This is a genomic window from Halopseudomonas maritima, from assembly GCF_021545785.1.
Classification (GTDB): domain Bacteria; phylum Pseudomonadota; class Gammaproteobacteria; order Pseudomonadales; family Pseudomonadaceae; genus Halopseudomonas; species Halopseudomonas maritima.
The window spans coordinates 2,285,904-2,400,530 of sequence record NZ_CP079801.1; the positions used below are offsets into that span (position 1 = coordinate 2,285,904).

The window sequence follows — 114,627 nt, forward strand, 5'->3', positions numbered from 1 at the left end:
TTTGCGGGGGCGGATACAGGCCCGGTTTGGCAGCCAGCGCGGTAGTGATGCGCGACTGAAATGGGATGGTTTGCTGATCAGTGCGGCGGCTGGCAGTCAGGTCAGCGCCATTCACGGTGGTCGTGTGGTGTTTGCCGATTGGTTGCGTGGCTCCGGCCTGCTGCTGATTCTGGATCACGGTGACGGTTATCTCAGCCTGTATGGCCATAATCAGAGCTTGCTGAAAGACGTGGGCGCCTGGGTGCAGCCCGGTGAAGCGATTGCCACCGTGGGCAGCAGTGGTGGTCAGGCTGATCCGTCGCTCTACTTTGCCATTCGTCATCGCGGTCAGGCGCTGGACCCGGCACGCTGGTGTATGCTGTCGGGGTGATGGCGCGCTGGTGGGGTGGCCGCTTGATTTTCCCTGGATTGGAGAGTTACATGATTGCAGCGCGTAGTCTGTTGGTGGCCGGTCTGAGTCTGGCGTTTGTCATGCCCCTGCAGGCCCAGGAGCAGCAACCTGCCCAATCCGCCGCAGCGCCGCTGCCGTTGAACGAGCTGCGCACCTTTGCCGAAGTCTTTGAGCGTATCCGCGCTGCCTACGTTGAGCCAGTCGACGATGCCACCTTGCTGGACAACGCCGTGCGCGGCATGCTCGAGGGGCTGGACCCGCACTCGGCTTATCTCACCCCCGAAGACTACACCGGCCTGCAGGACAGCACCGAAGGCCAGTTTGGCGGCTTGGGCATTGAAGTCGGTCAGGAAGACGGCTTTCTCAAGGTGGTCTCGCCGATTGATGACACACCGGCCGCCGAAGCGGGCATCGAGGCGGGCGACCTGATCGTCAAGATCGACGATCAGCCGGTCAAGGGCATCAGCCTGATGGACGCGGTAGACCGCATGCGCGGCGAGCCCGGTTCGGAAATTCGCCTTACCCTGGTGCGCGACAACGGCCGCCCTTTTGAGGTCACCCTGACCCGCGCCATCATCAAGGTCAAGAGCGTCAAAACCGAAGAATTGGAGCCCGGCTACGCCTATCTGCGCATCACCCAGTTCCAGAACAACACCGGCGATGAAGTGCGCACCAGCCTGAACCGTTTGAACGCCAGTGGCGACCTCAAGGGCCTGGTGCTGGACCTGCGCAATAACCCTGGCGGCGTGCTGCAGTCGGCGGTTGAAGTCGTCGACAGCTTTGTCGACCAGGGGCTGATTGTGTACACCAAGGGCCGCCTGAGCAACGCCGAGCTGCGTTACAGCGCAACCAGCAGCAACCCGTCGGGCAGTGTGCCGCTGGTGGTGCTGATCAACGGCGGCTCCGCGTCGGCGTCGGAGATTGTTGCTGGCGCCCTGCAAGACCACGGTCGCGGCGTGATTATGGGCACCGACAGCTTCGGCAAGGGCTCGGTGCAAACCGTGCTGCCACTGAACAATGACCGCGCACTCAAGCTGACCACCGCCCTGTATTACACGCCCCAAGGTCGCTCTATTCAGGCCCAGGGCATCGTGCCGGACATTCGCGTTGAGCGCGCCCATGTGACAGTCGATGATGTCGCCGATAGCGGTGGCTATCGTGAGGCTGATCTGGCAGGTCACCTGAACAATGCCAGCGGCCAGGAGCGCCCCACCGGCAGTCTGCCGCAGCGCGAGCGCGGTGAGCTGGATGCCGACTATCAGCTGAATCAGGCGCTTAACCTGCTCAAGGGGCTCAACATCGTTCGCCGCGTCGAGTGAGGCTGCCGGGTTTTGCCGGGCTGTATGGCGGCCTGGCGGTGTTGCTGTTGGTAGCGCTGGTGGCCTGCTCGGACGATAGTACTGAGCAAGCCGCCAGCTCGAAGCCTGTCTCCGAGCCGGTGCAACAGGCCATGCCCGCGCCCGAACCGATCACCGAGCCAGCGCCGGCGTTAGAGCCGCCGGTTGTCGACGAAACGGTTAGCCCTGCCGATGCGCCTGCTGCGCCGCCAGTGGCACCGTTGCCTGAGTCTGAGCCGGCGTCTTCCAGTGCTGCGCTGCCGCGCCTTGCCATCATTATCGATGACGTGGGCCAAAGCCTGACGGTCGGGCGCCGCGTGGTGGCGCTACCGGGGCCGGTTGCGCTGGCTATTTTGCCGCAGTTGCCCCATTCCCAAACGCTGGCCGAAGAGGCTGCCGCCGCCGGCAAGCCGGTAATGCTGCATTTGCCGATGGAGAACATGGCAGGTTTGTCGATTGGCCCCGGTGGGCTGACCACGGCGATGGCTGAGGGCGAGTTTCGCAGCCGCCTGCAGCAAAGCCTGAACGCCTTCGGCCCGATTCAGGGCGTCAACAACCATATGGGCAGCCGGCTGACGGCTGATCGCCAGCGTATGGACTGGCTGATGCAGGTGCTGGCCGAGCGGCAGCTGTTCTTCGTTGACAGCCGCACCACTGCCCAGACCCAGGCCGCCTTCGCCGCCAAGGCCGCACGGGTGCCGCATGTCTCGCGCGACATCTTTTTGGACAATGTGCGCAGCGAGGCCGAGATCGACCACGAGTTTCGCCTGGTGCTGGCGCGTGCCCGCAAGCAGGGTGCGGCGGTGCTGATCGGTCATCCCTATCCGGAAACCTTGGATTATCTGGAGCGTCGTTTGCCGCAACTGGAGGCAGAAGGGGTGCAGTTGGTGAGTGTGCAGGTGTTGTTGGAGCGGTAGCACGAGTTTCGATCGCTCAAATGCTCTGCGTCCGGCTCTCGGCCTCAGTGTTGTCTGGCAAGTCGCCTTTCGCCTTTTACGGCGAGCCAAGGGGGGCTGCTTGCCCAGCCCCCCTTAGCGATCCCCCGGGGCACCCGGCTACGCGGCCCTTCGGGTTCGCTGCGTTGCTCGGGCTGACGGGGGTCGGCAGAACTCGTCGCTGCGCTCCTCAGACATGCTGCCGTCCTATTTCCCGTCAGCCCTGCGCTACTCGCCCGCGTAAACGGGACTGGAGTCCGTGCACACTCCGCCGGCACTGATCGCTCCCATGCTCTGCGTGGGAGCGCATGTTCGGGCGTGCGGAGCTGGTCTGGACGCAGAGCGTCCGTGCGGTCGGTTTCCCACACAGAGCGTGGGAACCATCAGCGATAGTTAGAGACGCATCTCAATCCCGCGCTCGGCCATATAGGCCTTGGCGTCGGCAATGCTGTATTCACCAAAGTGGAAAATACTGGCGGCCAGTACTGCGTCGGCGCCGCCCTGCAGTACGCCGTCGGCCAGATGCTGCAGATTGCCCACGCCGCCGGAGGCGATGACCGGGATGTGCAGCGCATCGCTGATGGCGCGGGTTACGCCCAGGTCGTAGCCGCTCTTTACGCCGTCCTGATCCATGCTGGTCAGCAGAATCTCACCGGCGCCCAGCTGTTCCATCTTCTTCGACCATTCGACCGCATCCAGCCCGGTCGGCTTGCGGCCGCCGTGGGTGAAAATCTCCCAGCGGCCGGGTTCGTTCGGGCCGGACACGCGCTTGGCGTCGATGGCCACGACGATGCACTGCGAGCCAAAGCGGTCTGCTGCCTCGCCGACAAACTCCGGGTTGAACACCGCTGCGGTGTTGATTGACACCTTGTCCGCGCCGGCGTTGAGCAGGTTGCGAATATCCTGCACGGTTCGCACGCCGCCGCCGACGGTCAGCGGAATGAACACCTGGCTGGCCATGCGCTCGACCGTGTGCAACGTGGTGTCGCGCTCCTGATGGCTGGCGGTGATGTCGAGAAAGGTGATCTCGTCTGCGCCCTGCTCGTTATAGCGGCGGGCGACTTCCACCGGGTCACCGGCGTCACGGATATTCTCGAACTTGACGCCCTTGACCACGCGACCGTTATCGACGTCGAGGCAGGGGATGATGCGTTTGGCCAGGGGCATTTGGATACTCCGTGAGCGTGTTAGCGGACGTGTAGGGCTGTAGGCTTGAGGCTGAAGGCTGGAAGGTCACGCAAGTGCCTATCTTCCAGCCTTCAGCTTCCGGCCTTTAGCCGCGATCGCTCTGGCGATCGCACAGCGCCTGCGCTTCAGCCACATCCAGCGTGCCTTCATAGATCGCACGGCCGGTGATGGCGCCGATGATGCCGGGGGCGCGGGCGTCGAGCAGGGTTTGGATGTCGCCAATGTGGTGGATGCCGCCGGAGGCGATCACCGGAATCGAGGTGGCGTTGGCCAGCGCGGCGGTGGCTTCGACGTTGCAGCCCTGCATCATGCCGTCTTTGGCGATGTCGGTGTAGACAATGGCGCTGACGCCGTCGGCTTCAAAACGCTTGGCCAGATCGACCACCTGAATGCTGCTGACTTCGGCCCAGCCGTCGGTGGCGACGAAGCCGTCTTTGGCGTCCAGACCGACGATCACCTTGCCCGGGAAGGCGCGGCAGGCTTCGCCAACGAACTCCGGCTCCTTGACCGCCTTGGTGCCGATGATGACGTAGCTGACGCCGGCCTTGACGTATTCCTCGATGGTTTCCAGCGAACGAATGCCGCCGCCGATCTGGATCGGCAGGTCCGGGTAGCGGCGCGCAATCGCGGTGACCGCATCGCCGTTGACCGGCTTGCCTTCGAAGGCGCCGTTCAGATCAACCAGATGCAGGCGGCGGCAGCCGGCCTCGACCCATTTGGCAGCCATGGCGACCGGGTTGTCGGAGAACACGGTGGCGTCGTCCATCAGGCCCTGGCGCAGGCGCACGCAGGCGCCGTCTTTCAGGTCGATAGCGGGAATTATAAGCATTGTCGGAGTTCCTTGGCCTGGCGGCATCGCTTTAGGCTGAAAGCTATAGGCTGGAAGATCAAGCTCGGTGTAGGACTTCCAGCCTTTAGCCTCAAGCGGGTTTCTCGGGGTTTATTCGGTTTACCAGCGCCCATCCCAGACGAGAAAGTTGCTCAACAGCTGCAGGCCGTTGGTGTGGCTTTTCTCGGGGTGGAATTGGGTGGCGAATACGTTGTCCTGTGCCAGCGCGGCGGCAAAGTCGACACCGTAGTGGCAGCGACCGGCCAATTGACCGCTCTTGTCTGGCGCGGCGTAGTAGCTGTGCACAAAGTAGAAGCGCGCGTCCTGCTCGATGCGGTGCCAGAGCGGGTGGTCGATGGCCTGTTTGACCTGATTCCAGCCCATGTGCGGCACCTTCAGACGGGTGCCGTCAGCTTCTTTCAGCTCGTTGCCGAAGAAGCGCACCTTGCCCGGGAACAGACCAAGGCAGTCAACGCCGTTGTTCTCTTCGCTGTGCTCCAGCAGCATCTGCATGCCGACACAGATGCCGAGTAGCGGCTTTTCCTTGGCGGCCTGACGGACCACGCCGTCCAGCTCAAGCTGGCGCAGTTCGCTGACGCAGTCGCGAATGGCGCCAACGCCCGGCAACAGTACGCGGTCGGCGGCGAGAATGATCTGCGGATCGCTGGTCACGTCAACCTGGCGGGCGCCGGCGTGTTCCAGCGCCTTGGCAACCGAGTGCAGGTTGCCCATGCCATAGTCGATGACGGCTACATGACTGCTCATGATTTACAGGCAACCCTTGGTCGAGGGCATGATGCCGCTCATGCGCGGATCTTCTTCAATCGCCATGCGCAGCGCGCGGCCAAAGGCCTTGAACACCGTCTCGATCTGGTGGTGGGTGTTGACGCCACGCAGGTTGTCGATGTGCAGGGTGACCTGGGCGTGGTTGACGAAGCCCTGGAAAAACTCCATGAACAGGTCAACGTCAAAGCCGCCCACGCTGGCGCGGGTGTAGGGTACGTGCATCTGCAGGCCGGGGCGGCCGGAGAAGTCGATCACCACGCGTGACAGTGCCTCGTCCAGCGGCACGTACGCATGGCCGTAGCGGCGGATGCCTTTCTTGTCGCCGATCGCTTGGGCGAAGGCCTGGCCGAGGGTGATGCCTACGTCCTCAACGGTGTGGTGGTCGTCGATGTGCAGGTCGCCGCGCGCCTTGATGGTCATGTCGATCAAGCCGTGACGGGCAATCTGATCGAGCATGTGCTCAAGGAAGGGAACCCCGATGTCGAAATCGGCCTGGCCTGTACCGTCGAGATTGATGGCGACCTTGACCTGGGTTTCCAGCGTGTCGCGTGCGACGCTGGCCTTGCGTTCAGCCATGGCTGTCTCCGCTGATGGATACGTTCAAAGGCGTGCATTATACGTGCCTGCCCGTGTCGAGGGCTACCAGTGGCGGATTCACCCTGCCAATCGGCGTGATAGGGCGGCACAATGGGCCAACTAACGTTGCGGAGAGATGTGTGGTGGATGTCGACCTGGTGGTGATTGGCGCCGGTGTAGTGGGCCTGGCCATTGCCCAGCGCATGGCGCGTGACGGACGCAGCGTGCTGGTGCTGGAGCAGGAAGACGCGCCCGGTTTGCACTGCTCCAGCCGCAACAGTGAAGTGATCCACGCGGGTATCTACTACGCGCCGGGCTCGCTGAAAGCGCAGCTGTGCCGTCAAGGGCGTGATTTGCTGTACGCCTGGTGCCGTGATTATGCGGTGCCGCACCAGCAGCTCGGCAAGTTGCTGGTGGCGGTGAACGAGAGCGAGATACCGGCGTTGCAGCAGTTGCAGGCCAATGCCGCTGCCAATGGGGTGGCGCTGAACTGGTTGAGCGCCGCCGAGGTTCATGCGCGTGAACCGCAGGTGCGCGCGGTGGCTGGGCTGTTGTCGCCACTGACCGGGATCGTTGACAGCCATGCGCTGTTGCAGTCGTTTGAGGCGGCGCTGCAGGCTGCGGGCGGCGAGCTGCTGTGTCATACAGGGGTTGAGCGCATTAGTGCGCTGGACGGTGGCCTTGAACTGACTGGACGCAGTAACGCAGAGGCTTTCAGCCTGCGGGCACGGCAGGTGGTCAACGCCGGCGGGCTGTTTGCCCAGCAGCTGCAGGTGGCCGCTGGCGCGCAGCACGTTGCGCCGCTGCACCTGTGTCAGGGGCGCTATTTCAGCTACAGCGGGCGCTCGCCGTTTTCTCATCTGGTCTATCCGATGCCCGAGGCTAACGCCACCGGCCTCGGCGTGCACGCGACCCTGGATTTAGGCGGGCAACTGCGTTTTGGGCCAGATGTGCGTTACCTCGACACGCTGGATTATCAGGTGGATGAGACCCTGCGAGATGCCTTTGCTGCGGCTATCGCGCGTTATTGGCCCGGTGTTGAGGCCGGCAGACTACAGCCGGCGTATGCCGGGGTGCGGCCCAAGCTGTCTGGACCGGGGGAACCGGCTCGTGATTTCGTCATCCAAGACCAGAGCGTGCACGGGGTGCCAGGGTTGTTCGCCCTGCTGGGGATCGAGTCGCCGGGGCTGACATCCTCTCTGGCTCTGGCTGAGCTGGTCGCACAGCGGCTGGATGCGGTGTAGGCTCCCTCTCTCACTGTGCCATGATTTTTGCCCGGGGCTGGCCGGGTAGACCAAGGAGTGACTATGAAATCCGTCGTCAAGGTGCTGGGGTTGGTAGTAAGTGCGATTGCCCTGCTGTTGATTGCTGCGTTGTTCTTCCTCACCCGTCTGTTCGACCCCAATGACTATAAGGACGATATTCGGGAGGCTGCCCGTGAGCAGGCCAATATCGAGCTGGCACTGGACGGCGACATTGGCTGGTCGCTGTTCCCCTGGCTGGGTATGGAGTTGAAGGACGTGGGCGTGGCGCCGGTCGACAACCCCGCCCAGCCGCTGGCCAAGGTCGGCACCCTCGGCCTGGGCGTCAAGGTGCTGCCGTTGCTGCGCCGGCAGGTGCGCATGAGTGATGTGATCCTCGACGACGTGCAGCTGCAACTGGTGCGCAACGATCAGGGCGTGGGCAACTGGGAAACGGTCGGCCCGCAGGATAGCGCCGCGCCAGAGCAAGGCAGCACTGCCGGCGCCGAGGCGCAAACGCAGGATGACGACGGCAACGAGCCGCTGCAGATTACGGTCGAGAGCGTGCAGGTCACCAACGCCAGTGTGCACTACGAAGACCGCCAGAGCGGCCAGATCCTGTCGCTGGATGAAGCCAACCTGACCACCGGCGCGCTGATTCCCGGCGAGCCCTTTGATGTGTCCTTCCTGGGCTTGCTGACGCTGGATCAGCCGGCCATGCGCGTGCGCATGGATCTCAAGACCGTAGCCACGCTGCAGCCAGGCGAGCAGCGTTATCTGCTCAGCGGGGTTGATCTCAAGGTCGATGCCAGCGGCGAGCCCTTTGCGGGGCGCGCGGTCAACCTGCAGCTGCAGGGCGACGGCATGGTTGATCTGGCCGAGCAGCTAGCCGAGCTGACCCAGCTGCGTCTGTCACTGGCCGACATGCGTGCCACCGGTCAGCTCAAGATGAGCGATCTGAACAGTGAGCCGCAGCTGGCTGGCCGGCTGGATGTGGCCGCCTTCGACGCACGTGACCTGCTGCGTGACCTGGGCCAGCCCTTGCCTGCGATGGCTGATCCGGGCGCGCTCTCGAGTGTGGCCCTGTCGGCCAACCTTAAGGGCAGCGCGAGCAGCCTGATGCTCAACGACCTGCAGCTGGCGTTGGACGGCTTTGCCCTGCAGGGCTCGCTGGGCGTGGCTGATTTTGCGCGCCAGGCGCTGCGCTTCGATCTGGCCGGCGACAACCTTAACCTGGACAACTACCTGCCGCCGCGCGAAGAGGGTGAGGGCGGCAGCGGCAGTGCCGGGTCAGGCGGTAGTCGCTCGCAAGCTGCGCCAGAGCCCTGGAGTGATGAGGATGTGCTGCCGCTGGAGACCCTGGCGCGACTGGATGTGGATGGCAAGCTGACGCTTGAGCAGGTCACCCTGACCGGGCAAACCATCAAACCGTTCACCATGGCGGCCAAGGCCCGTGATGGCGTGGTCAGGCTGACTCAGCTGGACGGCGGTATCTTCGGTGGCAGCTTCACCGCCAGTGGCAGCATCGATACCCGCAAAACGCCGGTGGGCAGCGCCCTCAAGGCTCAGCTCAAGGGTGTCGACTCGGCCGCGGCGCAGCAGGCGTACGAGGTGCCGCAGCAGGTCAGCGGCCTACTCGACATGAACCTTGACGTGACGACCGGCGGCAACAGCTTGCGCCGCTGGATGAACACGCTGAACGGCAGTGCTTCGTTCAAGGTGGAGAACGGCGCTTTGCTGGGCGTGAATCTGGAGCAGCAGGTGTGCCGCGCCATTGCGCTGGCCAACCGCAAGTCGCTGAGTGCCGAGCACGGCAGTGAAAACACCGCATTCGAACAGCTCGATGGCAGCTTCAGCATTCGCAACGGCGTGGTTGGCAACAGCGACCTGATAGTCGATCTGCCCGGCCTGGCCGGCAAGGGCAGGGGGCAGATCAACCTGCCCGAGCAGCGCCTGGACTACCGCCTTGGTCTGCTGCTCGAAGGCGACCGCAGTGAAATGCCGGACGAAGCCTGTCAGGTAAATGAGCGCTATGCCGATATCGAGTGGCCCATCCGCTGTCAGGGTTATCTGCACAATGCCGGTAGCAGCTGCGGCGTGGATACCGAGGGCGTCGGCAAGATTGCCGCCAAGCTGGTAGGTAATGAAGTGCAGCGCAAACTGGAAGAGCGCATTGACGATTCGCTTGGCGACAAGGCACCGGAACTGCGTGACGCCATCAAGGGGCTGTTTTCACGGTGACCCCCGAGGTTTTTGCCCAGCGCGTGCTGGATTGGTATGACGGCCACGGCCGCAAGGATCTGCCGTGGCAGCAGGACATGACGCCCTATCGGGTGTGGGTGTCGGAAATCATGTTGCAGCAGACCCAGGTCGCTACGGTGATTCCGTATTACCAGCGTTTTATGGCCGAGCTGCCAACCGTTGAGGCGCTGGCGGCCGCCGAGGAAGATCAGGTGCTGCACCTGTGGACCGGCCTGGGTTATTACAGTCGGGCGCGCAACCTGCACAAGGCGGCTCGGCAGGTGGTCAGCCAGCATGGCGGCGAGTTTCCGCGCAGCGTTGACGGCCTGGCGGAACTGCCGGGTATCGGACGCTCTACCGCCGGCGCAGTCGCCTCGCTGAGCATGGGCATTCGCGCGCCAATTCTTGATGGCAACGTCAAGCGGGTGCTGGCGCGCTTCGCTGCGGTTGACGGTTGGCCCGGTGAAAAGCCGGTGCATGATCGTTTGTGGCGCATGGCGGAGCGCTTGACGCCCCAAAACCGGGTGGCGCACTACACCCAGGCCATGATGGATCTGGGGGCAACCCTGTGCACGCGCAGCAAGCCGTCGTGCCTGTTGTGTCCGCTGGGTGACGGCTGCGAAGCGCGGCTGCTGGGTGAGCCGACCCGCTACCCAGGCGCAAAGCCCCGCAAGACGCTACCGGTGCGCAGCTGCGTCATGCCCCTGCTGGTCAATGGCGACGGCAGCGTGTGGTTGCAACGGCGCCCCTCCAGCGGGCTCTGGGGCGGGCTCTGGTGTCCGCCGCAGCTGGATGACGAAACGCAGCTCGCTGCGCTGCTCGACGGCTTGCAACTGGCGGTTCATCAGCGCCGCGACATGGCAGCGCTGCGCCATACCTTCAGCCACTTTCACCTGGATATTCAGCCGCTGCTGCTGGAGGTCTCTGGCCCCGATGGCGTGGCTGAAAGCGGGCAGGTCTGGTATAACCTGCGGCAACCCGAACCACTGGGTCTGGCAGCGCCAGTGAAAAAGCTGCTGGGCCGGATCGAGCCGCTGTTGCAGGCGGCTCTGGAGGAGTAAGCCCATGACGCGCATGGTGATGTGCCGCAAATACAAGCAAGAACTACCCGGGCTGGATCGCCCGCCGTATCCGGGCCCGAAAGGGCAGGAAGTCTTCAACGAAGTGTCGCGCAAGGCGTGGGACGAGTGGCAGAAGCACCAGACCATGCTGATCAACGAGCGCCGTCTGAACATGATGGACCCCGAGGATCGCCGCTTCATCCAGCAGGAAATGGACAAGTTTCTGGCCGGTGAGGAATACGCTCAGGCGGATGGTTACGTCCCGCCCAGCGAGTGATTTATCGGTAAGCGGCTGAAAAAGTGGAAAATATTTTTCCGATCGCTTGACAGCTCGAGGCGCAATCTATTTAATGGCGCCCACGTTGCCCGGGTAGCTCAGTTGGTAGAGCAGGGGATTGAAAATCCCCGTGTCGGCGGTTCGATTCCGTCCCCGGGCACCACTCTTTGAAAAGCCCGCTGGCAACCCCAGCGGGCTTTTTTGTTTCTGGTGAGTCGATACGTCTAGCGCAGGTGTTGGCAAGGGTTTTGCCTTGAAAACGGCCAGAATGACCGATCGCCTGATCTTGGTCATGATTGGCAGCTGTGCTAGCTTTGCCCTCACAGCGAACGGCGTGCACACCCGCGCGCTACCGGCTGCACCACAAGTGCGCCAACCCAAGACCTGATGGCCAAACAGCCAGGTGGATACTGATACGTGACTTCGCCCGCTCTGGAAGTGCGCAACCTGCACAAACGTTACGGCGACCTTGAGGTACTCAAGGGCGTTGATCTGGTCGCCCGCGACGGCGACGTTATCTCCATTCTCGGATCTTCCGGGTCCGGCAAGAGCACGCTGCTGCGCTGCATCAATCTGCTGGAAACCCCCCACGACGGTCAGATTCTGGTGGCCGGTGAAGAGCTCAAGCTCAAGCGTGCCCGTCAGGGTGAGCTGGTCGCGGCCGACAATCGGCAGATCAACCGCCTGCGCGCCCGCGTGGGTTTTGTGTTCCAGAACTTTAACCTCTGGCCGCACATGAGCATCCTCGACAATATCATCGAGGCGCCGCGCCGCGTGCTGGGGCAATCCAAGGCCGAGGCGGTTGAGGCGGCCGAAGCCTTTCTGGAAAAGGTCGGCATCGCTGACAAGCGTCACTCCTTCCCCGCTCAGCTGTCCGGTGGTCAGCAGCAGCGCGCGGCCATTGCGCGTACGCTGGCGATGCAGCCGCGGGTGATTCTGTTTGATGAGCCAACCTCTGCGCTGGATCCGGAAATGGTCCAGGAGGTGCTCAACGTGATTCGTACACTGGCTGACGAAGGCCGTACTATGCTGTTGGTTACCCACGAGTTGGGGTTTGCCCGGCAGGTGTCCAGTCAGGTGGTGTTTCTGCATCAGGGGCAGGTCGAGGAAATCGGCACCCCGGATCAAGTGTTCGATAACCCGAGTTCCGAGCGCTGCCGACAGTTCATGTCTAGCCACAAATAAGGAGTCGTACCATGAATCAGTACAAGAAGATGTTGCTGGCGGCTGCCACCGCGTTGTTCGTGAGTGCACCCGCTGTAGCCGAAACGCTGCGCATTGGTACCGAAGGCGCCTACCCGCCCTTCAACCAGATTGATGCCAGCGGTGAAGTAGTCGGCTTTGACCTGGACATCGCCAAGGCGCTGTGCGCCGAAATGAAGGTCGAGTGCACTGTGGTCACCTCTGACTGGGACGGCATCATTCCGGCCCTGAACAACAACAAATTCGACTTCCTGGTCGCCTCCATGTCGATCACCGACGAGCGCAAGCAGGCGGTGGACTTCACCGAGCCTTACTACACCAACAAACTGCAGTTTGTGGCGCCCAAGGGGGCTGACTTCAAAACCGACGAAGCCAGCCTGGACGGTAAGACTATCGGTGCCCAGCGCGCGACCATTGCCGGTCAGTGGCTGGAGGACAACCTGGGTGACGTGGTGGAAATTCGCCTGTACGACACCCAGGAAAATGCCTATCTGGACATGAGCGCAGGCCGCATCGACGGCGTGCTGGCCGACAATTTTGTGCAGTACGAGTGGCTGCAGAGCGATGCCGGCGCAGACTTCGAGTTCAAGGGTGAGCCGGTATTCGACAACGACCAGATCGGTATTGCCGTGCGTAAGGATGACCCGTTGCGCGAGCGCTTGAATACCGCACTCAAGAGCATCGTTGAGAACGGTACCTACGAGACCATCAACGCCAAGTACTTCCCCTTCAGCATCTACTGATAACCAGCCGGGCCCTGCGGGGTCCGGCCTGGATGTAACCCCATGCCTGATCTTCACGGTTTTGGTCCAGCCCTGCTTGAAGGGACCTGGATGACCATTCGTTTGTCCCTGGCGGCGCTAGCGCTGGGGCTGCTGTTCGGCCTGCTGGGCGCTTCTGCCAAGGTCTCGGACAAGCGCGTGCCGCGCCTGCTGGGCGGCTTTTATACCTCGGTGGTGCGTGGCGTGCCCGAGACGGTCTGGGTACTGATGATGTACTTCGGCACCGTGTCGGCGATGAATGCCATCGGTGCCTGGTTTGGTAATCCGCGCTTATCGCTAAGCCCCTTTGTTGCCGGAACCCTGGCCTTGGCGCTGTGCTTTGGCGCCTATGCCACCGAAGTGTTTCGTGGTGCGCTGCTGGCCATTCCCAAGGGCCAGAAGGAGGCCGGGCAGGCGCTGGGCATGTCCAATCTGCGCATCTTCTGGCGCATCACGCTGCCGCAGCTCTGGCGCGTGGCGCTACCCGGATTGGGCAATCTCTACCTGATCATGCTCAAGGACACGGCGCTGGTGTCGCTGATTACCCTTGAGGAGATCATGCGCAAGGCGCAGACGGCCGCCAACGCAACCAAGGAGCCGTTCACCTTTTATCTGCTGGCCGCGCTGATCTACCTGTTCCTCACGGTCTTTATCATGGGTGCGCTGCACTGGTTTGAACGCCGCGCCAACCGCGGTTTTGTGAGGACTGAGCTATGACCTGGGCTGAACGCTGGGCAACCATCGAGCGCTTTTTGCCGCAGCTGTGGGACGGCACCCTGGTCACCCTGCAGTTGGTCGGGCTGGCGGTACTCATTGGCCTGTTCTTTGCCATTCCGCTGGGGCTGGCACGGGCATCGCGGCACTGGTACATCCGTGCGCTGCCGTACAGTTATATCTTCTTCTTTCGCGGCACACCGCTGCTGCTGCAGTTGTTTCTGGTCTACTACGGCATCTCCCAGTTCGAGGTGGTGCGCAAAAGCTTCCTCTGGCCCTATCTGCGCGAGCCCTACTGGTGTGCGCTGATTACTATGACCATGCATACCTCGGCCTATATCGCCGAGATCCTGCGTGGCGCCATTCAGGCCGTGCCGCCGGGTGAAGTGGAAGCGGCCCGCGCCCTGGGCATGTCACGACGCCAGGCACTGCAATACATCATCCTGCCGCGCGCCATTCGCATCGGCTTGCCGGCCTACGGCAACGAGGTGATCCTCATGCTCAAGGCCAGCGCCGTGGTGTACACCATCACCATGATGGACATCATGGGGGTAATCCGCACCATCAACTCGCGCACCTATCAGTACGAGTTGTTCTTCCTGGTGGCGGGTGTCATGTATCTGATCATCACCCTGGTGTTCACCCAGTTGTTCCGTCTGGTGGAGCGTTGGCTCAAGGTGGACGCTGGCCGCCAGCAGCGCTGACAGCACCCGGTGGAGCTGCTGGAGCGGTTCAACCTGCTGACCGACTGGCTGCAGCGTCACCAGGTGCTGTGGCGTCAACGCCCCTTCACCCAGCTGCAGCTGTCCTGGGAGCAGGACTGGCCAGCACTGGCACAGTGGCTGCGCCAGCGCAGCCTGGCCGATGCTGAAGCGGCCCAACTGCAACCCGCACTGCTGACCGATGCCCCCGCACCTTTTGGTGAGCTGGCAGCCGAGGCGCGCGCGCTGTGCAGCCTGCCGCGCTGGCACGGCGACCTTGCGCAGCCGCTGCCTGAGCTGCTGCACCGGCATATGCCGGGGCGCAAATGGCAGCAGATCACCCGCTTTAGTGCAGTGACCACTGCCCGTAGTCCGGCCACGCCCCAGCGCTGGGTGGACTGGTGCGCCGGCAAGGGGCATCTGGGCCGCTTGCTGGCCTGGCACAGCCAATGTCCGGTGTGCTGCCTGGAGTGGGATGCCGCGCTGTGTGATGCGGGGCAGCAGCTCAGCCAGCAACTGCAGCTGCCGGTGCAGCATCTGAGGGCAGATGTCATGCAGCTGTCTGCGGCGCAGCTGCAACCGCAGGACGCGGCAGTTGCCTTGCATGCCTGCGGCGATCTGCATCGGCAACTGATCGAGCAGGTAGTGGCTGTCGGTTGTGCACAGCTGGCGCTGTCGCCTTGTTGCTACAACCGAATCAGCGCACCGCAGCACCAGCCTTTATCGAATGCCGGCAGGCAAGCCGGGCTGCAGCTCAGCCGTGATGAACTCGGCCTGCCGTTGCAGCAGACCGCCACCGCCGGCGCACGCGAGCGCCGCCGGCGCGACCGCTCCATGGCCTGGCGCCTGGCCTGTGACCTCTGGCAGCGTGAAGCGCGTGCTGTAGATGCCTACCTGCCCACGCCCTCTAAGCCCCCGGGGCCGCCACCGGAAAACCTGCAGCAATTCTGCCAAGCGGTTGCCAATCACCACCAGTTGACGCTACCGGCGCCACCCCGTTGGGACGCACTGGAGCAGCGCGGCTGGCAGCGGCTGGCCGAGGTGCGCAACCTGGAGCTGGTAGCCGGCCTGTTCCGTCGCCCGCTGGAGCTGTGGCTGGTCATTGAGCGCGCACTGTATCTACAGGAGGCCGGCTACAGCGTCAGCCTTGGCGAGTTCTGCGAAGCGGAACTGACCCCGCGCAACCTGCTGCTACTGGCTATAGGAAGCACTGATTAATTCCGCATGCTCTCTGGCATTCGGGCGGGGCTGCAATCAAGGCGTGGTTTCGAAGGCATGTCGGGACCTGTCGAGAAATCACAACGTAGAGTGCGGCCCCGCCTGAACGCCCCGCAGGGCGGGCGCTCAAGCGTGAATCTGCCGCGTTGCGCTGCTTGCCAATAGAACCACTATTGGCTGCACATCGCGCCTTGCATCTACACGCTTGAGCACTCGCAGAGAGCGTGTGGAATTGATCAGTGCTTCCTATACACAACAACTGACAGTTATTCACCAGTCTGTGTACCGCTTGCGCACAGGGTTATCCACAGCGTGATCCGACCTGTGGTTATCCACGCCTTCTGTGCATAACTGTGTTGATGACACTGGAGTAACCTTGCCAAAGCCAGATTTGGCGCGGCCTTGCGGCTGTAGGCTAAATGTTGATCAGTTTTCATCTTTGTGTAAAAACAACAGCTTGCGAGCACTATGTAAGGCGTCGGTAGAAAAGTCATGCACAAGTGCGATAGCCCTGTCAGGGGATAAAATCACCTGCGAAAAAGCGGCCGCCAACGGCGTCGATCTCTTTACACAGAAATCTGGCGATATATAATGCACCCCGCGCCGGTATAGCTCAGCTGGTAGAGCAACTGACTTGTAATCAGTAGGTCCCGAGTTCGACTCTTGGTGCCGGCACCATACAAAACAAAGGCTTGCAATAATGCAGGCTTTTTTTTTACGCGCTGCGCGTACAAATACACGTACAAATGGCAGTGTTGAGCTATAGCCGCTCAATGGCTATATTTAGGGTGCTCACTGTTACGGTGGTCGGCGAGAAAGGAACGAAGCCGGGCTCTTGGAATCTGACAGTGGTGTTGCTTCTTCATTGGAGTCATATGGATGACTGGCCACTTCAAGCCGTTTAGCGATTCTCACGCAATCGTTGAGGTTGTGTTTTTCTTTGAGTTCGCCGGGCGCGTTGTATTTCCAGACGATATAGAGGCACGGGTGACTGATGCCGTGTCGGCTGTTGAGGGGCGCGAATGGCGATACGAGCCAGTAAAGTCCATTAAAGTTAATGTCGCTGGGCATAGCACTCCAGGTGTTTCCCAGTCCGACGATGGCTTCCAAATGGTTAGTATGCGCTCTGATCGCCCAGAGCCGGCCTGGCAGATTTCTGCATACCGTAGCCAGATCACGTTGCATTGCCTTGAGTATTCGCGTTGGGCTTTGACATCGAAGATGGTCCAAAAGTACTTGGACGCAGTGTTTTCAACCCTTGGTGAGCAGAACGCGAAAGTGCGTATGTTTGGGATGAAAGTGCTTGATCGGTTTGTGTACTTCGGAGAGTTGGCGGAGTTCTCGGCGAGCGAGCTTTTTGATGAGAGCTCGGAATTTCTCAATAAGAGCATGTTTCGCTCAGGTCATCGCTGGCACCTTCACACAGGATGGTTTGAAAAGGGTGCCTGTGATGATGAGGAACTATTGTCCCAGCTGAGCATTGATGCCGCTGCTATTGCACCGCCGGATCATCGCCCCAATGTAGGTGTTTCTATCGACCATACGCTGTCGGTTCGGGCGGTACCTGCGCGCGATCTGGGCGATAGGTATACTGTTTGGTCTGGTAGCCTGGATAAGGTGTTTGAGCGCTTTGAGCTTATGCACATGCGAAACAAAGAAATAGTTTGCAGCCTGTTGAACCGTGATGTGTGCGACTCAATGAACATGCATATTAAGTAGGAGCTTAGGATGGACGCTGGGAGCACCACCGAGTATTTGGCAACGACCCAAGGTTTTGGCGACGTTGAGATGCGCTCAACCTACGCTGGCATGGGCACCTACGCTGCTGTTCTGCTGACTGATCGCTCCAATCCATTCAAAGTGGCTGATGTTGATGAGGAGCCTGTTGAGCAGGCAGGAACTGAGCGGTCGTCCACTGTCTATGTGGAGGCGATTGCGCGCTCGGTACCGACTACCGCAGGTTTTTTCATTGAACCCATCAGTCCTCTCGTGCTCCCTAGCAGGCACGGGGCTACTGCAATGCATTCCGTTATGGAAGCGGTCAGGCCTTTTGCTCGGCTTGAGGCAGGTTGGGATGGCTACGATGGTGTCGCGCCAACTTCTAAGGCTATCGACGATGCCGAGCGGTTTGTTATCGGCCACCTTTACGCCTTCGAAAAGCGTCGTCCCAGAATATCGCCTGCGTCAGATGGTGAGGTGAATTTCTGCTGGCGTGGTGAAGGCCATCTTCTGGATCTGGGTTTCTATGGCGACGGTACCTACTCCTATTACGCGAAGCTCGCAGATGGGCGTGAGTTTTTTAACGATGACGCCCCAGTGGATGCGCTCCTGCCAGAAGAGATTGCGGTAGCGATCTTTGCTGCTTAAGGCTGCTGTTCGGTATGGAGAACATGGAAGTTCTAGACGAAGAATCTTTGCTCAGGCTTACTTTTGCGCCTGAGCACTTTGTCGATGGGGAGTATCAGCAGTCTGCGATATCGCTGGAAGACCTGAAGATAAGAGGCGTCAGCGTCGATAGAACAGGGCTCACCAAGAAAGAGGTTGTTTTGGAGAGGGTGGCGAGTCAGGCGGCGCGTAGGCCTGATGAACGCGAGATGCCTGTTTACTCCCTTCTGCGGTGCTCTGCTGTGCGCGACGCGACGAACCCGGCCGGGGATCCATTCTTTGACGTGGAGCCTGCTCGAGTTAGAGGTAATGATGGACACGCTCTTATCTTCAGCAAGGATCGAACGCTTGGGAAGGGGGGTATGAGGAAGGTGCGCGACGAGTTGCTTTCCCAAATGACCGCAACGCTTACCACGTTAGAGCTAGTTTACCCCGACAGCTGAAACTTGATTGGCGCCTTGTCTTGCTTCACTCGGCCGACGGTTTAACCGTCCGTGGAAACGGGGTAGAACCCTTCTCCAGGTTACGGACAGGTAGGGGTACCCGTTTCATAACCCGGTTCGAGGCCGTATGGCCATCACCCCTGACAGTGGTCAACTGTCTGGTGAATACCGTATCAGCACATCACATGAAAGGCCTGCAGAACTGCAGGCCTTTTTTTGTGCGCGCAATGTGGCCTCCGGTTGGCCCGCGGGCTTAACCTGCTGTCCACCCCGCCGGCGTTTGTCCGCTGGCAATCGCCAGCGCCTCTGGCAGTGAGGCGGGGAGCATTGGGCCGTGGCTGAGGTCGGGAAACTGCTTCCAGTGCACGCTGAGGCCGGGTTTGTCGGCCAGGCTGTGTACGGTAGCCATAAAGGCGTTGCTGCCTTGCTGCTTGAGGCGAGCGATCTCGACGGCATCCATCTGTTCGCTGATGCGTACCTCGTTGCTGCCCCGCGCCAGCCAGACGTCAGCCTCGGCGCTGCTGCTCGCCAGATACTGCTGAATGATCCCTTGGTGCCAGTACACCGCCGGGCTGACCGGGATGTAGCGGCTGTAGCTGCTTAGCGGGCTGGCCATGGCGTAGAGTGCAAACAGGCCGCCGAAGGAGTGGCCCCAGAGGGTTTGTTGGGTGTTGTCGAGGTTGACGCGTCGCGCTACCTCCGGCTTGATGCGGTGCTCCAGCAGCTTGAGGAAGGCGTCGGCACCGCCGCCTAGCCGCTCGGGGCGCAACGGGTCGGCAATCAGCCCTTCGCCGGGGCCGGCCGGGGTGTAGTCGCGCTGCCGGGCGACCACGTCAAACAGCAGGTCGGTGTTGTAGCCGACCATGATCAGCACTGGTCGGCTAGCTGCCGGCAGAGCACTGAGCCAGTCTTCACGTAGGTGGTGCAGGGCGGCGTTGCCGTCGAGCAGGGTCAGTGACGGGTAGCCTTGGGCGGGTGTCGGACTGCGCGGAACGCCGAGCCAGATACGGTAGTGACGTTCGCCGTCTGCCGAGTCCAGACGAAAATCTTCAAAGCGATACAGGTTGGACTGCCGGTCGGCCAGGGTACTGCCCATGGTGCGGGTGAGGTCTGGGCGGGCGTGGCCCAGGCTGGGCAGGGCGCTAGCAGCCAGCAGGCTCTGGATGAACAGGCGGCGGGATATCGGCATGGCGAGGGTGGCTCTGGGCAGTGGCTGGGCGGCCACCACTGTAAGGAAGCGTGGCCGCCTTGCACAAGCCCGGTGCGCAGAAAGGCGAGGCGGCTGGGCCTGCGCCTTTTCTGGCGTTGTTGGCTTAGTTCACTACGATCATGATTTTTGCCTGGTCTTCGGGTTGGGCCAGCGAGTCGAAGGCCGCAGGTACTTGCTCCAGGCCGATGTGTCTGGTGATCATCGGTTGCGCGTTGAGCTTGCCATCAGCCAGGGCATGCAGTGTGCTGCCGAATTCCTCGGTGCTGTAGCCAAAGGTGAACTGGATACTGACTTCCTTGGGCAGCGCCATCAGCGGCTCGAAGCTGTCGCGCTCCATACACATGCCGACGATCATGACTCGCGAGCGTGGCGGGGCGTGCTGGATAATCTGCTGCATCACGCCCGGAACCCCTACACACTCGAACACCACGCAGGGGCGTGGCTGCGGGCCGATCCCTAATAGCGCCATCGGGCCGTCGATATCAAAGTCGGTTGGGGCTGCCACCTGTAGCCAGGAGCTCCATGGCGATTGCTCGGCCGGATTAACCACCACGTCGGCACCCAGTTGCTCGGCCAGCTGGCGCCGTGCCGATGAGAAATCCGAGGCGACAACCGGGCCAATGCCCTTGGCCTTCAGGATGGCAATGACTGCCAGTCCAATCGGGCCGCAGCCGACCACCACTGGGACTTCATCACCGGTCAGCTGCGCGCGATTGACCGCGTGCATGGCGACCGCCAGCGGCTCGGTCAAGGCGGCCACGTCACTGGGTAAGTCGCCTGGAACCGGTATCAGCATCTGTTCGGCCAACACCATTTGCTCACCGTAACCACCGGGGTAGCGGTTGGAAAAACCGATGTGGTCGAAGCGGTCGGCGCCCACTACAAAGGGTAGCGAGACAACCCGGGTGCCGACTTTCAGCTGCTTGCTGGCCCCAGGGCCGTGATCGAGGATTTCAGCGCAGTATTCATGACCGAAGACCACGCCCGGCTTGGGATCGAAACTGACCGGAATCTTGGCCGTGGCGAAGGCGCTGAGTACGTTGCCGCAATGGTGGAACATGTGCAGGTCCGAGCCGCAGATACCGCAGGCCAGCGTCTTGACCAGTACCTCGCCGGCGCCAGGCACCGGGGCATCCAACTGCTCGACCTGCAGGGATCGGTCGCGCATCACAACTGCTTTCATAGGGTTCTCCTGAATTGGAAGGAGGCCGCCCGGCAAGACGCCAGGCGGTGGGCCTGCGGTTACTTGGCGGAGGGCGTGCGGGCGTAGCCCGGAATCGGCGGGGTGATGTAGGTCATCTTGTCGGCGCCCTGCTCCTTGATGCCCTGGTCAACCCAGGCTTTGATCAGGCTGGCGTCCATCATGCCCAGATAGTTGCCGTTTTCGTCGAAGTTCACGTTGGTGCCAAATACCACCATGAAGGTGTCGGTCTCTTCGGTGTTGTCCGCTGGGGTGTTGAGCTGGTGGACGGAACCGCCGGGCTCGTAAAGGTAGCAACCGGCAGTCTGCTTCTGGTCGGGATATTCGGTGTAATACCAGCAGCCGCTCATGGTGTAGAGATGTACACAGCCGGTGTGGAAGTGGATTGGCAAGGTGACGCCGGGCGCGAACTTGACGCGCAATACCCAAACGCCGTTGAAGGGGTCGAGCATCAGCGGGTAGGCTTTGATGCCGGGGTGCAGCAGGCCTTCGAGAAACTTCTCGTCATTGGTGTTGATGGTCAGCAGGGAGTCCTGGTGGGTAAAGGCTTCGGGCAGGGCCATAGCTAAATCCTCGGAGTTGTTGTCATTGTTTTGTTGGCTACTGGGGCCAATCACGGCGTGCACACGCTAAAAAGAAGCGTAGCTGGGGTGCGCCGATGGAGGGATTTTCAGATGGCGGCAGGGTTATTAATTGTCATTTGATGTCGCTTATTTGGCTTTTGCTGTCACGTAGGGAAGTCCCCTTCTGACTATGCGCCTTGCTGCAACTGGTGTCGGCGCGCGCTGGGAGCCAGGTCGTGCCAGCGTTTGCAGGCGCGGTTCAGCGAACTTTGCTCAGCGTAACCGAGCAGCGCGGCGATCTGCGCCATGGGCATATGGGGCTCCAACAGGTACATGTCGGTAAGTTCGCGGCGCAGGTTGTCGACCATTTGCTCAAACACTAACTGCTCCGCTTCCAGACGACGCTGCAGCGTGCGTTCGTTCAGGCCCATGCGTTCGGCAACCACCCGCAGGGTGCAATGTCGGGTCGGCAGCAGTCGCTTGATCAGGTCGATGACCTGGCTGTGCAGGTCAAGCGGGTTGGCCGCGCTCAGGCTGTACAGATAATCGAGCATGGTGTCATGTAACTGACGATTGTGCTCGCTGATCGGCTGGGTCAGATGGTCCGGGCGCAGGACCAGCGCGTTGCACTCCTGGGCGAAGTAGGCGTTGGCGCCGAAAAAATGCTGATAGCGGCTCTGTGGCAAGGGGGTGCTGCAGCGCAGCAGTACTGCAACGCAGTGAAAGTCCCGCCCGTAAAGCATCTGCAGTGTGCGGTGGGCGACCCCGAGCGACAGCTCCAGAGTCTGCCTGACCCGGTGCAGCGCTGGCAGGCGCAGGTCAAACTCCAGCTGGGGGCGCTCAGGATCGCTGGTGTCCAGGCGCAGGCTGATGCCGGGACTGTAGGTATGCATGAAGTGAGCGACTTCCCGCAGTGCTTCACCGACGGTACGCGCGTTCTGGGCAATCACCGCCAGCGGGCCGAGGATGCTGATGCTCTGGCGGCTCGCCATTTGCAGACCGAAATCCGGGCACTGCAGGTGCTCGGCGCTGTATTCGAGCAAGCCGATCAGTGAACGGTACGGGATGACGCCGGTGACGTTGTCGATCACCTGGGGGTCGATGGCGAACGCGCGCAGCAGCGTTTCGGGCTCGCCCCCCAGTTCGCGTACCAGCGGCACAAAGCCGGTCAGAGAGGTGGTCTTGATCAGTGCGGTCATGGCAGCTTTATAGCAAAAATGAGGCCTGGCTTGCCATTGCGTGCCGCCTCTATGTGCAGAGCGATTGCCAAGTTCGCCTGCTCGGCGCAAGAATGGAGTCAGCCGTTGCGACCGGACTGGTCGTATCTACCCTAACGCCGCCAGCGCTCTGCTCGGCGTTTGCCAAGGAAGCCTCGCATGACAAGACCCAACGTAATCAATGCATCGGTCAGCCCCAAAGGCAGCCTGGAAACCCTCTCCCAACGTGAAGTACAGCAGCTCAGCAAGGTCAGCTCCGGCGGCTTGCATCAGCTGTTCCGCCAGTGTGCGCTGGCAATTCTCAACACCGGCGCACGGGTCGATAACGCCAAGACCATTCTTGAGGCCTACGCCGACTTTGAAGTGCATATTCATCAGCAGGACCGTGGTGTACGGCTGGAGCTGATCAACGCGCCGGCTGACGCCTTTGTCGACGGCGAGATGATCGCCAGTACCCGTGAAATGCTGTTCAGCGCCCTGCGCGATATCGTCTATACCGAAAGCGAGCTGGGCGGCCCACGGGTTGATTTGGAGAGCTCCGCCGGTATTACCGACTACGTTTTTCACCTGCTGCGCAACGCGCGCACCCTGCGGCCTGGGCTGGAGCCGAAGATGGTGGTGTGCTGGGGCGGGCACTCGATCAGTGTGGAGGAGTACAAGTACACCAAGAAGGTGGGCCACGAACTGGGCCTGCGCAACCTCGATATCTGCACCGGTTGCGGGCCGGGCGTCATGAAAGGCCCGATGAAAGGCGCGACCATCGCGCACGCCAAGCAGCGCATCGTCGAGGGGCGTTATCTGGGTATTACCGAGCCGGGCATCATTGCTGCCGAAGCGCCCAACCCGATCGTCAACGAACTGGTGATCATGCCCGACATCGAGAAGCGTCTGGAGGCCTTCGTGCGGGTTGGCCACGGCATCATCATCTTCCCGGGCGGTGCCGGCACGGCGGAGGAGTTTCTCTACCTGCTGGGTATATTGATGCACCCGGACAACCGCGATGTGCCCTTCCCGGTGATTCTCACCGGGCCGCGCAGCGCTGACGCCTACCTGCAGCAGCTGAATGCCTTTGTGGGTGAAACCCTTGGCGCCGAGGCGCAGCAGCACTACCGCATTATTGTTGACGATCCGACCGAAGTGGCGCGCTGCATGGCATCAGGCTTGAAAGAGGTGGAACACTTCCGCCGTGAGCGTAACGATGCCTTTCACTTCAACTGGCTACTGCAGATCGAAGAGGGCTTTCAGCGCCCATTCGACCCCACCCACGCCAACATGGAAGCGCTGCAACTGACGCTGGATATGCCACCGCATGAGCTGGCCGCGAACCTGCGTCGGGCGTTTTCCGGCATTGTCGCCGGTAACGTCAAGGACAAGGGCATCCGCCTGATTGAGCAGCACGGGCCGTACCGTATCCACGGTGATCCGCGCATCCTGCAGCCGCTGGATGCGCTGCTGCAGGCCTTTGTTGATCAGCACCGGATGAAGCTGCCGGGCGGCGCGGCCTACGAGCCGTGCTACCGCGTGGTCAGCTGATGGAGGAGAGCTACTTCGCTGCAGCTGCAGCGAAGTAGTGCTTGCTCAGACCGGTTGGCAGTAACGACGCTGAAAGTAGACCAGACCGTCGCCGCTTTCGCGCTGGCGGATCGCCAGAATCTCGCAGATCAGAATGTCGTGGCTGCCGGCAACAACGCGGTTGCTGATGCGGCAATCAAAGTTGATCAGTGCGTCATCCAGCATCGGCGCACCGCTGACGTCGGTACTCCACTGGGCACTGGCAAAGCGCTCATCCATCGCCGTCTTGCCACCGAACAGGTTGGACAGCGCCTGCTGACCGCAGGTCAGCGTGTTCACGCACAGGTGGTCGTTGGTCTGAAAGATGTCGTAGACCGATGCGCTGCGATTCAGGCAGACCAGCAGGCTTGGCGGTTCGTCCGACACACTGCACACGGCGGTGGCGGTAAAGCCGGCGCGACCGGCAGGGCCATCGGTGGTGACCACGTTGACGGCCGATGCCAGCACCGACATGGCGTTGCGGAAAGCGTCTTTGGTGACCGGGGTAGGCATGGGTTCCACTATCTTGGCTGCGAGCATGACGGGCTCCTTCAGGTAAGAATGCAGGCCTTGGAGTAGGCCAGACGCGGCAGACGATCAAACACCTTGCTGCTGTCGCCGTAACCGAGGTTGATCAACAGGTTGGACTTCCAGTGGCTGTCGCTGAAAAACGCGGCGTCCAGCGCCTTGGGGTCAAAGCCGGACATCGGCCCGGTGTCGAGTCCCAGGCTGCGTGCGGCCATGATGAAGTAGGCGGCCTGCATCGAGCTGTTGCGAAACGCGGTTTCGTAAATCATTTCCGGGCTGCCGGTGAACCAGCTGCGTGCGTCGGCATGCGGGAACAGCTCGGGCAGCGCGTCGTAGAAGCGCGAGTCATAGGCGACGATCACGGTGACCGGCGCGCTCATGGTCTTTTCCAGGTTGCCGGATGACAGGCAGGGCTTGAGCAGCTCCTTGCCCTGACGGGTGCGCACGAACACAAAGCGCGCCGGGCTGCAGTTGGCCGAGGTCGGGCCCATCTTGGTCAGGTTGTAGATAGCTTCCAGCAGGCTGTCTGGCACCGGCTGATCCAGCCAGCCGTTGTGGCTGCGGGCCTCGGTAAACAGTTGCGCCAAGACGGTTTGATCCAGTGGTTCTTCGTACATGGTTGCCCTCACTCAGGCGGCGTATTCGGTGTCGTGAATGACGCTGGCAAGAAAGCGCCTGAGCGTCGTATTGATGGTGTCCGGGCAGGTCACGCTGGAGGCGTGGCCGCCGTAGTCAAAGCATTGCAGGTGGGCGTTCGGCAGTTGTTCGGCAAGCTCTCGTGAGCACTGCCAGGGCACCAGCATGTCGTCGCGGTTGGCGATCAGCAGCGTCGGCTGGCGGATGTTGGCCAGCGCCTGCGCATCGGGCGCAAACGCCTGCAGGGCGGCAATGCGGCGCAGCAGATTGTCGGTCGGCGGAAAGCCGGCCACGTGCTTGCGGTCGTCGATTTGCAACTGCTCGATGTTGGCGGCAATCCAGTCCGGCGGGTAGAGAAACAGCGCCTGCGCCTCGACGTAGGCAGTCGGGCCGCTGCTGGCCAGCAATTGCTTGCGTACCGAGAAGCAGCGCGCGGTGTGCGGGCTGACCCGCGACCAGGCGTTCATCAGCGTCAGGCTGCGCAGCCCCGGCGCCTGCTGGATGGCCAGCGCCAAACCGACCAGCCCGCCGAGGGCATGGCCGATCAGGTGATAGTCGCCGATGCCGTGGCTGGCGAGCAGCGTGCGCAGCTCGCTGGCCATGGCGTCGATGCTGTAATCGGCGGGCAGCGCTGCAGGGCTCTTGCCGGTGCCGAGCTGGTCGTACAGGACCACGCGATAGTCGCTGGTCAGATCATCCAGTTGTGGCATCCAGAAGTGCGCCGCGCCGCCGAGCCCCGAGCTGAACACCAGCGTCGGGGCGTCGGCATCACGCCGGCCGTGGATTTCGATATGCATCACGGCCGTGGCCTCAGCCGACGTGGGCGATGCTGGCGATTTCGATCAGCGCGTCCGGCTTTACCAGACCGCACTGGATGCAATAGCGCGCCGGCTTTTCGCCCGGGAAGTACTCGGCGTAGACGGTGTTGATCGCGGCGTAATCGCTCCAGTCGCGCAGCATGATCATGTTGAAGGTGACGTCATCCATGGTGCCGCCGGCTTCCTCGACCACGCCTTTGATGGTTTCCAGCACGTGGCGGGTTTGCGCTGTCGCGTCGCCGACATGCACCACGTTGTTGTCCTTGTCGAAGGGCAGGGTGCCGGAGACGTAGAGAATGCCATCGGCCATCGAGCCCGGAACGTAGGGGGCCAGCGGTTTGCCGGTGCCGGCGGGGAGTACGGTTTGCTTGCTCATGCGGATGCTCCTTGGGTAGCGGAAGTGGTCAGGGCGCTGCAGAAATCGTCGACTGTGCTGACCCAGCCAAAGAAGGTTTCGATGTTGTACAGCGAGGCCTGCTGGACGAACTCCGGTCCGGCCTGATGGGTGGCGTCGGCCAGTACCACGCCGAAGTATTCGAGGAAGAAACCGTCGCGCAGGGTGGACTCCACGCAGACGTTGGTGGCGATGCCGGTGAACACCAGATTGCGGATGCCGCGGGCGCGCAGCAGGCTGTCGAAAGCGGTGTTGAAGAAGCCGCTGTAGCGCGGTTTTGGCACCACAAGGTCGCCCGGCTGCGGCTGCAGGGCGTCGACCAGATCGTAGTCCCAGGTGCCCTTGGCCAGCAGCTTGCCCTGCAGTTCCGGGTTCTTGCGCATGGTCTTCAGTGCGTTCGACTTGTGCCAGTTCGGCGAGCCAGGGCCACCGGCTTCGGCGTACTCGCTGTCCCAGCCGTTCTGGAAGAAGATCACCTGCACGCCGGCGGCGCGGGCCGCTTCGATGGCGCGGGCGATCTGCTCGATCACCGGCCCGGTGCTGGAGACATCAAAGCCGGCCAGATCCAGATAGCCGCCCTTGGTCGAGTAGGCGTTCTGCATGTCGACTACGATCAGCGCGGTCTCGCCGCTGTTGATCGCCAGCGACTCGGGGCGCGCGGGCAGAATCACATCGGTCGGGTTATTGCGTACCGGTGCATGACCGACAACAGGTTTGGTCAGGCTGTTCATCACGCGCTCTCCAGCATCTCGTTGGTTACGTGTTGGCGGCTCTTCATCAGCGGCTGGATCTTGCTGCCGAAGTCTTCGATGCCCTTGATGAAGTCGTCGAAGGTCAGCATCACGCCGCTGTTGCCGGGTACGGTGGCGACTTCGTCGAGCATGCGGGCGACGCTCTCGTAGGAGCCAACTAGCGTGCCCATGTTGATGTTCACCGCAGAGGTAGGATCGGCCATCTGACGGATGTTGGTGTCGCCCTTGGACTTGGTGTCGGCGGCGCCTTGCTCGCCCAGCCAGGCAATGGCTTCGTGGTCGGCACCGTCCTTGTAGTGCTCCCAGCGGGCGCGGGCGGCTTCGTCGGTTTCATCGGCGATCACCATGAACAGCGCGCAGGAGGTGACGTCACGGCCGCTTTCTTCGGTGGCCTTGACCAGGCGCTCGACGGTCGGGGCAAAGGCGGTCGGGGTATTCACGCCCTTGCCGAAGCAGAAGTTGTAGTCGGCGTACTTGGCGGTGAAGGCCATGCCGGCCTCGCTCTGCCCGGCGCAGATGACTTTCATGTCGGCCTGGGGTTTGGGGCTGACGCGGCAGTCGTCCATCTGGAAGTGCTCGCCCTTGAAGTCGCTGCTGCCGGTGGTCCACAGGTCGCGCAGTACGGTGGCGTATTCGCCGAGGTAGTCATAGCGGCTGGAGAAGAACTCATCGCCGGGCCACAGGCCCATCTGGCTGTATTCCGGCTTCTGCCAGCCGGTCACCAGGTTGACGCCGAAGCGGCCGTTGGAGATCGAATCGATGGTCGAGGCCATGCGCGCAACGATGGCCGGTGGCAGGGTCAGGGTAGCGGCCGTGGCGAACAGCTGGATGCGCTCGGTGACGGCGGCCAGACCGGCCATCAGCGTGAAGGATTCGAGGTTGTGTTCCCAGAATTCGGTCTCGCCGCCAAAGCCGCGCAGCTTGATCATCGACAGCGCAAATTCCAAGCCGTAATGCTCGGCGCGCTGCACAATGGCCTTGTTCAGGTCAAAGGTTGGCATGTACTGCGGTGCGTTCCTGGAGATCAGCCAGCCGTTGTTACCGATGGGGATAAAGATACCTACATTCATTGGGTTGCACTCCGTATTCCATGTGTTCAGAAGGTCGGCGCACACAGCCGGCCGCTGAGCTGGGAAAAAGCACAATCCAGGCCATGTTTTTTTTAGTTATCTAAATCAATGGGTTGAGTGGTTTTGATGATTTAAATTGGACCATTTAGTCCGAACTAGAGCACTTGGTTTGTGCGTCGAGCGCTGCATCGGTGCCCATTTTGGGGCTTGAGTTTCCCGCTACGGTGGAGGTTAGAATGCGCCAATCGACTACGAGGCCGACCTCTCCGTGAGTAAACAGATCCCGCGTTCTGCCGTTCCTGCCAAAAAGCCCAAGGCGCGCAGCCGGGTGCCCAGTGAGGCTACGCTGAACCGCCGCAAGCGGCAGATGGAGAGTAAGCGCAGCGCCATCATGGAGGCGGCGCTGGACGTGTTTTCCCGCTATGGACTGCACGGCACCAGTCTGGATCAGGTGGCCAGCCAGGCGGACGTGTCCAAGACCAACCTGCTGTACTACTTCGCCTCCAAAGAAGACCTGTACGTTAATGTCCTGCGTCAGCTGATGGATGTCTGGCTCCGTCCGCTCAAGGCCTTTAGCGTCGAGCAGGACCCGGCCGAGGCCATCGGCGATTACCTGCGCGTGAAGCTGGAGCTGTCGCGTGACCATCCGGCCGAGTCGCGGTTGTTCTGCCTGGAGGTCATTCAGGGGGCGCCGCTGCTGCTGGGTGAACTGCAGGGCTCCTTGCGTGAGATTGTCGAGTCCAAGGTCAGCGTGATAAACGCCTGGGTCGAGGCGGGCAAGCTCGCGCCCATCGAGCCGCATCACCTGATCTTTTCGCTGTGGGCCATGACTCAGCATTACGCCGACTTCCGCACCCAGGTTGAGGCGGTCGCCGGCCGCACTCTGGACGATCCGGCCTTCTTTGCCGAGACGCTGACCAATCTCAAGGCGCTGGTGCTGCAGGGCGTTGCTCCGCGTTTTTGATCTGCACCGATATCCTCGCCCTGTTTTCGGGCTAAACGCACAAACCGAGTGCTCTAGATCAGACCGTTTGTTCCAAAATAAGCGGTCTTTTTTCATTATCTATCTGTTTTTTAAGCAAAAAAACTTTTTGGCATAGTTGCTGCAAACGTCTCCGCTGATTGGAAAATGGCGCGTCGAACCGGGTTCGCGTGCCGCTTCTTCTGCTCAGCGCTCGCGCTGAGCTCCACTTGGAGGAAACGGTTGTATGACGCTTCAATACGTTCCCATCATCGATCTAGGGCCCTATTTCGGCGGGACGGCCGAAGGTAAGGCTGAGGTGGCCAAAGCGGTCAATCAGGCTTGTCGCGATATCGGATTTCTGGTCATTACCGAGCACCAGATTCCCAAGGAATTGATCGAACGGGTGTATGCCCTGACTTCACAGTTCTTTGACCTGCCCATGGCAGACAAGCGCAAGGCGGATCGTCCGCGTCCGGACATGGTCCGTGGGTACAGCGCGGTCGCTGAAGAAAGCCTGTCCTATTCGATGGAAGAAGCGGCGCCGGGCGACCTCAAGGAATCCTTCTCTATTGGCCCGACCGATGTGCCGGCCGAGCCCTACTACTCCGAAGACATGGCCGGCCCGCACTTTGCGCCGAATGTCTGGCCGCCGGCGCTGCCCGGTTTTCAGGAGGCCTACGCCGAGTACTTTGCGGCGATGGGTGATCTGGCCCGTTCGCTGATGCGCATCTTTGCGCTGGCGCTGGAGCTGCCGGAAACCTTCTTCGACGACAAGATCGACAAGCACATCAGCATGTTCCGCAGCCTGCGTTACCCGCACCTGAAAGAGGGTATCGAGGAAGGCCAGCTGCGCGCCGGTGCACACACCGATTACGGCAGCCTGACCATCGTCAAACCCGACGGCGCGCTGGGTGGCCTGCAGGTCTGCAACCGCGACGGCGAGTGGGTCGATGTGCCCTTTGTTGAAGACGGCTTTGTGGTCAACATCGGCGACCTGATGATGCAGTGGACCAACGACCAGTGGATCTCGACCCTGCACCGCGTGATCAACCCGCCGGAAGACGCCGCCGGTGATCAGCAGCGCCAGTCGCTGGTGTTCTTCCATCAGCCCAACTACGACGTCATGGTCGAGTGTCTGCCGAGCTGCCTGTCTGAAGGCGAGAAGCCGCTCTACGCGCCGGTCTCCTCGGGCGACCACCTCAAATCCAAGTTCGTCCGCCAGACGACCTTCGGCGGCAGCAAGGTGGCCTGATATGAGCAAGCTCTCCTACGTCAACGTTTTCGCCCGCGATATCGAGGCGCTCAGCGGCTTCTACCAGCGGGTGTTCGATTTCCCGGAAGTGAAGTCGATTCGCTCGCCAATTTTCGTCGGCCTGGATGCCGGCACCTGCTGCATCGGTTTCAACGCGCCGGATGCCTACGAGCTGTTGCATCTGGCCGAGCACTCCGACACGGCTGGCTGCAAGTTTCTGCTCAACATCGACGTCGACAGCCCAGCGGAGGTCGACCGGATGGTGCCGATCGCCGTCGAGGCGGGCGCCACCCTGATCAAGCCGCCGTATACCACCTATTACAACTGGTATCAGGCGGTGCTGATGGACCCGGAAGGCAACGTGTTCCGTATCAACCACATGATGTAGTCACACCACCTGATCGCAAGAAGGACTTTGGCAATGAAAAAACTGATTGCGGGCGCGGTATGCGCCCTGGCCGCCTGCGGCCTGCCGACCCTGGCTGCTGCCGAGGAAGGCGGATTTACCCTGACCGGCCCGGCGAAGATCGCCATGCTCTACATCAGCCCGCGCAACGACGGCGGCTGGACTCAGGCTTTCGATGAGGCGCGTCAGCGTCTGGAAGGCGACATCGGCCAGAAGATTCAGTACGTGGAAAGCGTGCCGGAGACCGCCTCGGCGATCAAACCGACCGTTGAGCGGCTGATTCAGCGTGGTGCCAACATCATCATCGGCACCGCCTTCGGTTACTCCGACACCTTCAAGGAACTGGCCGACAAGTACCCGGAAGTGGCCTTCCTGAACGGCTCCGGCACCACTTACTCGCACAACCTGGAATCCTTCTACGGTCGTACCTACGAGAGCCAGTACCTGTGCGGCATGGCTGCCGGCGCTGCGTCTGAAACCGGCAAGCTGGGCTTCGTTGCCGCCAACCCCTTCGGCCAGGTGAACTGGACCGTCAACGCCTTCGCCATGGGCGCGCAGCAGATGAATCCGGACGCGACCGTCACCGTGATTTACACCGGCGCCTGGAACGACCCGGTTAAGGAGCGCGCGGCAGCAACCGCACTGATCGACCAGGGCGCTGACGTCATCGGCCAGCACGTGGATAGCCCGACCCCGCAGATCGTTGCCCAGGAGCGCGGCGTCTATGGCACCGGTCACCACCGTGACATGAGCGAGTTCGCCCCTGAGGCCACTGTATGTTCCTCGGTCTGGGTCTGGGATCGCTTCCTGGCGCCTGAGCTGAAGAAAATCATGGCCGGCAACTGGGTCCCGGCGGAGAACGGTGCGCTGCTGTCGATGGAGCAGGGCGGTACCGACGTATCCTGCTGCGGCAAGGGTATCGATGAAGAAGAGAAAGCCAAGATCATGGCCGCCCGTGAGGAGCTGCTGAACGGCGAGAAGCTGATCTACGCCGGCCCGATTGCTGACCGTGACGGCAACGTCAAGGCGGCGGAAGGTGAAGCACTGTCCGACGGTGAACTGTGGTCCATGGACTGGTTCGTCAAGGGAGTGATTACCCAGCAATGAGTAACCAGAACGCGATCCGGCTGGACAGCGTCAGCAAGTCCTTTGATGGCTTCAAGGCACTGTCCGAGGCGTCCTTTACCGCTCGGTGGGGCGAAGTGCATGCCCTGCTGGGCGAGAACGGCGCAGGCAAGTCGTCGCTGATGAACATTGCCGCCGGGCTGTATGCGCCGGAAACCGGGTCGCTGTTCATTGACGATAATGCCGTGCGGCTGAATGGGCCGCTGGATGCCGCAGCCCAGGGCATCGGCATGGTGCACCAGCACTTCAAACTGGTGAAACCCTTCACCGTGGCAGAGAACATTCTGCTCGGCCTGCGTAACCTGCAAACCGGTACTTACCGGCAGCGGCTGGCGCAGGTTGCCGAGCAGATCACGGCCATGGCCGCCAGCCTGGGGTTCAGCATTGAGCCCCATGCACGGGTGGATCAACTGTCGGTGGCCGAGCAGCAACGGGTCGAGATTCTCAAGGTATTGCTGGCGGGCGCCCGCATCCTGATTCTCGATGAACCCACCGCGGTGTTGACCGATGCGGAGGCAGAGAACCTGCTGACCACGGTCCAGAATTTCGCGCATCAGGAAGGCGCTGCCGTGATCCTGGTGACGCACAAGATGAATGACGTGATGCGCTACGCCGATCAGGTGACGGTGATGCGCACAGGCTCGACGGTCGCCAGTCTCAAGCCGCAGACCGTGTCGGTCGGTGAGCTGGTCAAACTGACCGTGGGTGACGCACCGACACCGCCGCAAATTCCGGCTAGCCGAGAGGCGGGCGAGGTACGGCTAGCGGTTACCGAACTGCGCTCCAGTGGTGATGCGCCGGTGCTGCGGGGTGTGAACCTGACCCTGCGAGCTGGCGAGATTTACGGTATCGCCGGTGTGGGCGGCAACGGTCAGAGTGAGCTGGCCGGCGCCTTGATGGGCCTGCCGGAACCGGTAACTGGCGAGATGGAGCTGAGTGGCGAGGGCGATTTGCGCAGTCTCAGCGCGGCCCGTCGCCGTGAACTGGGCATCGCCTGTATTCCCGCCGACCGCTACAGCTCGGCGCTCGCCGCGCCGTTGTCGATCAGCGACAACTTTGCCATGGGCGATGTGCATAGCGGGCGCTACGGGCCGTTCTGGTTCCTGCGCCGCAAGCGAATTGAAGCCGACACTGCCGCCGCAGTCGCCGAGTTCGATGTGCAGGGCGTGCGCTCGCTGCAACAGAAAGCGGCGCTGCTGTCGGGCGGCAACGCGCAGAAGCTGGTGATTGCCCGCGAGTTTGCCCGCCCCCCGCAACTGGTCATCGTGCATAGCCCCAGCCGCGGGCTGGATGTGCGCGCCACCCTGGCGGTGCACGAACGGCTGCGCAGCGCGCGTGATGCCGGCGCTGCGGTGTTGCTGATCAGTGAAGACCTGGACGAAGTGATGGCGCTGGCAGACCGCATTGGCGTGATGTCGGCAGGACGTATCATCGGCGAGTTTGCCCAACCGGCAGACCGCCAGGCAATCGGGCAGGCCATGGTGAATCATGTTTGATACAACGAATTTTCAACCGCTGCTGGCGCGCCGGTACACCCTTGAAGTACGCCAGCAGATGGCCTGGTACTGGCAGGCGCTGGTCATCGCGCTGGCATTGGTAGTCGGCATGCTGATCTCGGCGGCGATTCTGGTCAGCGCCGGGGTGCCGGCCGGTGAGCTGCTTAATGAGTTTGTCATCCTTACCCTGTTCGACAGCCAGAGTCTGCGTGCGGTGCTGTTTCAGGCTGCGCCGCTGATCATGGTTGGTCTGGCGGGCTGTCTGGCGTTTCGTGCGCGGTTCTGGAACCTCGGGCTGGAAGGCCAGATGATCTGGGGCGCGATTGGCGCGACCGCCGTTTCACTGTTCGAGATCGGGCCGCCGTCACTGCGTCTGCCGCTGATGATGGTGTGCGCCATGGCCTGCGGCCTGCTCTGGGCGCTGGCGCCGGTACTGCTCAAGCTGCACCTGAAGGTCAACGAGATCATCTCCACGCTGATGCTCAACTACATTGCGATCAACTTCCTGCTGCATCTGGTTTACGGCAGCTGGAAAGACCCGCGCGATTCCTTCCCGTATTCGCCGCAGTACAAGGTGTTCGAGCGCCTGCCTGAGCTGTTCGATGGCGTCAGTCTGGCGGTGGTGCTGGCCCTAGTGGTCGCGCTGTTTGTGCTGTGGTTTACCGGCATCTCGCGCGCTGGCCTGTACCTGCGCTTTGTCGACAGCAGCCCGGGTGTGGCGCGTGCGGTCGGCGTGCCGGTCAAGCGGGTGATCCTCGGCACGGTGCTGCTGTCCGGGGCGCTGGCGGGCCTTGCCGGGCTGATGATTACCGCCGGGCAGGAAGGGCGACTGACCCATTCCTTCTACGCCGGTTATGGCTTTTCCGGGATTCTGATCGCCTTTCTGGCGCGCAATCAGCCAATCGCCGCGACCGTGGTGGCGGTGCTGGTGGCCACGCTGTTTGTCGCCGGGCGCAGTCTGCAGGTGTTCTATCAGATTCCGTTCTCGATGGTGCAGTTGATTCAGGCGATTCTGGTGATCTGCGTGGCGTCGTCGGAGTTCTTTATCCGTCACCGGATTCGCCGCATTCAGGGAGGGCAGGTCTGATGGACATGATTGCAAGCTGGATTGGCAACATTCCCGACTTCGCCGTGCCCTTCGCGCTGGCGGCCCTGGGGCTGATCGTGATCGAGCGCACCGGAGTGCTGGCGCTGGGGGCTGAAGGTTTGATGCTGGTGGGCGCGCTGGCGGGCATCGGCGCCTCGCTGATGACCGGCGGCGCGACGGTATGGGCATTGATTCTGGCGATGTGCGCAGCCGGTTTTGTCTCGCTGCTGTTTGCTCTGATGGTGCTGGTGATGCGCATCAATCAGGTGATCGCCGGGCTGGCGCTGGTGTTTTTCTGCCAAGGCTTGACCGGGTTGCTCGGCACCCTGCTGGATTGGACCAACAAGCCGGTTGCCGGGTTGAAGGCGGTGTCGCTATGGCCATTCTCCGAGTTGCCGGTGGTGGGCAAGCTGTTTGTGCAGAACCCGCTGGTATTCATCACGCCGCTGATCTTCCTTGCGGTGGTGCTGGTGCTCAATCGCAGTGTGCTGGGCCTGCGACTGCGCGCGGTCGGCGAGAACCCGCAGGCAGCGGATGCCGCCGGTATTCCGGTGCTGGGTTATCGCTGCGCCGCCATCGTCGCCGGCTCCATGCTGATCGGTCTGGCCGGTGCATACATCTCGGTGCTGAGCACCAAGATGTGGATCGCCGATATGGTTGGTGGTCGCGGCTGGATTGCCGTGGCGCTGGTGATTTTTGCTCGCTGGGCGCCGTGGAAGGCGCTGGCCGGTGCCGTGCTGTTTGGCTGTATCGAGGCGCTGATTCCGCAGATGGCCGCCTCCGGTATTCGCCTGCCGCAGTACTTCGTATTTATGACCCCCTACGCCGTCACCCTCGGGGTGATGATCTGGGTAGCGCTGGCCAGCCGCGACAGCAGCAGCCAGCCCGGGGCGTTGGGGGAACCCTTTATTCGTGAGGAGAGGCGCTAGCAGTTGTCGACGCGCCGGTGGCCTCGCCGACGCTTTCCACTGCGGCTAGTGATCTCATTAAGAACAGGATTTACCCATGCAAGGTGCAGTATTGATTACCGGCGCGACCTCCGGGTTTGGCGCCGCCAGCGCGCGCTGTCTGGCGCGACAGGGCTGGCCGCTGATTCTCTGTGGTCGCCGATTGGAGCGGCTGCAGGCGTTGGCTGATGAACTCAGTGAGCTGACCAGCGTGTTGCCGCTGCAGCTGGACGTACGCGATGCCATCGCCGTGCAGCGCGCTATCGATGAACTGCCGGAGCCGTTTTCCGGCATTCAGGTGCTGGTCAACAACGCCGGGCTGGCGCTGGCGCCGGGCCCGGCGCAGGCGGTTGAGCTGAGCGATTTGCACACCATGATCGACACCAACATCACCGGGCTGGTCAACGTCACCCACGCGGTGCTGCCCAAGCTGATCGCCTGGGGCAGCGGTGCAACCATCATCAACATCGGCTCCACCGCCGCCGGCAACCCGTATCCGGGCAGCCACGTCTACGGTGCCAGCAAGGCCTTTGTGCAGCAGTTTTCTTACAACCTGCGTTGCGACCTGCAGGGCACCGGTGTGCGGGTCACCGACCTGGCACCCGGCATCGCCGAGACCGAGTTCAGCCTGGTGCGCAACGCCGGTGACGCCGGCGCTGCCGACAAGGTCTATCAGGGCACGGTGCCATTGAGCGCAGACGATATTGCCGACCAGGTCGGCTACATCGCCGCGCTGCCTGCGCATATGAACATCAACCGGCTGGAAGTGGTGCCGGTACGTCAGGCCTGGGGGCCTTACGCCATTCACCGGGATCAGCTTACCGAGTCGGCCTGAGCGCTGTTCACAAAGTCCACCACCCGCTGCAGCGCCGCATCGGCGGCATGCAGCAGCCCTGCGTGCGCCTGAAAGACGTGCCAGAGTTCTGCATAGCGCTCCAGCCGCACCTCCATGCCAGCGGCGCGTGCGGTGTCAGCCAGCCGCAGGCTGTCGTTCAGCAGTACCTCATCTTCACCGACCTGCAGCAGCAATGGCGGCAAGCCCTTGAGCTGACCGAACAGCGGCGACACCAGCGGATTGGCGCGGCTCAGCCCGGCCGGGCAGTAGGCGTCGCGGGCGCTGTCGAGCCAGGAGGGATGGAGCAGCGGATCGCCCGCTGCAGGCGTGTGCAACTGCTCAGCGGTCATGTCGGTGACCGGCGAGAAGCACACCAGCGAGGCGGGCAGCGGTAGTTTGAGTGCAGCCAGCTTCTGCACGGTGACCAGCACCAGGTTGCCGCCGGCAGAATCGCCGATCAGGGTGATCTGCTCGGCTGTGTAACCCCGCTGCAGCAGCGCCTGATAGGCGATAACCGCGTCATCGCAGGCGGCGGGTGCCGGGTAGGCCGGAGCCAAGCGGTAGTCCAGCGCGCAGACATCGAATTGGCCGCGGCTGGCCAGTGCCGAGCAGATGCCACGATGGGTTTGCGGTGAGCCGATGACGAAGGCACCGCCATGCAGATACAGCAGCACCCGGCCGTTGCCGCCGCCAGCCGGGCGGTGCCACATGCAGGGCCGTCCGGCGATCTGCTCTGCGCTGCGGGTCACGCCGTTGGCCAGCGGCATGCCGAGGGTCAGCAGGCGCAGTACCCACGCCTGCACGGCAAAGGGCACGGGCGGGCGTATCAGGCCGCGAAACAGCAGCTTCAGCATGCCACGCAGTGCGGCGCGCAGGCCGGGTTGGCCGGGGCTTTGGTACAGCTCATCAACGTACCTGGACATAGTCGCTCCACGTGGGTTTGCGGGTCATCTGCCGGTAGGTGAAGGTGAAACCGGGCCAGTTGACGGTCTGCTTGCCGTCGGCGGTCAGGTACCAGCTCTGGCAGCCCTGCGCCCAGACGGTGTCGCGGGCGGCATCTTGCAGTTTCTGGTTGTAGCGCACCTGTACCTCCGGCTGCAGGTCAAGATAGCGCAGCCCGCGGTCGCGTCTGGCCTTGATGCAGTTGATGACGTAGCGGAACTGGCTTTCCAGCATGTAGATGATCGAGTTGTGGCCGAGGTTGGTGTTCGGCCCGTAGAGCACATAGAGGTTGGGGAAGCCGGCAATCGACATGCCCTTGTAGGCTTCGGCCCCGGCGCGCCAGGTCTCGTTCAGGTTCTTGCCGTCCAGCCCGCTGACCTTGATCGGTGCCAGAAACTCGGTGGCGGCAAAACCGGTGCCGTAGATCAGCACATCGGCCGGATGCAGGGTGCCGTCGCGGGTCACCACGCCGTCGGGCACCACCTTGTCAATGCCGTCGGTGACGATGCTGACGTTCGGCTGGTTCAGCGCCGGGAAGTAGTTGTTGCTGATCAGGATGCGCTTGCAGCCCATCGGGTAGTCCGGCGTCAGTGCGGCGCGCTTGGCCGGGTCAGTGACCTGCCGCTGCAGATGGCGCAGGGCGGCCTTCTCGCTGCGTTTGACCAGCGAGGTGAAGTGCACAAAACCCAGTGCCCGAGCCTCGTGGTTGAGGTACTGCCAGAGCCGGTCCAGCTGGTGCAGGACTGGCAGGCGGCTGAGCCAGCGGCGGCGGTTGTCACTGTACTCGGCATCATCCTTGGGCAGCACCCAGGCGGCGTTGCGCTGGTACAGATCGAGCTGGGCAACCTCGGGCACGATCTGCGGCACGAACTGGATGGCGGATGCGCCGGTGCCGATCACCGCTACGCGCTTACCCTTGAGGTCAACGTCGTGCTGCCACTGGGCAGAATGAAAGGCCGGGCCGGCAAAGCTGTCGAGCCCGTCGATGTTCGGCAGCAGCGGGCGGTTGAGCTGGCCAGTGGCGGCGATCAGGTTGTGTGCTGTCAGCGTCTCGCCGCTGGCGGTGGTGACCTGCCAGCAGCCGCTGCCTGAATCAAAGCGCGCCTCGCTGACTTCGCAGTTCAGCCGAATGCGTTGGCGCAGGTGGTATTTGTCTGCGCAGTGGCGAATGTAGGCGTGGATTTCGTCTTGGCGTGCGTACTTGTGCGGCCAGTCGGTACGCGGTTCAAACGAGTAGGAATACAGGTGTGAGGGCACATCGCAGCCCGAACCCGGATAGTGGTTGTCGCGCCAGGTGCCGCCGATGTCGGCGGCCTTCTCCAGCACCAGAAAATGGCTGATGCCGGCGCGATCCAGTTGGATCGCCATGCCGAGGCCGCCAAACCCGCTGCCAATGATGATGGCTTCGAGTGGTGCGGCAGGTGAGCGTGTTTTTGTCATTGTGTGCTTCCTCCTGTTGTCAGCATATTAGGTGTTGCCTAACGACGCGGGTATGGCATAGTCGGTCAAAAAATTGTGAGTTTCGGACACGCCATGAGCACCTCGACACCTCCCTGGCCGCGCCTGCGCAATATCGGTAGCGTGCAATTGATGACCCAGCTGGGCACCGAGCTAGGCTTAACGGTACAGCAATGCCTGGAGAACACCGGGCTGGATGTCATGGCGCTGGCCGATGGACAGGCACAGGTCGAAGCCGCGCAGGAGTTGCAGGTGGTTGCCAACCTGTTGGAGAGCCTGCCCGAGCAGCCGCTGCTCGGCCTGCTGGCTGGTCGTCGCTATCAGCTGAGTCGCTATGGCATCTGGGGCTATGCGCTGCTCAGCAGTGCCTCGCTGGGTGAGGCGCTGGAAATGGGGCTGCGCTACATCGATCTGACCTTCGCTTTCTGCCGTATCAAGGCCCGTGAGGAGGCGAGCGGCCACTGGCTGGTGGTCGACGACAGCTGGATCGCACCCGAATTGCGCCGTTTTCTGCTGCTGCGCGACAGCTCTGCCATCACCCGCATTCAACGTGAGCTGACTGGACTCCGGCAGCCGTTCAAATCGGTGCAGCTGGCGCTGCCCGCGCCGCCCGCCGCACTCCTCAGCGCGTACACCGAAGCCTATGGATGTACGCCGCAGTTCGATGCTGCGGAAACTCTGCTGGAGCTTGATCCCGAGCTGCTGGCGCGTGGCCTGCCCGGCGACAATCCGGCGGTCCGCCAGGCCTGCGAGCAGCAGTGTCACCAGTTGCTGCAGCGCTATCGGGTGCGTGACGGTCTGGCCGGGCGGGTACGCGAACTGTTGCTGGAGGGCGGCGCGGCGCTGCCGGATATGCCGTCGGTCGCCGCGCGGCTGCACCTGACCGAACGTACCCTGCGGCGGCGCCTGAGTGATGAGCAGACCAGCTTCCGCCAGCTGCAGGAAGAAACCCGCGAGGCGCTGGCCGAAGAGCTGCTGCGGGTGCCGGGGCTGTCGCTGGACGAGGTCGCACAGCGGCTTGGCTATGGCGAGGTTTCCAGTTTCGTGCATGCGTTTCGGCGCTGGAAGGGCATCAGTCCGCGGCGCTTTGCCCGGCAGCTGCGGAACTGATGTATCAGCCCGACTGATGGGTGACTATTCGGTCAGTCAACGGGCGCTTCGGTGAGGCCGCTGGCACGGTATCTTTGCTGTCGGACCTGTTCAGCACTTCCTGCAAACAAACGACAACAAAGGAGAACGCCCGTGGCCGATCTGGACGTATTTCGCCAGCAAACCCGTGCCTGGCTGGAAGAGAATTGCCCGCAGAGCATGCGCACTCCGCAGCGCTCGGATAATGATGCCTGCTGGGGCGGACGCAACTTCACCTTCGCCAGCGAAGACCAGAAACTGTGGCTGGAGCGCATGGCCGCCCGTGGCTGGACCGCGCCCGAGTGGCCGAGTGAATACGGTGGCGGTGGTCTGAGTCAGCAGGAGCACAAGGTGCTGCGCGAAGAGATGGCGCGCATCAACGCTCGCCCGCCGCTGTCCAGCTTCGGTATCTGGATGATCGGCCCGGCGATCCTCAAGTTTGGCTCCGAAGAGCTGAAGCGTCAGCACCTGCCGCCGATTGTCCGCGGCGAAATCCGTTGGTGTCAGGGCTACAGCGAACCGGGTGCCGGCTCCGACCTGGCCGGTCTGCAGACCCGCGCCGAAGATCACGGCGACCACTTTATCGTCAACGGCCAGAAAATATGGACCTCCTACGCCGACAAGGCCGACTGGATGTTCTGTCTGGTGCGCACCAACCCGGATGCCAAGAAACAGCTGGGTATCAGCCTGGTGCTGTTCGACATGACCACCCCCGGCGTCAGCACTCGCCCGATCAAACTGATCTCCGGCAGCTCGCCGTTCTGCGAAACCTTCCTCGACAACGTGCGGGTCGAGAAGAATCAGGTGGTCGGCGAGATCAACGCCGGCTGGACCATCGCCAAGTATCTGCTGACCCACGAGCGGGAAATGATCGGCGGCATGGGCCGCACGGCTGCAGGCCAGAAGACCCTGCCACAGATCGCCGTCGATGCTGTTGGTTTGGAAGACGGCAAGCTGGCGGACGGCATGTTGCGCAGCGAACTGGCGACATGGGACCTGGATGCGGCGGCCTTTGCCCTGACCGCCGAGCGGGTGCTGGACGAAGCCAAGGCCGGGCAGGGCGTGGGTGCGGCCTCGGCCATGCTCAAGTACTACGGCACCGAGCTGAACAAGCGTCGGCAGGAAATGATGGTCGCTCTGCATGGCAGTGACAGTCTGGTCTGGGAAGGGAAGGCCTCGCGCGAGGGTGCGATTCCGCGTACCTGGCTGCGCTCCAAGGGCAACTCGATCGAAGGCGGTACCACTGAGGTACAGCTCAACGTCATCGCTCGCAACATTCTCGGCCTTCAGTAAGGGAGCACTGTCATGTCTGCATTGGTACTTAACGAAGAACAACAGATGCTCAAGGACGCGGCCAAGCGTTTTATGGGCGAAAGCGCGCCGGTCAGTCAGCTGCGTGCGCTGCGCGACAACCGCGACGAAACCGGTTTCTCCCGTGAACTGTGGCAGAGCATGGTCGAGATGGGCTTTGTCGGCACGCTGATTCCTGAAGCACTTGGCGGTGCCCAGTTTGGTTACGTCGGCATGGGCCAGGTCAGTGAACAGGTCGGCCGTAACCTGAGCGCATCACCGCTGATCTCGACCGCCGTGGGTGGCGTTGCGGCGCTGTTGCTGGCCGGCTCCAGCGAACAGCAGCAGGCGCTGCTGCCGCAGGTTGCCGATGGCAGCTTGCTGCTGGCGCTGGCGGTCGATGAAGCGCCGCGCCACGCGCCGAACCGGGTGGCAACCCGGTTGCAGGCAGCTGATGGTGGTTATCTGCTCAACGGTCGCAAGGCCTTTGTGGTGGACGGTCACGTGGCCGACAAGCTGATTGTCTCTGCGCGCAGCGAGGGCAGCGAAGCCGATCAGGCCGGCATCAGTCTGCTGCTGGTCGACCGCAACGCGCCGGGCGTCAGCGTTGAGCGCACCATCATGGCCGACAGCCGCAACGCGGCGATTGTCAGCTTTGACAACGTGAAGGTCGCCGCTGCTGATCTGCTGGGTGAGGCGGGCAACGCCTGGGCCGCACTGGAACTGACGCTGGATGTGGTCAACGCCCAGCTGGCCGGCGAGTTGCTCGGCCTATCGCTGGAAGTGTTTGAGCGCACCGTGGCCTATCTGCAGGAGCGTAAACAGTTCGGTGTGGCGCTGAGCACTTTCCAGGCGCTGCAGCACCGTTGTGCGCACCTGTTCAGTGAACTGGAGCTGGTCAAGTCGGCGGTGTTGAAGGCGCAGATGGCGCTGGACGCCGGTGACGCCGAGGCGGCGCAGTGGGTCAGCCTAGCCAAGGCCAAGGCCTGCGAAGTAGCCGAATTGGCGACCAACGAAGCGGTGCAGATGCACGGCGGCATGGGCATGACCGACGAGTTTGATATTGGTCTGTTTATGAAGCGCGCGCGCAGTGTGCAGGCGTTGTTTGGCGATTACCGCTATCACGCCAATCGCTTCGCGGCGTTGCGGGGGTACTGAGTACTTGGTGGAGAAAGCCGCAGGCTTTTCCACCGGATGGCGCGGCGAATGCTGGAGAGCGCTCGCGCTTCAGGTATGCGGCTGCACCACTGGCACGGTCGGACGCGACATGTCGCGTCCCTACGGCAAGAGCGCAACTTCACCGTCGTAGGGCCACGACATGCCGTGGCCGTTGGCATTACGGGTGCCGCACATAAAAAACCGCAGCCTTGGCTGCGGTTTTTTTATGCCCTGATCAGAAGTGGTACTTGGCGATCAGGTTGGTTGCGCTCTGGTAGGTGTCCAGACCGAAGGTGCCGTTCGGGATGCCGTACTTGTGTTTCCAGTAGTCGTACTCGATACCGGTGTACAGCTGCTTCGCGGACCAGCCCAGCGCCTTGCCCAGATCGTATTTGATCTGCGGGTTGATGTGCAGGTTGGCGTGGTAGTTGTCGCCGTCGTTGTCGACAACCCAGTCGATAAAGCCGTCGATCAGCACGTCAGAGTTGCCTACCGGTACGGTGTAAGCCCAGACCGGGGTGATCTGCCAGATACCGCGGCCGCCTTCGTCTTTGTCGGCGTGGCGGTAGTAAGTATTCAGCTGGACGTAGTCGAAGCCGGGGATGCTCAGATCAATGGCCGGGCCGAGCAGGTAGTTTTTCAGGTCGTGGCGACCAAACTCGTAGGTACCTGCCAGCAGCACGTCGGTGACCGGGCCAAAGGCGAAGCTCTGGCCGGTGATCTTGCTCAGCGACAGGCGCGGCGAGATTTCACCGTAGTAGGTGCTGTTGTCGCCGGCGGCGTTGGTGCCGCCGTTGTAGTGGATGCTGTCGAAAAAGGCGAACAGATCACCCTTGGTCCAACCACTGGCGTGCTCGAAGGTGACCGTCTGCTGGGTGTCAGGGTCAACCTGGAAGTCGGTGCCGTACAGGTAGGTCAGGCTGTTGTTCTGCCACAGCAGCGGATAGGCATGGGCAAGGCTGCTGGCCAGCATCAGTGTGCTACCCAGGGCAGCGCGGGTCAGGCGACTCATGGATGTTTCTCCATTTTATAGTGGGGGTGTTTGGGGTGTAACGCCGGCGCGCATGGTATAGCAAAACGCGCCGTTAAGCAGCTGGCGCTCGTCGGGGAATCGCGGTGTTTCCAGGTTGGAAACGCTATTTCACCGTAGTAGGACTAGGCACCTGCTGGGTGAGTGTTTACCCTTGCCGCATCCTGATCTGCTGGACCTTGACTGATGCTGTTACGTGGACTGACCTGGCTGGTATTTTTCCAGCTGCTGGGCACCGGACTGAATGTGCTGGTGCTGCCTTTTTTACCAGGGCCGATCATCGGCATGCTGCTGATGGTGGTGTACCTGTGTGTGCGTGGCGGCGTCAGTGAGTCGATCAGCCTGGCCTCCAGTGGCCTGCTCACCTATCTGCCGCTGATTCTGGTGCCACCGGCCGTCGGCATCATGGTCTACGGCAGCGAAATCCTGGCTGATGCCACCGCTATCCTGCTAACGCTGGCACTGTCGCTGGCGCTGAGCATGCCGTTCTGTGGCTGGCTGATGCAGAAGCTGATTGAGCGTCAGGAACGCAGGAGGGCGCCATGAGCGGCTCTTTGCTGCAGGCCTGGCAGGCTGTGGTCGACCATCCCTTGTTCTGGGTTGGCATGACGCTGGCTGCCTATCAGCTGGGTGTGGCGTTGTATCAACGCACTCGACTGGCGGTGTTCCATCCGGTGCTGGTGTCGACCGCCGTACTGGTGCTGGTGATTCTGGCAGCAGGACAGGATTACGCCCATTACAGCGAAGCGGTGCAGCCGCTGCAGGTGCTGTTGGGGCCGGCCACAGTGGCGCTGGCGGTGCCGCTGTATATGAACTTTCGCCGCATCCGCAGCTATTTCTGGCCGGTGCTGATTTGCCTGCTGGTGGGCGGCACCCTGGCGACCGTACTGACGGTTCTGTTCGCCTGGCTGCTTGGCGCCGAGCATATGATCATGATGACCCTGGCGCCCAAGTCGGTGACCTCGCCGATCGCCATGCTGGTGGCCGAGCAGATTGGTGGCGTTGCCGCGCTGGCCGCGGTGTTTGTGATGTTTACCGGCGTGCTGGGCGCGATCTTCGGACCCTGGCTGCTGCGCCTGTGCGGGGTGGATCATCCGGCCGCCTGGGGGATGGCGATGGGCCTGACAGCGCACGCGGTGGGTACTTCGCGCGCGCTGGAAGAGGGGGAGGAGGCCGGCGCCTTCTCTGCCCTGGCGATGAGTCTGATGGGGACCGCCACCGCCTTGCTGTTGCCGCTGGCGGTTACCCTTTGGACTATGCTCTAGGGGCTACCGCCTGCTCAGTCGTTGGGGCGTGACTGCGGCAATCGGCCGCCTGTCGCTGCCGGAGTGTGCGGGGCACAATCGGCGCCTGGAACATTCCATGGCACCGGACGGTCAGAACCAGGTGTCAATCAAGGCGCCAAGGTTCGCATAGTCGGTGCCTCTTGCCCCGAGGAGCAGTGCACATGGAACTTGATCCCCTCCTGCTATCACGTATCCAGTTCGCCTTTGTGGTGTCCTTTCATACCATCTTTCCGGTATTCAGTATCGGCCTGGCCACCTTTATTGCCTTTCTGGAAATGCTGTCTTTCAAGACCGGCAATCCAGTCTGGGAACGCCTGTCCAAATTCTGGGTTCAGGTGTTTGCCGTGGTATTCGGCATGGGCGTGGTGTCGGGCATCGTCATGTCGTTCCAGTTTGGGACCAACTGGAGCAACTACTCCTACGCGGCGGCCAACTTCCTCGGGCCGATGCTCAGCTATGAGGTGATCACCGCTTTTTTCCTTGAGGCGGCCTTTCTGGGGGTGCTGTTGTTCGGCCGCAACCGGGTGCCGCAGGGCTTACACCTGTTTGCTGCCTGCATGGTGGCGCTGGGTACCATGATTTCCACCTTCTGGATTCTCGCCGCGAGCAGCTGGATGCATACCCCGGCCGGCGTGGAGTTGCGCGACGGTATTTTCTTCGTGACCTCCTGGAGCGAGGCCATTTTCAACCCCTCTTTCCCCTATCGCCTGGCGCACATGGTGCTGGCGTCTTTCCTGACTGGCGCCTTTGTGGTTGCGGGGGTGAGTGCCTGGTATCTGCTGCGCGAGCGCGAGGTGGAGGTCAACCGCAAGGCGCTGTCCATGTGTCTGTGGATGATCCTGATTCTCGCGCCAACCCAGGCGGTCGTAGGTGACTTTCACGGGCTCAATACCCTAGAGCACCAGCCAACCAAGGTGGCGGCGATGGAGGCCAACTGGGAAACCTCATCCGGGGTGCCCTTGCTGCTGTTTGCCTGGCCGGACAAGGACAGCCAGAGCAACCTGGTGGAAATTGGTATCCCGAAGCTGGCCAGCTTGATTCTGACCCACGAGTTTGACGGTGTGGTGCCGGGCCTCAAGGAAGTGCCGGTGGAGGAGCAGCCGGAGGTGGCGCTGGTGTTCTGGAGTTTCCGGGTCATGGTGGGCTTGGGGCTGCTGATGATCGGCACTGGTTTTGTCGGCTTGCTGCTGCGCTTCAAAGGCCGCTACTGGCAGACGCCCTGGTTTCTGCAAGGTTTGCGGCTGATGAGCGTGACGCCCTTTGTCGCGGTGCTGGCCGGCTGGCTGGTGACCGAAACTGGCCGTGCGCCCTGGCTGGTGTACGGTCTGATGACCCACGCCCAGGGTGTTACGCCCTCGCTGACCGGTGGCATGGCGCTGTTTACCCTGCTGGGCTACATCACCGTGTACGCGATGATTTTCAGTGCCGGCCTGTACTACCTGATGCGGGTGCTGCAGGACGGTCTGGAAGTGGATGCCCTGCATGGCGAAGAGGATGACGACGTGCACCGGCCGTCACGTCCGCTGTCCGGCAGCGATGTAACTCTGGAACATTAAGGGGGCTGAGCATGGAAACGGAAATCTTTGACCTGTCGATGATCTGGGCCATGATCATCGCCTTCGCGGTGATCATGTACGTGCTGATGGACGGCTTTGATCTGGGCGTGGGCATGCTGTTTCCCTTTGCGCCGGATGAAGACGCGCGCGATGTGATGATGAACTCGGTAGCGCCGGTCTGGGACGGCAACGAGACCTGGCTGGTACTGGGTGGCGCCGGCCTGCTGGGGGCCTTTCCGCTGGTCTATTCGATCCTCTTGCCGGCGCTCTACATCGGCGTATTTCTGATGCTGGCGGGCCTGATCTTTCGTGGCGTGGCCTTTGAGTTTCGCTTCAAGGCAAAGTCTTCACGCTATCTCTGGAACTGGGCCTTTGCCGGCGGCTCCTACCTGGCAGCCTTTGCTCAGGGCGTGGTGGTGGGCAGTTTTGTGCAGGGCTATGAGACTGAAGGTCTGGCCTATGCCGGGGGCGCACTCGACTGGCTGACACCCTTTACCGTGATGACCGGGATCGGCTTGATGGCCGGTTACGGCTTGCTCGGCAGCACCTGGCTGATCATGAAGTCCGAAGGCTATATCCAGCAGTGGGCCTACCGGATTGCGCCCTGGCTGCTCGGCACGGTACTGGCGGTGTTTGGCATTATCAGCCTGTGGACGCCCTCGGTTGATCCAAGTGCGTTCGAGCGCTGGTTCGCCACGGTACGCTGGATCTGGATTTTCCCGCTGCTGGCGCTGTTCTTTGCCTACCAGATCTGGAGCGGCTTGCGTAAGCGCAAGGAAGTGATGCCCTTTATCGCCACCATGGCGATGTTCTTCGCCACCTACTTTGCTCTGCTCTGGACCCGCTGGCCCTATGTGATTCCGCCCAACTTTACCCTCTGGGATGCGGCCTCATCACCCGGTTCGCAGCTGTTCCTGCTGCTCGGCATGCTGTTCGTCATCCCGATCATCCTGGCATATACGGCCTGGACCTACTGGGTGTTCCGCGGCAAGGTCCGCGTGGGTGAAGGCTATCACTGAGCCCGGCCGCCGCAGCCGTCAATGGCTGCGCCAGCAGGGTTTGGGCGTGCGGTGCTATCTGTACGCCGCAGTGCTGGCCGGTGTGCTGCAAACACTGGCGATCATGGCGCAGATGGGCCTGATTGCCTGGCTGGTGCATCACTTGCTGATTGAGCAGGCGCCCTTTGCTTCGCTGTTCTGGCCCGCGTCGGCGCTGGGGCTGGCAGTGTTGCTACGTGCAGTGGCGCAGGCCGCTCAGGAGCGTTGCGGGCAGCACGCCAGCGCACGGGTACGGCAACGCGCCCGTGAGCAGTTGACCGCAACTTGGGCGGCGCTGGGTCCGGTTCGGCTCGCTGGCCGCTCCAGTGCCGCGCTGAGCAACCAATGGGTCGAGCAGGTAGAGGCGCTGGATGGATACTACGCGCGTTATCTGCCGCAGCAGTGGCTGGCGCTGCTGTCGCCGCTACTGATTCTACTGTTGGTCTTCTGGCTCGATTGGCTGGCGGCGCTGTTTCTGCTGTTGTCTGCCCCGCTGATTCCACTGTTTATGGCGTTGGTGGGCATGAGCGCAGAACGAGTCAGTCAGCAGCATGTGCTGGAAGCGGGCCGGTTGGCGGGGCACTTTCTTGACCGGGTGCGCAACCTGACCAGCCTGCAGCTGTTTGGTCAGGTCGGCGCGGCCACCCGCTCGGTTCAGGAGGCCGCCGAGCGCTATCGTGCGGTCACTATGCGTACCCTGCGCATCGCCTTTCTCTCTTCTGCGGTACTGGAGTTTTTTGCCTCGGTGGCGATTGCCGTGGTGGCCATGTATATCGGCTTTGGCTTGCTGGGCTACATCGACTACGGTCCGGCCGGGCAACTTACCCTGTTCTCCGGCTTGCTGATCCTGTTGCTGGCACCCGAGTTTTTTCAGCCGTTGCGTAGTCTGGCGCAGGCTTACCATGACCGCGCGGCAGCGCTGGCGGCCGCCGACAGCATGGCGGAACTGCAAGCCGAGGCGGCGCAGGGGGCTCCTGTCTCAGGAAGGGCGATCGTGGCGGGCGAGCGTGACAGCATCACCTTGCATCGCGTGCAGCTGTCTTACCCCCAGCGTGGCACCGTGCTGCTCGATGCCAGCCTGCGGATCGCGCACGGACAGGTGGTGGCACTTACCGGGCCTTCTGGTGCGGGCAAATCCAGCCTGTTGCACTGTATGGCCGGTTTCATCAAACCGCACAGCGGCAGCATCAGCGTGTTCGGCCAGGCGCCGGGGCAGCTGCCGTTGGCCTGGCTTGGGCAGCGGCCGTTTCTGGTTCAGGGCAGCTGGGCAGACAATCTGCGTCTTACCGCGCCGCAGGCAACGGCGGCGGACATGCTGCGTGCGCTCGATGCGGTGGGCTTGAGTGAGTTGTTGAGCCGGCAGCCGAATGGGCTGGAAACGCTGCTGGGCGAGGGCGGCCGCGGGCTGTCGGGGGGGCAGGCGCAACGGCTGGCGCTGGCGCGGGTATGGTTGGCAGATACGCCGCTAGTGCTGCTGGACGAGCCCACCGCGAGCCTCGATGAGCGCAGCGAGGCCGAGGTAGTGCTGGCCCTGCGCGCCTTGGCAGACAGCGGCAAGACGCTGGTTATTGCCACTCACCACCCGGCGTTGATGGCGCTGGCAGATCGGCGCTATGTGCTGAATCGAGGGATGCTTGCCGATGGGTGAACTCAAACCCTGGCTGGCGCTGATGCTGCAGCGCCGCACGCGTCTGCTGGTGGGCGCGCTGTTGCTGGCGGCGACCCTGTTCAGCGCCATCGGCTTGCTGGCGCTATCGGGCTGGTTTATCACCGCCACTGGGGTGACCGCGTTGTTCTGGGCGGCGGGGCAGCGGGTCATGTTTGATGTGTATGTGCCCGGCGGCGGTATTCGCTTCTTTGCGCTCACCCGCACGGTGGCGCGCTACAGCGAGCGGGTATTCAATCACAATACGGTACTGCGCCTGTTGGCGGACCTGCGCGGTCGTCACTTCAGTGCGCTGGCGACGCTGGACGGGGCAACCCTGGGCCGGCTGCGCGCGGCGCAGTGGCTGAACCGCCTGACCGCCGATATCGACACATTGGATTCCCTGTATCTGCGTTTGCTGGCTCCGCCACTGGTGGCGCTGCTCGGCATTGTGTTGGTCTGCGGTGTGATTGCGCTTTTCCACCTGTCGCTCGCGGCGCTGCTCGGTGGCCTGTTGCTGGCACTGTTGTTGGCCCTGACACTGGGTATGGCACTGGCCGGCCTGCGTTACAGCGCCAGTCGGGTGGAGCAGCTTGATGAGCTGCGCAGTAAGAGTATTGAGCAATTGCAGGGGCTGGCCGAGTTGAGCGCCGCCGGCACCTTGGCGCTGCACCAGCAGAAACTGCTGCGCGCCAGTCGGCAGATGCTGGACGAACAGCTGGTTCTGCAAGGGCGTATCGCCCTGGGCCAGGCGCTGGCGACCCTGGGTGTGATGGCGGCGGTGCTAGTCGGTCTGTTCGGCGCTGTGCAGGCTTACACCGCAGGGCTGCTGTCCGGCCCGGTCATGGTGATGATTCCGCTTGCGTTGATGGCCTTGAGCGAAGGCCTGGCCGGCTTGCCGGCGGCCTTTGCGCAAAGCGGCGCGACCCTGGCTGCGGCGCAGCGCCTGAACCAGCAAGCGCAGTTGCACAGCCGGCTGCCCGAGGTGTTGGTGTCGGCTGCCTTGCCGGCGGAGCCGGACCTGCAATGGCACGACGTCTGCGTGTCGCATGCGGGGCTGCAGCACCTGAATCTGACTCTGTACGCCGGCGAGCGGCTGGCGTTGATTGGCGCCTCCGGCGTGGGCAAGTCCACCCTCGCGGCGCTGGCAGCGCGCCAGCTTGACCCCGACGCCGGGCAGGTGCTGGTGGGCGGCGTCGCCTTACCGGCGTTGTCGCTTGAGCACTGGCGCAGTCAGGTTGGCTACCTCACCCAACAGACCGAGCTGCTGCATGACAGCATCCGCGCCAACCTGCTGCTGGGTAATCCGGCCGCCAGCAACGAGCAGCTGTGGGACGCGTTGGAAAGGGTCGAGCTAGCGGATTTGGTGGACGGCCTACCTGACGGCCTGAATACCTGGGTGGGGGAGTCGGGCCGGCAGTTCTCCGGCGGCGAGGGGCGACGCTTGGCCTTGGCGCGGGTGCTGCTCAAGGACGCGCCGCTGGTGGTACTGGATGAGCCCTTCAGCGGCCTGGATGCAGCCACCCGCGAGCGGGTGAAGGCTCAGCTGGAACCTTGGCTGGCGGGCCGCACCGTGCTGCTGCTGGGGCACGATGCGCAGCTGCTGCCCCAGGCCGATCGGGTGGTCGGCCTGGAGAGCCTCTAACAACCGTTTACCAGGTATCGACAAACGGCCGCGTGCCCTTTTTCAGCGCCTCATCCGGTGCCGAGTGCAGGCCACGCATCAGCCAGTCGCGGGTTTCCAGCGGGTCGATCACGGCGTCGATCTCGAGGAAGCTGGCCATGCTGATGCCCTTGCCGCGCTGGTACAGCTCGGCGACCAGTTTCTCGAAGGTTGCCTGACGCTCGCCTTCGTCCTCAATCGCCGCCAGCTCCTTCGAGTAGCCCAGCCGTACCGCACCTTCCAGCCCCATCGCACCGAACTCGCTGCTCGGCCAGCCGATGGTGAACATTGGTGCGTGGAAGCTGCCGGCTGCCATCGCCTGTGCGCCCAGGCCGTAGCCCTTGCGCAGTACCACGGTGAAGAACGGAATACTCAGGCTGGCAGCGGTGACGAACATGCGCGAGACGTGGCGCACGGTGCCCTGCTGCTCGGCATCCGGGCCGACCATAAAGCCGGGGGTGTCGCACAGCGAGACCATCGGTAGGCCGTGGGCCTGACACAGCTGCATAAAGCGCGCCGCCTTGTCACCGGAGACGGCATCAATGGCGCCACCGAGATGCATCGGGTTGTTGGCGATCAGGCCGAAGGCGCGGCCTTCGATGCGGATCAGCGCGGTGATCAGCCCCGGGGCAAACTCGCGGCGCAGCTCCAGCACAGAATCGCGGTCGGCCAGCGTCTCGATCACCTTGCGGATGTCATACACGCGCAGGCGGTTTTCCGGGATCAGGTGGCGCAGCTCGCGCTGGTCCGCCGCTTCCCAGTCCGTCAGATCACCCTGGAAGTAGGACAGGTACTGCTTGGCCACCGCAGTAGCCTCGGCCTCGTCCTGCACCCGCACGTCGATCACGCCGTTCGGGCCGTGCATGCTGGTCGGGCCAACCTGTTCGGGGGTGAAGCGGCCGAGGCCGCCGCCTTCGATCATCGCCGGCCCGGCCATGCCGATGGTGGCGTTCTCGGTGGCGATGATTACGTCGCAGCAGCCGAGCAGCGCGGCGTTGCCGGCGAAGCAGCGGCCGGAGACGATACCCACGGTCGGCACCATGCCGGACAGCCGCGCCATGCGCATGAAGGTGGTGCAGTCCAGGCCGGCCACGCCGACCTTGTCGATATCGCCCGGGCGGCCGCCGCCGCCTTCGGTGAAGAACACCAGCGGCAGCTTCCACTGCTCGGCCAGCTCCAGCATGCGGTCGGTCTTCTTGTGGTTGGTGACGCCCTGGGTGCCGGCGAACACCGTGTAGTCGTAGGACAGCGCCATGCAGCGGGCGGCGTGCTCGCCGAACTTGTCGGCATTGATGGTGCCGATGCCGTTGATCAGGCCGTCGGCCGGGCTCATCTTCAGCAGCTCTTCGTGGGTGCGGCGGGTGCGCTGGGCAGCCAGCGCAAAGCCGCCGTATTCGATAAAGCTGCCGTCGTCGAGCAGGTCGGCGAGGTTCTCGCGGGCGGTGCGCTGGCCGGTCTTGCGGCGTTTGGCCACGGCCTCCGGGCGGCGCTCGTCGGTCAGCTCGGCGCGGCGCTCCAGCACTTCCTGCAGGTCGGCGCGGATGTGGTCGATGGCAACGCTTTCTTCATCCTGTTGAGCGTTGCCCGCCACGTCGGCGGGCTCCAGATAGAGCAGGGCGCTGCCCTCGAACAGGCTGTCGCCGGCGTTGGCGGCCAGCGCGCGGACGATACCGCTCTGGGCTGCCTTGACCACAAACTCCATCTTCATGGCTTCCATGATCGCGACCTGCTGGCCGACCGCGACGCTGTCGCCAACCTGCACATCCAGGCTGACCAGAACACCCTGTACCGGCGCATTCAGCGGCTCGGTGCCGGCGGGTGCATCGGTCTGCGTGCTGCTGGCGGCGGCGCTGTTCGTGCTGCTCTGGAAGAACCGGTGCGGATGGGCGCTGGCGTGGGCGGCGGTCAGATTGGCAGCCTCGGCTTCGATAAAGGCGGTGGATACGTCGTTGCTCTGCACCTGCGGGTGCTGCAGCAGGTTCTGCAGCAGGTGCAGGTTGCTGGCGGCACCTTCCAGGCGGAATTCGCACAGTGCGCGATAGGCGCGGCGCAGGGTGTTCGGGTAGTCGCCACCTGCGTGCACGATCAGTTTGGCCAGCAGTGAGTCGTAGCGCGGGCTGGTGGTGTAACCGGCGTAGCCGTAACCATCGACGCGGATACCCGGGCCGCTGGGCGGCTGGTAGGCGCTGAGCGTGCCACCGGCCGGGCGAGTGCTGCCGTCGGCGGCCATGCTTTCCAGATTGATGCGCAGCTGCACGGCAAAGCCGCGTGCCGCCGGAATCTCGGTCTGGGTCAGGCCCAGTTCCGCCAGCGTCTTGCCGGCGGCGAGCTGAATCTGCGTTACCGCCAGATCCAGACCGGTCACCGCCTCGGTTACCGTATGTTCAACCTGAATGCGCGGGTTGGCTTCCATAAAGACAAAATCCCCGTGCTCCTCGTCGAGCAGAAACTCGACGGTACATAGGCCGCGGTAGCCGACCGCGCGGGTCAGGGTGCAGGCGGCTTCATGCAATTGCGTGCGCACAGCCGGATCAAGACTCGGCGCCGGGGCCACTTCCAGCAGCTTCTGGTTGCGGCGTTGCAGGGTGCAGTCGCGCTCCCAGACATGGGCAACCTCGGTGCCGTCGCCGATGATCTGCACCTCGATATGCCGAGCGCGGCGGATCAGTCGTTCGACATACAGGTCGCCACGGCCAAAGGCGGCGGTGGCCTCGGAGCTGCAGCGGGCGAAAGCGTCGTCCAGCTCGGCAAGATCATGCACCGCACGCATACCGCGCCCGCCGCCGCCAGCCAAGGCTTTCAGCATCACCGCTGCGCCGTCGCCCAGCGATTGCATAAAGTCGCGTGCCTGCTCTAGCGTGGTCGGCTCGTTGGTGCCCTGGGTCAGGGGCACACCCTGCTGCTGCGCCAGTCGACGCGCACTGGCCTTGTCGCCGAAGGTGTCGAGCACCTCAGGCGCTGGGCCGATAAAGGTGATGCCGGCCTGCTCGCAGGCGCGGGCGAAGTCGGCGTTTTCGCTGAGGAAACCGTAGCCGGGGTGAATCGCATCGCAGTTCTGCTCCTTGGCGATGCGAATCAGCTGGGCGGCGTCCAGATAGGCGGCAACACCCTGGCCCTGCAGGGCGACGGCCTGATCGGCGCTGCGAACGTGCAGCGACTGGTCGTCATCTTCGGCGTACACGGCAACGCTGGTGGCGCCGCAGTCAGCGATGGCGCGGGCCAGGCGAATGGCGATTTCGCCACGGTTGGCGATAAGAATGCGGTTGAATGCCATGGGTTAGTTGATCCAGTCCTGTAGTTCCTGTTTCTTGACCTTGCCGGTCGCGGTCATCGGCAGTGTATCTACCAGCCGAATCTCCGGCACCTTGTAGATCGCCATTGCCTGTTTGCACCAGTCACGCAGTGACTCGGCGCTGGCCTGGCTGCCGGGCTTGATGATGATGAAGGCAAGAGGTGTCTGGCCGCGTTGCGGGTCGGGTTTGCCGATGACCGCGGAGGCGAGAATATCCGGGTGCTGGCCGAGCATGGCTTCCAGCTCGCTGGGGAACACGCTCATGCCGTTGACCTTGAGCATCTCCTTGCGCCGCCCCAGATAACGGATAAAGCCCTGCTCGGTGATCACGCCGCTGTCGCCGGTATGCAGCCAGCCGCCGTCGCGCAGCGCCTCGGCGCTGGCCTCCGGCTTGTTCCAGTAGCCCTTGAGCAGGGAGGGGCTGCGCAGGCACAGCTCGCCCTCGCTGCCCAGCGGCAGCAGCGCGCCGGTGTCGAAGTCGCAGACCTTGAACTCGGTACCGGGCACCGGCAGGCCGACAAAGGTGGGCTCGGATTTCAGATCGAAATCGTCGTCTTGCAGGCCGGCAGTGAAGGTGTCGCAGGTATGGGTTTCGGTCATGCCGAAGCTGGTTTCGAACAGCGTGCAGCCGGTCAGGTCGCGCCAGCGGCGGCGGTATTCCGGGGTCAGCTTCTTGATGAAGGAGACGCAGCTGGTGATCTCTAGCGAGCTAAAGTCGAACTCGCCGACCTGCGGGTGATCGAGAATTTCGGAGGCGCTGTCGACCAGTAGGCCGGTCTGGCTAACCCGGTAATGCTGGATCGCACTCATAAAGGTCAGCGCATCCCAGCGGGCCAGCAGTACCAGAGGGGTGCCGGCGAACACCGGGAACAGCAGGCCGGAGTTCTCGCCGGCAATCCAGAATTCCGGCATGAAGTTCAGGCCGATGCGCTCTTCATCAAAGCCCATGGCAGCCGGCATAAAGCTGGCGCAGGTGTAGAGCATGTCACCGTGGGTATGGATGCAGCCCTTGGGCAAGCCGGTGGTGCCGCCGGTGTAGTTGAGCGCGGCGGTGTCATCCAGCTTTAGCTTTGGCAGGCTCTGCGGTGCCGGCGCGGTGGCCGCCAGCGCGGGCATCAGGTCGATGCTGTCGGTGATCGGCAGCTTGGGTGCCTGCAGCAGGTCCGGCACCGGGATCGGCGGCTGGGCCGGACAGAGTTCGGACAGGCTGGTGCTGAATACCATTTCCAGTGCGGTCTGCTCGCGGACTTCGCGCACCACCGGCAGCAACTGATCGAAGCAGATGATGGCGCGGGCGCCGCAGTCGTTGAGTTGGTAGCTCAGTTCCATACCTTTGGCCATCGGGCTGACCGGGGCGTGGATCGCGCCCATCTTGAGAATGCCGTAAAAGGCGATATGCAGTTGCGGGCAGTTGGGCATGAACACCGCAACCCGGTCGCCCGGCTTGATGCCTTGGGCCTGCAGCAGGGCGGCGCAGCGGTTGCTCAGGTCATCCAGCTCGGCGTAGGTCAGCTGGTGGCCGTAGAAGTGGACGGCAACGCGGTCGGGCGCGGTTTGGGCCCAGTGCGCGAGATATTCGGTCAGCGGACGCTCACCCTGCGGGTAGACGGGGCTAGTCGGTTTGCCGGCCGGCCAGACGTTGGCTTGAATCGCCTTCAGGGTGTCGAGATAGTCCTGCTCGTGCATGTCCGTGCCTCTTGCTGTTGTTGTCGCTCAAGCTTAGGAGCTGTCGAGGCGGATAAGAAGCGATCAATATTCATTCAGAACCATGATTACTATTCATGGTTTGGCTGTGGGCGCGTAATCTCGGGGGCATAGCGCATGCAGCAGGTGTTTGTTGATGAGTGAAAAGAATGATTCCCCATCATTGGCCCGGATAGACCTTAATCTGTTTCGGGTGTTTGAGGTGGTTTACCGCGAGCGCAACCTGACGCGGGCGGCGGCAGTGCTGCACGTCAGTCAGTCGGCGGTGAGTCATTCGCTGGCCCGGCTGCGCGAGCACTTCTCTGATCCGCTGTTTGTTCGCGAGGGTAGGGGCGTGACGCCGACGGCGGCGGCGATGCGATTGGCGCCCGGCATCATCGACAGTCTGGGGAGGCTGCAGCAAAGCCTCGGCTACCTGCAACAGTTTGATCCGCAGGAGGACGCCCGCACCTTCACCATCAGCCTGCCTGAACAGCTGGAGCCGGTACTGATTCCGCCGCTGCTGACGCACTTGCGCAAACAGGCGCCGCGCAGTCGGGTGCGTACAGTCGGTGTGAGATGGTCCGAGTTGAAGCTGGAGCTGGCGGCAGGGCGGATTGATCTGGCGGTGCAGATCGCCCGTCCGGCTGATGCCAGTCTGCGGCAGATGCAGTTGGTCAAGGAGCCATTGTGCGTGGTCGCCGGGCCGCAGTTTGAAGGCGAGCTGACGGCGGACAGCTACATGGCCGCTGAGCACATTGCCGTCGCCTCTTGGCGGCGCGGGTTATCCTTTGAGGATCTGGCGCTGGGACATCTGGGGTTGATGCGCAACGTGGTGCAGCAGTGCCAGAGCTATCAAGCGGCGAGCCTGGTGGTGGCGCAGACGCCGTTGCTGCTGACCATGTCGCGGCGCCACGCCGAACTGATCAATCGGCCGTTGGGTAACCGGCTCTTGCCGATGCCCCTGCCGCTACCGGAGATCGGCCTGACGCTTTACTGGCACAAGGGCATGGAACACGACCCGGTCAATCGTTGGTTGCGGCGCCAGGTCCATGCGTTGGCTCAGAACAGTTCCAGTGGCGTAACCGCTCCACCGCTGTCGTAGCCACCCATCTCCAGTTCACTGTAGGGCGGCGGCGCGTCTTCCTGCTTGAATATTTCCATGAAGGCGCCTTCGGTGCCGGGCGGCGCGCTGCGCCCGGTCGCCGGGTCGATGCGGGCGGTGACCAGGCCGCGGGGCATGCTTGGCTCGCGGTCGGGCACGCCTTCCAGTGCCGGCCCCATGAAATTCATCCAGATGGGCAACGCGGCGGTGCCGCCATACTCCCGGCGACCCAGGGTGCTGGGCTGGTCAAAGCCGACCCACACGGTTGCAACCAGGTCCGGGTTGAAGCCGGAGAACCAGGCGTCCTTCTGGTCGTTGGTGGTGCCGGTCTTACCGGCCAGGTCATTGCGGTTAAGTGCGCGGGCCCGCACTGCCGTGCCACGACGCACCACGTCGCGCAGCATGCTGTTGAGTTGATAGATGGTGCGTTCATCGACTACGCGTTCAGCCTCGGCAGGTTGCTCGCTGATGCTGCTGCCCTGGCGCTCGACGTAGGCGTTCAGACGAGCCTGTTGCTGCTCGGTCAGCTCCGGGGTGACCGGCGGTTTGCTGTAGTCGATCAGTTGGCCGTAGCGGTTCTCGATGCGGTCGATCAGGTAGGGTTTGACGGCGTAGCCGCCGTTGGCGAAGGTTGCGTAGCCCTGCGCGATTTGCAGGGGCGTCAGTTCCGAGGTGCCGAGCGAGGCCGAGAGGTTGCGAGGCAGCTCCTTGCGGTCAAAGCCGAAGCGTTCGATGTAGCTCAGGGCGTTGTCCACTCCCAGGTCTTGCATCAGGCGAATTGAGACCAGGTTGCGTGAGCGGTACAGCGCTTCGCGCAGGCGAATGGGGCCAAGAAAGTCGCCGCCGGAGTTCTGCGGTCGCCAGATTGAGTCCAGATAATCGTCGACAAAGATCAGCGGCGCATCGTTGACCAGGCTGGCAGGTGTGTAGCCCTTGTCGAGCGCGGCACAGTACAGGAATGGTTTGAAGCTGGAGCCGGGTTGGCGGCGCGCTTGGGTGGCGCGATTGTAGTTGCTTTGCACGAACGAGAAGCCGCCGATCAGCGCCTTGATCGCGCCATCCTGCGGGCCTAGCACAACCAGAGCGCTCTGTGCCTCCGGGACTTGGGCCAGGCGCCAGTTGTCGTCCTCTATTCGGCTGACGCGAATGATGTCGCCCGGCTTGAGTACGTCCATCGGCTTGGCGGGGCGCGGCCCCATACCATTGGCGCTAAGATAGGGGCGAGCCCAGCTCATCTGTTCCCAGGCAATCAACCCGGTCTGGTCGCGTCGCAGGCGTATCTCGACATTCTCCGCATTGACTGCGGTGACCAGTGCGGGCTCAAGGCCGCCGAGGCTTTTATAGCCATTTAGCAGCTCGACTCCCTGCTCCAAGGTGATGTCCGGGTTGCGCGCTTCCGGGCCCCGGTAGCCGTGGCGGCGGTCGTAGTCTTGCAGGCCGTCGCGCAGGGCATGGTTGGCCATCTCCTGCAACCTGCTGTCGGCCGTGGTGTAAACGTTGAAGCCTTGGGTGTAAGCCTTGTCGCCGTAGCGCTCGACCATCTCCAGACGCGCCATTTCCGCAATGTAGGGCGCTTCCATCTCCGGGTTGGCGCCGTGATTGCGGGCAGTAATGGGGGTGTTAACCGCCTCTCGGTAAGCTGTCTCGTCTATGTAACCGAGGGTGAGCATGCGGTCGAGAATCCAGTCGCGACGCACCTTGGTGCGTTCCGGGTTGGCAATCGGATTATAGCGCGACGGTGCCTTGGGAAGGCCCGCGATCATCGCCAGGTCGGCAAGCGGCAGTTCGTTGATCGACTTGCCATAATATACTTGCGCCGCTGCTTCGATGCCGTAGGCGCGGTTGCCCAGATAGATCTTGTTGACGTAGAGCTCGAAGATTTCGTGCTTGTCGAGGTTGCGCTCGATCTGCAGCGCCAGCAGGATTTCGTTCAGCTTGCGCGAAAATACCCGGTCGCTGGTAAGAAAGTAGTTTTTCGCGACCTGCATGGTGATGGTGCTGCCGCCGGTCTGAATATGCCCGGTTTGTGCCAGCTCGCTGGCAGCGCGCAGCAGGCCCATCGGGTCAACGCCGTGATGATTGAGGAAGTTATCATCCTCTGCGGCCAGCAGAGCGTGTACAAATGCAGCAGGCACCTGGTTGTAGCTGATCGGGAAGCGACGCATTTCACCGAACTCTGCTATCAGACGATTATCTGTGCTATATATCCGCAACGGGGTTTGCAGTTCGACATCGTGTAGGGTTTCAACATCTGGCAGCGCAGGGCTAAGATACAGCGCGACGCCGCTCAAAATCATGATTGGCGCGCAGGCCAGCGCGAAGATAGACCAGAACAGAAATCTCAGTAGACGCATAAGGGATGTGGAATTCCCTGAATAATTAGAAAGTTAGCTGGATTGCTAATTGAGAACGGTGTAGCAGTCTGCATTATAAGCGTATTTTTTTTGATTTAGCCATTTGCGCTTGTACAAGGACTGTTATTTAATGTAGGAAAACATAAACCGTCCGTAAGTGTCGGATGCTGATAGGAAATTGGCTGTGCTAGGGCTCCTAAAGAAAAAAGCGAACACGCTGCTGGGCATCGATGTCAGCTCCACCACGGTGAAGCTGCTGGAGCTCAGTCGCGCCGGAGGCCGCTACAAGGTTGAAGCCTATGCGGTCGAACCCTTGCCACCCGGAGCGGTGGTCGAGAAAAATATCGTCGAGCTTGAAGGCGTTGGCCAAGCACTTGAAAAAGTGCTCGCGCGATCCAGGTCGCCACTCAAGCAAGCCGCCGTCGCCGTCGCCGGATCTGCAGTGATCACCAAGACCATTGAGATGGACGCTGGTCTTGATCCCGACGAGATGGAAGAGCAAATCAAGCTCGAAGCCGATCAGTATATTCCCTACCCCCTCGATGAAGTCGCGATCGACTTCGAAGTGCAGGGGCCATCCCCCCGAAACCCTGAGCGCGAAGAAGTGCTGCTGGCCGCCTGTCGTCGTGAGAACGTCGATATTCGCGAGGCTGCGCTGGCGTTGGCTGGGCTCACAGCCAGCATCGTGGAGGTCGAGGCCTATGCGATGGAGCGGGCGTGCGAGCTGGTGGTTGGGCAGCTGGATGCTGATGATGAAGGGCTCACGATCGCGGTGATTGATATCGGTGCAACCATGATGACGCTCAGTGTTCTGAGCGGCGGTCGCACCATCTACACACGCGAGCAACTGTTTGGTGGTAAGCAGCTCACCGACGAGATTCAGCGCCGCTATGGCCTGTCTCAGGAAGAAGCTGGTCTTGCCAAGAAGCAGGGCGGTCTGCCGGATGATTACGAGTCTGAGGTGCTCGGGCCTTTCAAGGACGCGGTGGTTCAGCAGGTGTCCCGATCGCTGCAGTTCTTCTTCGCCGGCGGTCAGTATAACGACGTGGACTACATTCTGCTGGCTGGCGGCACCGCTTCTATCCCCGGTCTGGACCAATTGGTGCAGCAGAAAATCGGAACCACCACCCTGGTTGCCAACCCCTTTGCAAACATGACCCTGTCCAACAAGGTTGACGCAGTTGCCCTGAGCAACGACGCGCCAGCATTGATGATCGCATGTGGTCTGGCAATGAGGAGTTTTGACTGATGGCTCGCATTAACCTGTTGCCTTGGCGCGAGCAGCTAAGGGAAGAACGAAAAAAGGAATTCCTGACGATTCTGGCACTGGTTGTCCTGCTTGCAGGTGCGCTGGTCTTCTTGGGCGATCGCTATATCAATGGGCGCATCGACCATCAGAATGAGCGCAACGCCTTTCTGAAGAAGGAGATTACGCTGCTTGAGGCGCGCATCCGGGAAATTGAGGAGCTGCAGGCGCGGCGTGCTCAACTGCTGGATCGTATGAGGATTATCCAAGATTTGCAGGGCAAGCGCCCAGTCATCGTTCGCGTATTTGACGAAATGGCGCGCACGCTGCCGGATGGTGTGTACTTCACTAACGTTGGCATGAAGGGTTCCACGATTTCCGTTAAGGGCGGTGCTGAATCTAATAGCCGCGTCTCCAATCTGATGCGCCAAATGGATGGCTCTGAGTGGCTGACTTCGCCGAATCTGACGGCGGTCAAAGCTGTCACTTCTGGTGCGGTCGATCAAGCGAACGTGTTCGAGCTGTCAGTCAAACAGACCGCGCCACGAGCCGGTGCCGCTGAGGGAGAACAGCAGCAATGAGTTTCGCTCAACAGATGGAAAGCTTAAAGAAGCTCCAGGCGGACGACTTGGACTTCAACAACATAGGGTCTTGGCCGGCCGCGCTCAAAGTGATTGTGTGTGCGGTGGTGTTTGCCGTGCTGCTGGTGTTGGGCTACCAATTTCACCTGAAGGATTTGCGGGCGAGCCTGGAACGGGCTGAGCAGCAAGAGGTCGTGCTGCGCAAGGACTTTACCGATAAGTCATATCGGGCGGCTAATCTGGAAGCCTATAAGGCCCAGCTCGCGGAGATTGAGGAGCGTTTCAGTGGTTTGCTGAAACAGCTGCCGAAGGATAGCGAGGTGCCTGGTCTGCTCGAAGACATCACTCAGATGGGGCTCAATAGTGGTCTGGAGTTCGAGTCCATTACCCTCCAGCCTGAAGTCGCACAGCAGTTTTATGTCGAGTTGCCTATCAATATCGTCGTTCGTGGTAGTTACCACGATTTGGCCACTTTCGTGAGCAGCGTGGCTGGCCTACCTCGTATCGTTACTCTAGGCGACTTCACGATTTCGCCAGTCAGTGCGAGTAACCCGGACCTTTTGGCAATGAATATCTTGGCCAAAACCTACCGTTATAACGACGCGGGAGGCCAGCAATGAACAAGCTAACCAAACTTGCGGTGCTGGCTTCCTTTGGCCTTCTGGCTGCGTGTGGTGGTAACGAGTTTGCCGATTTGCAGCGCTTTATGGATGAGACGCGTGCCAGGCCGGCAGGGAAAATCGAACCGCTGCCTCGCTTTGAGCCTTATGAAGCCTTTACCTACAGCGCTTCTTCCTTACGCAGTCCGTTTCAGCCGCCGATCAAGATAGACCTGACTCAGCGTCAGAAGGGCTCGCAGGACATCAAGCCTGACGAAAACCGGGTCAAGCAGTTCCTTGAGGGTTTCAATATCGAGAGCTTCGAGATGGTGGGGACTTTGAGCAACTCTGCCGGAATGCAGGCCCTGATTCAGGGTGCCGGCAGTGTGCATCGGGTCGGGGTTGGCGACTATCTGGGACGCAATCACGGACGTGTGACCGGAATCGAAGAAAATCGCGTTGATGTAGTGGAAATCGTGCCGGATGGTGAAGGCGGGTGGTTGGAGCGTCCGCGTACCCTCAGCCTCGCTGAGCGCGGGTAGGACAACCAGGGAGAGATAACATGAACTGCAAACAGTCACGCGTGGAACGCAAAAAAATGCTTCTGACCAGAAAACTTCCGCTCGCAGCGCTGATGGCGTTGCTGAGCCCGCTGGCCCTGGCCGCCGACCTGCAAGGCATGGACGTGGCATCACTGCCAGGTGACCGTGTTGAGTTAAAGCTGAGTTTTGACGAGCCTGTCAGCGCAGCTCCCAAGGGGTACACTATCGATCAGCCGGCACGTATTGCCCTTGATTTGCCTGGTGTGCAGAACAAGCTGGGCGAACGCTCTCGCGAGCTGGGACTGGGTAATGCGCGCAGCGTTACTATCGTTGAGGCGGGAGATCGTACGCGCCTGATTATTAACCTGACATCCCTCGCACCTTACAACACGCGCGTTCAGGGTAATGACCTGTACGTGACTGTTGGCGCAGAGGCCGGAGTGTCCGCGTCAACGTCGGCGTCTGTGGCGCCTGCGGCTGCCAACAGCAACTGGCGAGCCAGTGATGAGCCGGCGGTGTCCAGTTCGGCCGCCGTGGGTGGTCGTGCTATCAGTAGCCTCGACTTTCAGCGCGGCACCGACGGCTCAGGCAATGTCATCATCGATCTGACCGATCCCGGCATCAAGGTTGACGTTGAAGAGCAGGGCGGGCGCGTAAAGCTCAACTTCCCCAACACGCGACTGCCGGACGCGCTGCGTGTTCAGTTGGATGTCAAAGATTTTGCGACTCCGGTGAACTTCGTAAACGCGACGGGCAGTGGTAACAATGCGTCAATCGTGATTGAACCGACCGGTAGTTACGAGCACTTGGTCTATCAGGCGGATAATCGTCTCACGGTAAGCTTCAAGCCGCTTACCCCCGCGGAGGTCGAGCAGCGTCGCGCTGACGCCTTTACCTACACCGGTGAAAAGCTGTCGCTGAACTTCCAAGATATCGAAGTGCGTTCGGTGTTGCAGCTGATCGCGGATTTCACTGATCTGAACCTGGTGGCCAGTGATACGGTGCAAGGCAGTATTACGCTGCGCCTGCAGAACGTGCCATGGGATCAGGCGCTTGATCTTGTGCTGAAAACCAAGGGCTTGGACAAGCGGCAGATCGGTAATGTCTTGCTGGTTGCTCCGGCGGAGGAGATTGCTGCACGCGAGCGCCAGGAGCTGGAATCGCAGAAGCAAATCGCAGAGTTGGCACCGTTGCGTCGCGAGCTGATTCAAGTCAACTACGCCAAGGCTAGCGATATTGCGCAGCTATTTGCCTCGGTTACCTCGGCTGATGCGGATAGCCAGCGCGGTTCGCTGACCGTAGATGAGCGAACTAACAGCATTATTGCTTTGGAAACCCAAGACAAGTTGGATGAGCTGCGTCGCATTGTCACTCAGCTGGATATTCCGGTGCGTCAGGTCATGATCGAGGCGCGTATCGTCGAGGCGAATGTGGGCTTTGACAAGGCCATTGGGGTTAACTGGAGCGGTGAATTCAGCCTGGGAGACAGTGACAGGTATCGGGTTTATGGGGATGATGGATTGGCGTCTACTGCCAGCACGCCCTTTGTTGATATGGGTGTTATTGGGGCGACGTCAGGTATCGGCATCGGTTTTGTAACTGATAACTCAATGCTTGATCTGCAATTGTCGGCAATGGAGAGCACTGGTAACGGCGAAGTTATTTCTCAGCCAAAGGTGGTTACGTCCGACAAAGAAACCGCCAAAATCCTGAAAGGCTCCGAAATTCCTTATCAAGAGGCTAGTTCCAGTGGTGCTACTACCACTGCGTTCGCCGAGGCGGTTCTCTCGCTCGAAGTGACTCCGCAGATTACTCCGGATAACCAGGTAATCATGGAAGTCATCGTCACCAAAGACGAGCCTGACTTTACCAACGAGGTTAACGGTGTGCCGACCATTCGTAAGAACGAGGTGAATGCTAATATTCTGGTTGCGGACGGCGAGACTATCGTTATCGGTGGTGTGTTCTCCAGCGAAACCCAGACATCTCAGGAGAAGGTGCCGTTCTTGGGGGATCTTCCCATTTTAGGCAAAGCGTTCCGTCGTGATGTGAAGGCAGAGAGTAAAAGCGAGTTGCTGATCTTTCTGACGCCGCGCATCATCAACAACGGGGCTGTCTCCCTTGCTAGGTAAGTCCGTTGCGTAATGTTTTTCTGATCGGCCCGATGGGTGCTGGTAAAAGCACCATCGGGCGTTTGCTTGCTAAAGAGCTCAAATTTCCCTTCAAAGATTCGGACCGCGAGATCGAAGTGCGCACCGGCGCGGATATTCCCTGGATATTCGATGTAGAAGGGGAAGAGGGGTTTCGTCAGCGCGAAGAAGCCATGATTGCCGAGCTGGTGTTGGAGCGAGGGATCGTTCTGGCTACCGGTGGTGGTGTGGTCATGCGCCCGGCCAATCGCGCTGCGTTGGCGGCCAACGGGCTGGTTGTTTATCTTTGTACCAGTGTGGATCAGCAGCTGCAGCGCACTGCCAAGGATCGCCAGCGTCCGTTGCTGCAAACGTCCGACCCCGAGGCGGTATTACGAGACTTGATGGCTCGACGCGACCCGCTGTACCGCGAAATCGCTGACCTCATCATTGAGACAGATCAGCGCGGCCCCAAGGTTGTGGTTAATGCCATCCTCGGCAGGCTGCAGGAAGACTGAGTTAGGGTCCATATCCTAGTCTCTGGTGACTGTTGTATGCTGTGCCCGCCAAAAACGGGGAGTGCTTTGATGCAGTGTCTGAACGTCGATCTGGCTGATCGCAGTTATCCTATCTATATCGGTGCAGACGTCCTGTCTGACGGGAGCTTGTTACAGCGCCATATTGCCGGCCGCCAAGTCTGTATTGTTACCGACGATACGGTTGCTCCGCTCTATCTGGAAGCGCTCATACAGAAGCTTGCGGACTATCGTGTGAGTAGTGTCGTCTTGCCGACCGGTGAGGCCTACAAGAATTGGGCGACGTTGCAGCAGGTGTTTGATGCCCTGCTTGCCGACCGCCATGACCGTCGCACCACGCTTATCGCGCTGGGGGGCGGCGTTATTGGTGACATGACAGGTTTTGCTGCGGCTTGCTATCAGCGAGGTGTCGACTTTATTCAGGTGCCGACCACTCTACTGTCTCAGGTGGACTCCTCCGTCGGCGGCAAGACCGGCATCAATCACCCGGCTGGCAAGAACATGCTGGGTGCTTTTTATCAGCCCAAGGCAGTGCTGATTGATACTGACAGCCTGCACACACTACCTGCTCGTGAAGTCAGCGCCGGACTTGCCGAGATCATCAAGTATGGGTTGATCCGCGACGCGGGCTTCCTGGCCTGGTTAGAGCAAAACATCACGGCTTTGCGGAGCCTGGATGCTACGACGGTCATTCATGCCATTGAGCGTTCCTGCGCCATTAAGGCGGAGGTCGTGGCGGCAGATGAGCGCGAGGGTGGTGTGCGCGCTATTCTCAACCTGGGGCATACCTTTGGTCATGCCATTGAGGCGCATCAGGGATACGGCAACTGGCTGCATGGTGAAGCGGTGGGTGCCGGTATGGTAATGGCCCTGGATCTGTCTTGCCGCCTGGGGTGGGTCACCGATGCAGAGCGCCAGCGCGCGGTGGCGTTGATCGCTGCCGCAGGGTTGCCGGTTGCACCTCCGAAAGGGATGCGCGTGGCCGATTTTGAGCAGCTGATGGCAGTCGACAAAAAGGTGCTGGATGGCCAGTTGAGGCTGGTGCTGCTGCACGGGCTGGGAAGTGCAGTGGTGACTGCAGAATTTGATGCTGATGTTCTACGTCAATGTTTGTTGGGGTTTGAGTGATGACGAAAGGCTTTGATGAGGTGTTCACGGCAGCAAGTGGTGTCGACGAGCTGCTGGATCACTATCAGCTGTCTCACGACCCATTCGCGCCGCGCACTCCGGGCTTTCGTTTTTTTACCCCCAAACGCAAGAGTGTATTGGCCGAACTGCATCACCTGGCGCGTTATGGTGATCAGGTGATGGCTGTTACCGGGCCGCAGGGCGGCGGCAAAACGCTGCTGCGCCAAGCTCTGGTAGCCAGCAGCAGCAAGGACAGCGTGCAATGCGTGGTGTTGTCCGGCCGGGAGATGCCGGCCGAAGCCTCGCTGCTTGCGGGGATCTGTCAGGCAGTCAGTGCGGAGCAACGGGACGTAGCGAGTTTGTTGCATAAGGCGCAGCAGGCAGAAGCGGTGGGCATTCAGCTTTACCTGATCATTGATGATGCTGAGTGCCTGGAATCCTCGGCGATCAGCATGCTGAGTGATATAGCCGAGGCGGGTAGTGGCGCTCCCAAGGTCTTCCTGTTTGCCGATATCGAGGCTGAGCCGACGTTGGCTAGCCTGCGTAAATCCGACGATGCGCCAGCTGTTCATGTCATAGGGTTGCTGCCGCTGGACCTCAACGAGACTCGAGCCTATCTGGCCCAGCGCCTCGAAGGGGCGGGCCAAGGCATTGAGCTATTGGATGATGCCCAGGTCGAGTGGGTGCAGCAGCGCAGTGCTGGCTGGCCTGGCGCGATTAACCTGGCAGCCCGTCAGGCGCTGTTGGCCGCCATGCAGGAGGCGCCGGTCGCGCTTCGGCGCTCCGGCGCTAACCCGTTTCCGCTTAAGGCGCTGGCCGCGCTGGTATTGATAGCGGCGGGTATCGGTGTGGCTTGGTATATGGGTGATCAGCCGCAGGAGCCTGAGCGCACGGTGCTGCAGTTGCCTGCGCCGGTTGTAGAGGCGCAAAGTCAGGCGCCGGTACCTGCGCCTTTGCCAGCGGACGTCAGTGACTCGGCGGGGGTAGGCCCGGCTGTGTCGGGCGCCGAGCAGAGGGTGCCCACCCTGGTTGATGCGCAGCCGTCTGATATGCCTGCACCTGAGCCGGTAACCGAGCCTCGCATTGACGACACTGGCGAGCCCGCCCCATCCTCTCCAGCTCCAGCTCCAGCTCCAGCTCCAGCTCCAGCTCCAGCTCCAGCTCCAGCTCCAGCTCCAGCTCCAGAGCCGGCGCCTAAGCCAGCGGCACCCGCTGCCGCTTCGGCGCAGTCGACTGCTGGCTATCATGAAGCCGATTGGTATCGGCAGCGCGCCGGCTCGGAGTACGTGGTGCAGTTGCTTGGCTCGCGCTCCGAAACGGCTGCGAAGGCCTTTATTGCGCGCCATGCAGGTGTTGCTGATCTGGGGTACTTCGAGACAACCCACGAGGGGCAGCCTTGGTTTGTGGTAACCCAGGGCGCCTATGCTTCGAGGCAAGCGGCGCAGGCCGGTGTCGGCAAGTTGCCGGCGGCGCTACGTGACAGCAAACCATGGCCGCGAGCAATGGCGGATATTCAGCGCGCCCTGCGCTGATAGGGTTGGCCCGGGCTTGCCCGGGCCGATCGATGAATGGCGTGGTCGGCGGCCGTCGGTAGCGCTATAGTTGAGCGAAAAAGTTTCCTATTTACGACATTTGAATACGCCCAAGCGGCATTTTTGCGCCAAAAAAAATTGTGGGCGTGCTTGGCGCTGTGTACAATTACTCCCCTTTTGCCCGGCGCAGGGCCAGATTTGTCCGTGGTCTGGTTATTCAAGCGCTTGAATTTATTAGCTTTTTGAGAGAGTGCCTATGAAAGCAGGTCTATACCAGCCTGATCAGTTCAAGGATAACTGTGGCTTTGGTTTGATTGCCCACATGGAAGGCCAGCCCAGTCATCACCTGCTGCAGACGGCAATCGAAGCCCTTACCTGCATGACGCACCGTGGTGGTATTAACGCCGACGGCAAGACTGGCGACGGTTGCGGCCTGCTCATTCAAAAGCCGGATCGCTTCTTGCGTGAGGTTGCTCGCGAGACCCTGTCGGTTGAGCTACCCGAACAGTATGCGGTCGGCATGGTCTTTATGGGTACCGACGACGCATCGGCAACGGCTGCCAAGCAGGCGTTCGCCGATGCCCTGGCCGATCAGGGTTTGACTGGTCTGGGCTGGCGCCCGGTGCCTGTCGATCCGACCAAACTTGGCCCCTTGGCGCGCAGCAGCCTGCCGCGCATCGAACAGGTATTTGTCTCCGGCGAAGGCCTGGACGAGCAGCAGTTTGGCGTGAAACTCTTTTATGTGCGTCGCAAGGCTGAAATCGCCATGCAGGCCGACAGCAGCTTTTATGTCTGCAGCCTGTCGCACAAGGTCATTTCCTACAAAGGCCTGATGATGCCTGCAGATCTGGACAAGTTTTATCCAGATCTGGGTGACGCGCGTATGGAAACCGCCATCAGCGTGTTCCACCAGCGCTTCTCCACCAACACGCTGCCCAAGTGGCCGCTCGCCCAGCCGTTCCGTCTGGTTGCCCATAACGGTGAGATCAACACCATCACCGCCAACCGCAACTGGGCGCACGCGCGCCGCAACAAGTTCACCAATGACCTGATGCCGGATCTGGAAAGCCTGGCACCGCTGGTCAACACCACCGGCTCCGACTCCTCCAGCATGGACAATATGCTCGAGCTGCTGCTGTGCGGTGGTATGGATCTGTTCCGTGCGATTCGCATGGTGGTACCGCCGGCCTGGCAGAACGTCGAGACCATGGACGCCGACCTGCGTGCGTTCTACGAGTACAACTCCATGCACATGGAGGCTTGGGACGGCCCGGCGGGTATCGTGCTGACCGAAGGGCGTTATGCGGTGTGTCTGCTTGACCGTAACGGTTTGCGTCCCTCGCGCTATGTCATCACCAAGAATGGCTACATCACCCTGGCATCGGAAATCGGTGTGTGGGATTACAAGCCCGAAGACGTGGTGAGCAAGGGGCGGGTTGGCCCCGGTCAAATACTCGCGGTCGATACCCAGACCGGCGAAGTGCTGCATACCGATGATGTGGCCAACCGCCTGAAGTCCCGCCACCCCTACCGCAAGTGGCTGAAAGAGAATGCGCTGCGCATTCAGGCGACGCTGGATGACCGTGATCACGGCTCCGACTTCCTGTCTGCCGAAGGGCTGAAGCAGTACATGAAGATGTTCCAGGTCACCTTTGAGGAGCGTGATCAGGTACTGCGCCCGCTGGCCGAGAACGGCCAGGAAGCGGTTGGCTCCATGGGTGATGACACCCCGATGGCGGTCTTGTCCGGTCGAGTACGCTCGGTCTACGACTACTTCCGTCAGCAGTTCGCGCAGGTAACCAACCCGGCGATCGATCCGCTGCGAGAAGCCATCGTCATGTCGCTGGAAACCTGCCTGGGTGCCGAGCGCAACGTCTTCGAAGAGACGGCGGACCACGCCAATCGTGCCATTCTCAGCTCGCCGGTCATTTCGCCGGCCAAGTGGCGCACCATCATGAACCTGGATGAGCGTCCCGGCTTTGCGCGCCATGTGATCGACCTGAATGTCGCTGAAGGCACGTTGCTGGGTGACGCGGTCAAGAGCATCACCGCGCAGGCCGAGGCGGCCGTGCGTGAAGGCAAGACGCTGATCGTGCTGAGTGACCGCGCCATCGAACAGGGTAAGCTGCCGGTACATGCGGCGCTCGCGGTTGGTGCGGTGCACCACCATCTGACAGCGGTCGGCCTGCGCTCGGAGTGCAATATCCTGGTCGAGACTGCCACCACGCGTGACCCGCATCACTACGCGGTGCTGCTCGGTTTTGGTGCTACCGCCGTATACCCCTATCTGGCGTACGAGGTGCTGGGTGACCTGATCCGTACCGGTGAAGTGATTGGCGACCTGTACGAGACCTTCAAGTATTACCGCAAAGGCATCTCCAAGGGTCTGCTGAAGATCCTGTCGAAGATGGGGATTTCCACTATCGCGTCCTACCGTGGTGCCCAGCTGTTTGAAGCTGTGGGCCTGGCCGACGAGGTGGTTGATCTTTGCTTCAAGGGGGTTGCCAGCCGTATTCAGGGCGCGCGCTTTGAAGATCTGCAGGCCGAGCAGTTGCTGCTCGCTAAAGAGGCGTGGAACCCGCGCAAGCCCATCCAGCAGGGTGGCTTGCTCAAGTTCGTCTTTGGTGGCGAATACCACGCCTACAACCCGGATGTCGTTCGTGCGCTGCAGGATGCGGTGCAGGGTGACAGCTACGACAAGTACCAGGAGTACGCGGCGCTGGTAAACAGCCGCCCGGTAGCTGCGCTGCGCGACCTGCTCAAGGTGCGTGACGACCAGCAGGCCATTGCGCTGGATGAGGTTGAGCCGCTGGAGTCGATCTTCAAGCGCTTCGACTCCGCCGGTATCTCGCTGGGCGCGCTGTCGCCTGAGGCCCACGAAGCCATCGCCGAGGCGATGAACCGTCTGGGCGCGCGCTCCAACTCGGGTGAGGGCGGCGAAGACCCGGCCCGCTACGGCACCGAGCGCACTTCCAAGATCAAGCAGATTGCCTCCGGCCGTTTTGGTGTGACTCCTGAGTATCTGGTCAATGCCGATGTGCTGCAGATCAAGGTGGCCCAGGGTGCCAAGCCAGGTGAAGGTGGCCAGCTGCCCGGTGGCAAGGTGAACGAGCTGATTGCCCGCCTGCGTTACGCAGTACCCGGCGTCACCCTGATCTCGCCGCCGCCGCACCACGATATTTACTCGATCGAAGACCTGTCGCAGCTGATTTTCGACCTCAAGCAGGTCAACCCGCAGGCGCTGGTCTCGGTCAAGCTGGTGTCCGAGCCGGGGGTGGGAACCATCGCCGCCGGTGTCGCCAAGGCCTACGCTGACCTGATCACCGTGTCCGGTTACGACGGTGGTACCGGCGCCTCGCCGCTGACCTCCATTCGTTACGCCGGCTCGCCCTGGGAGCTTGGTCTGTCCGAGGCGCACCAGACCTTGCGCGGCAACGACCTGCGCGGCAAGGTGCGAGTGCAGACCGACGGTGGTCTGAAGACCGGTCTGGACGTGATCAAGGCGGCTATCCTGGGTGCCGAGAGCTTTGGCTTCGGTACTGCGCCGATGATCGCGCTGGGCTGTAAGTACCTGCGTATCTGTCACCTGAACAACTGTGCAACCGGTGTCGCGACGCAGAACGAACACCTGCGTGATAACCACTACATCGGCACCGTGCAGATGGTGATGAACTTCTTCACCTATGTTGCGATGGAAACCCGTGAGTGGCTGGCTAAGCTGGGCGTGCGCAGCCTGCAGGAGCTGATCGGGCGTACTGATCTGCTGGAAATCCTGCCGGGCGCTACCGGCAAGCAGCAAAACCTGGACCTGCGTCCGCTGCTGGGCAGCGACCTGGTGCCGGCCGACAAGCCGCAGTTCTGCGAGTCGCCGCGCAACGAGCCGTTCGACAAGGGGCTGACCGCCGAGAAGATGGTCGAGATGGCGCGCGCCGCCATTGATGGTCGCACCGGTGGCGAATATCAGTTGTCGCTGACCAACTGCGACCGCTCCATCGGCGCCCGCGTGTCTGGCGAGATTGCCAAGGTGCACGGCAACCAGGGCATGGTGACCGCGCCGATTACCTTCCGCATGACCGGCACCGCTGGTCAGAGCTTTGGTGTCTGGAACGCCGGCGGCCTGCACATGTACCTTGAAGGCGACGCCAACGACTACGTCGGTAAGGGCATGACCGGTGGCAAGCTGACCATCGTGCCGCCCAAGGGCAGCCCGTTCCGCTCTGAGCAAACGTCGATTATCGGCAACACCTGTCTGTACGGCGCCACCGGCGGCAAGCTGTTCGCTGCCGGTATTGCCGGCGAGCGTTTTGCCGTTCGTAACTCGGGCGCTCACGCCATCATCGAAGGTGCGGGTGACCACTGCTGCGAGTACATGACCGGCGGCATGGTCTGCGTACTGGGCAGCACGGGCCATAACTTCGGTGCTGGCATGACCGGCGGCTTCGCCTACGTACTGGACATGGACAACACCTTCTTCGACAAGCTCAACCATGAGCTGGTCGAGCTGCACCGCATCAGCAACGAGTCGATGGAGATGTATCGCAGCCACCTGACTCAGGTGCTGACCGAGTACGTCGCGGAGACTGACAGTGCATGGGGTGCCGAGGTGCTGGACAACCTGGACGACTACATTCGCCGTTTCTGGCTGGTCAAGCCGAAGGCCGCAAGCCTGCGTGCGCTGCTGACCAGCACCCGAGCGAACCCACAATAAGCCGCCTGAGGCGGGCCGCCAGGATGGCGGCCTGTCGGCCCTGATGAGTCTGGCAGTGGTGTGACTTAACCGCCGCTGCAGTGTAGAGGTTTAGATATGGCAGACCGTTTGAGTAACGACTTCCAGTTTATCGATGTAGGTCGTGAAGATCCGAAGAAGCGCCCGCTGCGCGCGCGCAAGACCCAGTTTGTTGAGATTCACGAGCAGTTCAAGCCGGACGCGGCCTCCGAGCAGGCGCACCGCTGCCTCGGGTGCGGTAATCCCTACTGCGAGTGGAAGTGCCCCGTGCACAACTTCATTCCCAACTGGCTGAAGCTGGTCTCCGAGGGCAACATCCTTGAAGCCGCCGAGCTGTCGCACCAGACCAACACCTTGCCGGAAGTGTGCGGCCGTGTGTGTCCGCAGGACCGCCTGTGCGAGGGTGCCTGTACCCTGAATGACGGTTTTGGTGCTGTAACCATCGGCTCAGTCGAGAAATACATCACCGATACCGCCTTTGCCATGGGCTGGCGTCCAGACATGTCCGCCGTGGTCCCCACCGGCAAACGCGTCGCCATCATTGGCGCCGGCCCGGCTGGTCTGGGCTGTGCTGATGTGCTGGCCCGCGCCGGCGTATCGCCGGTGGTGTTCGACCGTAACCCGGAAATTGGCGGTTTGCTGACCTTCGGTATTCCCGAGTTCAAGCTGGAAAAGACGGTAATGTCCCGTCGCCGCGAGGTGTTCCAGGGCATGGGCATCGAGTTCCGCCTGAACACCGAGATCGGCAAGGATGTGATGATCGATGACCTGCTGGCCGAATACGATGCGGTCTTCATGGGCATGGGCACCTACACCTACATGAAGGGTGGCTTCCCGGGTGAAGACCTGCCCGGCGTCTACGACGCGCTGGATTTCCTGATTGCCAACGTCAACCGTAACCTGGGCTTCGAGAAGTCCGCAGACGACTTCATCGACATGAAGGGCAAGAAGGTCGTGGTACTGGGTGGTGGCGACACGGCGATGGACTGCAACCGCACCTCCATCCGTCAGGGCGCCAACGCGGTCACCTGTGCTTACCGTCGTGATGAGGCGAACATGCCGGGGTCGCGCAAGGAAGTGAAGAACGCCAAGGACGAGGGCGTGAAGTTCCTGTTCAACCGCCAGCCGATTGCCATTGTCGGTGAGGACAAGGTTGAAGGCGTCAAGGTGGTCGAAACCCGCCTGGGCGAGCCCGACGCCCGTGGCCGTCGCAGTCCGGAGCCGATCCCGGGCTCCGAAGAAGTGCTGCCGGCGGATGCCGTCGTCATCGCCTTTGGTTTCCGTCCGAGCCCGGCTGACTGGTTTGCCGACAAGCAGATCGACACCGACAGCCAGGGCCGTGTGATTGCGCCCGAGCAGGCGCAGTACAAGTTCCAGACCAGCAACCCCAAGGTGTTTGCCGGTGGCGACATGGTACGCGGCTCTGACCTGGTGGTGACGGCCATCTTCGAAGGCCGTCAGGCTGCCGAGGGTATCCTCGACTATCTCGGGGTGTGACAACAGGTCACGGCCTGAGTGTTACTAACAAGGGCGCCTGCGGGCGCCCTTGTTGCTTTGTGGCCTGCTGTTTGTGCGCAATTGCCGCTACAATGGCCGCTGACCTTTTTTGACTGGATGGCCCCATGACTGAATTGAAAAACGACCGTTTCCTGCGCGCGCTGGCACGTCAGCCGGTGGATGTCACCCCGGTGTGGATGATGCGTCAGGCCGGCCGCTATCTGCCCGAGTACCGCGCATCGCGTGCTCGCGCCGGCGACTTCATGGGGCTGTGCATGAATCCGGAGATGGCCTGTGAGGTGACCTTGCAGCCGCTGGATCGCTACCCGCTGGACGCCGCCATCCTGTTTTCTGACATTCTGACCATCCCCGACGCCATGGGGCAGGGCCTGTACTTCGAGACCGGTGAGGGCCCGCGCTTTCGCAAGGTGATCAACACCGCTGCCGATATCGAGGCGCTGCCGGTGCCGGACCCGGAGCAGGATCTCGGCTACGTGATGGACGCGGTGCGCACTATCCGCCGTGAGCTGAACGGCCGCGTGCCGCTGATTGGCTTCTCGGGCAGCCCCTGGACGCTGGCGACCTATATGGTCGAGGGCGGCTCCTCCAAGGACTTTCGCAAGACCAAGGCCATGCTGTATGACCAGCCCGAGGCCATGCACCTGCTGCTCGACAAGCTGGCGCAGTCGGTGACCAGTTACCTCAACGGGCAGATCAAGGCCGGCGCCCAGGCGGTGCAGATTTTTGACACCTGGGGCGGCAACCTGTCTGCCGACGCCTACCAAAAGTTCTCTCTGGCTTACATGCGCAAGATCGTGTCGGGACTGATCCGCGAACACGACGGCCGTAAGATTCCGGTCATTCTGTTCACCAAAAATGGCGGCCTGTGGCTGGACAGCATTGCCGACGCGGGCGCTGACGCACTGGGTCTGGACTGGACCATGGATATCGGCGTTGCGCGCTCGCGGGTTGGTGCAAAGGTTGCATTGCAGGGCAATATGGACCCGACCGTGCTGTACGCCAAGCCGGCTGCCATTCGCGCCGAGGTGGCGCGTATCCTGGCCAGCTATGGCAAGGGCAGCGGGCATGTCTTCAACCTGGGGCACGGTATTACACCTGAGGTCGATCCGGCTCACGCCGGTGCCTTTATCGAGGCGGTGCACGAGTTGTCAGCGGTTTATCACGACCCGAATGCTATCGTGGTCTGACCCACCTGCGCCCACAAAGGGCTGGGTAGGCGTTATCTGAACAAGGAGAGGGCGTATGCGTAGGGTAGTGTTCAATCAGAAGGGCGGGGTAGGCAAGTCCAGCATCGCCTGCAACCTGGCCGCCGTCAGTGCGGCCGCGGGCTACAAGACGCTGGTGATTGATCTGGACCCACAGGCCAATTCCAGCCATTACCTGCTGGGTGAGCGGCTGGCTGATGTGGACACCACCATCGCCGATTTCTTCTCCCAGACCTTGTCCAGCGGCCTGTTCGGCAAGAAGGCGGAAAACTTCGTCACCGAAACGCCGTTCGAGAACCTCTGGCTGATGCCGGCCAGCCCCGAGCTGGCCGAACTGCAGCACAAGCTGGAGTCACGCTACAAGATCCAGAAGCTGCGCAAGCTGTTAAAGGACCTGAAGGACAACTACGAGCGGATCTACATAGACACTGCCCCGGCGTTCAACTTCTACACCATGTCGGCACTGATTGCCGCTGATCGCGTGCTGATTCCTTTTGATTGTGACAGCTTCTCGCGGCAGGCGCTGTACGGCCTGCTGACCGAGCTGGAAGATGTACGTGAAGAGCACAACGAGGACCTGGCGGTAGAAGGCATCGTGGTTAACCAGTTTCAACCGCGTGCGGCCCTGCCGCAGAAAATGCTGGATGAGTTGATAGCCGAAGGCTTGCCGGTGCTGCCGGTACACCTGAACAGCTCGGTGCGCATGCGTGAATCGCACGAGGCGGCCACGCCGCTGATTTTCCTCGATGGGCGGCACAAGCTGACCCAGCAGTTTATGGCGCTGCACGACCACATCGAGGCGCAATAGGCGGCGCCCGGTCGCATTGACCAGCCGGCTTTCCTTCTGCATGCTCGGCGCTGGACTTCAATAACAAGGACAGCGCCATGAAGCTTGAAACGCTAGCCATACACGCCGGATACACCCCCGACCCCAATACGCACGCGGTTGCCGTGCCGATTTACCAGACCACTTCCTACGCCTTTGACGACACCCAGCACGGGGCCGACCTGTTCGACCTGAAGGTGCCGGGCAACATCTACAGTCGCATCATGAACCCGACCAACGACGTGCTGGAGCAGCGCGTTGCGGCGCTGGAAGGCGGCGTTGGCGCCTTGGCCGTGGCCTCCGGCATGGCGGCTATTACCTACGCGATCCAGACCCTGGCAGAGGCGGGCGACAACATCGTTTCCGTGGCCAAACTCTACGGTGGCACCTATAACCTTCTGGCCCATACCCTGCCGCGTCAGGGCATCGAAACCCGCTTTGCTGCCCATGATGACATCGCGGCGCTGGAAAGCCTGATTGATGCGCGCACCAAGGCGGTGTTCTGCGAATCCATCGGCAACCCGGCGGGTAACGTGATCGATATTCAGGCGTTGGCCGATGCCGCGCACCGTCACGGTGTGCCGCTGATTGTCGATAACACCGTGGCTACCCCGGCGCTGTGCCGGCCGTTTGAACACGGTGCCGATATTGTTGTGCACTCGCTAACCAAGTATATGGGCGGTCACGGCACGACCCTGGGCGGCATCGTGGTGGATGGCGGTTGCTTCCCTTGGGCAGAGAACGCCGAGCGCTTCCCGCTGCTCAATACCGCCGACCCGTCCTATCACGGTGTGGTTTATACCGAGGCCTTTGGTCCTGCTGCCTTCATTGGTCGCTGCCGCGTCGTACCGCTGCGCAACATGGGCGCAGCGCTGTCGCCGTTCAATGCCTTCATGATCCTGCAGGGGCTGGAAACCCTGTCTCTACGTATGGAGCGTCACTGCGACAATGCCATGGCCGTTGCCCGCTTCCTGCAGGATCATTCGCAGGTTGCCTGGGTGCAGTACGCCGGGCTGGAAGATCACCCCGAGCACGCCCTGGCCAAACGCTATATGGGCGGCAAGCCGGCCTCGGTGCTGTCGTTCGGAATCAAGGGCGGGCAGGAGGCCGGAGCGCGGTTTATTGATGCGCTGAACCTGGTGGTCCGTCTGGTGAACATTGGTGATGCCAAATCGCTGGCCTGCCACCCGGCATCCACTACGCACCGCCAACTGAACGACGAGGAACTGGCTAAGGCCGGCGTGTCGCGTGACATGGTGCGTCTGTCGATCGGTATCGAGCATATCGATGACATCCTCGCCGACCTGTCGCAGGCGCTCGAGGCCTCGCGCTAGGCGCCTCCCGCTTTGCGGGAGGTGAGCGACAAGCCGCAAGCTTCAAGCTGCAAGCAAAACCCGCGCGGTGTTGAATCGCGCGGGTTTTCTTTTGGACAGCTTATGGCAGGCGCGCTTGACGGTCTTGTCGTCGATCTCATCCTGACTACGCTTGCAGCTCGCGCGCGCCAGCGCGCGTTTCAGGGAAACAGCGGCCAGACCAGCGGGATGATCAGTGAGGCGGCTAGCCACATGATCAGGTTCAGCGGTACGCCGATGCGCATAAAGTCCGAGAAGCGGTAGCCGCCGGCGCTGTAAACGAAGGTGTTGGTCTGGTAGCCGATGGGTGTGGCAAAGCTGGCGCTGGCTGCGAACATCACCGCCACCACAAAGGGCGTCGGGTCGGCGCCCAGCTGCTGCGCGACCCCAATGGCTATGGGGGTTACCAGCACGGCGACGGCGTTGTTGCTGACTACCTCGGTCAGCACCGAGGTAAGCAGGTAGATAAACGACAGCATGAACAGCGGCCCCAGCAGGGGTGACAGCGTCATCACATGGCTGACCACGGTATCGACCAGGCCGACCTTGTTCATGGCGATACTGATTGCCAGCATGCCGAAGATCAGCGTCAGAATACGCCAGTCGATGGCCTTGTAGGCGTCTTCGGTGTCCAGACAGCCGGTGGCCACCACCAGTGCGGCGGCAATCATCGCCAGCCCTTCGATCGGCATTACCTTGAACGCGGCGAGCACCATCACGGCGAGCACGGCGGCGATGGCAATTGGTGCCTTGTCGCGGCGGTAGGCGCGTTCTTGTACCGAGTTCAGGCTGATCAACTCGCCGTTGTCGGCAAATTTCTTGATCTGCGACGCTGTGCCTTCCACCAGCATGACGTCACCGAATTGCAGTTCGAAGTCATCCAGGTTGTCCTGGATGTTCTCGTTGTGGCGGTGTACTGCCAACACGTGAATGCCGTAGCGCGCAGTCAGGTTGAGGTTGCGCATGGGGCGGTGGCTGTAGCGCGAGTTGCGGCCCACGATGGCCTCGGCCAGCATCACATCGCGGGTGGAGATGGTCTCGAAGCTGTCGGCGCGGTTGATCGCCAGCAGGCCGTTGTGCCGCAGCTCGACAAAATCACGCATGCTGGTGTGCAGCACCAGACGGTCGCCTGCCAGCAACTGGGTGTCGTTAAGCGGGGTAGACAGCTCCTCATCGCCGCGAAAGATCTTCAGTACGCGGATGCCGCTGTTGCCGTTCAGGTTGGCTTGGCTGATGGTCTGGTTGATCACCGGCGAGTCGTGCGGCACCAGCAGCTCGGTCATGAAGGTGCGCGCCTGATCCGGGCGCAGCTGACGTGACAGGCTTTCACGCTCAGGTAGCAGGCGATGGCCGATCAGCAGCACAAAGGCCATGCCGATGCTGGCCATGATCATCCCTGGCAGGGTGATGTCGAACATGCCGAACGGCTCCAGCCCCATCTGCCGGGCAACGCCGTCGACCAGGATGTTGGTGGAGGTGCCGATCATGGTCATGGTGCCGCCGAAGATGGTGGCGTAGGACAGCGGAATCAGCATCTTCGAGGGCTTGCTGCCCACACTGGTTGCCAAGGCGATGGCCACGGGGGTGAGAATCGCGACAACCGGTGTGTTGTTGATGAAGGTTGATAGCAGCAGGGCCGTCATCATCAGACTGAACAGCGTGCGCCACTGGCTGCCACCGCCCATGCGCGCCAGCCAGTTGCCGAGGGTTTCGACGCAACCGGTACGTTCCAGTGCCGCGGACAGGATAAACATGCAGGCGATGGTGATGGGGGCACTGTTGGACAGCACGCCAAGGACGTCGGCCGGGGACAGTAGCTGGCTGACCAGCAGCACGGCAACGGCAATGCCGACGACCACATCAGGGCTGAACTTCTCGCGCGCGAACGCGTAGAACACCCAACACAGCAGCAGCGCCACACCTATCAGTGGCAGTGAATCCCAGCTCATCGGTAACCGAACTCTCTCGTGAGGTATCGGGTCCGCTGCCGGACCCATGCTGGGCGTCACATTAAGAGGCGGCGCTATATTTGTCCAAGCACAAAAACTGATTTTTATATTCTCTAAAAGAATAAGCTGCGATCAGGACGAGCAACTGATTTCCAGGTGCCGGCCCCAGTCCGGCGGGGCCGTTGCGTAGGCCTCGGCGCCAGGCTGGGCGCTGAAGGGGTGGCGCAGGATCTGGTGCAGTCGGCGTACCTCGCTGAAGTCTTCCTGCTCGGCGGCGGCGATCGCGTTTTGTGCCAAGTAATTGCGCAGTACATACAGCGGGTTGGCTGCCTGGCGGCTGGCCAGAGGGGCGTCGCAGCGTTGCGCATGTTCACGTTGCCAGTTATCGAAGGCGGCGCGATCAATGAACTGGTCACGTACCAGCGGGTGCTCTTCGGCCAGCTGGCGCAGGGTCAGGTGGTAGTCGGCGCCGCTGGCCTGCATCAGTTGCAGCAGGGCGTCGATCTGCTCGGCGTCATCCTCCCGCGCGGCTGTCCAGCCCAGGCGCTGGCGCATCAGCGCCAGGTAGTGCTGCTCGAACAACGGCATGAAATGCGCCAGCTCGGCCTTGAGGTCGTCCACGGCGACAAAGGGGGTCAGTGCTTGTGCCAGGCAGGCCAGGTTCCACTGTGCGATCAGTGGTTGGCGGTGGAAGGCGTAGCGACCCTCGTGGTCGGAGTGATTGCAGATGTGCCGGGCGTCGAAGGCATCGAGAAAGGCATAGGGGCCAAAGTCGAAGGTGATGCCCAGAATCGACATGTTGTCGGTGTTCATGACCCCGTGGCAGAAGCCGTAGGCCTGCCAGCGGGCGACCATCTCGGCGGTGCGTCGCAATACAGCGCCCAGCATGGCCCGCTCTGGCTGCTCGGTTGCGCGGCAGTCGGGGTAGCAGGTGTCCAGGGTGAAATCGAGCAACTGGCGCAGGTGCTCGTGCTGGCGGGTGTAGTAAAAGTACTCGAAGTGACCAAAGCGAATATGCGAGCGGGCCAGGCGCAGCAGCATGGCGGCGCGCTCTTCGCGCTCGCGGTACACCGGGTTGTCGCCGACCGTCACGCACAGGGCGCGGCTGGTCGGGATACCCAGAGCATGCAGGGCTTCGCTGGCCAGAAACTCGCGGATTGACGAGCGTAGCACCGCGCGGCCATCGCCCATGCGCGAGTAAGGTGTGCTGCCGGCGCCCTTGAGGTGCAGGTCCCAGTGCTCGCCGGCCTGGTTGACCACTTCGCCCAGCAGCAGGCCGCGACCGTCGCCCAGCTGGGGGTTGTAAGCACCGAACTGGTGGCCTGAATACAGCATTGCACGCGGCTCGGCCTCGCTCCAGACCTTGTGACCGGCAAACAGTTCTACCAGCAGCGGGTCGGCTGCTTGCTCCTTGTCCAGATCCAGCAAGGCCAGCGCGTCCTCGCTGCATACCACCAGGCGCGGATTGCTCAGCGGCTCGGGTAGCACGCGGCTGGAAAAAGCGTCTCCCAAACGGGCAAAGCGATTATCGAACTGCAGGTCGGCCAGGGTGGGCACGATTGGCTCCTTGTTGGGGTTTGGCTCACCATGCTACAGCAGGGCCGCGCGGCTGGCAGCGCTGCGTTATAGCGCTGTATCAGGGGGGCAAATGCATCGCCCAATTTCTTGACCCCGGGGGCACCGCTCCTTAGTGTTCAAACACCTGTATGAAACCATGCTGCCAGCAGTGACTGGCTGCCCTTTGGAGAGTCAACATGCCTGAATATAACGCCCCCTTGCGCGATATGCGCTTCGTCATGGACGAGCTGCTGGACATGACCGGCAGCTACGCTGCCTACGGTCTGGAAGATGCCACCCCGGATCTGGTCGGCGCCATCCTGGAAGAGGGCGCCAAGTTCACCAATCAGGTTCTGTCTCCGCTGAACCGCACTGGTGACGAAGAAGGCTGCCACATCGAAGATGGTGTGGTCACCACGCCGAAGGGCTTCAAGGAAGCCTATCAGGCCTACTGTGAAAACGGCTGGGGCTCTATGGCTGCGCCGGTCGAGTACGGCGGACAGGGGCTGCCGTCGTCGCTGGCACTGATCATTGGCGAAATGGTGTCTTCCGCCAACCAGTCGTTCAGCATGTACCCGGGTTTGTCGCACGGTTGCGCCGCAGCAATTCGTGCGCACGGCACTGCGGAGCAGCAAGAGCTGTATCTGGGCAAGCTGACCCCCGGCACCTGGACCGGCACCATGTGTCTGACCGAGCCGCACTGTGGTACCGACCTGGGCCTGGTCAAGACCCGCGCCGTGCCGCAGGCTGACGGCAGCTACAAGGTGACTGGCACCAAGATCTTCATTTCGTGCGGTGAGCACGACATGGCTGAGAACATCGTCCACCTGGTGCTGGCCAAGCTGCCCGATGCGCCGGCGGGCACCAAGGGGATTTCCCTGTTCATCGTGCCCAAGTTCCTGCCGGACGCCAATGGTGAAGTCGGCGAGCGTAACGGTGTGGTCTGCGGTTCCCTCGAGCACAAGATGGGTATCAAGGCGTCTGCCACCTGCGTGATGAACTTCGACGATGCCACCGGCTTCCTGATCGGCGATATCAACAAGGGTCTGAACTGCATGTTCACCATGATGAACCATGCACGCCTGGGCACCGGCATGCAGGGTCTGTGTCACGGTGAAGCGTCCTACCAGACCGCCCTGGCTTACGCCAAAGATCGCCTGCAGATGCGTTCGCTCAAAGGCCCGGCTGCGCCGGAGAAAGCGGCTGACCCGATCATCGTGCACCCCGACGTGCGTCGCATGCTGCTGACCATGAAAGCCTTCAACGAAGGCAACCGTGCGCTGGCATACCACACTGCCAAGCTGCTGGATCAGGCGCACTACGCCGCTGAAGAAGAAGCTCGCGCCGAAGCTGAAGCGGAGCTGGCCTTCCTCACGCCGATCTGTAAGGCCTTCATGACTGACACTGGCCTGGAAGCCACCCTGCTGGGTCAGCAGGTTTTTGGTGGTCACGGCTACATCCGTGAGTGGGGTCAGGAGCAGCAGGTTCGCGACTGCCGTATCGCCCCGATCTACGAAGGCACCAACGGTATCCAGGCGCTCGACCTGCTGGGCCGCAAGGTGCTGGGTAGCCAGGGCAAGCTGCTGAAGTCCTTCACCAAACAGGTTCATCTGCTGTGCAAAGAGGTTGAGGGCGATGCCAAGTTTGGTGACTTCGCCAAGAAGCTGGCCCAGCTGAACGTCCAGTGGGGCGAGCTGACCACGTCTGTTGGCATGAAAGCCATGCAGAATCCGGAAGAAGTCGGCGCCGCTGCGGTCGACTATCTGGCCTTCTCTGGCTACGTCGTTCACGCCTACCTGTGGCTGAAGATGGCGCTGGTTGCCCAGGCCAAGCTGGATGAGGGCAGCACTGAGGTTGACTTCTACAAAGGCAAGCTGGCGACCCAGGCGTTCTTCTACCAGCGTCTGCTGCCGCGTGCCCAGGCCCACGCCGAAGCGTTGGCCGCCGGCGCGTCCAGCCTGATGGATATCGCTGTAGAGCAGTTCTGATCAGTCCGCTGATGTGAACGAAAACCCCGGCTTGCCGGTAATGCTGTTCACTTAAGCGGAGCAGCCTTGCGATTTACCGGGTAGCGGGTTTTGGAAATCTTCACCGTCCTTGGTCTTGCTGGCCTTGGGCGGTGATCCAAAAATAACCCTCCGACCCCGCCGCGCAGCTCCGATAGCCTTCTACCTGTTGCCGATACCGGATTCGCTGCAGCCATGACGATGAGCTGGACGGCGATGTACTGACAGGCCGGTTTGAAGCGTATGTCCGAGGGTGCTCGACCAAAGGCCACAGCCGCTTGACTAGCCTCTCGCCGAATGATGTTGTATGCCAGCAACAGCCCCCAGACCTCCTGGTAAACCAGCTCAACCTTCTTGCTTCGCAGTGTTACCGCGTTCTGCTGCATCGAGCTTTTGATGTCGCGAAAGCCGAGTTCAATCTCCCAGCGCTCCAAGTACAGCTCAGCGACGGCCTTTGCGCTGTAGCCCTCGACTGGCAACGAGGTGAGCAGTGACCTGATGTTCCCATGGCTTTTATAGCTGACCTCTCGTACCTCCCAATGCGTAGGTAGACTAGGGTTCCGCTTGCGGGCCTGAGGTGAGACTTTCATCCGAACACGGCGATCGTATTCGCTATAACGCTCGACTTCCTCCATCACGACGTTCTTGCGGGCTGGCGTCAGCCAATGCCGATTGTTGCCTCCATCCACCACGCTTAGCAGCAGATCAGCGCCCCAGAAGCCTTTATCGAACAATGTGACTGAGTTGTCCGGAATCTGACTCAGGAAGGTCTCGGCCAAGCGCATTTCGCTGCCGCGATACGGGCTGAGTTGGGCATCCAGGATCACGTGTGAGCGTACGTTCATCAAGGCAACGAGCCGTAGCATCGGAAAAGGCGTTTGGCGTTCAGTACCTGTGTTGCCAGAGCCAAAGTGCTCCCTCAACTCGGGCGAGTCGGGGGTTCGCAGCAGTGCGCCATCCACCGCGAATACCTGCAACCCTTTCCAGTCATCGCCTTCGTATCGCTCGCATCCCCATTGCTTGGCGGTCTGGCGGAACAGGTGCTCAACCGGATCTGCCCCCAAGCGCTTACGTGCTTCAGTTACGCCGCTTCGAGCCAGCAACTGATCAGAGGCCAAACCTTGGGCGCAAATGTTCAGTCGCCTAGCAACCTCATGCACTGGCTCGTCGCGAAACAGGGCCATACCCAGCACCAGCCAAAGTACTTGGTCACTGGGTAGGCGCCGACGCCTGATGGTGGCTTGCGCCGATAAATTGAGCGCGCTCGCAACCCATTCAACAGGGATGTTCTGAGTGAAGGTGCTGAGGTCAGAGAAGTTGAAGAGCTCGCCGAGGTCGAGCAATTGCTGCTGAATGGGCATAAAAAAATCCGATACCAGAGGACTGATATCGGATTTTCTAGAAACCCCGCCATGGACTCAAATGCTTAAGTGAACAGCATTACGGCTTGCCGGGGTTTTTTATTGTCTGCAGTTGGCTGGCAGGGCGAGAGCGTTCAGCTGACCCTATTGCAAGCAATGCTGCGAATGGTGACCAATCAATAATAAAAAGTCATAAAGAGACGCTATAGGTTTTTTTGTTTCCGATATACAATCTTCCGTCTGCGCCGGCTCAGACCGGCTCACCGAATAATGAGGAGATCACTATGGCCGACTACAACGCTCCCCTGCGCGATATGCGCTTTGTGCTCAACGAAGTCTTCGAAGTATCCAAGCTCTGGGCTCAACTGCCCGGTCTGGCTGAGGTTGTGGATGAAGAAACCGCAGCGGCCATTCTGGAAGAAGCCGGCAAGGTCACCGGAGGTGTCGTAGCGCCACTGAATCGCAGCGGCGATGAAGAAGGCTGTTCCTGGGACAACGGTGCAGTTAAAACGCCTGCCGGTTTCCCTGAAGCCTATCGCACCTACGCCGAAGGCGGTTGGGTGGGTGTGGGCGGCGACCCGGCCTTTGGCGGCATGGGTATGCCCAAGGTTATCGGCGCGCAGGTTGAAGAAATGGTCAACTCCGCCAACCTGTCCTTCGGTCTGTATCCGATGCTGACGTCTGGCGCGTGTCTGTCGATCCTCAACCACGCCAGCGAAGAGCTGAAGGAAAAGTACCTGCCCAATATGTACGCCGGTACCTGGGCGGGCTCCATGTGCCTGACCGAGCCGCATGCCGGTACCGACCTGGGCATTATCCGCACCAAGGCCGAGCCGCAGGCTGATGGCAGCTACAAGATTACCGGTACCAAGATTTTCATCACCGGCGGTGAGCATGACCTGACCGAAAACATTATCCACCTGGTGCTGGCCAAGCTGCCTGATGCGCCGGCTGGCCCCAAGGGTATCTCCCTGTTCCTGGTGCCCAAGGTGATGGTCGGTGACGACGGTTCGCTGGGCGAGAAGAATGCCCTGTCGTGCGGTTCTATCGAACACAAGATGGGCATCAAGGCGTCTGCCACCTGTGTCATGAACTTCGACGGTGCGACCGGCTGGATTGTCGACGAGCCGAACAAGGGTCTGAACGCCATGTTCACCATGATGAACTATGAGCGTCTGGGCGTGGGTATCCAGGGTCTGTCGCTGGGCGAACGCTCCTACCAGAGTGCCATTGAATACGCCCGTGACCGTATCCAGAGCCGTGCACCGACTGGCCCGGTCAACAAAGACAAGGCTGCTGACCCGATCATCGTGCACCCCGATGTGCGTCGCATGCTGCTGACCATGAAAGCGCTGAACGAAGGTGGTCGTGCATTTTCCAGCTACGTTGCCATGCAGTTGGATACCGCCAAGTACAGCGAAGACAAGGAAGTGCGCAGCCGTGCGCAGGAACTGGTCGCGCTGCTGACGCCGGTTGCCAAGGCGTTCCTGACCGACATGGGTCTGGAAACCACCGTTCACGGTCAGCAGATCTTCGGTGGCCACGGCTTTATCCGTGAGTGGGGCCAGGAGCAGCTGATCCGTGACTGCCGCATCACCCAGATCTACGAGGGCACCAACGGCATCCAGTCGCTGGACCTGATGGGCCGCAAGATCGTGGGTAGTGGTGGCGCGTTCTACAAGCACTTCAGCGACGAAGTCAAAGCCTTCATCGCCAGTGCCGACGCGTCTCTGGCCGAGTTTACCGGCCCGCTGGAAGCGGCCATCGACAACCTGGACGAGCTAACTGCCTGGGTCATCGAGCAGGCCAAGAGCAACCCGAATGAGATCGGCGCTGCTTCGGTTGAGTACCTGCAGGTCTTCGGCTACACCGCCTACGCCTACATCTGGGCTTTGATGGCGCGCACGGCGCTGGCCAAGCAGGCGGAAGACGAGTTCTATGTGAGCAAGCTGGGTACCGCGCGTTTCTACTTCGCGCGTCTGCTGCCGCGTATCCACTCGCTGACGGCGTCGGTCAAGGCGGGTAGTGAGTCCCTGTTCCTGCTGGATGCAGAGCAGTTCTGATTCGCAAAAGTACTGACCCGCTGCACCGGGTGTGCGGAGGGTCAGGGTGTCGCTCAATGTCACTCGGTCAGCATGTAAGTAAATGCTTACATGCTGTGATGACAATGACTTATGGGCACATCCTGCGTTGCTGCGTAGTATTGAATTCGCTAGGAGCAACGCAGGAAGCGGACAGAACAACAGGGTTAAGGGACCGTGCCTTGGAGGCACCCGCATTACGGATGATCAGGACCTTTTCTGCAAAACCTCGCTTCGGCGAGGTTTTTTGTTGCCCGTGATTTGCCCGTCTCGCTGATATGCTCAGGCGTCGAAGCGGCAGCTCAGGCGTCCGAGCGCGCCCATCTCCACCTCAGCCACTGCGCCCGCCGTCACTGGCTGCATGCCCGCCAGCGCCCCGGTCATGATGACATCACCAGCACGTAGCGTCTGTCCGGCAGAGACCATCTGATTGATCAGCCAAAGCGCCGCATCCAGCGGGTTACCCATGCTGCTGCCGGTGTTGCCGTTGCCGACCTGCTGACCATCGATCATCAGGGCGACCGGCAAATCATCCAGCGCCACGCTGTCTGCCGCTACGCACTCGCCCAGCACGTGGGCGCCGAAGGACAGGTTGTCCGCGACGGCGTCAGCCAATGACTTCGGCCAGCCTTCATAGGCGGAGTCACAGATCTCCAGCGCGGGCATCACGCCTTCGAGCGCCGCGATCAGCTCAGCACGATCGGCCAGAGGGTCTTCGATGTCTCGAGCCAGCCGCATCGCCACTTCTATCTCCAGCCGCGGCGCGATGAAATCAGCGTGTTTCAGCGTGGCGCCGGCCTGGTATTCGTTGGCTGCCAGTAGCACTCCGCGCAGTGGTTCCGTGACGCCGAGGGCTTGACGGGCGCGGGCATCGGTCAGGCCCAGCTTGTAGCCCGCAGGGCGCTGGCCGCCAAGCTGGCGTGTGATCAGCGCGTGTTGTACGGCGTAGGCGGACGCCAGGTCGGTCAGTGCGTACTCGCTGGCGAGCGGGCCGCGTGGCGTGCCGCTCGCCCGGGCATCCAGCAGCGCTTGTGCGGCCTGTTCGATAGTGCTCATGCAGTCTCTCCTCGACTCGGCGGTTCGCCGACAACAGTGGTACGGAACATCTCGCGGCGCTTGCCAAAGTAGTCGGAAACGGGTTGATGCCAGACGCAGCGGTTGTCCCATATCGCCAGTGTGCCCGGCGTCCAGCGCATGCGGCAAGTAAAGGCTGGCGCAGCCGCTACGCTGAACAGGTAGTCGAGCAGTGGGCGAGACTCTTCCGGCTTCATACCGGCGATGCCGAGGGTGTAGGCCGGGTTGGCGAACAGTACCTCACGACCGGTTTCCGGGTGGCGCGTGATCAGCGGATGGGTACGCACATCCTCATCGACGGCCTTGCCGTAGTGGATGTTCATATTCTCGATGCCGTCGTTGTGACGGGCGTTGGGGCCGTAGCCAAACTCCGGGCTGTGGATGCCGTCGAGCTGTTGCAGTAGGGCCCGCAGGGTCGGAGACAGCCACTCGCAGGCCAGATACATGTTGTTGAACAGTGTGTCGCCGCCGCTTTCAGGCACATCGTGGCCGTACAGCAGGGTAAAGGCGGGCGGGCGCTCCTGAAAGGACCAGTCGCTGTGCCAAGCGCCACCAAACACGAACGGGTTGCCTTCGCCTGCTTCCTTGAGCACATGCACTACATGCGGGTGATCGGCCATGGGCTGAACATAGGGCTCCTTGCCGAATGCGCCAAAGCGCAGGGTGACGGCTTCCAACTGCTCGACGCTGAGGTTCTGGTCGCGGATGAACAGCACGCCGTGATCCATCAGCGCCAGGCGCAGCGCCGCCTGGCCGGCGTCACTGAGGTTGTTGAGGTCGATGCCATAGATATCGGCACCGAGCGAGCCGGCCACCGGCACACTGCGGAAATACTCGCTGGCGCGAGGCTGGTTGTTCTTTGCTGTGGTGTAGAAGAACTCGGGCATGGCTATCACCTGCGATCGTCTGTTTTGTTGTTGGTATCTGTGCTCTGCCAGGCAAGATTGCCTCTGCACAGCGATGCTATCCATGATAGTTTCTGCCATGACATGACAATAACTGCCACGGGGGTTGCATGAACTGGCGTGAGGTGCGCGATGCCACCAATGTGCGCTATCTGCTTAGCACGGCCCGCAGCCTGGGGTGCTCGGTGGAAGCCTGTCTGCAGGGCAGTGGGCTGGATGAGGCGATGCTCGGTGCTGGGGGGCGGGTGCGGATACAGCGTTGGCAGGAGCTGGTTGTCATTCGTAACCTGGTGGCGCTGCACCCTCAGCCGGGGTTGGGCATTCTGGTTGGTGGGCGTTACCAACTGACCAGTTTGGGGCTGCTGGGCTACACCATGCTGGCCTGTCGCAATCTGCATGAGGCGTTGCTGGTCAGCACCCAGTTTCGGGAGCTGACGCTGTCCATTTGCCCGGTGCAGGTGTTGCCGTTTGACGGTGGTGTACGCATGAGCCTGGATCGCAGCGTGCTGCCGCTGGATGCTCAGGATATGGTGGCCGAACGTGGGCTGGCGGTCTGGAAGCGGATTTTTGCGGAGCTGTTGCAGCGTCCGTTTGTACCGCTGCGGGTGGAGCTGTCGTTGTCGCGGCCAGCGCCCGCCGAGTACTACGAAGCTTACTTCGAGTGTCCGGTGGTCATGGGGGCCCCCAGCAACGCAGTGCTGGTTGCCGACGCCGACTTGATCAGTGAGCTGCCTCTGGCCAATGCGCTTACCCGAAACGCCTGTGCGGCGCTGTGCCGGCAGCTGTGCGATGGCCTGGAGGATGTGGTGTCGCCGTTGGCGCGCCAGGTGCTGCAGGTGCTGATCAGCCACTCAGGTGAGTTGCTGCGGGCTGCGGAGGTGGCAGCTTCCCTGGGCATCTCCGAACGCTCCCTGCATCGACGTCTGGCCGCCGAAGGGCAACCCTTTCGACAGCTCGACGAGCGGGTGCGCGAGCGCCTGGCCGAGCGCCTGCTAGGCGACAGCGATCTGGGGCTGGACGCCATCGCCGCCCAATTGGGCTACAGCGAAGCGGCCAGCTTCTCCCGCGCCTTCAAGCGCTGGACGGGCCTGGCACCGTCGCGCTGGCGCGCGGCCCAGCGCGAGGCAGCGCCGAGTCTGGACGCGCTGTCGCTGGCCGCCGGCCCGTCTCTGACCCGCTAGCTGGATCGCAGTCGAGACAGTGGTTTATCTGCGTCTATACTGATTTGGTCGCCTGCACCAATGCAGGTGTCTCAGGTAGTCCACCGACGTTGGATAAGGAGTGTTTCTATGGCGGGTTGGTTTGAATTGAGCAATAGCAAGGACGGGCAGTTTCGCTTTGTCCTGAAGGCGGGCAACGCCGAAACCATTTTGACCAGTGAACTGTACAAGGCGCGAGCCAGTGCCGAGAACGGCATCGCCTCGGTGCAGAAAAATTGCGCGGAGGATGGGCGCTATGAGCGCAAGGAAGCCAAGGACGGGCGGCACTATTTCAATCTCAAGGCTGCTAACCATCAGGTGATCGGCAGCAGTCAGATGTATGCTTCCGCAGCCAGTTGCGAGAAGGGCATTGAGTCGGTGAAGAAGAATGGCAGCAGCACCGAGGTGAAGGACAAGACCGACGCCTGAGCCGGCTACCGCTCCCCTCTGCGCGAACGCGCTGAAGGGAGCGGTGCGCTCTAGAACGAGGTGCTGAGGCTGGTGTAGAAGGCTCTGCCCGGCTCGTTATAGGTGTAGGCGCCGGCCACGTTGCTGTTGCCCTCGCGGTACAGACGCTTGTCGAACAGGTTGCTGATGCCGGCGGTGACGCTCAGGTTGTCGCTGAAGGCGTAGCGTCCGCTGACACCCACCAGTGCATAGGGCGAGATCTCGCGGCGGGCATCGCCGGTCAGCACATTGCCCTGATAGTCGAGCTTGCCTGGGCTCTGCTTGCCGTACCAGGTGACGGTGGCCTGGGTTGATAGCGGCTGGCTGACCTGCCAGTCCAGCGTCGAGTTGATGGTGTACTCGGGGATGATCGACAGCGGCTCGCCGGTTTCGCGGTTCTCCGAACGCAGCATCCAGGTGAAGTTGGTGTTCCAGCTGACCTGCTGGCTTACCGGCACGTTCAGGGTGCCTTCCAGACCTTCGACGATGGCCTCGGGCACATTACTCCACTGGAACACATCCGCGTCGGCGTGGCTCGGGTTGCTGCCGCCGGTTGCGTTGCCGATTACTGTACGGCCGGATTCGATCTTGTCCTTGTAGTCGTTGCGGAACCAGGTCACGCCGGCCAGCCAGTCGCCGCGGCGGAATTCAATGCCGATTTCCTTGTTGATGCTGGTCTCGGCGTCCAGGTCCTCGTTACCCATCAGATAGCATGAGCCACCGCCGCCCCAGCAGCCGTTGCCGCGGCTGTAGAGCAGGTAGTTGGGGTTGCTCTGGTACAGGTTTGGCGCTTTGTAGGCGCGGGCAATGCCGGCCTTCAGGGTGAACTCGTCGTTGAGCGCCTGGGACAGGTTGAGCGAGGGGCTCCAGTTGCTGCCGGTCAGGCTGTGATGATCAAAGCGCAGGCCCGGTGTAAGGGTGGTGCCGGGCCGCAGCTCGATGTTGCTTTCGACAAACAGCGAGGCAATCTGGGCGTCGGTCTTGGTGTCGCGGTCGGTGCCGGAGAGGCCGGGCACCTCGCCACCTTCGGTGGTGGTTTGGGTGTTGGAGAAGGGGTCGTCCATGCGCTGGTCAACCCATTCGGCACCCAGCGTCAGCATCTGGTCGAGCCAACCGTTGAGCGGCAGGTTGACTTCGCTGTGGGCGGTCAGGGTGTCCAGCTCGATGGTGCCAAAATCGGTGCTGATGATGCTGCCTTCCGGTCCGCCGGCCAGGCCTTCTTGCAGACGACGGTTGCGGGTGTTTTCGTACTGCAGATAGTTCAGCGTGCTGCCAAAGTCCCAGTCGCCGTGGTGGGTCACGGCGTAGGTCTGGCGATAGATGATGTTGGTTTCGCGGCCAAGCCAGGGGGAGCGCCGAGCTTCCAGTGCGGCTGAGTCGACGTTGTTCATGCTGTCGCCAGCGTAAATGTTGCCCTGGCGGCTGTAGCCGGCTTCCAGATCCAGCGTTTGGCGGTCGGTCAGCGCCCAGCTGAGCAGGCCGTTGATGTCCTTGTTACGCACGCCCTCGCGTCCCGCGGTGGCCTGATTGGGCACGGTGTGCCCGTCGTTGATGTCTGGATCATCCATCTCCGATTTGGCGACGTTACCGTACACGCGGTAGGACAGGTTGTCTGTCAGCGGGCCGCTCAAGCCAAAGTTGGCGCGTTCGCTACCGCCTTCTTGGTCATCCTGAGCGAAGCTTTTGTACAGCGTCAGGTTGCCGTGGTGCTCGGCCTGCGGGCCCTTGGTGATGATGTTGACCACACCGCCGGCGGCGCCGTTGCCGTAGCGCGCGGCGGCCGGGCCGCGCAGTACTTCGATACGTTCGATCTGCTCGGCGGGCACCCAGTTGCTGTCCCCACGGGTGTCGCGGTCACCGCGCCAGCCGTAGCGCACTGAGTTGCGCGAGGTGACGGGCTTGCCGTCGACCAGAATCAGGGTGTTTTCCGGGCCCATGCCGCGGATGTCGATCTGCCGATTGTTGCCGCGAGCACCGGAGCCGCTGTTGCCGGTCAGGTTGACGCCGGGTTGTTTGCGCAACAGCTCGGCAATGTCATTGGCGGGCGGTTGGCGGGCAATGTCCTCTGCGTCGATGATCGAGACGCCCGGCGCCTGCTTCAGTTCTTCCTGGGCGGTGGCAATCACGTCCAGGGTGTCCAGTTCAAGGGCGTCGTCAGTCTGTGCATGCGCGACGGGCAGTCCTAGCGCCAGTACCACGGCGGCGGCGAGTTGGCTGTGACGAAAGCTGGAAAGGTGGCGTACCTGGGTCATCGGCAGATTCCTCTGAGCGAGCGTAGGGAAAGACAGGGTCTGGACTGTGCTGGGCGTGAATGGCGTCGAATGCGCATTATTAATGCGAACTATTTGCGTTTGCTGTGCACGGCGAGTAGTCTGCCACAGCGCCATGCAGGGGTGTTTTGCGTTGGCGTCAGCTTTCTTTGTCCGGCAGTCATCTTTGGCGCGACGCCAGGGGGTAGCAGGTGAGTCATGGTCAGGATATGGTCGGTGCCAGTGATCTGGTACGGCGTATTGGCGCGCAGGTGCAGTTGTCTGCGCCACAGTCAGGCAACCAGCTGTTTCGCGGGCGCCTGAGCTGGCAGCGTCTGCGCTCGGGATTGTCACTGCATTGTTCCGATTGTGTCGAGCTGGAGGACTTTTCAACCAGCGTCGAGGTGGATCCCAAGCTCATTCTGGTGCTGTTCCTGCAGGGTCGCAGCGATGTCAGTTATGACGACCGCGCGCCGCGCTTTGACCACCACGCTCGCCGCCCGGAGGGCATGGCGGTCACCCTGACCGAGCCGGCCACCTTCAGTCGCCGTGCGCGCCGTGGTCAGCATATCCGCAAGTTGGCAATCAGCATGACCCCTGACTGGTTTGAGGGCGGCGGGTTTGATGCCCAGCGCAGCCTGCAGGGACTGGTGGGCGGTGCCAACAGTCATCTGCGGGTGCAGCGCTGGCAGCCGTCGCCGCGGGCATTGGCGTTGGCCGAGGCGGCCATGCATCAGCAGACGGATAGTCCGCTGTTGGCGCACCTGCAGCAGGAGAGCCGCGCGCTGGAGCTGGCACACGAAGTGATTGCCGGGCTGACCGGCGAAGGTGTTGCCGTGCCGGATAGTCTGCGCCCGCACGAGCAGCGTCTGATTGCCCGGGTGCAGGACCTGCTGATCAGCGACACCGCGGACGGTTGGTCGCTGGGGCAGATCGCCCAAGAGGTTGGCACCAGCGCCAGCACCCTGCAGCGGCAGTTCAAGGCTGCTCAGGGTATGTCGCTGTTTGCCTGGCAGCGCCAGCGCAAGTTGCAGCAGGCGTTTGATGCGCTGGCAGCGGGCACCTTGTCTATCGAAGAGGCTGCCGTCCTGGCGGGATACGGCAGCGCGGCCAACTTTGCGACGGCGTTTCGGCGCGCGTTTGGCAGCACGCCACAGCAGGTCAGGCGCTTTCTTTGATCTTCCTGCCCTTTATTGGTGCAAAAGATATCCTTCTGTTTGTTTTTGGTGCGTGCCGACGCTGCCAGCGGGTGCTTTGTGCGGCTGCAGGCCCCTGAAACAGTCACTGAGGTACTTGGTGTGAACTTTGCTAATTTGTTCATACTGGTGCCCCGCCTGTCCTTGTACATGTGGCTGAGAGGTGCCGCGATCGCCCGTATAAGGATGTCTCATGCTGTTCCCCCGTCTCACGTCGTTAGCCGTTGTCCTGCTGATGCCGCTGCCGGTGCTGGCCACTTCTGAAGCCGTGTCGCTGGCCAGTATTACCGTCAAGGGTCAGGCCATGGCCGACACGGCTGACCAGGCCTATTCGGTCACCCATTTGCACGCTGATGAAATTCGTAACGAGCATGTCGATCAGGTGCAGAGCTTGCTGCGCAAGGTGCCGGGCATGAATGTCAGCACGCTGGGGCTGCCGGGGGTGGCAGACAATATCTCGCTGCGTGGTTTTGGCGCTGGCGGGCACGGTGGAGACATCGGCTTCGTGGTCGATGGCATTCCGCTCAACGAAGCCATGTCGCACGCCGATGGTTATGGCGACCTGAACGTCATCATTCCGTTGGAGCTGGAGCGCATCGACGTGCTGCGCGGCCCGGTCTCGGCGCTGTATGGCAACTACAACCGGGCCGGCACGGTCACGCTGCAGAGCCGCCGGGGCGGTGACTACCGCGATCTGGACATCAGCGCGGCGGAGTTCGGCAAGCTGGACCTGCAGGCCGCCGGCGGCTTTGAGGCCGAGCGTCAGCGTTTTAACCTCGCAGTGCAGGCAGTCCATGATGATGGTTTTCGCAATCAGTCGCAGGCTGACAGGCAAACCCTGGCTGGGCGCTGGGCGCTGGATGTGAGCCCTGATCTGGAAGTCGCCTTGTCCACCCGCCTGCATCATGCCGAGGCAGACAACCCGTCCTATTTGCCTTATGCCGAGTATCGCCGCGACCCCTATGGCGTCTACAGCGAGGTGCAGAACGACGGTAGCGAGAAGGACTTCAGAACCCTGCGTCTGGATGCCAACTACCAGCTGAGCGATGAGCTGCGCCTGTTGAGTTTTGTCTACCACACCAACCAGGACTTCAGCCGCTGGTTTACCCGCCCGCTCAGCGGTGTCTGGACCCAGCGCGAGGAAACCTATGATCGCGATGTGCTTGGCGGCGGCTTCAACCTCAATGGTGATAGCCAGCTGGCCGGCAAGACACTGACCTGGGTCACCGGCATCGAGACCTATCGTGAACGCACCGACTACCTGAAGTACGAAGACACCCAATACCGCCAGCGGGTCGGGTTGCCGGAGCTGGATCGTCGTTTCAGCCTGAATAACCTGGCGGCCTTCGGCGAGATGCAGTGGCAACTGCACCCGTTGTTCATGCCCAGCCTGGGCCTGCGCTGGGATCGGTTTACCGGCGACTGCGACCTGCAAGGTGCGCAAACCAGTACGGCGGACTGCCAGCGCATGTCGTCGGTCAGTCACACCAGCCCCAAACTGGGCATTCGCTCGCAGCCGCTGGATTGGCTGGAGCTGCGTGGCAGCTGGGCCGAAGGCTTTGCCATCGCGCCGGATACCGCCAAGTACGAGCTGGGCGCGGGCAGTGTGTCGCCCAACGTGTTCCGGCAGATTGAGCTGGGTATGACGCTGACATGGCGTGACCTGGGCCTTGATGTGGCGGCTTACCGCATCGACTCCAGTGATGAAATTGGCCGCAACCCGGCCGGCGATTACGAGAACTTTGGCGAGACCCGCCGCCAGGGCGTGGAAGTGGCCGGCTACTGGTATCTGACCGACAGCCTGGATGTGTCGCTGGCCTGGGCCACCGCTCAGTCGGAGATTCGCAAGCACCGCGACGCCAGTCTGGAGGGCAACCGGGTGACCGGGGTGCCCAGTCACACCACCACCGCGCAGCTTAACTGGCGCCCGCTGACGCACTGGGAAAGCAGCCTGACGCTGCGTGATATCGGTGATTACGCGGTCAATGCCAGCAATCAGCTGGTCGATGGCGGCTACCGCGTGACCGACCTGACATTGGCCTACCAGTTTCCGGGCACCCCGGACTATCGCGCCTACCTGGCGGTGGAGAACCTGACCGACAAGGTCTATGCCTCCACGGTCTCCACCGTTGGGTATGCTTCCGGCGCGCCCCGTCGTGTCAGCCTGGGTATCCAGGCCCGTTTCTGACCTCAGCGCATAAGGAGTTTGAACATGTTTTACCCCCTGCGCCGCCTGCTCGCGGCAACCAGTCTGGCCCTGCTCAGCCCCGTGGTCAGTGCCCATACCGTCTGGCTGGAAGCGACTGACAGCGCGACCGACTATGCGGTGCGCTTTGGCGGGCATGCCGGCGTGCTGGAGGAGTATCCGCCAGCCAAGCTGACCGAGGTTCGGGCCGTCGGCGGCGCAGGAGAGCCGATCGATGTTGCTCGTCAGGATCTGGCCGTCGGCGTCCAGTTGCAAAGCGCTGAGCCGGCCTCCCTGTTGACCCTGACCTTCGACAACGGCATCTGGAGCCGTCTGCCCAATGGCCGCAGCGAGAACCTGCCGATGGATCAGGTGGAGGGCGCTGAATCGGCGGTCAACGCGATCAAGTACCACAAGTACATTGCGCGCTGGGACGCACAGGCAACGCAGCCGCAGGGGCAGGCTTTCGAGTTGGTGCCGCTGGATGTAGAGGCGCCTGCCGCCGGTCAGCCGCTGCGCCTCAAGATACTGATCAACGGCCAGCCGACGCAGGGCATTGCCCTGGCCTTTGGCGAGGAAGGTGACGATGCTGTCAGTGACGCTGCGGGTGTGGCGGTGCTGACTGCCCGCAGGGGCGTCAATCGCATCTGGTCCGGCCAGCGGCTGGAGGTGGCGGACAACCCCGCTTACACCCAGCTGAGCACCGAATACAGTCTGGTGTTCCATGCGCAGGATTGAGCTGCAGCTGGCTGCTGTGCTGGCGCTTTGGCTGGCCGCTTTTGCCGTGCAGGCCCACGGCCTGGATGTGATCGCGCAGCGCAGTGATAGCCAGGTGTCGGGCCTGGCGCTGTACACCGACGGCACGCCGGCGCAGGCGATTTACGTTGCGCTGGTCGCGGCCGAAGATGCCACCCAGATACTGGCGGAAAGCCAGACCGATGCACAGGGCCGCTTTGTGTTTGCGGCGCGTGCCGATGGCGGCACGCGGGTCATTGTGGAAGGCGAGGAGGGACATCGCGCCCAGGCGCTGGTCAGTGACTTGCCGGCCAGCAGCGGCAGCAATGCGACGCTGTTGCTGCTGCGCGAGGATATCGCCCGCCTGCAGCAGCATATGTGGTGGCGTGACCTGATTGGCGCCATCGGCTACCTGGTCGGCATTGTTGGCTTGTGGGCGCTGTGGCGCCGCCGTCAGAGCGGGCAGGTGCGCTGATGCATATTGCCGAGGGCGTCCTCAGTCTGCCGGTGCTGGCCGGTTGCGCGGCCTTGTCGGCGGGCTGTGTCGCCATGGGTGTGCGCCGTTTGGACGAGACGCGCATGCCGCTGGCGGCGCTGCTGGGAGCCGCCTTTATGGTTGCCAGTACGCTGCACATGCCGGTTGGCGTAGGCAGTGTGCATTTGATTCTCAATGGCCTGGCCGGCCTGCTGCTTGGCTGGGCGGTGTTTCCGCTGTTCTTTGTCGCTTTGCTGCTACAGGCGGCGTTGTTCTCCTTTGGCGGCTTTACCGTGCTGGGCGCCAATCTGTTGATCATGGCCATGCCTGCGCTGCTCTGTCATCTGCTGCTGGCGCCGGCGCTGCGGGGGGAGCCTAGCCGACGTCGGCTGCTGCTGGTGGGTGCCGGCTGCGGCGTGCTCGGCGTGGGCGGCGCCACTGTGCTGGCGGCCCTGCTGCTGAACCTGAGTGGTGGCCGGCTGTTTGATCATCTGGTTGGCATGCTGGTGCTGTCCCACGCACCCGTGTTTGTGGTCGATGCCCTGATCAGCGCGCTGGCGCTGAACCTGTTATGGCGCATGCTGCCGGACATGACGCGGGAGCTGTGCCCGTGAGCGCGCCGCAGCGGTTGCTGTTGGCCATGGGCGGGGCGCTGGCTGCGGCGATGCTGCAGCAGACTTGGCAATTGCTTGCGTTGCTGCTGTTAGCTGTCGCCGCGCTGTTTTGTGCGGCGGCGTTGCGGTTGGCCTCGCCGGGCTGGCTGCTGCGCCGGGTGGCGCTGCTGAATATCTTTGTGGCGCTGGTCTGGCTGACGCTGCCCTGGCAGTGGTCTTCAGGCGCGCTCAGCTGGAGCGAGGCGGGCGTGCAGGCGGCGCTGCACATCAGTTTGCGCAGCAATATCGCTGGCCTGTTCTGTATCGCCTTGCTGGCTGGCATGAACGCCTTTGATGTCGCGGCGGCGGCTGCACGCCTGGGTATGCCGCCACGGCTGGCGCAGCTGCTGTTGCTGACGGTGCGTTATCTCAGTGTGATGCAACAGACGCGGCAGCAGGTGCAGCGAGCGATGCAGGCGCGGGGGTTCCGGCCACGCTGCAACTGGCGCACGGCAGAAGTGCTGGCGCTGCAGGTGGCGCTGATCCTGGTGCATGCCTTGCTGCGGGCCGAGCGGGTGGCGCAGGCGATGCAGGCGCGCGGACTGGCGCAGCGGTTGGACCTGCCCGCCAGGGTGGCGTCGGCACCGGGGCTGGCGGCGGGGCAAGAGCCGTCATGAGTGCACTCATTCAGGCCAGCGCAGTGCAGTTGGTCCGCGGCCCGCAACGGCAGCTCGCGCTGCCTGACTTTGCGCTGCATGAAGGCGAGCGGCTATGTCTGGTTGGGCCAAGCGGGCGTGGTAAGACCAGCTTGTTGCACGCGCTGCTGGGGTTTGTACCGCTGCAAGCCGGTAGTCTGCGGGTGTTTGGCCGAGAGCGCAGCCGCGAGGCGGACTTTGTGCCGCTGCGCGGGCCATTGGGGCTGTTGTTTCAGGACCCGGTCGATCAGCTGTTTGGCCCCACCGTGTTTGATGACGTGGCCTTTGGACCGCGCAACCAGGGGCATGGCCGCGATCAGGCTGGCCAGCTGGCGCTGCGTACCCTTGCGTCCCTGCAATTGGAGCACTTGGCCGAGCGGCCGGTGCAGCAGCTCTCAGGGGGGGAGCAGCGGCTGGTGGCGCTGGCCGGGGTGCTGGCGATGAGTCCGCGGGTGTTGTTGCTGGATGAGCCGAGCAACGGTCTGGACGAGGCCAGCTGCGAGCGTCTGTTTGCCTGTCTGCTGGACACCGGCTTGCCGATGCTGATTGCCAGCCACGATCAGACACTGGTACAACGTCTGGGAACCCGGATTTTGACGCTGCCCGCATGAGGACCTGATGGAGCGCATCACCATTTCCCTGGAGAGTGATCTGGCCGAAGCCTTTGACGCGCTGATCGCTGAGCGCGGCTACCGCAGTCGCTCCGAGGCTATGCGTGACCTGCTGCGCGCTGAGCTGGAGACTGCCCGCCAGACGGAGCAGCCGAGCGAATATTGTGTGGCAGCCCTCAGCTATGTCTACCATCATCACCAGCGTGAACTGGCCGAGCGACTGGCGCGCCACCACCACGAACACCATGACCTGAGCGTGTCCACGCTGCTGTCCTATATTGACCATGACCACTGCCTTGCCAGTTCGATCCTGCGCGGGCCGACAGTGCAGGTACGTCAGTTGGCCGAGCGCATCATGGCTGAAAGTGGCGTGCGGCATGGTCAGTTAAACCAGGTATCGCTGACCGAAGACGAGCACGAACATCAGCACGCCGGACATGACCATAGCGGCCGGCATCGCCATCTGCGCCCTTTGAGCTAGCACACTGGCGCCCTGAGCACCTGACAAGAGGTTTTCTGTGACCCACGTTTGCCCTGACGATTTTGTGAAGGTTGACACCCCTGAAGCGGCGGTAGACCGTTTGGCTGCGCTGCACCAGCAAGCGACCAGCGCGCTGCGCTCCGCCCTCAAACAGTACCTTGCCGACCGCACCCACCCCGGTGCTGACCGCTGCGCCTACCGTTACCCGGAGCTGCGCCTGACGTATCACTGTCAGGGCGAGGTGCCCAGCAGTGTGCGCGCCTATGCCAAGGTGCAGGTACCCGGCACCTACGCCATCACCGTGACCCAACCGGAGGCGTTTCGCAGTTACCTGCTGGATCAGCTGCGTCCGCTGATGTCCGATTTCACCGTAACGGTAGAGGTGGGGCCGAGCCAGGCCAACATCCCTTACCCCTACGTGGTGGAGCAGGGCGATGAGCTGGGTGCCTCGGGGGTGACCGCCGCGGAGTTGGCGCGGGTGTTCCCGAGTACCGACCTGTCAGCTGCCAACGACGGCACCGCAGATGGTCTGTACGACTGGGAAAATCAAGACCCGTTGCCGCTGGCACTGTTCGACGCCGCGCGTACCGACTTCTCCCTGCGCCGGCTGGTGCATTACACCGGCAGTGACTGGCGCCATGTGCAGCCGTGGATTCTGCTGACCAACTACCACCGCTATGTGGATCAGTTCATACGCCACGGGCTGGACATGCTGCAGAGCGACTCGCGTTTTCAGCGCATGGTGCTGCCGGGCAACGTGCTAGTCGAGCGGGGCATGAGCGAGGGCGAAATGCAGGCGATCATCGAGTCGGTCGTCTGGCACCGCTTCCAGATGCCGGCCTATCATCTGCAGGGCGACAACCCGGCCGAAGGCATTACCCTGGTCAACATTGGCGTTGGCCCGTCCAACGCCAAGAACATCACTGACCATCTGGCAGTACTGCGCCCGCACTGCTGGCTGATGATCGGCCATTGCGGTGGCCTGCGGCAGTCGCAGACCATCGGCGACTATGTGCTGGCGCATGCCTACATGCGCCGTGACGGCATTCTCGATCGGGTGCTGCCACCCAATATCCCGCTGCCGGCCCTGGCCGAGGTGCAGCAGGCGCTGCAGCAGTCTGCGGCCGATGTGACCGGTGAACAGGGCGATGCGCTCAAGCGGCGTCTGCGAACCGGTACGGTGCTGACCTACGATGACCGCAACTGGGAACTGCGCTGGGCCCAGGAGCGGCCGCTGATCAACCAGGCACGCGCCATCGCAGTGGATATGGAGAGCGGTACCATCGCCGCTCAGGGTTATCGCCTGCGGGTGCCCTACGGCACGCTGTTGTGCGTTTCTGATAAGCCCCTGCACAGTGAGATAAAACTCCCGGGCGCGGCTGGCGCCTTCTACGAGCGTGCTGTTACGCAGCATCTGCACATCGGTATACATGCTCTGGAGCTGATGCGCAGCCAGCTCGACTCGCTGCACTCGCGCAAGCTGCGCAGCTTCGACGAGCCGCCGTTCCGCTGATCGGCCCGCAGGGTCACATGGCTGTCATGCCGGTGGCGCATCATGCCCGGTCTATAGACCGGGGGTGGATATGCACATTGGACATGAGCGTCTTTTTCCGTCTGCACCGCGCTGGCGGTTGCGCAGGCGGACACTGACGCTGCTGGCGGCGCTGTTCACGCTGGCAGCGTTGCTGATGGGCTCACTGCGGCCGGCTACGCCACTGCCACCCTCGGCCCTATCATTGCAGAACTTTCGCGTCACCCTGCCAGCCGTGGTGGTCGCTGGCATTGGTGATGATCTCTCGGGGATTACCCACGACGGTGAGCATGATCGGCTGCTGGCCATCACCAACTCCGGCCCCGAGCAACTCTTGGTGCTTGACCGTCAGGGCAGCCTGCTGGCGCAGCATGCGCTGGTTGGTTTCAAGGACACCGAAGACCTGGCCTGGCTCGGCGATGGCTTGCTGGCGATTGTCGAGGAGCGCGTGCAGCGCATCAGCATTCTGCCCTTGCCCTTCGAAGGTGAGCCGCTGCGCCGCGCTGATGCCCGTCAGCTGACCTTGGGCATTGGCCTGTCGGACGACAACAAGGGCTTTGAAGGCATCGCTTACGATCGCGGGCGCGATCTGCTGTATCTGGTCAAGGAGCGGGAGCCACAGCGCCTGTATCGGGTTGCCGGGCTGCGCAGCACACTGCAGGGCAACCTGCAGCTGGATGTGCAGGATCTGACTGCCTGGATCGATGACGCGGGTGTGTCCAGCGATCTGTCGGCCATCACCGTTGAGCCGCGCAGCGGTCATTTGGTGCTGCTCAGCGACGAGTCGCGCCTGTTGTTCGAACTCGGCCCGCAGGGCCAGCTGCTGAGTCAGCGCTCGCTCGGACGGGGCGTGGGCCTGCAAGAGCCCATTCCCCAGCCCGAGGGTGTGATTCTGGATGATCGCGGCGAGCTGTTTGTCGTCAGCGAGCCCAACCTGTTCTACCGCCTGGCGCGCTAGCGCGCGTTCAGGTGCTGAGCCAACGCAGCGTACGCCGGTAGTGAAACCGGGTCGTTGGCGCCGTTGGCGGCAACCGGGTTGGAGGCAAAGCGGGCGATCACCATCTCGGCCTTGGGGTCGACATAGATGGTTTGCCCATGGATGCCGCGTGCGGCAAACATGCCCTGCTCCTCACCGGCCACCCACCACATGTTGCGGTAGCTCCAGCCGGGCAGCGTGGCGTAGCCGGCGCCGGCAAACTTGGCCTTATCGCCACCGGCGCGGATATCGGCCACTACCGCCTCGGGCACGATCTGCTGGCCGTTGAAGCGACCGTTGTTGCGCATCGCCTCGCCAAAGCGCGCCATGTCACGCAGGCTGGCGTTCATGCCGCCACCAGCAAACTGGGTGCCTACCTGATCCACCACGATGTAGGAATCTTGTTCGGCGCCCAGCTTGCCCCAGATGCGCTGCTCCAGCAGGTCGGCAAAGGAGGTGCCGGTTGCGCGCTGTACCACCCAGGCCAGCACATCGGAGTTGACCGTTCTGTAGGCGAAGGCGTCGCCGTGCTGCCCCTCGGGTTGTACCTTCTGCAAGAAGGCGTACAGCGAGGTGGCACCTTTGTAGTCGGCTGGGCGCGGAATCAGGTTGCCGGCGCGCGAATATTCCCAGATTTCGGCAGTGGTGTCGGAGTAGGTTTCCGAGTAGCGAATGGCCGTTGTCATGTCCATCACCTGGCGCACGCTGGCGTTGCCAAAGCCACTGTCTGCCAGCTCGGGCACGTAGCTGGCGACACTTGCCTGCTCATCCAGCACGCCTTCTTCAACCAGCATGGCGGCCAGGGTGCCAATAAAGGATTTGGTGACCGAGAAGGCCATGTGCGGCCGGTCTGCCTGCAAGGCGCCAGCGTAGCGCTCGTAAACTACCTTGCCGCGATGCAGCACGAGGATGCCGTCGGTGTAGTTGGCGTCCAGCGACTGGGCCCAGGTCATCTTTGTGCCATCGGCCAGCTGGAACTGGAGTGCGTCGATGTCTTCGCGCAGCGCCTGCGGCAGCGGGCTGGTTGCGGCGCCCGCGCGGCCCACCGTAGCGGTCGGCAGCAGTTCGCGAATGTGCGAAAAGGCCCAGCGGGTATATGGAAAGTGCAGATAGTTGTTGAAGGTCACCTGCTTGTCGGCGGCTGGCGGAAAGCCTTGCATCCAACCCATGACCTGCGGGTCGCTGGCGTGCGCGTCGAGCGGCGTTTGCGCCGCGAAGGCCTGGCTGCCAAGCAGGCCGCCAAGCAGCATGGAAAGGCAGGCGCGCTGCCAGTGCATTGGGCGTTTCATGAGGTTCCCCTGTGATTTTGTTGTTGTGGCGGCCAGTGCAATGCCGGCCTTGGTCGACAGTATTGGTACTGATATAAAGATAGTCCAATGCATATATTGCCGATCATTAATGCTATGAACTCATCAATAGACCTCAGACGATTGAATCATCTGGTGCTGCTTAGTGAGGAGTTGCACTTCTCGCGTGCCGCCAAGCGTGCGCACCTGTCGCAGACCGCCCTGAGTCGCAGTATTCAGTCGCTGGAGCACGATCTGCAACTGCGGCTGTTTGACCGCGGTACGCGCAGCGTTCAGCTGACGGTGGCGGGACGGCAACTGCTGGAACAGGCCCGTGAGCTATTGCGGCGCGCTGACGACCTGAGCACCTCGGCGCAGTATTTGGCCAACGGCGAAGGGGGGGAGCTCAACTTCGGGGCAGGCCTTATGGCGGCCCACAGCTACATGGCCGAGGTGTTGCCGGCGTTGCGCCGGGACTGCCCGGGCTTGCGGCTGAACCTGGAGGTGGATCATTGGCAGAATCTGTTGCGCCTGCTGGAGCAGGGGCGCATTGAGTTTCTGGTCGGTGCCACGGGGGAGTTGCATGAAGTCTCACGCCTGCAAGACTCGCGTCTCGAGGTTGAGCAGCTCTCAGCCAGCGCGACGGCTATCTATTGCCGCCGGGGCCATCCATTGCTCGGGCTGGATAGCCCACTGCCATCCTCGCGCCTGCTGGACTATCCCTGGGCTGCCGCGTTGTTTAACGACGCCTCTGTTGCTCATGTGCTGCGCCTGCTGGACCTGCCGACAGACAGCCGTCCGCTGGCCATCACCAGCTGCAACAATCTGCATCTTTTGCGGCAGACAGTGCTGCAGAGCGACAGCTTGCTGCATACCTGGGCTGGCTGGTTGCAGGAGGATGTACAGGCGGGTCGGCTGGTGGACCTGACACAGCGCCTGGCGCCCGATTTGCCTGCGCGTCGTTATCTGCTGCACAGCCACCTGATTCGCCTGGCCAATCGTACCCTGTCGCCACCCGCCCAGCGGGCGGTTGCCATGATCCTTGAGACATGCGCCGCGCCGCTGGGCTTGGGTGTGTCTGCTTGATCGTGCAAGGCTCTCGGGGTTTTGTGTTATCAGCCAACCGGCAGGGCTGGTTATTCTTCTCTCCTTATGTCCGTTGACCGTGCAGCGGACCGGCGATGGCTTGGAGGTGTCGCCTGTCTCGTATTCGACATTGGGCAGCTTGGTGTCCCATTCCTGATGCAGCTGCTAATTTAAATAGAAAAACCATAAAACTCGTAGCCTGACGAGGTTCTAATGATTCAGTTATCCGTGAATGGCACCCAGCACCAGCTGGATGTGCCTGAAGATATGCCGCTGCTCTGGGTGGTGCGTGATGTGCTCGGGCTAACCGGCACCAAATTCGGCTGTGGTATCGCCCAGTGTGGCGCCTGCACCGTGCATCTGGACGGCGAGGCGGTACGCTCCTGCGTGCTGCCGGTCAGTGCCGTAGCCGGGCGCGCCGTGACCACCATTGAGGCGGTTGGCGAGTCGGCGCTGGGCGCCCAGGTGCAGCAGGCGTGGCTGGCCCACGAGGTGGTGCAGTGTGGCTACTGCCAGTCAGGCCAGATCATGTCTGCTACCGCGCTGTTGCAGCGCCACCCCACCCCCAGTGATGCCCAGATTGATGCCGGTATGGCTGGCAATCTGTGCCGCTGCGCCACCTATACGCGCATCCGTGCGGCGATCAAGGACGTGGACGCCGGAGGTGCCGCATGAGTCAGTCAGGCAATGGCGTATCACGTCGCCGGTTTTTGCAGGGCTCGGGTGCCGCATTGGGCGGCCTGGTGCTCAGCACCTGGCTGCCGGGCTTTGTCCCGCACAGCGTCGCGGCCGAAGTGACCGCCGCCGGGCGGCTGGGCGACCAGGCTCCGCGCGGCTACGGCGCCTATGTTCGGGTTGGCCATGACGGCCAGGTCACGGTCATTTCGCCGAAGATCGAGATGGGGCAGGGCGCGCATACCGGCATCGCCATGATGGTGGCCGAGGAGCTTGAGGTGCCGCTGTCCTCCGTCAGCGTGGAAGACGCGCCGCCGGACAGCGAGCTGTATGCCGACTCGCTGATGCAGTTTCAGGCTACCGGTGGCTCCACCTCCACCCGGCATTCCTGGCAGCCGCTGCGTGAGGCCGGAGCAACCGCACGGCTGCTGCTGATTCAGGCCGCTGCGGCGCGCTGGGGTGTGGATGTGGCGCAGTGCCAGGCGCGTGAGGGCGTGGTGCATGGACCTGATGGTCAGCAGCTGCCCTACGGCGAGTTGGTAGATGCTGCTAGCGCTCTGCCCTTGCCAGAGGCTGTGGTGCTCAAGACGCCGGAACAGTTCCGCCTGCTCGGCACGCCCGCGCCGCGGCTGGATACGCCGGCCAAGGTCAACGGCAAGGCGCGCTTTACCATCGATTTACAGGTGCCGGGCATGCTGGTGGCGTCCACCCTGACCTGCCCGGTGTACGGCGGCAAGCTCAAATCCGTTGATGCCAGTACCGCCCGGGCGGTGCCGGGCGTGCAGGATGTGGTGACGCTGGATAACGCTGTGGCGGTTACCGCGAGCAACTATTGGGCCTGCCAGCAGGGGCTCAAGGCGCTGCGCGTGGAATGGGACCTGGGTGAACACGCGGCCATCGACTCCGCTCGGCTGGACCAGGCGTTGCAGGACGCCAGTAGCCGAGATGGTGTGGTTGCGCACAGCAGCGGCGATATCGAGGCGGCCCTGAGCGGTGCTGCCAGCACCTTTGAGGCGGTGTACGAGCAGCCGTTCCTGTCGCACTCGCCGCTGGAGCCGATGACCTGCGTGGCGCAGGTGCGGGCCGACGCCTGCGAGCTATGGGTGGGCACGCAGGTGCCGGCGTTCGCCCAGCAGACCGCCGCAGCGGTGACCGGCCTGCCGCCCGAGCGTATTCAGGTGCATAACCAGTTGATCGGTGGTGCCTTTGGCCGCCGACTGGATTTTGATTTCATCACCCAGGCGGTGGCCATTGCCAAGCAGGTGGACTATCCGATCAAACTGATCTGGAGCCGCGAAGAGGACATGACCCATGACCTCTATCGGCCGCATTATGTCGATCGCCTGACCGCTGCGCTGGACGTCGACGGTCGCCTGCAGGGCTGGCAGCACCGTATTGCCGGGGCGTCGGTGCTGGCGCGTTACATAGGCGGCCTGCCGCCCAGCGGTGTCGACTTCGACGCGGTTGAGGTGGCTATCGAGCCGATCTATGCGCTGGACAGTCTGCAAGTCAATTACATTCGCGAGGAGCCCAAGGTCGTACCGGTCTCCTGGTGGCGCGGGGTTGGCCCGCTGCGCAGCACCCTGGCACTGGAGTGCTTTATCGACGAGCTGGCGCACAACGCCGGCCAAGACCCGGTCGACTACCGCCTGGCGCTGATGGACGCCCATCCGCGGGCGCAGGCGGCGCTTAAACTGGCGGCCGAGAAAGCCGGCTGGCAGACCCCGCTGCCTGCCGGCCAGGGCCGAGGCATCGCGGTGAGCGCGGTATTTGGCAGCTTCCTCGCGACTGTTGTCGAGTTGGAAGTGCAAGCGGACAAGGGCGTGCGCATCAAGCGTCTGGTCAGCGCCATCGACTGCGGCCTGGTCACCAACCCTACCTCGGTGCTGGCGCAGATCGAGGGTGGCACGTTGTTTGGCCTGTCGGCATCGCTGTTCAACGAAATCACCCTTGAGCAGGGGCAGGTGCAGCAGAGCAACTTCCACAACTACCGCCAACTGCGCATCAACGAAGCGCCCGGTGTGGAGGTACACATTGTGCCCAGTAGCGAAGACCCCGGTGGGGTGGGTGAAACGGGCACCGCGCTGATCGGTCCGGCCCTGCTCAATGCGCTGGCTGCCGCCACTGGCGAGCGCTTGCGGCGCCTGCCGTTGAGCCGCGCTGGATACTTCCCGGTACAAGGAGCCTGACCCATGCATCCGAGCAAAACCCTGATTGGCGGGCTGGCTCTGGCTGCCCTGAGTCTCCCCGCGCTGGCTGATGACCAGGCGCTGATCGAGCGCGGCAAGTATCTGGCCGCGGCCGCCGACTGCGTGGCCTGTCACACAGTACCCGGTGGCGAACCCTTTGCGGGTGGCGTGGAGTTCAAGCTGCCATTCGGTTCGCTGTATTCACCCAATATCACGCCCGACCGGGAAACCGGCATTGGCGACTGGAGCGATGCGGACTTTCTGGGCGCGCTGCACGAGGGCGTCGGCAAGGACGGCAAGCGCTACTATCCGGCGTTTCCGTACACCTCCTACACCCTGATGCCAGACGAGGACGTGCAGGCCATCAAAGCCTACCTGTTCAGCCTGGAACCGGTCAGCAACACGGTGCCGGAGAACACCCTCTCGTTTCCCTTCAACCAGCGCTGGGGCATGCTCTTCTGGAATCTGGTGTTCCACGATAACGCCCGCTTTGAGCCGGACCCGACGCAGTCTGAGCAGTGGAACCGTGGCGCCTATCTGGTCGAGGGCCCCGGCCACTGTGGCGAGTGCCACACGCCGCGTAACTTCGCTCAGGCGCTGAGCAGCAGCCAGCCGCTGGCCGGCAACCTGGTGCAGGGCTGGCAGGCTTACAACATCAGCAGCGACGTACAGTACGGTATCGGCGCCTGGTCGCCGGCTGAACTGGTCAGCTACCTTGGCAAGGGCTATGCGCCTGGCAAGGGCGTCGCGAGCGGGCCGATGGGTGATGTCGTCAGTCACAGTCTGCGACACCTGAACAGTGATGACCTGTCAGCCATTGCCACCTATCTGCTCACTACCGAGCCGCAGGCCGAGGGCGTGCCGCGACCGCAACCGACGACGGCTGCCGCAACGCCGGTGACCGATGGCGGGTTGGGTGGCCACCTGTTTGCCGGTGCCTGCGCCGGCTGTCACAGCTGGAACGGCGAGGGCACCCAGAGCCCTGTGGCGACTCTGTCGGGGCTGAAGACGGTCAATGACCCCGCCGGCACCAACTTGCTCAACATCCTGTTGCGCGGCCATGCGGCGCCGCACCTGCGGGTCGACCAGCAGATGCCCAACTTTGCCAACGCCTATCAGGATGCCGAGCTGGCTGCTGTCGGCAGCTTCGTGTTGCAGCACTTTGGTCAGAGTGGCGGTACGTTGAGCGCCGAGGATGTTGCTGCACGGCGCGGCAACACCGGCCATTGAACTGCGCCGGAGGTAAGGCATGAGCGAGCTTGAGCAGCTGCTGGAAGCGGTGGCAGTGGCCGAGGGCGCGGGTGAAGAGGCGGTGTTGGCCACGGTGGTCAAGGTTGAAGGCTCGGCATACCGCCGCCCTGGCGCGCGCATGCTGATCAATACGCTGGGTCAGACCGCCGGCACTGTGAGCGGCGGCTGCCTGGAGACCGAGGTGGCGCGCACCGCCTGGTGGCTGACCGAGCGCGGGCCGGCGCTGCGCAGTTACAGCACTGCCGAGGATGCAGAGGACGGCGACGCGGCTGTGCGGTTTGGACTGGGCTGTAATGGCACCGTGCACCTGCTGTTTGAGCGGATAAGCTCGCCGGCCTGCCAACTGCTGTTGGCTAACGCTCGTGACCTGGTGGCGCCGCAGAGCGGTGCAATGGCAACGGTGGTAGGCCCCGCGCACAGCGGACTGCTTGGCCAGCGGTTGGTTCTGGATGGGGCGGGGCGCACTGCCGGCAGCCTGCCGGCCTCGCTGCAGGCGCCACTTCACTCGCTGTTGCTGCAGGCGCGGGACGCCCCTCGGGCCAGCCTGCACCAGTTTGAGCAATCAGGTGGGCAGGTACTGGAGGTGCTGCTTGAGCCGCTGCGTCCGGCGCGCCGGCTGGTCATCTTTGGTGGCGGGCATGACGCCCAACCGTTGGTGAGCATGGCGCGCCTGCAGGGTCTGCATGTGACGCTGATCGACAGCCGAGCGCACTTTGCCCGTGCCGCGCGCTTCCCCGATGCGCATGCGGTGCTGCAGGGCGACTTGCAGCAACCGGATGCGCTGCTGCCACTGCTGGACGATGCGGCTGTGGTTATCATGACCCACAGCCTGCAGCAGGACGCCTGCTGGCTTGATCTGGCCGTGCGGTCAGCCGCCTGCTATATCGGCCAGCTGGGGCCACGTGAGCGCACCGAGCGTCTGCTCGCCGGCGTTCAGCGTCCGCTGCCTGCTCAGCTTCATTACCCGGTTGGCCTGGATCTGGGCGGCGATACACCTCAGAGCGTGGCGCTGGCCGTATTGGCTGAAATAACGGCGGTGGCGCACCAGCGCCAGGGCGGCAAGCTACAGCAGCGACGCACCGCCATTCATGACCCGGTGCCGGTTGAGCGTCACGCCCGGGTCGTTTCACCTTCGCTGAGTGAGAAATACTAGATGTCTGAAATCATTACCATTGTTGCCGTACTGCGCGCGGCGGACGGCGCTGCCGAGAAAGTTGCCGGTATTTTGCATCGCGCTGTGGCGCCATCCCGTGCCGAAGCCGGTTGCCGCGGTTACGTGCTGCACCATGATCGCAGCGATCATCAGCGCTTTGTCTTTGTCGAGCAATGGGCCGGCATGGAGGCGATTGAAGCCCATCGCCAGGCGCCACACTACCTGGCGATGGGCAAGGCGCTGGATGGCCTGATCGCTGAGCGTGAGGTCATGCTGCTGGACGCAGTGCCCTGAGCCGTCGCGTTGCCGCCCTGATGCTGGCGGCTGGCAGCAGTCAGCGCTTTGGCAGCGATAAGCGCCGGGCGCCGCTAGCCAGCGGCCACAGCATGCTGCAGGCTGCCATGGCGCGCGCCCTGGATGCTTTCGGACAGCTCACCCTGGTGCTGCGTGAGGGCGATGACCCCGCCGCCCTCGGGGTGCCCGAGGGTGTGCAGGTGCTTTTCAACCCGCACGGTGAGCGCGGCATGGCCGGCTCTCTGGTGCTGGGGGTACAGCATCTACTGCAAAGCGATGCGGAGGTGCTTGCGGTGCTGCTGGCGGATATGCCTTGCCTGCAGCAAAACACGCTACAGGCGGTCATCGCTGCGAGCGATCCAGAGCATATCGTGCAGCCCCAGTTTCAGGGGCGAGGCGGTCACCCGGTGCTGTTTGGTCGGCGCTTCTGGCCCGAGCTGCTGGCGCTGGAGGGCGATGTTGGCGCACGCTCGGTTGTGCGGGCCCGCGCTGAATACGTTAAGGTGCTGACGGTGGCTGACCCTGGCGTGTGCCTGGATATCGATGAGCCGAGCGCCCTGGCCACCCTTGCCCCCTCGATTTGACCTTGCAGGAGAACCCCGTGCCCTCGGTGTATCTGGCCGGCTTCGATGTGTTTTATCCCGACGCGCTGGGGCGCGGCGCCTATCTCAAACAACTGTGCGCCGAGCATGGCCTGCGCGGGCTCTATCCGTTAGATGCGCAGGTGCCGGCCGGCGAGACGCAGCCAGCGCAGTGGATCTGCCAGGCCAACCTGCAGGCCTTGCGCAGCGCCGATGCGGTGCTCGCCAACCTGGGCCGCTTTCGCGGCGCCGAGCCTGATTCTGGGACGGTGTTCGAGGTCGGGTTCGCCTGCGCTCTGGGTAAGCCGGTGTGGGCTTACTTTGCGGAGCAGCAACCGCTGATTGAGCAGGTAGACCATGACGAACAGGGATACTGCGCCGACGGCTTCCAGGTTGAGGACTTTGGTTTGCCGCGTAACCTGATGCTCGCCTGCAGTTGGGTCGGCGCCAGCGAGACCGCCGAGCAGGCCGTGGCGCAGCTGGCGGCTTGGTTGCGAGGCCTGGGGCACGCTGCACCCTAGCTAGCGCCCGCAAACGGCGCCGTCGGGGTAACCAGTTGCTAGCGCTCAAGGAGACCCTGCGACTCGCCTTGGCTACCTGGTGCTTCGGTCCACGCGTTAACCACTTGGGTATCGCTGCCCAGGCTCAAGGCGATGTAAAGCGATGCCTGCAGCACCTGAATGGGGACACGCCTCTTGGCGCCCCCTCATTGATTTTGCTGACCGCCTGGGGGCGCTTGCTGCTTTCAATCCTCTCTGGCGCGAATCTTGAAGAGGTGTTCAAACCCCTGCAGCGTGCTGTCCACGAAGCGCTCATCGGTGGTGGGGGCTGGAAACTGCAGAACACCATGGATGACCAGGGAAGCCAGGCCGTGGGTGTAGGACCAACTCGCCAACGCGGATCGGCGCACCTCCGCGCTGTCCATTCCCTGACCGAGTACCTCGGCGATTATGCGCTTGAGCTCGCCAAACGCCTCATCGCGAGCCTCGCGGTACTCCAGAGGCATATGGTTGCTGGCTAACTCCGGACCAAACATCAGTTGGTACAGCGCCGGGTTGGCGCGGGCGAAACTGAAATAGGCCAGGCTTGCATCGCGCAGCTTCTGCAGGCCGACATTACCTTGGTCGGCGCTGCGTAGCGCGATGCCCAGCTCGCGAAAACCCTGAGCCGCCAAATAGCCGACCAGCTCGGCGCGGTTTGCGTAGTGGTGATAGGCGGCCGTTGAGCTTACCCCGACGCGTTCCGATACCGCGCGTAGTGACAGCTTCGTCGGCCCCACCTCTTCGAGCATCTCCCGGGCGGCACTCAGCAGTTGCGGGGCGAGGTTGCCTACGTGGTAGGTGTCTCTTGCTCGTTGGGATGTCTTGTTCATTCTCGGGACCGGCCTGGATGCGTTTGGAGGAGGCATTGATCTTATCATTCGGATGTATCTTGACGTCGATAAGATTAAAATCTTAACATCGATAACATTCTATGAATGAGGTGTATCCATGGTTTCAACCTACGAGTGTTTTGCCGTCAGCGTAGAGGGTGGCATCGCCCACCTGCAGCTCAACCGTCCCGATAAGGCCAACAGTCTGACTCGGGCCTTCTGGAGCGAGCTGCCCGAGGCGGTTGACCAACTGAGCCGTTCAGGCCAGGTGCGGGCGATGGTGATTTCCGCGCAGGGGAAGGTGTTCTGCGGTGGTCTGGATATGCAGATGTTCTCCTCTGCCAAGGAGTTTCACGCGACTTGCCCGGAAGAGCGCGAGGTGCTGCAGGTTAATTTGGAGCGCATGCAGGGGGCGCTGAATGCTCTGGAGAAAGCGCGTTTCCCGGTAATCGCTGCTGTGCAAGGTGCTTGCATCGGTGGTGGCTTCGATCTGATTGCGGCATGTGACCTGTGTTTCTCCACGGAGACGGCAAAATTCCGCATTGAGGAAACCAACGTCGGAATGATGGCTGACCTGGGCGTTTTGCAGCGTCTGCCGCGGTTGATTCCCTCCGGTGTCGCCCGCTATCTGGCACTGACTGGAGACACCCTGGATGCCGCAGAGGCCTATCGTCTGGGGTTGCTTGCCAAGGTTTTCCCCACGGCTGAAGAACTCCTCAATGGTGCTTTTGCTGCTGCAAGGCGCATTGCCGAGCGCCCGCCGGTGGCGATCAATGGCATCAAGCGCGCAATGCTCTACAGCCGCGACCACGGCGTCTACGAATCCCTGCAACATACGGTGCTGTTGCAGAGCGCCATTCTCAGCGGGCAGGACATCCTGCGTTCGGTCGGCGCGCGCGCAGCGGGAGAGACGGCTCAATTTGCTGACCTTATCGAGCTACAGAAAACCTTCTGAGACATTTTTTTAACCAAATCTTATCGATGATAAGTTAGAGGTGGATATGAAGCATTACGATGCCGTGGTGATTGGTGCCGGTAACGCCGGGTTGACCGCCGCGACCGCACTACAGCGGGGTGGTAGTCGCACCCTGCTGGTGGAGCGACACAACATCCCGGGCGGCTGCGCTACATCCTTCGTACGTGGCAACTTCGAGTTCGAGGTTGCGTTGCATCAGCTCAGCGGCCTGGGTACCGAGGAAAAACCGTTTGTGATGCGCAAGTTCTTCGACCAGTTGGGGGTGATGGATAAGGTCGAATTCATCCAGGAGCACGCGCTTTATCGCCTCGTGGTACCCGGCGAGTTGGACGTCACCCTGCCAGCCAGTTGGTCGGGCATTCGCCGTCTGCTGCAGGACATGTATCCGGGCGAAAGCGAGGCGATTGAGCGCTTCATGCTGGTCTGCGAAAAGGTCACCCTGGAAAGCTTCATGACCCTGCCAAAGGCCAGTCGCGCCAACAGTGAGGACATGCTCAAGTCGATGTGCCCGTACTACGTGCAGTACGGCTTCCGCCCGGCCCGCGAGGTGCTGGACGAGTTCTTCAGCGACGCCAAGCTGAAGAACATTCTGGCTACCTACTGGCTGTATCTGGGCGTGTCGCCGAGCATGCTGCCGTTTGCCGACCTGGCAACCATGCTCTACGCCTACGCAGTGTTCAAACCCTGGCACATCAAGGGCGGCTCCCAGGCCATGTCCACTGCGCTGGTCGAGTCTTTCCTTGAGGCGGGCGGCGAAGTGCGATTCAACTGTGGCGTGGAGCAGATTCACACCGAGGACGGCCGGGTCTGCGGCGTCAGCCTGGAAGGCGGCGAGCGGGTCAGCTGCGATGCTGTGGTGTCCAATGCCAGCCCGCTGATCACCTTCAATGAATTGCTCGACCTCGACCGTCCACCGCTGAAAATCCAGCAGGACTTCAAGTCGCGGCGCATGGGCACCTCGGCCTTTGTCATCTACCTCGGCCTGGACTGCACGCCGCAGGAGCTGGGCGTAACCACCGCGTCCAGCTTCATCTACGAGACCCTCGACGAGGAACAGATCCATGCGCGCATGGGTAGTTTCGAGCCGCCGCTGGGCGGCATGTTGACCTGCTACAACCTGGAAGATCCGAGCGCTGCGCCCGCGGGCAAGAGCCAGGTGGTGCTGGTTTGTCTGCAGTACGGCGATGTGTGGAAAGCGGTGGCGCCGGAGCGCTATGCGCAGACCAAGTACGAGTTCGCGGAGAAGCTTATCGAGGTGATCGAAAAGGTCTACCCGAAGGTGCGCGAGCATATCGAGGAAGTCGAGGTGGCTACGCCACTGACTATGATGCGTTACCTCAACACCCCAGGTGGTGCGATCTATGGCTTCCAGCAGAGCGCGCAGGATTCGGCGCTGCTGCGCGAGCGTCTGGATAGCGTACCGGGTTTGTATATGGCTGGCTCATGGACGTCCATGGGCGGCTTCCAGCCGACCTATATGGCTGGCGAGTCCACCGCACGCGCGGTGCTCAAGCAACTGAAGAGCAAAGAGGTGGAGCATGTCTGAGCAAAACGCCCTGAATCTGATTGCCGGCTACGCTGAGGCTGCCGCCGCCAAGTTGACACTGGAGCAAAGTGGTAGCGACTTCTACGAGGCTCGCGGCGAGGTTGGTAGCGCCGTGGTGCAGCTGCACCCAAAACGTCTGGCGCTGGAAGTTGCCGAGATTATCGAGGACACCCCCAGCACTAAAACGCTGCGCCTGGTGGCGACCGACCGCCGTGCGCTGCCGCCATTCCAGGCGGGGCAGTACATCAACCTGTTCGTCGACATCGACGGGGTGCAGACGGCGCGGCCTTATGCCATGTCCTCGTCGCCAGCGCAGCGGGAGTATTATGACCTTACCGTTAAGCGGGCTAAGGACGGCTTTGTCTCCAACTACCTGCTCGATCGTGTACAGGTGGGGCAGCACCTCAGCAGCTCGGGGCCTATGGGCACCTTCCACCATAATCCACTGTTTCACGGTGACGATTTGGTGTTTCTTGCAGGTGGCTCAGGCGGAGCCCCGGCGCGCAGCATCTTGCTGGATATTCTGGATCGTGGCCTGCCGCAGCACTTTCACCTGATCTATCTAAACAGCTATGTCGATGATGTGATTTTCGCCGAGCAACTGCGTGAGTTGGCCGGGCGGCATGCCAACTTCACCATGAGCGAAGTCATTTCACGTCCACCGACTGGTTACGCGGGCCGCAGCGGCCGCCTGAGCCGCGACATGCTGGAGGAATTGCTGGGCGAGATCGGCAATAAGATGTTCTACATCTGCGGGCCGACTCCGTTCAACGACAGCTGTGTCGCGCTGCTTACGGAGTTGGGCGTGGCCCGCCGGCGCATCCGCGTCGAGGCCAACGGCGCGCCCAAGGCACCGCATGAGCAGCCGGGCTGGCCGGAAGGCGTGAGCCTGGACGACGAGGTGCAGGTTACGGTGCAAGGCCGTGGCAGCTTTCTCAGCAAGGTCGGCGAGCCGCTGCTCAACGCTCTGGAGCGTAACGGGTACTTCGTCGAGAACGCCTGCCGTTCGGGCGAATGCAGCCTGTG

The 114,627-nt window shown here is 62.1% G+C and carries 100 protein-coding genes and 2 tRNA genes (2 of these 102 running past the window's edge); 74 read left to right on the forward strand and 28 right to left on the reverse strand.

Annotated features, from left to right (window positions below; translation table 11 throughout):
* The 3 genes in view from HV822_RS10520 to HV822_RS10530 are tightly spaced (at most 50 nt apart) and all read left to right on the forward strand, a layout consistent with a single transcriptional unit that may run on beyond the window.
* Positions 1-370 carry the final stretch of a murein hydrolase activator EnvC family protein gene (locus tag HV822_RS10520; protein ID WP_238869944.1) on the forward strand. It extends 809 nt beyond the left edge of the window, so 370 of the gene's 1,179 nt are visible here — the last part of the coding sequence; the start codon falls outside the window, past its left edge; it ends in the stop codon at positions 368-370.
* 50 nt (positions 371-420) lie between these two features.
* Complete coding sequence (locus HV822_RS10525) at positions 421-1,710, forward strand: S41 family peptidase (RefSeq protein ID WP_396264846.1); 1,290 nt, start codon at positions 421-423, stop codon at positions 1,708-1,710.
* Positions 1,707-2,645, forward strand: coding sequence for a divergent polysaccharide deacetylase family protein (locus HV822_RS10530; protein WP_238869945.1), 939 nt, complete (start codon positions 1,707-1,709; stop codon positions 2,643-2,645). Before HV822_RS10525 ends, HV822_RS10530 begins: the two co-directional genes overlap by 4 nt.
* 411 nt (positions 2,646-3,056) lie before the next feature.
* Here HV822_RS10530 and hisF read toward each other — a convergent pair whose 3' ends face one another.
* The 4 genes from hisF to hisB all read right to left on the reverse strand — a co-directional run bounded on the left by hisF (position 3,057) and on the right by hisB (position 6,042).
* Positions 3,057-3,830, reverse strand: a complete 774-nt coding sequence (gene hisF / locus HV822_RS10535; protein ID WP_238869946.1) for an imidazole glycerol phosphate synthase subunit HisF — start codon at positions 3,828-3,830, stop codon at positions 3,057-3,059.
* 106 nt (positions 3,831-3,936) lie between these two features.
* The gene (gene hisA / locus HV822_RS10540) at positions 3,937-4,680 is read right to left on the reverse strand and encodes a 1-(5-phosphoribosyl)-5-[(5-phosphoribosylamino)methylideneamino]imidazole-4-carboxamide isomerase (protein ID WP_238869947.1); all 744 of its coding nucleotides are present in this window, start codon (positions 4,678-4,680) and stop codon (positions 3,937-3,939) included.
* Between the two features lie 120 nt (positions 4,681-4,800).
* A complete protein-coding gene (hisH, locus tag HV822_RS10545; RefSeq protein WP_238869948.1) occupies positions 4,801-5,445 on the reverse strand; it encodes an imidazole glycerol phosphate synthase subunit HisH in 645 nt (214 codons plus the stop codon).
* A 3-nt stretch (positions 5,446-5,448) separates the two neighbouring features.
* Positions 5,449-6,042, reverse strand: a complete 594-nt coding sequence (gene hisB, locus HV822_RS10550) for an imidazoleglycerol-phosphate dehydratase HisB (protein ID WP_238869949.1) — start codon at positions 6,040-6,042, stop codon at positions 5,449-5,451.
* Between the two features lie 140 nt (positions 6,043-6,182).
* Between hisB and HV822_RS10555 the strand changes: the two genes are divergently transcribed.
* From HV822_RS10555 to HV822_RS10620, 14 genes are all read left to right on the forward strand, one after another.
* The gene (locus tag HV822_RS10555) at positions 6,183-7,286 is read left to right on the forward strand and encodes an NAD(P)/FAD-dependent oxidoreductase (RefSeq protein WP_238869950.1); all 1,104 of its coding nucleotides are present in this window, start codon (positions 6,183-6,185) and stop codon (positions 7,284-7,286) included.
* A 63-nt stretch (positions 7,287-7,349) separates the two neighbouring features.
* Positions 7,350-9,524, forward strand: a complete 2,175-nt coding sequence (locus HV822_RS10560) for an AsmA family protein (protein WP_238869951.1) — start codon at positions 7,350-7,352, stop codon at positions 9,522-9,524.
* Positions 9,521-10,585, forward strand: a complete 1,065-nt coding sequence (gene mutY, locus HV822_RS10565; RefSeq protein WP_238869952.1) for an A/G-specific adenine glycosylase — start codon at positions 9,521-9,523, stop codon at positions 10,583-10,585. Before HV822_RS10560 ends, mutY begins: the two co-directional genes overlap by 4 nt.
* Positions 10,586-10,589: 4 nt before the next feature.
* The gene (locus HV822_RS10570; RefSeq protein ID WP_083728207.1) at positions 10,590-10,862 is read left to right on the forward strand and encodes an oxidative damage protection protein; all 273 of its coding nucleotides are present in this window, start codon (positions 10,590-10,592) and stop codon (positions 10,860-10,862) included.
* A gap of 87 nt (positions 10,863-10,949) precedes the next feature.
* Positions 10,950-11,025 (forward strand) — tRNA-Phe (locus tag HV822_RS10575).
* A gap of 254 nt (positions 11,026-11,279) precedes the next feature.
* Complete coding sequence (locus HV822_RS10580) at positions 11,280-12,047, forward strand: ABC transporter ATP-binding protein (protein ID WP_238869953.1); 768 nt, start codon at positions 11,280-11,282, stop codon at positions 12,045-12,047.
* An 11-nt stretch (positions 12,048-12,058) separates the two neighbouring features.
* Entirely contained in the window at positions 12,059-12,808 is a 750-nt protein-coding gene (locus tag HV822_RS10585; RefSeq protein WP_238869954.1) for an ABC transporter substrate-binding protein, read from the forward strand.
* A 42-nt stretch (positions 12,809-12,850) separates the two neighbouring features.
* Positions 12,851-13,543, forward strand: a complete 693-nt coding sequence (locus tag HV822_RS10590) for an ABC transporter permease (RefSeq protein WP_238869955.1) — start codon at positions 12,851-12,853, stop codon at positions 13,541-13,543.
* Positions 13,540-14,244 carry an ABC transporter permease gene (locus tag HV822_RS10595; protein ID WP_238869956.1) on the forward strand — a complete coding sequence of 235 codons (705 nt, stop codon included), beginning with the start codon at positions 13,540-13,542 and terminating at the stop codon, positions 14,242-14,244. Before HV822_RS10590 ends, HV822_RS10595 begins: the two co-directional genes overlap by 4 nt.
* A 9-nt stretch (positions 14,245-14,253) precedes the next feature.
* Positions 14,254-15,459 carry a methyltransferase gene (locus HV822_RS10600; protein ID WP_238869957.1) on the forward strand — a complete coding sequence of 402 codons (1,206 nt, stop codon included), beginning with the start codon at positions 14,254-14,256 and terminating at the stop codon, positions 15,457-15,459.
* Between the two features lie 602 nt (positions 15,460-16,061).
* Positions 16,062-16,137, forward strand: a tRNA-Thr gene (locus HV822_RS10605).
* Positions 16,138-16,338: 201 nt separating this feature from the next.
* Positions 16,339-17,178, forward strand: coding sequence for a hypothetical protein (locus HV822_RS10610; protein ID WP_238869958.1), 840 nt, complete (start codon positions 16,339-16,341; stop codon positions 17,176-17,178).
* A gap of 9 nt (positions 17,179-17,187) precedes the next feature.
* Positions 17,188-17,826 (forward strand): hypothetical protein, encoded by a 639-nt coding sequence (locus tag HV822_RS10615; protein ID WP_238869959.1) that lies wholly within the window; start codon positions 17,188-17,190, stop codon positions 17,824-17,826.
* Positions 17,827-17,840: 14 nt separating this feature from the next.
* Positions 17,841-18,287 carry a hypothetical protein gene (locus HV822_RS10620; RefSeq protein ID WP_238869960.1) on the forward strand — a complete coding sequence of 149 codons (447 nt, stop codon included), beginning with the start codon at positions 17,841-17,843 and terminating at the stop codon, positions 18,285-18,287.
* A 253-nt stretch (positions 18,288-18,540) separates the two neighbouring features.
* Here the strand turns inward: HV822_RS10620 and HV822_RS10625 are convergent, their stop codons facing one another.
* From HV822_RS10625 to HV822_RS10640, 4 genes are all read right to left on the reverse strand, one after another.
* On the reverse strand, positions 18,541-19,476 hold the full coding sequence (locus HV822_RS10625) for an alpha/beta hydrolase (RefSeq protein WP_238869961.1): 936 nt from the start codon (positions 19,474-19,476) through the stop codon (positions 18,541-18,543).
* A 124-nt stretch (positions 19,477-19,600) separates the two neighbouring features.
* On the reverse strand, positions 19,601-20,680 hold the full coding sequence (locus HV822_RS10630; protein ID WP_238869962.1) for a zinc-binding dehydrogenase: 1,080 nt from the start codon (positions 20,678-20,680) through the stop codon (positions 19,601-19,603).
* Between the two features lie 59 nt (positions 20,681-20,739).
* A complete protein-coding gene (locus HV822_RS10635) occupies positions 20,740-21,261 on the reverse strand; it encodes a 2,4'-dihydroxyacetophenone dioxygenase family protein (RefSeq protein ID WP_238869963.1) in 522 nt (173 codons plus the stop codon).
* Between the two features lie 188 nt (positions 21,262-21,449).
* Positions 21,450-22,460, reverse strand: coding sequence for an AraC family transcriptional regulator (locus tag HV822_RS10640; protein ID WP_238869964.1), 1,011 nt, complete (start codon positions 22,458-22,460; stop codon positions 21,450-21,452).
* Between the two features lie 177 nt (positions 22,461-22,637).
* On the opposite strand from HV822_RS10640, the gene ppnN reads away from it, so the two are divergent.
* A complete protein-coding gene (gene ppnN / locus HV822_RS10645; protein ID WP_238869965.1) occupies positions 22,638-24,011 on the forward strand; it encodes a nucleotide 5'-monophosphate nucleosidase PpnN in 1,374 nt (457 codons plus the stop codon).
* 45 nt (positions 24,012-24,056) lie between these two features.
* Here the strand turns inward: ppnN and rutF are convergent, their stop codons facing one another.
* The 6 genes from rutF to rutA are packed head-to-tail and all read right to left on the reverse strand — an operon-like array spanning position 24,057 to position 28,227.
* Positions 24,057-24,569: an NADH-dependent FMN reductase RutF gene (gene rutF, locus HV822_RS10650; protein ID WP_238869966.1), complete on the reverse strand. Its 513-nt coding sequence runs from the start codon at positions 24,567-24,569 to the stop codon at positions 24,057-24,059.
* Between the two features lie 11 nt (positions 24,570-24,580).
* Entirely contained in the window at positions 24,581-25,174 is a 594-nt protein-coding gene (locus HV822_RS10655) for a malonic semialdehyde reductase (RefSeq protein ID WP_238869967.1), read from the reverse strand.
* Between the two features lie 12 nt (positions 25,175-25,186).
* Positions 25,187-25,990 carry a pyrimidine utilization protein D gene (gene rutD / locus HV822_RS10660; RefSeq protein ID WP_238873587.1) on the reverse strand — a complete coding sequence of 268 codons (804 nt, stop codon included), beginning with the start codon at positions 25,988-25,990 and terminating at the stop codon, positions 25,187-25,189.
* Between the two features lie 13 nt (positions 25,991-26,003).
* Complete coding sequence (gene rutC, locus HV822_RS10665; RefSeq protein WP_238869968.1) at positions 26,004-26,387, reverse strand: pyrimidine utilization protein C; 384 nt, start codon at positions 26,385-26,387, stop codon at positions 26,004-26,006.
* Entirely contained in the window at positions 26,384-27,136 is a 753-nt protein-coding gene (gene rutB, locus HV822_RS10670) for a pyrimidine utilization protein B (protein ID WP_238869969.1), read from the reverse strand. The genes rutC and rutB overlap by 4 nt, the downstream gene beginning before the upstream one ends.
* Entirely contained in the window at positions 27,136-28,227 is a 1,092-nt protein-coding gene (rutA, locus tag HV822_RS10675; RefSeq protein WP_238869970.1) for a pyrimidine utilization protein A, read from the reverse strand. Before rutA ends, rutB begins: the two co-directional genes overlap by 1 nt.
* A gap of 367 nt (positions 28,228-28,594) precedes the next feature.
* Here rutA and rutR point away from each other — a divergent pair, with 367 nt between their 5' ends.
* The 8 genes from rutR to HV822_RS10715 all read left to right on the forward strand — a co-directional run bounded on the left by rutR (position 28,595) and on the right by HV822_RS10715 (position 36,339).
* Positions 28,595-29,191 carry an HTH-type transcriptional regulator RutR gene (rutR, locus tag HV822_RS10680; protein ID WP_238873588.1) on the forward strand — a complete coding sequence of 199 codons (597 nt, stop codon included), beginning with the start codon at positions 28,595-28,597 and terminating at the stop codon, positions 29,189-29,191.
* 244 nt (positions 29,192-29,435) lie between these two features.
* Positions 29,436-30,443: an isopenicillin N synthase family dioxygenase gene (locus HV822_RS10685; RefSeq protein ID WP_238869971.1), complete on the forward strand. Its 1,008-nt coding sequence runs from the start codon at positions 29,436-29,438 to the stop codon at positions 30,441-30,443.
* 1 nt (position 30,444) lies between these two features.
* Entirely contained in the window at positions 30,445-30,831 is a 387-nt protein-coding gene (locus HV822_RS10690) for a VOC family protein (protein ID WP_238869972.1), read from the forward strand.
* A 33-nt stretch (positions 30,832-30,864) separates the two neighbouring features.
* On the forward strand, positions 30,865-31,956 hold the full coding sequence (locus tag HV822_RS10695) for a BMP family ABC transporter substrate-binding protein (RefSeq protein ID WP_238869973.1): 1,092 nt from the start codon (positions 30,865-30,867) through the stop codon (positions 31,954-31,956).
* Complete coding sequence (locus HV822_RS10700) at positions 31,953-33,470, forward strand: ABC transporter ATP-binding protein (RefSeq protein ID WP_238869974.1); 1,518 nt, start codon at positions 31,953-31,955, stop codon at positions 33,468-33,470. Before HV822_RS10695 ends, HV822_RS10700 begins: the two co-directional genes overlap by 4 nt.
* Positions 33,463-34,557: an ABC transporter permease gene (locus HV822_RS10705; RefSeq protein WP_238869975.1), complete on the forward strand. Its 1,095-nt coding sequence runs from the start codon at positions 33,463-33,465 to the stop codon at positions 34,555-34,557. Before HV822_RS10700 ends, HV822_RS10705 begins: the two co-directional genes overlap by 8 nt.
* Entirely contained in the window at positions 34,557-35,486 is a 930-nt protein-coding gene (locus tag HV822_RS10710) for an ABC transporter permease (protein ID WP_238869976.1), read from the forward strand. Before HV822_RS10705 ends, HV822_RS10710 begins: the two co-directional genes overlap by 1 nt.
* 76 nt (positions 35,487-35,562) lie before the next feature.
* Positions 35,563-36,339, forward strand: coding sequence for an SDR family NAD(P)-dependent oxidoreductase (locus tag HV822_RS10715; RefSeq protein ID WP_238869977.1), 777 nt, complete (start codon positions 35,563-35,565; stop codon positions 36,337-36,339).
* On the opposite strand, the gene HV822_RS10720 is transcribed toward HV822_RS10715, so the two are convergent.
* Both HV822_RS10720 and HV822_RS10725 read right to left on the reverse strand, forming a co-directional pair.
* Entirely contained in the window at positions 36,318-37,262 is a 945-nt protein-coding gene (locus HV822_RS10720; RefSeq protein ID WP_238869978.1) for an alpha/beta hydrolase, read from the reverse strand. The genes HV822_RS10715 and HV822_RS10720 overlap by 22 nt on opposite strands.
* Positions 37,246-38,721, reverse strand: a complete 1,476-nt coding sequence (locus tag HV822_RS10725; protein ID WP_238869979.1) for a flavin-containing monooxygenase — start codon at positions 38,719-38,721, stop codon at positions 37,246-37,248. The genes HV822_RS10720 and HV822_RS10725 overlap by 17 nt, the downstream gene beginning before the upstream one ends.
* Positions 38,722-38,814: 93 nt before the next feature.
* Between HV822_RS10725 and HV822_RS10730 the strand changes: the two genes are divergently transcribed.
* The 3 genes from HV822_RS10730 to HV822_RS10740 all read left to right on the forward strand — a co-directional run bounded on the left by HV822_RS10730 (position 38,815) and on the right by HV822_RS10740 (position 42,315).
* Positions 38,815-39,849 carry an AraC family transcriptional regulator gene (locus tag HV822_RS10730; protein ID WP_238869980.1) on the forward strand — a complete coding sequence of 345 codons (1,035 nt, stop codon included), beginning with the start codon at positions 38,815-38,817 and terminating at the stop codon, positions 39,847-39,849.
* A gap of 132 nt (positions 39,850-39,981) precedes the next feature.
* A complete protein-coding gene (locus HV822_RS10735) occupies positions 39,982-41,160 on the forward strand; it encodes an acyl-CoA dehydrogenase family protein (protein WP_238869981.1) in 1,179 nt (392 codons plus the stop codon).
* A gap of 12 nt (positions 41,161-41,172) precedes the next feature.
* Positions 41,173-42,315 carry an acyl-CoA dehydrogenase family protein gene (locus tag HV822_RS10740; RefSeq protein WP_238869982.1) on the forward strand — a complete coding sequence of 381 codons (1,143 nt, stop codon included), beginning with the start codon at positions 41,173-41,175 and terminating at the stop codon, positions 42,313-42,315.
* Positions 42,316-42,550: 235 nt separating this feature from the next.
* On the opposite strand, the gene HV822_RS10745 is transcribed toward HV822_RS10740, so the two are convergent.
* Positions 42,551-43,327 (reverse strand): outer membrane protein OmpK, encoded by a 777-nt coding sequence (locus HV822_RS10745; protein ID WP_238869983.1) that lies wholly within the window; start codon positions 43,325-43,327, stop codon positions 42,551-42,553.
* A gap of 204 nt (positions 43,328-43,531) precedes the next feature.
* Here HV822_RS10745 and HV822_RS10750 point away from each other — a divergent pair, with 204 nt between their 5' ends.
* The 6 genes from HV822_RS10750 to cydC all read left to right on the forward strand — a co-directional run bounded on the left by HV822_RS10750 (position 43,532) and on the right by cydC (position 50,514).
* Positions 43,532-43,891 (forward strand): CidA/LrgA family protein, encoded by a 360-nt coding sequence (locus tag HV822_RS10750; RefSeq protein WP_238869984.1) that lies wholly within the window; start codon positions 43,532-43,534, stop codon positions 43,889-43,891.
* Complete coding sequence (locus HV822_RS10755) at positions 43,888-44,610, forward strand: LrgB family protein (RefSeq protein ID WP_238869985.1); 723 nt, start codon at positions 43,888-43,890, stop codon at positions 44,608-44,610. The genes HV822_RS10750 and HV822_RS10755 overlap by 4 nt, the downstream gene beginning before the upstream one ends.
* Before the next feature lie 182 nt (positions 44,611-44,792).
* Entirely contained in the window at positions 44,793-46,187 is a 1,395-nt protein-coding gene (locus tag HV822_RS10760; protein WP_238869986.1) for a cytochrome ubiquinol oxidase subunit I, read from the forward strand.
* An 11-nt stretch (positions 46,188-46,198) separates the two neighbouring features.
* Positions 46,199-47,206, forward strand: coding sequence for a cytochrome d ubiquinol oxidase subunit II (cydB, locus tag HV822_RS10765; RefSeq protein ID WP_238869987.1), 1,008 nt, complete (start codon positions 46,199-46,201; stop codon positions 47,204-47,206).
* Positions 47,190-48,872, forward strand: coding sequence for a thiol reductant ABC exporter subunit CydD (cydD, locus tag HV822_RS10770; protein ID WP_238869988.1), 1,683 nt, complete (start codon positions 47,190-47,192; stop codon positions 48,870-48,872). Before cydB ends, cydD begins: the two co-directional genes overlap by 17 nt.
* A complete protein-coding gene (gene cydC, locus HV822_RS10775; RefSeq protein ID WP_238869989.1) occupies positions 48,865-50,514 on the forward strand; it encodes a thiol reductant ABC exporter subunit CydC in 1,650 nt (549 codons plus the stop codon). Before cydD ends, cydC begins: the two co-directional genes overlap by 8 nt.
* 7 nt (positions 50,515-50,521) lie before the next feature.
* On the opposite strand, the gene HV822_RS10780 is transcribed toward cydC, so the two are convergent.
* Positions 50,522-53,806, reverse strand: a complete 3,285-nt coding sequence (locus HV822_RS10780) for a carboxyl transferase domain-containing protein (RefSeq protein ID WP_238869990.1) — start codon at positions 53,804-53,806, stop codon at positions 50,522-50,524.
* Positions 53,807-53,809: 3 nt separating this feature from the next.
* Positions 53,810-55,510: an AMP-binding protein gene (locus tag HV822_RS10785; protein WP_238869991.1), complete on the reverse strand. Its 1,701-nt coding sequence runs from the start codon at positions 55,508-55,510 to the stop codon at positions 53,810-53,812.
* Between the two features lie 154 nt (positions 55,511-55,664).
* Between HV822_RS10785 and HV822_RS10790 the strand changes: the two genes are divergently transcribed.
* Positions 55,665-56,612: a LysR family transcriptional regulator gene (locus HV822_RS10790; RefSeq protein WP_238869992.1), complete on the forward strand. Its 948-nt coding sequence runs from the start codon at positions 55,665-55,667 to the stop codon at positions 56,610-56,612.
* On the opposite strand, the gene HV822_RS10795 is transcribed toward HV822_RS10790, so the two are convergent.
* On the reverse strand, positions 56,570-58,966 hold the full coding sequence (locus HV822_RS10795) for a penicillin-binding protein 1A (protein WP_238869993.1): 2,397 nt from the start codon (positions 58,964-58,966) through the stop codon (positions 56,570-56,572). The genes HV822_RS10790 and HV822_RS10795 overlap by 43 nt on opposite strands.
* Before the next feature lie 184 nt (positions 58,967-59,150).
* Here HV822_RS10795 and HV822_RS10800 point away from each other — a divergent pair, with 184 nt between their 5' ends.
* From HV822_RS10800 to HV822_RS10860, 13 genes are all read left to right on the forward strand, one after another.
* On the forward strand, positions 59,151-60,215 hold the full coding sequence (locus HV822_RS10800) for a pilus assembly protein PilM (RefSeq protein ID WP_238869994.1): 1,065 nt from the start codon (positions 59,151-59,153) through the stop codon (positions 60,213-60,215).
* Positions 60,215-60,793 (forward strand): PilN domain-containing protein, encoded by a 579-nt coding sequence (locus HV822_RS10805; RefSeq protein WP_238869995.1) that lies wholly within the window; start codon positions 60,215-60,217, stop codon positions 60,791-60,793. The genes HV822_RS10800 and HV822_RS10805 overlap by 1 nt, the downstream gene beginning before the upstream one ends.
* Entirely contained in the window at positions 60,790-61,413 is a 624-nt protein-coding gene (gene pilO, locus HV822_RS10810; RefSeq protein ID WP_238869996.1) for a type IV pilus inner membrane component PilO, read from the forward strand. The genes HV822_RS10805 and pilO overlap by 4 nt, the downstream gene beginning before the upstream one ends.
* Positions 61,410-61,934 (forward strand): type 4a pilus biogenesis lipoprotein PilP, encoded by a 525-nt coding sequence (gene pilP, locus HV822_RS10815; protein ID WP_238869997.1) that lies wholly within the window; start codon positions 61,410-61,412, stop codon positions 61,932-61,934. The genes pilO and pilP overlap by 4 nt, the downstream gene beginning before the upstream one ends.
* Before the next feature lie 20 nt (positions 61,935-61,954).
* Positions 61,955-64,066, forward strand: coding sequence for a type IV pilus secretin PilQ (pilQ, locus tag HV822_RS10820; protein WP_275419351.1), 2,112 nt, complete (start codon positions 61,955-61,957; stop codon positions 64,064-64,066).
* Between the two features lie 5 nt (positions 64,067-64,071).
* Positions 64,072-64,581 carry a shikimate kinase AroK gene (gene aroK, locus HV822_RS10825; RefSeq protein WP_238869998.1) on the forward strand — a complete coding sequence of 170 codons (510 nt, stop codon included), beginning with the start codon at positions 64,072-64,074 and terminating at the stop codon, positions 64,579-64,581.
* 69 nt (positions 64,582-64,650) lie between these two features.
* Entirely contained in the window at positions 64,651-65,727 is a 1,077-nt protein-coding gene (aroB, locus tag HV822_RS10830; protein ID WP_238873590.1) for a 3-dehydroquinate synthase, read from the forward strand.
* Positions 65,727-67,259: an AAA family ATPase gene (locus HV822_RS10835; protein ID WP_238869999.1), complete on the forward strand. Its 1,533-nt coding sequence runs from the start codon at positions 65,727-65,729 to the stop codon at positions 67,257-67,259. The genes aroB and HV822_RS10835 overlap by 1 nt, the downstream gene beginning before the upstream one ends.
* A gap of 256 nt (positions 67,260-67,515) precedes the next feature.
* Complete coding sequence (gene gltB / locus HV822_RS10840) at positions 67,516-71,967, forward strand: glutamate synthase large subunit (protein WP_238870000.1); 4,452 nt, start codon at positions 67,516-67,518, stop codon at positions 71,965-71,967.
* A gap of 96 nt (positions 71,968-72,063) precedes the next feature.
* Positions 72,064-73,482, forward strand: coding sequence for an FAD-dependent oxidoreductase (locus HV822_RS10845; protein ID WP_238870001.1), 1,419 nt, complete (start codon positions 72,064-72,066; stop codon positions 73,480-73,482).
* A gap of 125 nt (positions 73,483-73,607) precedes the next feature.
* The gene (hemE, locus tag HV822_RS10850; protein WP_238870002.1) at positions 73,608-74,690 is read left to right on the forward strand and encodes a uroporphyrinogen decarboxylase; all 1,083 of its coding nucleotides are present in this window, start codon (positions 73,608-73,610) and stop codon (positions 74,688-74,690) included.
* Positions 74,691-74,745: 55 nt separating this feature from the next.
* Complete coding sequence (locus tag HV822_RS10855; RefSeq protein ID WP_238870003.1) at positions 74,746-75,516, forward strand: ParA family protein; 771 nt, start codon at positions 74,746-74,748, stop codon at positions 75,514-75,516.
* Positions 75,517-75,593: 77 nt separating this feature from the next.
* The gene (locus HV822_RS10860; protein ID WP_238870004.1) at positions 75,594-76,868 is read left to right on the forward strand and encodes a bifunctional O-acetylhomoserine aminocarboxypropyltransferase/cysteine synthase; all 1,275 of its coding nucleotides are present in this window, start codon (positions 75,594-75,596) and stop codon (positions 76,866-76,868) included.
* A 179-nt stretch (positions 76,869-77,047) separates the two neighbouring features.
* Here HV822_RS10860 and HV822_RS10865 read toward each other — a convergent pair whose 3' ends face one another.
* Positions 77,048-78,835: an SLC13 family permease gene (locus tag HV822_RS10865; RefSeq protein ID WP_238870005.1), complete on the reverse strand. Its 1,788-nt coding sequence runs from the start codon at positions 78,833-78,835 to the stop codon at positions 77,048-77,050.
* A gap of 132 nt (positions 78,836-78,967) precedes the next feature.
* The gene (selO, locus tag HV822_RS10870) at positions 78,968-80,392 is read right to left on the reverse strand and encodes a protein adenylyltransferase SelO (protein ID WP_238870006.1); all 1,425 of its coding nucleotides are present in this window, start codon (positions 80,390-80,392) and stop codon (positions 78,968-78,970) included.
* A gap of 197 nt (positions 80,393-80,589) precedes the next feature.
* Here selO and HV822_RS10875 point away from each other — a divergent pair, with 197 nt between their 5' ends.
* A complete protein-coding gene (locus tag HV822_RS10875) occupies positions 80,590-82,380 on the forward strand; it encodes an acyl-CoA dehydrogenase C-terminal domain-containing protein (protein WP_238870007.1) in 1,791 nt (596 codons plus the stop codon).
* A 47-nt stretch (positions 82,381-82,427) separates the two neighbouring features.
* Here HV822_RS10875 and HV822_RS10880 read toward each other — a convergent pair whose 3' ends face one another.
* Entirely contained in the window at positions 82,428-83,759 is a 1,332-nt protein-coding gene (locus HV822_RS10880) for an IS4 family transposase (RefSeq protein ID WP_396264818.1), read from the reverse strand.
* A 284-nt stretch (positions 83,760-84,043) separates the two neighbouring features.
* On the opposite strand from HV822_RS10880, the gene HV822_RS10885 reads away from it, so the two are divergent.
* Positions 84,044-85,822 (forward strand): acyl-CoA dehydrogenase C-terminal domain-containing protein, encoded by a 1,779-nt coding sequence (locus tag HV822_RS10885; RefSeq protein WP_238870008.1) that lies wholly within the window; start codon positions 84,044-84,046, stop codon positions 85,820-85,822.
* Positions 85,823-86,122: 300 nt separating this feature from the next.
* Here HV822_RS10885 and HV822_RS10890 read toward each other — a convergent pair whose 3' ends face one another.
* Together HV822_RS10890 and HV822_RS10895 are read right to left on the reverse strand one after the other, a co-directional pair.
* Positions 86,123-86,896, reverse strand: a complete 774-nt coding sequence (locus HV822_RS10890) for a 2-keto-4-pentenoate hydratase (RefSeq protein ID WP_238870009.1) — start codon at positions 86,894-86,896, stop codon at positions 86,123-86,125.
* Entirely contained in the window at positions 86,893-87,801 is a 909-nt protein-coding gene (locus HV822_RS10895; RefSeq protein ID WP_238870010.1) for a TauD/TfdA dioxygenase family protein, read from the reverse strand. Before HV822_RS10895 ends, HV822_RS10890 begins: the two co-directional genes overlap by 4 nt.
* A gap of 128 nt (positions 87,802-87,929) precedes the next feature.
* Here HV822_RS10895 and HV822_RS10900 point away from each other — a divergent pair, with 128 nt between their 5' ends.
* Together HV822_RS10900 and HV822_RS10905 are read left to right on the forward strand one after the other, a co-directional pair.
* Positions 87,930-89,000 (forward strand): AraC family transcriptional regulator, encoded by a 1,071-nt coding sequence (locus tag HV822_RS10900; RefSeq protein ID WP_238870011.1) that lies wholly within the window; start codon positions 87,930-87,932, stop codon positions 88,998-89,000.
* A gap of 108 nt (positions 89,001-89,108) precedes the next feature.
* Complete coding sequence (locus tag HV822_RS10905) at positions 89,109-89,447, forward strand: YegP family protein (protein WP_238870012.1); 339 nt, start codon at positions 89,109-89,111, stop codon at positions 89,445-89,447.
* Positions 89,448-89,497: 50 nt separating this feature from the next.
* On the opposite strand, the gene HV822_RS10910 is transcribed toward HV822_RS10905, so the two are convergent.
* Positions 89,498-91,717 (reverse strand): TonB-dependent siderophore receptor, encoded by a 2,220-nt coding sequence (locus HV822_RS10910; protein ID WP_238870013.1) that lies wholly within the window; start codon positions 91,715-91,717, stop codon positions 89,498-89,500.
* 209 nt (positions 91,718-91,926) lie between these two features.
* Between HV822_RS10910 and HV822_RS10915 the strand changes: the two genes are divergently transcribed.
* From HV822_RS10915 to HV822_RS10960, 10 genes are all read left to right on the forward strand, one after another.
* Positions 91,927-92,892 carry a helix-turn-helix transcriptional regulator gene (locus HV822_RS10915; protein ID WP_238870014.1) on the forward strand — a complete coding sequence of 322 codons (966 nt, stop codon included), beginning with the start codon at positions 91,927-91,929 and terminating at the stop codon, positions 92,890-92,892.
* Positions 92,893-93,103: 211 nt separating this feature from the next.
* On the forward strand, positions 93,104-95,098 hold the full coding sequence (locus tag HV822_RS10920; RefSeq protein ID WP_238870015.1) for a TonB-dependent receptor: 1,995 nt from the start codon (positions 93,104-93,106) through the stop codon (positions 95,096-95,098).
* Between the two features lie 24 nt (positions 95,099-95,122).
* Positions 95,123-95,833: a DUF4198 domain-containing protein gene (locus tag HV822_RS10925; RefSeq protein ID WP_238870016.1), complete on the forward strand. Its 711-nt coding sequence runs from the start codon at positions 95,123-95,125 to the stop codon at positions 95,831-95,833.
* Positions 95,820-96,305: a hypothetical protein gene (locus HV822_RS10930; protein WP_238870017.1), complete on the forward strand. Its 486-nt coding sequence runs from the start codon at positions 95,820-95,822 to the stop codon at positions 96,303-96,305. Before HV822_RS10925 ends, HV822_RS10930 begins: the two co-directional genes overlap by 14 nt.
* Entirely contained in the window at positions 96,305-96,919 is a 615-nt protein-coding gene (gene cbiM / locus HV822_RS10935; protein WP_238870018.1) for a cobalt transporter CbiM, read from the forward strand. Before HV822_RS10930 ends, cbiM begins: the two co-directional genes overlap by 1 nt.
* The gene (locus HV822_RS10940; RefSeq protein ID WP_238870019.1) at positions 96,916-97,575 is read left to right on the forward strand and encodes an energy-coupling factor transporter transmembrane component T family protein; all 660 of its coding nucleotides are present in this window, start codon (positions 96,916-96,918) and stop codon (positions 97,573-97,575) included. Before cbiM ends, HV822_RS10940 begins: the two co-directional genes overlap by 4 nt.
* Positions 97,572-98,204 (forward strand): energy-coupling factor ABC transporter ATP-binding protein, encoded by a 633-nt coding sequence (locus HV822_RS10945; protein WP_238870020.1) that lies wholly within the window; start codon positions 97,572-97,574, stop codon positions 98,202-98,204. Before HV822_RS10940 ends, HV822_RS10945 begins: the two co-directional genes overlap by 4 nt.
* A 7-nt stretch (positions 98,205-98,211) precedes the next feature.
* Entirely contained in the window at positions 98,212-98,685 is a 474-nt protein-coding gene (gene nikR / locus HV822_RS10950) for a nickel-responsive transcriptional regulator NikR (RefSeq protein WP_238870021.1), read from the forward strand.
* Between the two features lie 37 nt (positions 98,686-98,722).
* Positions 98,723-100,198 carry an AMP nucleosidase gene (amn, locus tag HV822_RS10955; protein WP_238870022.1) on the forward strand — a complete coding sequence of 492 codons (1,476 nt, stop codon included), beginning with the start codon at positions 98,723-98,725 and terminating at the stop codon, positions 100,196-100,198.
* Positions 100,199-100,268: 70 nt separating this feature from the next.
* The gene (locus HV822_RS10960; protein ID WP_238870023.1) at positions 100,269-101,174 is read left to right on the forward strand and encodes an SdiA-regulated domain-containing protein; all 906 of its coding nucleotides are present in this window, start codon (positions 100,269-100,271) and stop codon (positions 101,172-101,174) included.
* Here HV822_RS10960 and HV822_RS10965 read toward each other — a convergent pair.
* Complete coding sequence (locus HV822_RS10965) at positions 101,171-102,481, reverse strand: serine hydrolase domain-containing protein (RefSeq protein WP_396264851.1); 1,311 nt, start codon at positions 102,479-102,481, stop codon at positions 101,171-101,173. The genes HV822_RS10960 and HV822_RS10965 overlap by 4 nt on opposite strands.
* Before the next feature lie 153 nt (positions 102,482-102,634).
* On the opposite strand from HV822_RS10965, the gene HV822_RS10970 reads away from it, so the two are divergent.
* The 8 genes from HV822_RS10970 (at position 102,635) to HV822_RS11005 (ending at position 110,228) form a co-directional block, all read left to right on the forward strand.
* Positions 102,635-103,564, forward strand: coding sequence for a LysR family transcriptional regulator (locus tag HV822_RS10970; protein WP_238870024.1), 930 nt, complete (start codon positions 102,635-102,637; stop codon positions 103,562-103,564).
* A gap of 213 nt (positions 103,565-103,777) precedes the next feature.
* Positions 103,778-104,239 (forward strand): (2Fe-2S)-binding protein, encoded by a 462-nt coding sequence (locus HV822_RS10975; protein ID WP_238870025.1) that lies wholly within the window; start codon positions 103,778-103,780, stop codon positions 104,237-104,239.
* Entirely contained in the window at positions 104,236-106,428 is a 2,193-nt protein-coding gene (locus HV822_RS10980) for a xanthine dehydrogenase family protein molybdopterin-binding subunit (RefSeq protein ID WP_238870026.1), read from the forward strand. Before HV822_RS10975 ends, HV822_RS10980 begins: the two co-directional genes overlap by 4 nt.
* A 3-nt stretch (positions 106,429-106,431) precedes the next feature.
* Entirely contained in the window at positions 106,432-107,658 is a 1,227-nt protein-coding gene (locus HV822_RS10985) for a cytochrome c (protein WP_238870027.1), read from the forward strand.
* 19 nt (positions 107,659-107,677) lie between these two features.
* Entirely contained in the window at positions 107,678-108,832 is a 1,155-nt protein-coding gene (locus HV822_RS10990) for an XdhC family protein (RefSeq protein WP_238870028.1), read from the forward strand.
* On the forward strand, positions 108,833-109,126 hold the full coding sequence (locus tag HV822_RS10995) for a putative quinol monooxygenase (protein ID WP_238870029.1): 294 nt from the start codon (positions 108,833-108,835) through the stop codon (positions 109,124-109,126). It abuts the gene before it with no gap.
* A 20-nt stretch (positions 109,127-109,146) separates the two neighbouring features.
* Complete coding sequence (locus tag HV822_RS11000; RefSeq protein ID WP_238870030.1) at positions 109,147-109,710, forward strand: nucleotidyltransferase family protein; 564 nt, start codon at positions 109,147-109,149, stop codon at positions 109,708-109,710.
* A 17-nt stretch (positions 109,711-109,727) separates the two neighbouring features.
* Entirely contained in the window at positions 109,728-110,228 is a 501-nt protein-coding gene (locus HV822_RS11005) for a nucleoside 2-deoxyribosyltransferase (protein WP_238870031.1), read from the forward strand.
* Between the two features lie 224 nt (positions 110,229-110,452).
* On the opposite strand, the gene HV822_RS11010 is transcribed toward HV822_RS11005, so the two are convergent.
* Complete coding sequence (locus HV822_RS11010) at positions 110,453-111,079, reverse strand: TetR/AcrR family transcriptional regulator (protein ID WP_238870032.1); 627 nt, start codon at positions 111,077-111,079, stop codon at positions 110,453-110,455.
* A gap of 118 nt (positions 111,080-111,197) precedes the next feature.
* Between HV822_RS11010 and HV822_RS11015 the strand changes: the two genes are divergently transcribed.
* The 3 genes in view from HV822_RS11015 to HV822_RS11025 are tightly spaced (at most 46 nt apart) and all read left to right on the forward strand, a layout consistent with a single transcriptional unit that may run on beyond the window.
* Positions 111,198-112,034 carry an enoyl-CoA hydratase-related protein gene (locus tag HV822_RS11015; protein WP_238870033.1) on the forward strand — a complete coding sequence of 279 codons (837 nt, stop codon included), beginning with the start codon at positions 111,198-111,200 and terminating at the stop codon, positions 112,032-112,034.
* A 46-nt stretch (positions 112,035-112,080) separates the two neighbouring features.
* Positions 112,081-113,601, forward strand: coding sequence for a phytoene desaturase family protein (locus HV822_RS11020; protein WP_238870034.1), 1,521 nt, complete (start codon positions 112,081-112,083; stop codon positions 113,599-113,601).
* Positions 113,594-114,627, forward strand: partial view of an FAD-binding oxidoreductase gene (locus HV822_RS11025; RefSeq protein ID WP_238870035.1) — the 5' portion only. Its footprint extends 130 nt past the window's final position; only the first 1,034 of its 1,164 coding nucleotides appear in the window; the start codon lies at positions 113,594-113,596; its stop codon lies off the right edge, out of view. Before HV822_RS11020 ends, HV822_RS11025 begins: the two co-directional genes overlap by 8 nt.

Excerpts from the sequence above, each read along its gene's own strand:
- HV822_RS10525 (WP_396264846.1), top strand. The coding sequence starts at position 421 with ATGATTGCAGCGCGTAGTCTGTTGGTGGCCGGTCTGAGTCTGGCGTTT.
- hisF (WP_238869946.1), bottom strand. The coding sequence starts at position 3,830 with ATGCCCCTGGCCAAACGCATCATCCCCTGCCTCGACGTCGATAACGGT.
- hisA (WP_238869947.1), bottom strand. The coding sequence starts at position 4,680 with ATGCTTATAATTCCCGCTATCGACCTGAAAGACGGCGCCTGCGTGCGC.
- hisH (WP_238869948.1), bottom strand. The coding sequence starts at position 5,445 with ATGAGCAGTCATGTAGCCGTCATCGACTATGGCATGGGCAACCTGCAC.
- hisB (WP_238869949.1), bottom strand. The coding sequence starts at position 6,042 with ATGGCTGAACGCAAGGCCAGCGTCGCACGCGACACGCTGGAAACCCAG.
- HV822_RS10560 (WP_238869951.1), top strand. The coding sequence starts at position 7,350 with ATGAAATCCGTCGTCAAGGTGCTGGGGTTGGTAGTAAGTGCGATTGCC.
- HV822_RS10570 (WP_083728207.1), top strand. The coding sequence starts at position 10,590 with ATGACGCGCATGGTGATGTGCCGCAAATACAAGCAAGAACTACCCGGG.
- HV822_RS10585 (WP_238869954.1), top strand. The coding sequence starts at position 12,059 with ATGAATCAGTACAAGAAGATGTTGCTGGCGGCTGCCACCGCGTTGTTC.
- HV822_RS10590 (WP_238869955.1), top strand. The coding sequence starts at position 12,851 with ATGCCTGATCTTCACGGTTTTGGTCCAGCCCTGCTTGAAGGGACCTGG.
- HV822_RS10595 (WP_238869956.1), top strand. The coding sequence starts at position 13,540 with ATGACCTGGGCTGAACGCTGGGCAACCATCGAGCGCTTTTTGCCGCAG.
- HV822_RS10610 (WP_238869958.1), top strand. The coding sequence starts at position 16,339 with ATGACTGGCCACTTCAAGCCGTTTAGCGATTCTCACGCAATCGTTGAG.
- HV822_RS10615 (WP_238869959.1), top strand. The coding sequence starts at position 17,188 with ATGGACGCTGGGAGCACCACCGAGTATTTGGCAACGACCCAAGGTTTT.
- HV822_RS10620 (WP_238869960.1), top strand. The coding sequence starts at position 17,841 with ATGGAGAACATGGAAGTTCTAGACGAAGAATCTTTGCTCAGGCTTACT.
- HV822_RS10625 (WP_238869961.1), bottom strand. The coding sequence starts at position 19,476 with ATGCCGATATCCCGCCGCCTGTTCATCCAGAGCCTGCTGGCTGCTAGC.
- HV822_RS10630 (WP_238869962.1), bottom strand. The coding sequence starts at position 20,680 with ATGAAAGCAGTTGTGATGCGCGACCGATCCCTGCAGGTCGAGCAGTTG.
- HV822_RS10635 (WP_238869963.1), bottom strand. The coding sequence starts at position 21,261 with ATGGCCCTGCCCGAAGCCTTTACCCACCAGGACTCCCTGCTGACCATC.
- HV822_RS10640 (WP_238869964.1), bottom strand. The coding sequence starts at position 22,460 with ATGACCGCACTGATCAAGACCACCTCTCTGACCGGCTTTGTGCCGCTG.
- ppnN (WP_238869965.1), top strand. The coding sequence starts at position 22,638 with ATGACAAGACCCAACGTAATCAATGCATCGGTCAGCCCCAAAGGCAGC.
- rutF (WP_238869966.1), bottom strand. The coding sequence starts at position 24,569 with ATGCTCGCAGCCAAGATAGTGGAACCCATGCCTACCCCGGTCACCAAA.
- HV822_RS10655 (WP_238869967.1), bottom strand. The coding sequence starts at position 25,174 with ATGTACGAAGAACCACTGGATCAAACCGTCTTGGCGCAACTGTTTACC.
- rutD (WP_238873587.1), bottom strand. The coding sequence starts at position 25,990 with ATGCATATCGAAATCCACGGCCGGCGTGATGCCGACGCCCCGACGCTG.
- rutC (WP_238869968.1), bottom strand. The coding sequence starts at position 26,387 with ATGAGCAAGCAAACCGTACTCCCCGCCGGCACCGGCAAACCGCTGGCC.
- rutB (WP_238869969.1), bottom strand. The coding sequence starts at position 27,136 with ATGAACAGCCTGACCAAACCTGTTGTCGGTCATGCACCGGTACGCAAT.
- rutA (WP_238869970.1), bottom strand. The coding sequence starts at position 28,227 with ATGAATGTAGGTATCTTTATCCCCATCGGTAACAACGGCTGGCTGATC.
- rutR (WP_238873588.1), top strand. The coding sequence starts at position 28,595 with ATGGAGAGTAAGCGCAGCGCCATCATGGAGGCGGCGCTGGACGTGTTT.
- HV822_RS10685 (WP_238869971.1), top strand. The coding sequence starts at position 29,436 with ATGACGCTTCAATACGTTCCCATCATCGATCTAGGGCCCTATTTCGGC.
- HV822_RS10690 (WP_238869972.1), top strand. The coding sequence starts at position 30,445 with ATGAGCAAGCTCTCCTACGTCAACGTTTTCGCCCGCGATATCGAGGCG.
- HV822_RS10695 (WP_238869973.1), top strand. The coding sequence starts at position 30,865 with ATGAAAAAACTGATTGCGGGCGCGGTATGCGCCCTGGCCGCCTGCGGC.
- HV822_RS10700 (WP_238869974.1), top strand. The coding sequence starts at position 31,953 with ATGAGTAACCAGAACGCGATCCGGCTGGACAGCGTCAGCAAGTCCTTT.
- HV822_RS10705 (WP_238869975.1), top strand. The coding sequence starts at position 33,463 with ATGTTTGATACAACGAATTTTCAACCGCTGCTGGCGCGCCGGTACACC.
- HV822_RS10710 (WP_238869976.1), top strand. The coding sequence starts at position 34,557 with ATGGACATGATTGCAAGCTGGATTGGCAACATTCCCGACTTCGCCGTG.
- HV822_RS10715 (WP_238869977.1), top strand. The coding sequence starts at position 35,563 with ATGCAAGGTGCAGTATTGATTACCGGCGCGACCTCCGGGTTTGGCGCC.
- HV822_RS10720 (WP_238869978.1), bottom strand. The coding sequence starts at position 37,262 with ATGTCCAGGTACGTTGATGAGCTGTACCAAAGCCCCGGCCAACCCGGC.
- HV822_RS10725 (WP_238869979.1), bottom strand. The coding sequence starts at position 38,721 with ATGACAAAAACACGCTCACCTGCCGCACCACTCGAAGCCATCATCATT.
- HV822_RS10730 (WP_238869980.1), top strand. The coding sequence starts at position 38,815 with ATGAGCACCTCGACACCTCCCTGGCCGCGCCTGCGCAATATCGGTAGC.
- HV822_RS10740 (WP_238869982.1), top strand. The coding sequence starts at position 41,173 with ATGTCTGCATTGGTACTTAACGAAGAACAACAGATGCTCAAGGACGCG.
- HV822_RS10745 (WP_238869983.1), bottom strand. The coding sequence starts at position 43,327 with ATGAGTCGCCTGACCCGCGCTGCCCTGGGTAGCACACTGATGCTGGCC.
- HV822_RS10750 (WP_238869984.1), top strand. The coding sequence starts at position 43,532 with ATGCTGTTACGTGGACTGACCTGGCTGGTATTTTTCCAGCTGCTGGGC.
- HV822_RS10755 (WP_238869985.1), top strand. The coding sequence starts at position 43,888 with ATGAGCGGCTCTTTGCTGCAGGCCTGGCAGGCTGTGGTCGACCATCCC.
- HV822_RS10760 (WP_238869986.1), top strand. The coding sequence starts at position 44,793 with ATGGAACTTGATCCCCTCCTGCTATCACGTATCCAGTTCGCCTTTGTG.
- cydB (WP_238869987.1), top strand. The coding sequence starts at position 46,199 with ATGGAAACGGAAATCTTTGACCTGTCGATGATCTGGGCCATGATCATC.
- cydC (WP_238869989.1), top strand. The coding sequence starts at position 48,865 with ATGGGTGAACTCAAACCCTGGCTGGCGCTGATGCTGCAGCGCCGCACG.
- HV822_RS10780 (WP_238869990.1), bottom strand. The coding sequence starts at position 53,806 with ATGGCATTCAACCGCATTCTTATCGCCAACCGTGGCGAAATCGCCATT.
- HV822_RS10785 (WP_238869991.1), bottom strand. The coding sequence starts at position 55,510 with ATGCACGAGCAGGACTATCTCGACACCCTGAAGGCGATTCAAGCCAAC.
- HV822_RS10790 (WP_238869992.1), top strand. The coding sequence starts at position 55,665 with ATGAGTGAAAAGAATGATTCCCCATCATTGGCCCGGATAGACCTTAAT.
- HV822_RS10795 (WP_238869993.1), bottom strand. The coding sequence starts at position 58,966 with ATGCGTCTACTGAGATTTCTGTTCTGGTCTATCTTCGCGCTGGCCTGC.
- HV822_RS10805 (WP_238869995.1), top strand. The coding sequence starts at position 60,215 with ATGGCTCGCATTAACCTGTTGCCTTGGCGCGAGCAGCTAAGGGAAGAA.
- pilO (WP_238869996.1), top strand. The coding sequence starts at position 60,790 with ATGAGTTTCGCTCAACAGATGGAAAGCTTAAAGAAGCTCCAGGCGGAC.
- pilP (WP_238869997.1), top strand. The coding sequence starts at position 61,410 with ATGAACAAGCTAACCAAACTTGCGGTGCTGGCTTCCTTTGGCCTTCTG.
- pilQ (WP_275419351.1), top strand. The coding sequence starts at position 61,955 with ATGAACTGCAAACAGTCACGCGTGGAACGCAAAAAAATGCTTCTGACC.
- aroB (WP_238873590.1), top strand. The coding sequence starts at position 64,651 with ATGCAGTGTCTGAACGTCGATCTGGCTGATCGCAGTTATCCTATCTAT.
- HV822_RS10835 (WP_238869999.1), top strand. The coding sequence starts at position 65,727 with ATGACGAAAGGCTTTGATGAGGTGTTCACGGCAGCAAGTGGTGTCGAC.
- gltB (WP_238870000.1), top strand. The coding sequence starts at position 67,516 with ATGAAAGCAGGTCTATACCAGCCTGATCAGTTCAAGGATAACTGTGGC.
- HV822_RS10845 (WP_238870001.1), top strand. The coding sequence starts at position 72,064 with ATGGCAGACCGTTTGAGTAACGACTTCCAGTTTATCGATGTAGGTCGT.
- hemE (WP_238870002.1), top strand. The coding sequence starts at position 73,608 with ATGACTGAATTGAAAAACGACCGTTTCCTGCGCGCGCTGGCACGTCAG.
- HV822_RS10855 (WP_238870003.1), top strand. The coding sequence starts at position 74,746 with ATGCGTAGGGTAGTGTTCAATCAGAAGGGCGGGGTAGGCAAGTCCAGC.
- HV822_RS10860 (WP_238870004.1), top strand. The coding sequence starts at position 75,594 with ATGAAGCTTGAAACGCTAGCCATACACGCCGGATACACCCCCGACCCC.
- HV822_RS10865 (WP_238870005.1), bottom strand. The coding sequence starts at position 78,835 with ATGAGCTGGGATTCACTGCCACTGATAGGTGTGGCGCTGCTGCTGTGT.
- HV822_RS10875 (WP_238870007.1), top strand. The coding sequence starts at position 80,590 with ATGCCTGAATATAACGCCCCCTTGCGCGATATGCGCTTCGTCATGGAC.
- HV822_RS10880 (WP_396264818.1), bottom strand. The coding sequence starts at position 83,759 with ATGCCCATTCAGCAGCAATTGCTCGACCTCGGCGAGCTCTTCAACTTC.
- HV822_RS10885 (WP_238870008.1), top strand. The coding sequence starts at position 84,044 with ATGGCCGACTACAACGCTCCCCTGCGCGATATGCGCTTTGTGCTCAAC.
- HV822_RS10890 (WP_238870009.1), bottom strand. The coding sequence starts at position 86,896 with ATGAGCACTATCGAACAGGCCGCACAAGCGCTGCTGGATGCCCGGGCG.
- HV822_RS10895 (WP_238870010.1), bottom strand. The coding sequence starts at position 87,801 with ATGCCCGAGTTCTTCTACACCACAGCAAAGAACAACCAGCCTCGCGCC.
- HV822_RS10900 (WP_238870011.1), top strand. The coding sequence starts at position 87,930 with ATGAACTGGCGTGAGGTGCGCGATGCCACCAATGTGCGCTATCTGCTT.
- HV822_RS10905 (WP_238870012.1), top strand. The coding sequence starts at position 89,109 with ATGGCGGGTTGGTTTGAATTGAGCAATAGCAAGGACGGGCAGTTTCGC.
- HV822_RS10910 (WP_238870013.1), bottom strand. The coding sequence starts at position 91,717 with ATGACCCAGGTACGCCACCTTTCCAGCTTTCGTCACAGCCAACTCGCC.
- HV822_RS10920 (WP_238870015.1), top strand. The coding sequence starts at position 93,104 with ATGCTGTTCCCCCGTCTCACGTCGTTAGCCGTTGTCCTGCTGATGCCG.
- HV822_RS10925 (WP_238870016.1), top strand. The coding sequence starts at position 95,123 with ATGTTTTACCCCCTGCGCCGCCTGCTCGCGGCAACCAGTCTGGCCCTG.
- HV822_RS10930 (WP_238870017.1), top strand. The coding sequence starts at position 95,820 with ATGCGCAGGATTGAGCTGCAGCTGGCTGCTGTGCTGGCGCTTTGGCTG.
- cbiM (WP_238870018.1), top strand. The coding sequence starts at position 96,305 with ATGCATATTGCCGAGGGCGTCCTCAGTCTGCCGGTGCTGGCCGGTTGC.
- HV822_RS10945 (WP_238870020.1), top strand. The coding sequence starts at position 97,572 with ATGAGTGCACTCATTCAGGCCAGCGCAGTGCAGTTGGTCCGCGGCCCG.
- nikR (WP_238870021.1), top strand. The coding sequence starts at position 98,212 with ATGGAGCGCATCACCATTTCCCTGGAGAGTGATCTGGCCGAAGCCTTT.
- HV822_RS10960 (WP_238870023.1), top strand. The coding sequence starts at position 100,269 with ATGCACATTGGACATGAGCGTCTTTTTCCGTCTGCACCGCGCTGGCGG.
- HV822_RS10965 (WP_396264851.1), bottom strand. The coding sequence starts at position 102,481 with ATGAAACGCCCAATGCACTGGCAGCGCGCCTGCCTTTCCATGCTGCTT.
- HV822_RS10975 (WP_238870025.1), top strand. The coding sequence starts at position 103,778 with ATGATTCAGTTATCCGTGAATGGCACCCAGCACCAGCTGGATGTGCCT.
- HV822_RS10980 (WP_238870026.1), top strand. The coding sequence starts at position 104,236 with ATGAGTCAGTCAGGCAATGGCGTATCACGTCGCCGGTTTTTGCAGGGC.
- HV822_RS10985 (WP_238870027.1), top strand. The coding sequence starts at position 106,432 with ATGCATCCGAGCAAAACCCTGATTGGCGGGCTGGCTCTGGCTGCCCTG.
- HV822_RS10990 (WP_238870028.1), top strand. The coding sequence starts at position 107,678 with ATGAGCGAGCTTGAGCAGCTGCTGGAAGCGGTGGCAGTGGCCGAGGGC.
- HV822_RS10995 (WP_238870029.1), top strand. The coding sequence starts at position 108,833 with ATGTCTGAAATCATTACCATTGTTGCCGTACTGCGCGCGGCGGACGGC.
- HV822_RS11000 (WP_238870030.1), top strand. The coding sequence starts at position 109,147 with ATGCTGGCGGCTGGCAGCAGTCAGCGCTTTGGCAGCGATAAGCGCCGG.
- HV822_RS11010 (WP_238870032.1), bottom strand. The coding sequence starts at position 111,079 with ATGAACAAGACATCCCAACGAGCAAGAGACACCTACCACGTAGGCAAC.
- HV822_RS11015 (WP_238870033.1), top strand. The coding sequence starts at position 111,198 with ATGGTTTCAACCTACGAGTGTTTTGCCGTCAGCGTAGAGGGTGGCATC.
- HV822_RS11020 (WP_238870034.1), top strand. The coding sequence starts at position 112,081 with ATGAAGCATTACGATGCCGTGGTGATTGGTGCCGGTAACGCCGGGTTG.